Genomic DNA, 114,655 nt, shown 5'->3' with positions numbered 1-114,655 from the left:
CGGCCTGCGGCCGGGTGACGCGGTGCTGCACAAGACGACGCTCACGTTCGACGACGCGGCCGTGGAGATCCTGTGGCCGCTGATGACCGGCGGGCAGGTGGTGCTGCTCGCGCCGGGCGCGCACCGCGACACCCACGCGATAGCCGAGGCGGTCACCCGGTACGGGGTGGTGCACGTGCAGTTCGTGCCCAGCGTGCTGGAGGTGTTCCTCGACGTGCTGACCGTGGAGTCGGCCCAGCGGATGGGGCGGCTGCGGTCCGTACTGACCAGCGGTGAGGCGCTGCGCCCCGCCCTGGTGCGGCGGTTCCTTGAGCTGTTCGGGGACCGGGTGAGCCTGGACAACACGTGGGGTGCCACCGAGGTGTCCATCGACTCGACCTGCCATGTGTGCGGCGCGGCGGACGCGGCGGCCGAGGGCGGCGCGGTCAGCCTGGGCCGGCCCTTCGACAACAACACGGTGTACGTCCTCGACGAGGAACTCGCGCCGCTGCCGGTCGGGGTCGCCGGGGAGCTGTTCATCGGCGGCACCGGTCTGGCCCGCGGCTATCACGGACGTCCCGCGCTGACCGCCGAGCGGTTCGTGCCCGACCCGTTCGGGCCGCCCGGCGCCCGCCTGTACCGCACCGGCGACCTGGGGCGGTGGCGGGCCGACGGCACGCTGGAGTTCGGCGGGCGCACCGACCACCAGGTGAAGATCGGCGGGGTGCGCGTCGAACTCGGCGAGATCGAGGACGCGCTGCGCCGGGCGCCCGGTGTGCGGGACGCGGTCGTGGACGTGCGCGCGGTGGACGGGGCGAAGGTCCTCGTCGGCTACACCACGGGCGGCGTCGCGGCCGAGGTGCTGCGCGCGGCGCTGCGGGCCGAACTGCCCGACGCGCTGGTGCCGAACGCCTTCGTGGCGGTGGACGCCGTCCCGCTCAACGCGAACGGCAAGGTGGACCGGGCCGCGCTGCCCGACCCCGCCCCCGAGGCGGGCGGCCAGGGCGGGTCGTACGTCGCGCCGCGCACCCCGACCGAGGAGGCGCTGGCCGGGATCTGGGCGCGGGTGCTGCGCGCCGAGAGGGTCGGTGTGCACGACAACTTCCGGGTCATGGGCGGCGATTCGATCCTGTTGATCCACACCGTCGCCCGGGCCCGTGAGGCGGGTCTCGCGCTCACCCCGAGGATGGTGTTCGAGCATCCGACGGTCGCGGAGCTGGCGGCGGCGGTGGACGCCGCGGCCTCCCGGGGCCGCGCGGTGGAGGTCCACGCGGAGCAGGGCCCGGTCACCGGCGAGGTGCCGCTCGGGCCGATCCAGGCGCGCTACGCCGGGCTGGGGCTGCTGGACCGCTTCAACCAGTCGCTGCTGCTCGCCGTCCCCGAGGAGGTCGGCGCGGACACCCTGCGCACGGCGCTCGGGGCGCTCGTCGGGCACCACGACGCGCTCCGGCTGCGCTGGACGCGTGAGGCGGACGGCCCCCGGCAGTACCTCGCCGGGGACGAGCCCGCCGACCTGCTCACCGTGGTGGACACGGCCGAGGAGGAGGCGGCGGCCGTGGAGGCCGCGCACGCCGGGCTCGACCTGGTCCACGGGCCGCTGCTGCGGGCGGTCCTGCTGCGGGGCACGGGACGGCTGCTGCTGGTCGTGCACCACCTGGCCGTGGACACCGTCTCGTGGAACATCCTCGCCGAGGACCTCGCCACCCTGTGCGCGGGCGGCGAACTGCCCGCCAAGACGACGTCCGTGCAGTACTGGGCGCGCAGCCTGGCGCGGCACGCGGTGAGCGAGGACTTCGACGCGGAGGCCGCGTACTGGGCCCTGCCGGCGCCGCCCGTCGCGGCGCTGCCGGCGGACCGGGCCGGCGGGGCGGACACCGAGGGCCGGGCCCGCAGCGTGCGGGTCGTGCTGCCGGCGGCGGAGACCGAGGCGCTGCTGCGGCAGGCGTCGGCGGCGTACGGCGCGCAGCCCGACCATCTGATGCTGGCGGCGCTCGTGCACACGATCGCCGGGTGGACCGGCGGGGACACCGTCGCCGTCGACGTCGAACGGCACGGCCGCGAGGCGCTCTTCGACGACGTGGACCTCTCGCGCACGGTGGGCTGGTTCACCGGCGTGCAGCCCCTCGTGGTCACGGTGCCCCGCTCCGGCGCCCCCGAGGCGCTGGTCGCGGCGGTCCGCGAGCACCTGCGCGGCGCGCCCGGCGGGGGCATCGGGCACGGGCTCGCCCGGTACCTGCGCCCCGCCACCCGCGCCGTCCTCGAAGGCCGCCCGCACGCCGAGGTCTGCTTCAACTACCACGGGCGCCGGGACACCGCCGGTCATACGGACGGCCTGCTGCGCCCGCTGCCCGAGGCCCTGGGCGAGCCGGTCGACCCCGGCCAGCGGCGCGCGCACCTGGTCGAGGTCGACGCGGCGGTCCTCGCGGGAGAGCTGCACCTGGTGTGGCGCTACGCGGCCGACCGCTTCGACGCGGCCACCGTCGAGGAGCTGGCCGGGCGGCAGCTGCGCCGCCTGAGCGAGCTGGTGGCCCACGGCCGGGCGCCCGGCGCGGTCCGCCGGCCCGTCGAGCCGTTCGTGGAGCGGCTGTTCGCCGGGGCGCCCGCCCCGCTGCTGCCGATGCTGCGCCACCGGGTGCCCGGGGTGGGCATCGCGGTCGTCGCGGACACCGAACTGCGGGGCGCCTGGGGCTTCGGGCGGCTCGGCGCGGACGATCCGGCGCCGGTCGACGCGCGGACCCTGTTCCAGGTCGGCTCGATCAGCAAGCACGTCACCGCGCTCGCCGTCATGCGGCTGGTCCAGGAGGGCCGGCTCGACCTCGACACGGACGTCGACCGGCTGCTCACCGGCTGGCGGCTGCCCGGCGAGGGCGGGGTGACGCTGCGTCACCTCCTGAGCCACACCTCGGGCCTCGGCGAGCAGGCGTACCACGGCTACGGCCGGGGCGACCGGATGCCGGACCTGCGCGAGGTGCTCAACGGCCGGCCACCCGCCGTGTCGTCGCCGGTGCGCGCGGTGCGCCCGCCGGGCTCCGGCTACCTGTACTCCAGCAGCAACTACAGCGTCGTCCAGCAGGTGCTCCAGGACGTCACGGGGCAGCCGTTCCCGGCGCTGCTGAAGGCGCTGGTGCTGGACCCGCTGGGGATGGCCGACAGCGACTTCGCGCCGGACGCCCCGCACCGCTACGGCGGCCCGGTCGCGCTGAACCACCGGGCGGACGGCACCGCCTACCCGGAGGGCTGGCGGCTGTACCCGGAGTCCGCCGCGGGCGGGCTGTGGTCGACGCCCGCGGACGTGGCGCGGGTGGCGATCGAGATCCAGCGGGCGGTGACCGGCGGTCCGGCCGCGTTCCTCACCGCGGACGCGGCGGCCGAGATGCTGCGGCCGGTGCCCGGCGCGCCGGGCGGCCTCGGCACGATCGGCAAGCCCTACGGCGACCGGCGCTGGTTCGGCCACACCGGGGGTGTGCCCGGCTTCCGCTCGCTGACCTGGGCGGACCCGGACCGGGGGCTCGGTCTGGTGGTGACGTCCAACTCCGATGCCGGAGAGGACTTCCTGCGCGAACTGCTGCACGAACTGGGCGTTGGACTGGAGGACGCACGATGGTGACGCTCGACGGAGCCTTCCGCCGCTGGGTGCGGGAGACCCCGGACGCCGTGGCGCTGGAGAGCGCCGACGGAGTGCTCACGTACCGGGAACTCGACGCGCGGGCCGGTGTGCTGGCCCGCCGCCTGGCCCGGTACGGGGTACGGCCCGGGGAGCTGGTCGGCATCGCCGCCCGCCCCTCCCCGTGGTTCGTGGTGACGATGCTCGCGGTCGTGCGGGCGGGGGCGGCGTACGTGCCGCTGGACCTGTCGTATCCGGCGGAGCGGCTGGCGCACATGTGCCGCGACAGCGGGGTCCGGGTGCTGGTCGCCGACTCCGCCGACGGCCTGGCCGGCGGGCTCGCGGGCTGCGAGGTGCTCGTCCCGGACCGTCTCACGGACGGTCCGGGCGCCCTCCCGGAGCCGGTGGAGGCGTCGCCCGCCGATCTGGCGTACGCCGTCTACACGTCGGGGTCGACGGGCCTGCCCAAGGCGGTGCTGGTCGAGCAGCGCAACGTGCTCGCGTTCTGCCTCGGCCAGGACTTCGTGAACCTGGGTCCCGGCCGCTCGATGCTGCGCACCAGCTCCTTCTCCTTCGACGCGTCCGTCCTGGAGACCTGGGGGGTGCTGCTGCGGGGCGCCCGGCTGGTGTTCCCGCCGGACGACATGTACGGCGCCGGCGAGCTGGCCGAGGTGCTGGCCGCCCACCGGGTGACCGACCTGTGGCTGTCGGTGGGCCTGTTCCACCAGGTGGTGGACGACGACCCGGCCGCGTTCGCCTCGCTGCGCACCGTCGTGACCGGCGGCGACGTGGTCTCCCCGCAGCGGGTGCGCCGCGCGCTGGCCGCAGGGCCCGGGCTGACCGTCGCCCACGTGTACGGGCCGACCGAGACGACCGTGATCTGCGGCCGGCACCTGGTGAGCGACCCGGACCGGGTGGAGGCGCCGCTGCCGCTGGGCGGGCCGATACCGGGGGCCCGCTTCCACGTCGTCGACGAGGCGGGGCGCGTGCTGCCGCCCGGCGAGATCGGCGAGCTGTGGATCGCCGGGGCCACGGTGTCCCGCGGCTACCACGGCCGCGCGGAGCTGACGGCGCAGCGGTTCGTCACCGAGCCGGGCACGCGGGACGGCCGCGCCTACCGCAGCGGCGACCTGGCCCGGCGGCGCGCGGACGGTGTGGTGGAGTTCCACGGCCGGGCCGACCGGCAGGTGAAGGTGCGCGGCTTCCGCGTGGAGCCGGGCGAGATCGAGGCGGCGCTGCTGGACGTGGCCGGGGTGCGCGCCTGCCTGGCCGTGGCCCGCGAGGCGCCGCCGGGCGACAAGCGGATCGTCGCCTACGTCGTGCCCGAGGCCGGGGCCCGGCTCGCGGCGGCCGACGCCCACGCGGTGCTCGCCGGGCGGCTGCCCGCGCACATGCTGCCCGCCGAGTACGTGGCCCTGGACGCCCTGCCCCTGGACGTCAACGGCAAGCCGGACCGGCACCGGCTGCCGGAGCCCGAGTGGGGGCGCGGCCAGGGCGCCGTCCTGGCCGCCCCCGCAGGACCAGTCATCCCGTTCGAGAGGATCTGACCTCTGATGCCCTCCCCCACCGATCATCGCGGGGTTCCGGTCCCTCTGAGCCGGGACCAGGAGCGCACCTGGTTCGTGGACCAGATCAGCGCCCACCCGTCCGACTACCTGATCCCGCTGCGGCTGCGCCTGACCGGCCCGCTCGACGTGGCCGCGCTGCGCCGCGCGCTGGCCGCGCTGGCCGCCCGCCACGAGGTGCTGCGCACCTGTGTCGTCGCCGACGGCGAGCGCCCCTCCGGCCTGGTCCGCCCGGCCGACGCCTTCCGGCTGCGGGAGACCGGCGCGGCCGACGACGAGGCCCTGGACGCGCTCCTGACCCGGGAGGCGACCGAGCCGCTGGACCTGGCGGCCGACCTGCCGCTGCGCGCCCTGCTGGTGCGCCGGGGGCCCGAGGAGCACGTCCTCGCGCTGACGGTGCACCACGTCGCCGCCGACGACTGGTCGCTGGCCGTCCTCTACGACGAACTGTCCGCCGACTACGCCGCGTTCACCGCCGGTGAGCCCTCGCCGCTCGCGGCGCCCGCCGAGCAGTACCGCACGGTCGCCGCCCGGCTCGACGCCCGCGCCGACGCCGAGGCCGTGCCCGCCGGGCTCGACCACTGGCGCAAGGCGTTCGAGGACTTCACACCGTTCGAGGTGCCGGGCGACCGGCCCCGGCCCGCCGTGCGCGCCGGACGCGGGGCGGGCCGCAGCGCCTTCGTCCTGCCCCCGGACGTCGCCGGGCGCCTCGGCGAGCTGGGCCGGGCGAGCGGTGCGACGCCCGCGATGCTGCTGACGGCCGCCTGCCAGGCGGTCCTGTACCGCTGCACCGGGCGCCGCGACGTCACCACCGGGACCACCTACGCGCGCCGGGACGACCCGGCGACCGAGCGGCTCGTCGGCGTGCTGATCAACATGCTGCCGCTGCGCGCCGACCTCGGGCCCGGCCTGACGTTCCGTGACCTCCTCGACCAGGCGCGGGACGCGGCCCTGGACGCCTTCGAGCACGCGGAGGTCCCCTTCGACCGGCTGGTCGGCGAACTCGCCCCCGAGCGGGACCCGTCCCGTACGCCGCTCTTCCAGATCCTGGTCAACTTCCGCAGCGGTCGCCGCCGCGCCCCGCACCTGCCGGGCCTGGAGGTGACGGAGCTGCCGATCCCCTACGAGGGCGCCAAGTACGACCTGTGCGTCAGCTTCGAGCAGGCCGAGGGCGGCCTGTGGTGCGGCGTGAACTGGGACACCGACCTGTACGACGCGTCCACGGTGGACCGGATCGCCTCCTGGCTGGAGCGCCTCCTCACCCACGTCGCGGACCGGCCCGACCAGCGGATCGACGACATTCCGCTGCTCACGCCGGCCGAGGAGGACGCCCTGCGCGCGCTGTCCCTGCGCCCGGACACCGCCGTCCCCGACGCGTGCCTGCACGACCTGGTCGCCCGTCAGGCGGCCCGCACCCCGGACGCGGTGGCCCTCACCGACGACGCCGGCCTGCGCATGACGTACGCCGAGCTGGAGGGCGCGGCGGGTGCCGTGGCCCGGGACCTGGCCCGGCACGGTGTCGGTCCCGACGTGCCGGTCGGGCTGCTCGTCGACCGGTCGGCCCGCATGGTCGTGGGCCTCCTCGGCATCCTCAAGGCGGGCGGCGCCTACCTGCCGATCGAGACCTCCACGCCGGCCGCCCGGGTGGCGGCCCTGCTCGGCGACGCGGGCGCCCCCGTCTGCCTGGCCGAGCCGCAGTGGGCGCCGGCCGTCGAGGAGGCGGGCGTCGTCGCGCTGGCCGTCGACGAGGGCGCTGCCGCCGCCGCGCCGCCGGTCGCCACGCGCCCCGACCACCTGTGCGCCGTCTACTACACGTCCGGTTCCACGGGCCGCCCCAAGGGGGTCGCCTGCACCCACCGGGGCTGGGTCAACCGCATGGTGTGGATGCAGCGCCGGCACGGCCTGCGGCCGGGTGACGCCGTCCTGCACAAGACGACCCTGCCGTTCGACGACGCCGCGGTGGAGATCCTGTGGCCGCTCATGACCGGCGGCACGGTCGCCCTGCTGCCGCCCGGCCTGCACCGGGACCCGCGCGCCATCGCGGACGCCGCGATCCGGCACCGGGCGGTGCACGTGCAGTTCGTGCCGAGCGTCCTCGACCTGTTCCTGGAGGAGCTGACCGGCGACGACGTCGCCGCCCTGCGCGGGCACCTGCGCAGCGTCCTGTCCAGCGGCGAGGCGCTGCGCCCGGACCTGGTGCGCCGCTTCCGCGAGGCGTTCGGCGACACGGTGAGCCTGGACAACACCTGGGGCGCCACCGAGGTGTCCATCGACTCGACCTACCGGGTGTGCGGCCCCCAGGACGCGGCCGGCGAGGGCGCGGTGAGCCTCGGCAGGCCCATGGACAACAACGAGGTCCTGGTCCTCGACCACCGGCTCGCGCCGCTGCCGCCCGGCGTCCCCGGCGAACTGTGCATCGCCGGCGTCGGGCTGGCCCGCGGCTACCTCGGCGATCCCGCGAAGACCGCCGCCGCCTTCGTCCCCCACCCCTACCGGCCCGGTGAGCGCCTGTACCGCACCGGCGACCGGGGCCGGATGCGCCCGGACGGCACCCTCGCCTACCTGGAGCGCATGGACCGCCAGGTGAAGGTGCGCGGCGTACGGATCGAGCTCGGCGAGGTGGAGGCCGCGCTGCGCGCTCATCCGGCGGTCGCCGACACCGCGGTGGTCGCCCGCCGGGCGGCCGGCGGCGATCTGCGGCTCGCGGCGTACGTCGTGTTCGGGGACGCCCCGGTCACGGTGCGGGAGCTGCGCGAGGACCTGCTGGCGCGGCTGCCCGGCTACGCGGTGCCGTCCAGCGTCACCGTGCTGCCCGCCCTGCCCCGCTCGGCCAGCGGAAAGCTGAGCCCCGCCGCGCTGCCCGAGCCGGACCCGGCGGACGTCGACGACACCGGCCACGTCGCCCCGCGCGACGAGACCGAGGAGGTCATCGCCGGGATCTGGGCGGAGGCCCTCGGCGTGCCCCGGATCGGTGTCCTGGACGACTTCTTCGCCCTGGGCGGCCACTCCCTGCTGGCCACCCGCGCCGTCAACCGGATGCGCCGCGCGTTCGGCGCCCACCTGCCGCTCAGCGTGGTCTTCGAGTGCCCGACCGTCGCCGCCACCGCGGAACGCGTGCACGAGCTGCTCCTCGCCGAGATCGAGGCCATGCCGGAGGAGGAGGCCCTGCGCCTCCTCGCGCGGACGGCACCCACCCCCCACCACGCGGACACCGAACGAGGTACCACGCGATGAAGGCACCCCTTCTGCTGCACGAGGCGTTCCTTGCGCACGCCGCCCGCACCCCCGAGGCCCCGGCCCTGCACTGGGCCGGCGCCGCCCTGACCTACGCCGAGCTGGAGCGGCGCTCCGCCCGGCTGGCCCACCGGCTGATCGCCGCCGGCACCGGCCGGGGCGACCTGGTCGGGGTCAGTGTCGGGCGCGGTCCCGCCCTGGTCGTCGCCCTGCTCGCGGTGATGCGGGCGGGCGGCGCCTGGGTCCCGCTGGACCCGGCCTATCCGCGCGACCGGCTGGAGTACATGCTCCGCGACTCCGGTGCCGGTCTGGTGATCGCGGACGAGAGCGCCGCGCGGGTCCTGCCGGACGGGGTCCGGCTGCTGTCCCCCGACGGCTCCGACGCCCCCGCCGTGGAGCTGCCCCGGCGCGACGCCCGCGATCTCGCGTACGTCATCTACACCTCCGGCTCCACGGGCCGCCCCAAGGGGGTGCTCGTCGAGCACGGCAGTGTCGCGGCGACGGTCGCCGGGATGCGGGACGAGTGGGGGGTGACCGCCGCCGACCGGGTGCTCCAGTTCGCACCGTCGAGCTTCGACGCGTCCGTGTGCGAGACGGGCATCGCGCTCACCGCGGGCGCGTCCCTGGTGCTCGCCGGGCCGGACAGCGTGGTGCCGGGGCCCGGCCTGGTGCGGCTGCTGGCCGAGGGCCGGGTGAGTGTCGCCGTGCTGCCGCCGTCGGTCGCCGCCGCCGTACCGCAGGCCGAGCTGCCGGCGCTGCGCACGGTGGTGTGCGCCGGTGAGGCGCTGCCCGCCGAGGTCGCCGCGCGGTGGGGGCGGGGGCGGCGGATGATCAACGCCTACGGGCCCACCGAGACGTCCATCTGCGCCACCTCCGGTGACGTGCTGGGCTCCGGCACGCCCGACATCGGGTCCCCGATCGCCGGGGTGCGGCTCGCCCTCCTCGACGCCGACGGGCTGCCGGTGGCCGACGGGGAGGTCGGCGAGCTGGTGGTCTCCGGCGCCGGGGTCACCCGCGGCTACCACGGCAGGCCGGGCCTGACCGCCGAGCGGTTCGTGCCGGCCGAGGGCGGCGGGCGCGCCTACCGCACCGGCGACCTCGCCCGGCGGCTGCCCGACGGGCGCTACGCCTACGTGGGGCGCGCCGACCACCAGGTCAAGATCCGCGGGTTCCGGGTCGAGCCCGGCGAGATCGCCGAGGTGCTGCGCGCGCACCCGGCGGTGACCGACGCGGTGGTCGTCCCCCGGGACGGCATCCTCGTCGGCTATGTCGCCGCGCCCGTGGACACGGCGGTGCGGGAGCTGCGCGAGTGGTGTGCGCGCGGTCTGCCGGCGCACATGGTGCCGGCGGCCGTCGTCGTGCTGCCCGAGCTGCCGCTGACGCCGAGCGGCAAGGTGGACCGCGAGGCGCTGCCGCGCCACGACCGGGCCAGCACCGGTCTGGACGGGGAGCGGGCGCGGCCCGCGACGGACACCGAGCGTGCCGTCGTCGGCTTCATGTCGGAGCTGCTGGGCGGCGCGGAGGTCGGCGCGCGGGACGACTTCTTCCGGCTGGGCGGGCACTCCCTGCTGGTGGGCCGGCTGGCCGCGCGGATCCGCGACGCGTTCGGCGCGGACGTACCGCTGTCGGAGCTGTACCGCAGGACGACGGCCGAGGAGATCGGCCGGTTCCTCGACGGTGGCGCGCGGGGCGGGGACGGGGCGGCCCCGGCGCCGCCGGCGCTGCGCCGGGCGGACCGCTCCCGGCCGCTGCCGCTGTCGTATCCGCAGGAGCGCATCTGGTACCTGGAGCAGCTCTCCCCCCTCAACCCCGCCTACCGGGTGCAGGCGGCGCTGATGCTGAACGGTCCGCTGGACCTGGCGGCCCTGCGCGCCGCGCTGACCGAGCTGGTGCGGCGGCACGAGATCTTCCGTACCGGGTTCCGCGAGATCGACGGGGTGCCCGCGCAGTGCCCGGTGGACATGGACGCCATCGAGCTGGAGATCCCGCTGGTCGACCTGTCGGCGCTGCCCGAGGCGGAGCGGGAGGACGCCTGGCGCGAGCTGACCCGGCGGGAGAAGGCGCGCCCCTTCCGGCTGGACAGCCCGCCCCTGGTCCGCTGGGTGGTGGTGCGCACGGCGCCCGAGGCGCACCGGCTGCTGCACCTGGAGCACCATCTGGTGCACGACGGCTGGTCGTTCGCGGTGTTCGTCGACGAACTGACCCGGCTCTACACGGGGTTCGCCGAGGGCACCGGGCCGGGGCTGCCCGAACCCCGGTTCCAGTTCGCCGACCTGGCGGCCTGGCAGCGCGAGTGGCTGGACGGGCCGGTCCTGGAGCGCTATCTCGACCACTGGCGCGAGGTCCTGGACGGCGCCCCGGTGGCCCTGGAGCTGCCGACCGACCGGCCCCGCCCGCCGGAGTTCACCTTCCGCGGCGGCATGGTGGCGTTCTCGCTGGCCCCGGACGAGTACGCCGCGCTGCGTGAGCGGGCGCGCGAGCACGGCGTCACCCTGTACTCGGTGATGCTGAGCGGGTTCACGGCGCTGCTGTCGCGCTACACCGCGCAGGACGACCTCGTGGTGGGCGTGGGGGTCGCCAACCGGCGGCTGAGCGAGGCGGAACGGCTCATCGGGATGATGGTCAACACGGTTCCGATGCGGGTCCGCTTCGACGGCGACCCCACCTTCCGGGAACTGATCGCGCGGGTGCACGCCACGGCCGTCGAGGGCTACGCCTGGCAGGACATACCGCTGCAACGCCTGGTGAAGGCGCTGGCGCCGGTGCGTGACCTGTCGCGCAACCCCCTGTTCTCGGCGCTGTTCAGCTTCCACGACTCGGCCGTCCCCGACCTGGACTTCGCCGGGCTGCGCGGCGAGGTGGCCGTGGAGCACAACGGCTCCGCGAAGGCCGACCTGAACATCGTGGTCATCCCGCGCGCCGAGCAGCGCGTCGGCCTCGGCCCGAGCGACGAGGACGAGTCGATCACCGTCCTGTGGGAGTACGCCGCCGACCTGTTCGACGACGCGACCATGCGGCGCATGGCCCAGGCCTACCGGGACCTGCTGCGCACCGCGCTGGCCTCCCCCGACACGCCCGTGTCCCGGCTGCCCCTGACGGGCGCGGTGACCCCGGAGCCCGCCCCGGCCGGACAGCCCGGGCAGACCGTGCTGGACCTGGTGGAGCGGCACATCGCCGGCCGGCCGGACGCGGTGGCGCTGAGCACGCCGTCGGGGCCGGTCACCTACGGCGAACTCGACGTCCTCGCCCGGTCGGTACGGCTGCCGGCCCGCCCGGACGCCGGCCCGCGCGAGCCGGTCACCGTCCCTGCGACGCCGGGCGCCGACCTGGTCGCGGCGATGCTGGCGGCGGCCCGGCGGGGCGTCCCGTGCCGGGTGGGCGGCACAGCGGGCGCGGACGGCACAGCGCCGGGCCTCCCGGAGCCGGCGCGGGAGGAGTACTCCCCCGCCCCGGCCGACGTCCTGGCCGTGACCGGTGACGGCGAGCTCACGCACGCCGCGGTGCGCTGCGCCCTGGACGCGCTCGACGCCCTCGGCCTGGACGCCGGACGGGTCCTGCGGGCGGCGCCCGTGTCCGATCCGCTGTTCCCGGTCGAGGTGTGGACCACGCTGGGCCGGGGCGGCACCCTGGTGCTGGCGGACGAGAACACCACCACGGCGGCCGGGGTGGCCGCCGTCCTGCGCGCCGCCGAGGAGCCGTTCTCGGCGCTGCTGCTGCCCGACACGACGGCCAACTCCCTGCTGGCGCACCACGGTGAGGCGCTCGCCGGCGGCTGTGCGGCGCTCCTGGTGCTCGGCCCCGACATCGCCCCGGCGGCGCTGCGCCGCCCGGCGGGCGGGCCGCGCCTGGCGACCGGGTTCGGCACGCCGGAGCTGCCGCTCGCGCTGTGCCGCGCCCCTGGACCGTCCGGGGACGGGGCGGGCGAGGAGGTGCTCGTCCCGGTGGGCGCCCCGCTGCCCGGGGTGGTCGCGGTGGTCCTGGACCGCAACGGCGAGCCGCTGCCGCCCGGCATCCCCGGCGAGCTGCACCTCGGCCTCGCCGGGGCGGGCGCTCCCGCCCCGACCGGCCGGCGGGCACGGCGGGACGCCGACGGCGGGTTCGCGGTGCTCGGCCCGGCCGGCGACTGGCCGACGGTGGCCGGTTTCCGGGTCGCGCCGCACGAGACGCGGGCCCGGCTCACCGCGCACCGGCGGATCGCCGAGGCGGCCGTCTGGCCCGTCGGCGACCAGCTGCACGCGTACCTGGTGCCCCGGGCGGGGGCCGAGGCGCCCGGCCCCTTCGAGCTCGTGGAGTTCCTCGCCGAGCGGCTGCCCGACTACCAGATCCCGGCCCGGTTCGTGACGCTGCCGGCGCTGCCCTCCGCTCCCGTCGCCCCGTGAGCGCGCCCGCCGCCCCGCTCCCCCACTCCCCTGAGGAAGCCATGCACCTGAACGCCTCCACAGCTCCCCCGCCGGCGGTCCGCGTCCGGGGCTCCTACCGCAGCATCGCCCACCACGGCGAGATCCTCCAGGGGGTCTTCGAGGCCGGCGGGCGGCTGCACCGCGGCCTGATCACCCTGCCCTGCCCGCTCTACAGCTCCCAGGCCGTCTTCGAGCCCTCCACGACGGCCGCCGGGGTCTCGGTCAAGGACCCCTGGCGCACCAAGGCCGTGCGCGCCGCCGAACTGGCGCTGCGCGCCCTGGGCGGCCCGTACACGGGCGGGGTGCTGCGGCTGGCCAGCGACATCCCGCTGGGCCGCGGCTTCGGCTCGTCCACCGCCGACGTGCTGGCCTCGATCGGAGCCGTGTTCCGGGCTGCCGGGCAGGATCCGCGCCCCGAGCGGCTGGCGGCCCTCGCGGTGGCCGCCGAGACCGCGTCCGACGCGCTGATGTACCCGCACCGGGCGGTGCTGTTCGCGCACCGCCGGGGGGAGAGCCTGGAGGATCTCGGGGGCTCCCTGATGCGGCTGACGGTGCTCGGCTTCGGCACCAGCCGGGACGGCGCGGGCGTCGACACCCTCGATCTGCCGCCCGCCCGCTACGACGTCTGGGAGATCGAGGCGTTCCGGCCCCTGCTGGGCATGGCGCGGCGCGCGGTGCGCACCGGTGACGTGGCGCTGCTGGGCCGGGTGGCGACCGCGAGCGCCCGTCTCAACCAGCGGCATCTGCCGGTGCCGCGCCTGGACGACCTGCTGCGTCTCGCCGAGGAGGTGGGCGCGGCGGGGCTCCAGGTCGCGCACAGCGGCGACGTCGCCGGGCTGCTCTTCGATCCGCGGTGCCCCGATCTCGACGTCCGCACCGCGCGGGCGCGGGCCCGGCTCGCCGCGCTCGGCATCCACGACACCTGGTGCTTCGGCACCGACGAATCCACCACCCATGGTTGAGGAGAGGCCCATGTCCTCGCTGTCCGTGCGCGCGCCCAGCGCGTCGATCGTCGCGGCGACCGAGCTGCCGCGGCTGGTGCGTCTCGGCCCCAACCTGTGCGGGGCCGCCTTCACCCTGATGAAGCTGCTGCCGGCCCGGTTCATGCTGGACCGCGCCGAGCAGCGCGGTGACCTCGGCCCCGGTACGACGGTCCTGGAGACCTCCTCCGGCACCTTCGCCCTGGGCCTGGCCATGGTGTGCCGGCTGCGCGGCTATCCGCTGGTGATCGTCGGCGACCCGGCGATCGACCCGGCGCTGCGCCGCCGCCTGGAGGAGCTGGGCACCCGGGTGGAGATCTGCACCCGGCCGAGCCCCGAGGGCGGGTTCCAGCGGGCCCGCCTGGACCGTCTTGAGGAGCTGCGGGCCGAGCACCCCCGGCACTATGTGCCCGGCCAGTACCACAACCCGGACAACCCCAACGCCTACGCGGCGGTCGCCGAGCAGCTCAGCGAGGCGCTCGGTTCCGTCGACTGCCTCGTCGGCCCGGTCGGGTCCGGCGGTTCCAGCGGCGGCACGGCGTCCTTCCTGCGGCTGGTGCAGCCCCGGATGCGGCTCATCGGCGTCGACACCTCGCCCAGCACCATCTTCGGCCAGCCCGACGGGCCCCGGGCGGTGCGCGGGCTCGGCAACAGCCTGGTGCCGCCGAACGTCCGGCACACCGCCTACGACGAGGTGCACTGGGCGGGTCCGGCCGAGGTGTTCCGCGCCACCCGCGAGCTGCACGCCCGGCACGCCCTCTACATGGGTCCGACCAGTGGCGCCTCCTTCCTCGTCGCCCGCTGGTACGCGGAGCGGCACCCCGAGGAGCAGGTGGTGGCGCTGCTCCCGGACGAGGGGCACCGCTACCAGGACTCGGTGTACCGCGACGAGTGGCTGCGGGAGCAGGGCGTGCTGGACACGCCGCCCGCGACCGGGCCGCGCACCGTCCAGCGGCCCGGCGACGCCCTGGGCGGCTGGGCGCGGCTGGAGTGGGACCGGCGCACCCTCGACGACGTCCTGCTGGCCGACCCGGCCGCCTCTTCGCCTTCTTCCCCTTCTTCGCCTTCTTCTTCACCGGAGCACCGATGACAGAGCCCCTCCTCGTGCTGGTCGAGAGCAACACCACCGGCACGGGACGGCTGTTCGCCCGCCGGGCCCGGGAGCTCGGCGCCCGCCCCGTCCTGCTGGCCGAGGACCCCGGCCGGTACGACTACGCGCGCACCGACGGCATCACCGTGGTCCGCGCGGACACCTCCAGCCTCCCGGCGGTCCTGGCGGCCGTGCGGGCCCTGCCCGACGCCGAAGGGTCCGGGGTGGCCGGGGTGACCACCAGTTCCGACTACTTCGTGCCCGTCGCCGCGAGCGCGGCGGCGGCCCTGGGGCTGCCGGGCCCCGACCCGGACGCCGTCGTCCGCTGCCGGCACAAGGGCGGCCAGCACGCGGCGCTCGTGGCCGGCGGGGTGCCGGTGGCCGCCCACGCGCTGGTCGCCACGGCGGCGGAGGCCCTCGACGCGGTGGACCGGATCGGGACGCCCGTGGTGCTCAAGCCGGTGGACGGCTCGGGCAGTTCGGGCGTACGGCTGTGCGCCACGCGGCAGGAGGCCGCCGAGCACGCGGCCCGGCTGCTGGAGCGCACCCACAACGAGCGGGGCATGCCGGTGGCGCGGGACTTCCTCGTCGAGGAGTTCGTGCGCGGGTCCGAGTTCTCGGTGGAGGTGTTCGGCGACCGGGCCGTGGCCGTCGTCGGCAAGCACCTGGGCCGGGCGCCCCACTTCGTGGAGATCGGGCACGACGTCCCGGCGCCCGTCGCGGACGCCGACGCCGCCGCGCTGGCCGCCACCGCCGTCCAGGCGGTCAAGGCGCTGGGGCTCGGGTTCGGGGCGGCCCACGTCGAGCTGCGGCTGCGGCTGGGCGAGCCGGTGCTCATCGAGGTCAACCCCCGGCTCGCGGGCGGCATGATCCCCGAGCTGATCCGCTCCGCCACGGGTGTCGACCTGGTGCGCGCCCAGGTGTCCGCCGCGCTCGGCCTGCCCGTGGACCTGGCACCGGTCAGGTCGCACCACGCGCGCCTGCGTTTCCTGGTCGTGGACACCCCGGCGCGGCTGGCGGGCCCGCCGGACACCGGTGGCCTGCCCGAGGGCGCCGAGGCGGTGCTCACCGGGCGTACCGGCGTCCGCCTCGAACCGCACCGCGACCACCGCGACCGGGTCGGCCACGCCACCGCCACCGCGCCCACCGCCGAGGCCGCCGACCTGGCCGTCGCCGCCGCCCACACCCGGCTGCGGACCTCCTTGCGTCCCGACACCGGCGAAGGAGCCGCCGTATGAGCACGAGCGCCGCCACCGGCAGGCTCTCCACCTCCGTCGCCCCGGCCGCCGCGGAGATCCTCTTCGAACGGCATCTGCGGGCCCCGGCCGACCCCGTCGCCGCCGAGCTGCGCCCCACCAGCCAGGTCGACCGCGCGCATGTCGTCATGCTCACCGAACAGGGCATCGTCGCCCCCGGCACCGCCGCCCGGCTGCTGGCCGGCATCGAGGAGCTGCGCGCCGCGGACTTCGCGCCGCTGCGGCACCGGCCGGCGCCGCGTGGCCGCTACCTCGCCTACGAGGGCCACCTGATCGACGAGCTGGGCGCGCCGACCGGCGGGGTGCTGCACAGCGGCCGGTCCCGCAACGACCTGAACGCGACCGTCCTGCGCCTGCAACTGCGGGAGCCCTACGACCGGCTGCTGGACGCGTGCACGGCGCTCGGCGCCGTGCTGACCGACGGGGCGCGGCGCTGGTCCACGGCCGTGATGCCCGCTTACACCCACCACCAGCCGGCGGTGCCCATCACCTACGGCCACTATCTCGCCGGGGTGGCCGCCGCCCTCGTACGGGACCTGGACCAGCTGGCGCAGGCGGGCGAGGAACTGGAGGAGAACCCGCTGGGCGCGGGCGCGGTCGGCGGCACGTCGCTGCCCATCGACCCGCGGCGCACCACGGAGCTGCTCGGGTTCCTGGCGCCGCTGCCGAACTCGCTGCACGCGGTCGCCTCGCGTGACGTGGTGCTGCGGCTGCTGGCCGGCTGCACGGTGCTGGGGGTCCTGCTGACCCGGGTGGCGCACGACCTCCAGTCCTGGACGAGCGCCGAGAATCCGCTGCTGGCGCTCCCCGACGACCTGGTCGGCAGCAGTTCGATGATGCCGCAGAAGCGCAATCCGTTCCTGCTGGAGAACGTGCAGGGCAAGGCCGCCGCCGCGCTCGGCGCGCTGACGGCGGCCACCGCCGCCATGTCCACCGCCCGCTTCACCAACGCCATCGCGGTCGGCACCGAGGCGGTGGGGCACGTCTGGTCCGCGCTGTCGGCGACGACCGACGCGGTGGTGCTGCTGCGGCTGATGGCCGAGGGCGCGGTGCCCTGCCGGGAGCTGATGCTGCGCCGGGCCGACGAGGGCCAGACCAGTGCCACCGCGCTCGCGGAGCGCCTCGTCGTGGCCGGTGTGCCGTTCCGCACGGCCCACCACGAGGTGGGCGAGGTGAGCCGGGAGGCCGCTGCGGGCGGGCGTCCGTTCGCGGAGGTGGCAGCCGAGCGCCTGCCCGCCGAGTGGGCCGGGCTGCTCACCGGCCTCGACCCGGCGTCCGTCGCCGGGGCCGCGACCTCGGGCGGCGGGCCCGGCCGGGCCGGTGTGCTCGCCGCGGCCGACGACGCCGACGTCCGGCTCGCCGCCCACCGCGCCCTCGCCGACACGCGCCGCGCGCGCTGGTCGGCCGCCGAACAGACCCTGACCGCCGCTGTGAACGCCCTGATCTCCGGGAGCACCTCATGAACCGTGTCGTCGAACTGCGCAGCGACACCTTCACCCTGCCGACCCCCCGTATGCTGCGCGCCGCCGCCGAGGCCCCGCTGGGCGACGACGTGTACGGCGAGGACCCCACGGTCGCCGAGCTGGAGCGGCTGTCGGCCGATCTGCTCGGCAAGGAGGCGGCCTGTCTGATGCCGAGCGGCACGATGGCGAACCTCACGGCCCTGCTCACGCACAGCCCGCGCGGCGGCAAGGCGATCGTCGGCGCCGAGTCGGACATCTACGTCTACGAGGCGGGCGGCGCTGCGGTGCTCGGCGGGATCGTGTACGAGCCGGTGAGCGCCGCCGAGGACGGCACCCTGCCGCTGGCGGCCGTCGTGGAGGCGTGCGAGGTCGACGCCGACGACCCGCAGTTCGCGCTGCCGGCCGTGCTGAGCGTGGAGACGCCGCACAACCGCAGGGGCGGCGTCCCGCTGTCGCCCGGCTATCTGGCCGAGGCGGCGGCGGTGGCCCGCGCCCACTCGATCGCCCTGCACCTGGACGGGGCGCGGATCTTCAACGCCGCGCTGGCGCTGGGCGTTTCGGCCGCCGAGCTCGCCGCGCACGCGGACACGGTCCAGTTCTGTCTCTCCAAGGGCCTGTCCGCGCCGATCGGTTCGGTGCTGGCGGGCGACGCCAAGAGCATCGACAGCGCCCGCCGGCTGCGCAAGATGCTCGGCGGGGGGATGCGGCAGGCCGGGCTGATCGCCGCGTGCGGCATCGTCGCGCTGACCGAGATGGTCGACCGGCTCGCCGACGACCACGCCAACGCGGCCCGGCTGGCGGCGGGGCTGGCCGGGGTGCCGGGGCTGCGGCTGGACCCGGAGCCGCCCCGCACGAACATGGTGTTCTTCTCCGTCGACCCGGAGGCCACCGCCCACACCACGGCCTCGTTCATCGACGCGGCCCACGCGCGCGGGGTGCGGGTGGCCGAGCTGGGCCGGGACCGGATCCGCGCGGTCACGCACTCCGGGGTGGACGCCGGGGACGTCGACCACGCCGTGACCGTGCTGGCCGAGGTGCTGGCGGCGGCCCCGTCGGCCGGGCGGTGAGGGTGGCCCGCTCCGCCGCGCCGCCCGCGCCGTCCCTGCCCGCGCACCGCGGCTTCAGGATGTTCTGGGCGGCGGACACGGTCAGTCAGTTCGGCACCTACGTCGGGAACACGGTCCTGCCCCTGGCCGCCGCCACGACGCTGGCGGCGTCCCCCTGGGAGATGGGGGTGCTGGGTGCGGCGGAGACGGCCGGGTACCTGCTGATCGGGCTGCCCGCCGGGGTCTGGGTCGAGCGGGCCAGGCAGCGGCGGCTGATGATGTGGTCCAACGCGGTGCGGGCCCTGCTGCTGTGCACGGTCGCGGTGGCCTGGTGGCTGGGCGTGCTGACGGTCTCCCAGCTGGTGGCGGTGGCGCTGCTGGCCGGGGTCTGCGCGGTCCTGTTCGACGTCTCCTACCAGTCGTACCTGCCGTCGCTGGTCGCGCGCGAGCACCTCGTCGAGGGCAACGCGAAGCTCCAGTCGAGCCAGTCCCTCGCGCAGATCACCGGGCCGGGCATCGGGGGTGGTCTCGTCCAGCTCTCCGGGGTCGCCGGGCCGGTCCTCGGGACGGCGGGCGGCTATCTGCTGGCGGCCGTCCTGCTGCGCGGTGTCCCCGAGTCGGAGCCGGCGCCGCGCGCGGCCGGGGGTGCGTCGGTGTTCGCGGAGATCCGGGAGGGGCTGCGGTTCGTGGCCCGGACGTCGGCGCTGCGGGCGATCACCTGCTGCACGGCCACGGCCAACCTGTTCAGCGGGGTGCTGAACGCGGTCCTGGTGCTGTTCCTGACCAGGACGCTGGACCTGTCGGGCACCCTCGTGGGGCTCGTGCTGGGCGTGCTCGGCCTGGGCGGGGTGCTCGCGGCCCTCACCGCGCGCCCGGTGATCCGGCGGCTGGGGCAGGCCAGGGCGGTGTGGCTGGTGCCCGTCACCGCGTTCCCGGCCCTGTTCCTGGTGCCGCTCGCGCGGCCGGGGCCGCTGGTCGCGGCGGCCGTGCTCGGGCTGCTGGTCACCGGCTACGGCACCGTCCTCTACAACATCGCGCAGGTGAGCTACCGGCAGGCCGCCTGTCCCGAGCGGATGCTCGCCCGGGTCAACGCCACCGTGCGGTTCGTGGCGTTCGGCACGCTGACGCTGGGCACGCTGGCGGGCGGGGCGCTGGGCGGGGTCCTCGGGGTGCGGGGCACCCTGTGGGTCGCGGCGGCGGGCACCTGCCTGGCCGGGCTGTGGGTGCTGTGCTCGTCGCTGCGCGGCATGGACGACTTCACGCCGGAGCGGGGGTGAGAGCCGGTGGAGCCGCCCCGGCCGGACGCCCGCCACCCGGCACACAGGCCATGCCCCGGCCGGGCACCCGCCACCCGGTCCGCGGGCTCTGACGCGGCCGGCCGGCGGTCTCCCGGTCCGCCGGCCGGCCCAGAACGTGCCGGCCCGTCAGTTGCCGACGGGGCGCAGCGCGGGTTCGTGCAGTACGGCCGCCGGTTCCGCGGGCCAGCTCAGGGCGTCGTCGCGGTGTCCTCCCGCTTCGGCGCGCGCGATGAGCACGCCGGCCTGGAAGCGGCTCTCGGCGCCGAGCCGCTTCATGATGTCGGCGATGTGCCGGCGCGTGGTGCGCAGGGACATGCCGAGCCGGCGGGCGATGGTCTCGTCCTTGAGGCCGCCCGCCAGGAGTTGCACGATGGTCCGGTCCAATTCCTGCGACACTTCCTCCAGTTGGTCGCTGGACGCCGGGGAGAAGGGGGCGGCGTGGGCCCACACGTGCTCGAAGAGCCGGTGGAGGAAGGCGACGATGGACGGCTCGCGGATCGCGACCGCCGCGTTCTCGTCGTCGCGCAGCGGGATGAAGGCGAGCCGGTCCCGGTCGAAGATGATCATCCGGTTCACGAGCTCGTGGACCGTGCGGTACTCGGCGCCCAGCGCCGAGGCCCGCGCGACGTACACCTGGCTGGGGCCGTTGAAGCGGGAGGTGTGGTGGTAGATGGCGCGCATCCGCACCCCTCGGGAGAGCATGGCGTGGTCGCGGGCCACGGCCTCCTCCAGGGCTTCCGGCACCCGGTTCCCGCCGGGCTGCATGGCGAGCATCTCCTCACGGCACTCGGCGGAGGCCCGGTTGAGGGCGGCTCGGACCTCGTCCAGCCGGGGGATCACCTCGACCGTGCACTCCTGGCCGCCCCGGGCCTGGAGGAACCTGCTGCGCAGCAGCCCGTAGTCGTTCATCAGGCAGTCGAGCCGCTCCTGTTCACGCTTGATGGTCTCGCGCACCGGCCGCGTGTGCCGGAGCGCCGCCGCGTCCGGGTCGACGGCGCTGACCAGCGTCTCGTCCTCCTCGTCCACCCGTACCACGCCGAGCCGGGCGAGCTGGAGGAACTTCGCCTCGGTCTGTTCCCTGCTGATCCCGAGGGCCTGTGCCGCCCGGTCCAGATCGGTCTGCGTGTTGTCCAGAATCCACCCGTAGAGCTCCATGGCGAACGTGTCGATGGAGGGCATCCCAGAAGTCTCAATACCCATGGTGCTCCTTGCGCTCTTCTCGTTCCCCCGGTCACACCCAGTCTCGCCCAGACAAAATACGTCGACTGGATCAACCGTGCGATACACCCCCTCGTTGCCCAACACTCGTTCGATTCACGCCCGCACCCCGCAAGGAGATGGTAAAGAAACACATCAGTTCGCAGGTGAGAGCGTGTCTACGGCACGAAGGCCCGGATCCCCTCGTCGCCCGTCCGGCCGCCCTCCACGTCCGCGATCAGGCGCAGGAGGGCCGCCGTGCCCTGGGGCGCGTCGACGCGGGTGTCGATCGTGGACAGGGCCCGGCGGGCGCGGTGCCAGGCGCGGGCGGGGTGGGTGGGGTGGTCCGTGACCGCCAGGGCGTAGCGGGCCAGGAGGGTGGACCAGGAGTCGGCGCCGGGGGTGCACAGGGCGCGGCGGGCGGTGCGGCGGGCCGCGCGGGGTGAGCGGTACGACTGGACGACCGCCAGGGCCGCGAGGCTGACCGGCGCGGCGGGTCCGCCGGGTGCGCCGGGCGGGATCAGGTCGGCGGCCTGGGCGAAGCAGGACTCGGCGACGCCGGGTGAGCCGTCCCGCCAGGCCAGGACGCCTTCGACGTGGGCGATCCGGCCGACCGTCGCGTCGTCGCCCGCGAGCACCGCGCCGGTCCAGGCGCGGCCGAGGAGTTCACGGGCCGTCTCGGGGTCGGCGGTGCCGAGCCAGGCCGTGAGCCACTGGGCGCGCGGCAGCAGCGGGCTGTCGGGTTCGGCCAGCGGCAGCAGCCGGCGCAGGTGGGCGTGGCCCTGCGCCGCGTGGCCGTGGACGGCCCACCAGAACCACAGGTTGACGACGGTCTCCAGCGCGGCCTCGACGTGCCCGGGGCGGGCGTGCGCGTGGCGGACGAGGGCGGTGAGGTCGTCGTACTCCTCGCGCACGAGCTGGACCGCCTGGCGCTGCCGGCCGTTGGTCCACAGGTTCTCGGCGACGGCCGCGACGCGGCGGTAGTGCAGGGCGTGCCGTTCGCGCGCGACCGCCGACTCACCGGCCTCGCGCAGGCGTTCGGCACCGAAGTCGCGGGCCGCGCGGGTCATCCGGTAGCGGGAGGCGCGTACGCCGCCGGGCTCGCCGAGGGTCTCCAGGACGCCCGATGCCGCCAGCTCGGCGAGCAGGCCGGGTACTCGGTGGGGCTCCACGCCGGCGCCGGAGCACACGAAGACGGCCGTCGCCTCCGTGAACGAGCCCGTGAAGACGCTCGCGCGGGCCCACACGACCCTCGACTCCCGTTCACACAGGCGGTATCCGGCGCCGACCGCGTCCCGCAGGGAGCGGTGTCTGCGGGGGCCCGGGTGGGGGCCGGTGAGCCAGCACTGGTCGCGTTCCAGGCGTGCGGCGAGGTCGGTGACCGAGTGGCGGGTGAGCTGGCCCGCCGCGAGTTCGATCGCCAGGGGGACGCCTTCGAGGAGCCGGCAGATCCGCTCCGCCGCCGCCCGGTCGTCGCCGGGGAGCTCCCGGCCCGTCGCGGTGCGGGCGCGGTCGAGGAACAGCTCCACGGCGGGGCCCCGCAGGCCCAGCGCGCCGAGCCTCAGGACCCGTTCCTCCCCCAGGCCGAGGGCCTTCCGCGCGGTGACGAGGACCCTGAGCGCCGGTACGGCCATCAGCAGGCGCTGCACGAGGCCGACGCACTCGCCGTGGACGGGGTCCACCCCGTCGAGGACCAGGAGGGGGTGGGGGGCGGGGAGGGCGCAGAGCGCGGCCACGGCCCGCACCACCCGCTCCGCCAGTCCCCCCTCCCCGCTCTCCCCCACCCACACCACGGCCCCCGGCCCGGCCGCCGCCCGTGCCAGCCGGCTCTTGCCCATACCCGCCGCACCCGTCACCGTCACCAGGCGGTGCGCGGCGAGTGCCGCGCGCAGGTCCGCCAGTTCGGATGCGCGGCCGAGCAGGCCTCCGTCGACCGTTCGTCCGCGCCGGGGCGCGGGCAGGGTCCGGGGGGTGTCGGCACATGTCCACACGTTGTAACTCTCCATACCGTGACCTGCGTGTTCGCGAGCGGGACGCCAGTGAACCGGAGCCGGAAGCCGATCGGCGGCCCGGTTGCAGAACCGTCACTGCACTCCCGTCACGGACCCCAACGCGAGACCCTCGCGCCGGGTGGCGCCGCCACGGGTGGGATCACACGCGCGGATGGCCGGGGGAACGGGTGAGCGACCTCCCCCGGCCCCCTCACCGCCCCGGCGGCTTCGCCTCCACCAGCCCCGACTGGTAGGCGATGACGACCAGTTGGGCCCGGTCGCGGGCGTGCAGTTTCGTCATCGCCCGCTGGATGTGGCTGCGCACGGTCAGGTGGCTCAGCACCAGCTGCTCGGCGATCTCCGTGTTGGACCTGCCGAGGGCCGCGAGGGACATGACCTCGCGTTCGCGGTCGGTCAGCGTGGCGAGGAGCGCCGGAGGGGCCAGGGCCTCGGCCGGCTCCGGGGTCGTGAGGAAGCGGGTGATCAGGGCGCGGGTCGCCACGGGCGACAGCAGGGACTCGCCCGCCGCGACAGTGCGGATGCCGGCCAGGAGGACGTCCGGGCCGACGTCCTTGCCGAGGAAGCCGCCCGCGCCCGCGCGCAGGGCCCGGGCCACGTTCTCGTCGTCCTCGAAGGTCGTGAGGATGAGGACGTGGGTCGCGGCGAGGGACTCGTCCGCGCAGATCTCCGCCGTGGCCGCGAGTCCGTCCGTGCCGGGCATGCGGATGTCCATGACGACGACGTCGGGGGCGTGTTCGCGGGTGAGGTCGACGGCCTCGCGGCCGTCCGCCGCCTCGGCGACGACGGTCATGCCGGGGTCGGAGTCGACGAGGATGCGGAAGGTGGCGCGCAGGAGCGCCTGGTCGTCGGCGAGCAGGACGCGCGTGGTCATGGGGCGTTGCCTTCGTCGGGGTCGCGGTGGTGCAGGGGGAGGGTGCAGGCGGCCTCGAAGCCGCCGTCGGGCCGCCGGCCGGCGTGGAAGGTGCCGCCGACGGACAGGGCGCGTTCGCGCATGCCGACGAGGCCGTAGCCGCCCGCACCGCCGGGCCGTGCGGCGCCGGGGGCGTTGCGCACGGTCAGGGTCAGATACCGGTCGGTGTACGCGAGCCGCACCTCCGCCTCGGGGACGGCCGCGTGTTTGGTGACGTTGGTGAGGGCCTCCTGTGCGATGCGGTACGCGGTGAGGTCGACGGCGGGCGACAGGTCCCGCGCGGTGCCGTCGACGACGACGGTCACCGTCACGCCCGCGGCGGCGCAGGACGCGGTCAGCTCGGGCAGGCGGGCGAGGCCCGGTGCGGGTGCGAGGTTCTCGGTGTCGGAGGTCTGGCGCAGGACACTCACGGTGGCCTTCAGCTCGCGCAGCGCGGAGGCGGTCGTGCCGGACAGCTCGTCGAGGATCGCGAACGCCTGCTCGGGGTTGCTGCGCTTGAGGTGCGCGGCGGTGCCGGCCTGCGCGTTCGCGAGGGCGAGGTGGTGGGCGACGACGTCGTGGAGTTCGCGGGCGATGCGCATCCGCTCCTCGATGACCCGCCGGTGGGCCTCCTCCTCGCGCGCGCGTACGGCCTGTTCGGCGCGGGAGGCGGCGAGGGCTCGGCGGACCTGGACGTAGCTGCCGAACGCGATCGGCAGCAGAGCCCAGGCGACGGGGTTGACGACGGAGAGGAAGAACTCGTGGCTGCGCAGGGTCAGCGTGACGCCGGTGACCGCCATGCCGAGTCCGGAGATCAGCGCGGCGTTCCGCCGGGTCCCGGCCTCCTCGCCGGTGCCGACGGAGTAGAGCACCACGGTCAGCGGGGCCGCGAGGAACGGTGTGACCAGCATGCCCAGCAGGCCCTGGCCCATCGCGCACAGCGTGGTGAGCGTGACGACCGCGAGGGGCCGCTGGTGCCGCCAGGGCAGGGCGACCCCGCCGACGGTCGCCAGGATCGCGGCGGGCAGCATGTGCCCCGTCCCGAACCGCCACCCGGCGCTCAGCACGACACCGATGACGCCCGTGGCGATGGTCGCCGCCATCAGCCAGAGGTCGGCGGCGGGCGCGTGCGGGCGCCGGGGGGTGTTCACGAGAGTGCTCCAGGGGACGGTCGGCGGGGCAATGCTGTCAGACGGAGACGGTACGAGACCCGGTACGGCCACCGGGGCTCGACACCGTACGGATTCCAGGACCCGAGCCCCGGACCCGTACGGATTCCGGGGCCGGGCCTCGCGGGGATCGGCGCCTCAGACGCGTACCGCCTCGTGCTCCCGCGTCTCCTGCGGTTCCCCGGCCCGCAGCCCCGTGCCCTCGACGTCCACGCGGGGCAGGACGCGCGCCAGCCAGGCGGGCAGCCACCACGCCTTGTCGCCCACCAGTGCCAGCACCGCGGGTACCAGCGCCATGCGGACCACGAACGCGTCGAAGAGGACGGCGATCGCGAGGCCGAAGCCGATCGTCTTGATCATCGATTCGCCCGCCCCGACGAACCCGGAGAAGACGGCGATCATGATGACGGCGGCGGCGACCACGACGCGCGCGCTGTGCCGGAAGCCGCTGACGACGGCGTTCGGCGCGGACTCGCCGTGGGTGTACGCCTCGCGCATCCGGGCGACGAGGAACACCTCGTAGTCCATGGCGAGGCCGAAGACGATGCCGACGAGGAAGATCGGCATGAGGCTCATGATGGGCCCGGTCTGCTCGACGCCGATGAGGGAGGCGCCCCAGCCCCACTGGAAGACGGCGACGACCGCGCCGAGCGAGGCGAGCACGGACAGCAGGAACCCGAACGCGGCCTTGAGGGGCACGAGCAGCGAGCGGAACACGAGCAGCAGCAGGACCAGCGCGAGCCCGACGATGACCGTGAGGTAGGGCACGAGCGCGTCCTGGAGGGCCTGGGCGACGTCGATGTTCATGGCCGTGGTGCCGGTGACCTCGAAGGTCGCCCCGGTCTCCCGCTCGACCTGCGCGCGCTCGCCCCGGATGTGCTGGACGAGGTCCTTGGTGGATTCGTCGTTGGGCCCGGTGGACGGCACGGCGGAGAACAGGGCGGTGTCACCGGCCTGGTTGAAGCGCGGCTCGGAGACGGAGACGACGCCCTTCGTGTCCTTGATCCTCGCGGCGATCTCGGCGGCGGCCCCCTTCGCGTCGCGCGCGCCCTTCGCGTCGACGACGACGGTCAGCGGCCCGTTGAACCCGGGCCCGAACCCCTGGGCGAGGTCGTCGTAGGCACGCCGCTCGGTCGTGGAGGTCGGCTTCGCCTCGTCGCCCGGCATGCCGAGTTCGAGGTGCGCGGCGGGCAGCGCGATCACACCGAGCCCGGCGACGCAGGCCAGCAGCACGGGCACCGGCCGCCGCAGCACGAACCGCGCCCACCGCGAACCGCCGTTCTCCGTGGCGCTCTGCCGTGCCTGGTTCCGGCGGACCTTGCGGGACAGCGTCGCGTTCGGCCACATGCCGAGCAGGGCCGGTACGAGGGTGAGGGCGACCAGCACGCCGACGACGACCGCCCCGGCCGCGCACAGCCCCATCTTGGTGAGCATCGGCACGCCGACGACGGAGAGCCCGGCGAGCGCGATGACGACGGTCAGACCGGCGAAGACGACGGCGCTGCCGGCCGTACCGACGGCGATCCCGGCGGCCTCGGAGGGCAGGCGGCCGGCGGCGCGCTCCTCGCGGTAGCGGGAGACCACGAACAGGGCGTAGTCGATGCCGACGGCGAGGCCGAGCATCGTGGCGAGGGTGCCGGTGGTCGCGGTGAGCCCGAAGAGGGAGCCGCCCGCCATGATCGCGGCCATGCTCACGCCGACCCCGACCATCGCGGTGAGCAGCGGCAGTCCGGCCGCCGCGAGGGAGCCGAAGGTGATGAGCAGGACGACGGCGGCGAGCGCGACGCCGATCATCTCCGAGGAACCCCCGGCGGCGGGCTGGGAGCCGAGCGCGTTGCCGCCGACCTCGACGGTCAGGCCGGAGTCCCGGGCCCGGTCGATGACCTTCTCCAGGGCGGACTTGTCGGCGTCGGTGAGGTCGCCGGACTTCACCTTGTAGGTGACCTGCGCGTACGCGGTCGTCGCGTCCTTGCTGACGGCCCCGGCCGCGAAGGGGCCGACGGCCTGCTCGACCTTGGAGACGTCGCCGGCCTCCTCGACGAGCTTGTCGATGGCGGCCTTGTTGCCGCCCTCGGTGACCTTCTCGCCCTTCGGCGCGACGAACACGATGCGGGCGTTCGCGCCGTTGGAGTCGCGGCCCGGGAAGCGCTGGCCGATCAGGTCGAACGCCTTCTGCGCCTCGATGCCGGGCATGAACGAGCCGCCGTTGTCCTCGGCGGCGGGCGCGCTCACGGCTCCCGCGCCGAGACCGCCGAGCAGGGCGACCCAGAGCAGCACCACCAGCCAGCGTCGTCGGAAGGCCGTGCGGCCCATGCGGTAGAGAAAGGTAGCCACGGGAAGGGTCATCTCCAGGTCATAGTGCGGGACCTGGACAGGTTCGCCCTTGGCACCCCCTTCGGGCATCGTGCCCCTGCTGGCAGTCCGGTCTGCTGCGACGGCACCAGACGGGACGGCCCGGCTCCTCCTCAGGTAGGACATCCGTGGTCGTGCGAGGGCCGGGGCGGTGCGGTGCGGGATACGCTGACGCCTCCCATGGCCGGATGGTCGGAATCGGACAGGAACAGGGCAGGACAGTGGAAGCGATCCCCGGGTTCGGGTTCACCCCGCCGCTCACGCCGGTCGCCGGCTTCGAGATCGTCGAGCTGGGCGCGGTACGGCGGCGGGCCGGCGGCGCCCTGGAGCGGGTGCACCGGACCGGCTTCCACACGGTCACGCTGGTCACGGCGGGGGCCGGGGAGCACGCGGTGGACTTCGTGACGTACGCCTGCCGGCCGGGGACGCTGCTGTGGGTGCGGCCGGGTCAGGTGCGGCGCTTCGGGTCGGGCGGCGCGCTGGAGGGCGTGCACCTGATGTTCACGGCCCGGTTCCCGTCGGCCGTCGCGGGGGTGGAGCGGCTGGTGGACGCGTGGCGCGGGCCGGTGTGCCGTCAGCTCGGCACGGGGCGGGAGTACACGGCCGTCTCGGCCCTGCTGGACCGGTTGCGGGCCGAGTTCACGCGGCCGGACCAGGTGTCGCCTGAGATCCTCCGGCTCCTGCTCGCCGCCCTGCTGCTGCACGTGGACCGGCTGCCGGGGGACGGCGGCGAGGAGGCCGCCGGGGGCGAGGTGTACGCGCGGCTGCGGGCCGAGCTGGAGGAGTCGTACGCGGACACGCGGCGGGCCGAGGACTACGCGCGGCGGCTCGGCTGCACCGTCAAGACACTGACCCGGGCATGTCTCGCGGCGACCGGGGTGCCGGTGAAGCAGGTCATCGACGGGCGGGTGGCCCTGGAGGCGCGGCGGCTGCTGGCGCACACGGACGAGCCGGTGTCGGTGGTGGCGCGGCGGCTGGGCTTCTCGGAGGCGACGAACTTCGGCAAGTTCTTCGCGCGGCAGGCGGGGGTGACGCCGGGGGAGTTCCGGCGTACGCACCGGGGGTGAGCGCTTTGTCCTGATCTTGTGACAGAACCTCGACGGGGCGGCACCAGAGGGCGGGAAGCCCTGGTCAGGCCGCCCGCGTTATTCATAGGATTGCGCAAGTAAGCAAACCTTGAACGCCGGCGGCGTGCGCGCTCGCCGCCCCCTACGGAGGTCGATGTGGGCATCATCAGCTGGGTCATTCTGGGCCTGTTCGCCGGAGCGATCGCCAAGATCCTGCTGCCCGGCCGCGACCCGGGCGGCCTGATCGGCACCACCCTGATCGGGATCGCGGGCGCCTTCATCGGCGGCTGGCTCTCCGCGAAGTTCCTGGACCGCCCGGTCGTGAAGGACTTCTTCGACCTCTACACGTGGGGCGCGGCGATCGCCGGCTCGCTGGTCCTGCTCGTCGGCTACCGCCTGCTGTTCGGCAACTCCCGGGACTGACCCCGCGACAGGGGACGGACCCCGGCCCCGCGAGCCCGGCTTCCGGCGGGCTCGCGGGGCCGCGTACGTCTCACAGGTGCGCGGAGACCGCCGGCAGCAGGTCCTGGAACGTCCGCCCCGTGGCCGGCTCCCCGATCGCCTCGACCTGCCAGCCCCCGCCGGTCCGCCGCAGCTTGGCCATGATCTGCGCGGTGTAGGCGCCGCCCCCGCTGAGCGTGTACCGCGCCAGCTCCTTCCCGGTGACCTCGTCGACGACGCGGCAGAACGCGTTCTCGACCTCCGCGAAGGTCTGCCCGGTGAACGAGTTGACGGTGAACACGATCTGGTCGACGCGCCCCGGCACGCGCCCGAGGTCCACGAGCACGACCTCGTCGTCCCCGCCGGCCCCGCTCCCCCCGGTGAGGTTGTCCCCGAGGTGCCGTACGGAGCCGTCGTCGCTGACGAGGTGCTGGAAGAAGACGACGTCCGCGAGCTGCCCCTCGGCGAAGAGCAGCGCGGACGCGTCGAGGTCGATCTCCCTGGGCCCGGCGAGCTTCGCCAGGAACCCCTTGCGCTGGGCGGCCTGCCAGCCGAGCCCCATCCGGACGGATGTCAGCGCACCGCCGTCCGACTTGTTCAGGCTGATCCGCTGACCCTTCGTCATGTCGACGGACATGGGCCACCTCGCTCTCTCGTCGCCGGCACCGGGCCCATCCCGGCAAACCCGAGGTAAAATCTACAGCACTGTAGAAATGATTCCGCTCAACTCGCCGGGTCCACCAGCACCTTGGGCCCGGGGCCGCCCTCCACAGGGCGCTTGCCCCCGAGGACGGCACCGACCTGATCGAGGCCCACGGTCGCGGCGACGAGCGGCCTCGGGTCGACGACTCCCTGCGCGTAGGCCCGGATCGCCGGGTCGAGTCCCGGTGACGCGGACAGGATCCCGGTCACCGTGACGTCCTTGAGGACGAGGGTCCGCGTGTCGATCAGGCTGGGTTCGCGGGCCAGCCCGATGTAGACCAGCCTGCCGGACGGTTCCACCGACTCCAGGGCCCGCGCCGGGAGTTCGGTGGCCGTCGAGGCGTCCACGACGGCGTCGTACGGCAGGTCCGGGACGGACTGCCACACGTGGGTGAAGCCGAGGGCGCGGGAGAAGGCGAGGGATTCGGGGGTCACGCCCAGGAGGTGGACCTCCGCGCCCTGGGCCCGCAGGAACAGGGCCGTGAGGAGGCCGATCGTGCCGGGGCCGAGGACCAGGACCCGGTCGTCGGGTCCGGCGCCGGTCGCGCGGGCGGCCCGCAGCGCGTTGCCGCCGGGTTCCACCAACGCGCCGAGTTCGGCGTCGACTTCGTCCGGCAGGGCGTGCAAGGAGCTTGCTGGCACGGCAAGTCGTTCCGCGAGGGCGCCCGCCCTCCCGCCCCGTACGCCGACTTCCTGGCGCAGGTCGCACACGTGCTGGTGGCCGCGCCGGCAGCGGCGGCAGTCTCCGCAGCCGAGCATGGTGTCGCCCATGACACGGCGGCCGAGCCAGGCGCGGTCGACGCCGGGGCCGGCCTGCGTCACGCGTCCGCACCACTCGTGGCCGGGGCGCAGTGGGTAGGCGGCGTGGCCCTGGTGGAGGTAGGTCATGTGGCCGGTGTAGAACTCGACGTCGGTGCCGCAGACCCCGGCGCGTTCGACGTCCACGACGACCTCGCCGGGCGCCGCCTCGGGCGCGGGGAGGTCGGCGACCTCGTACGCGCCCGGGGCGGTGAGGACGAACGCGCGCATCAGCGGGGCGCGATGACGTGCTGGCGCTGGGTACCGAGGCCGGTGATGCCGAGCTCCACCGTGTCGCCGGGGTTCAGGTAGACGGGCGGGGTGAGGCCCATGCCGACGCCGGGCGGGGTGCCGGTGTTGATGAGGTCGCCGGGCTCCAGGGTGAGGAACTGGCTGAGGTAGTGCACGATGACGTACGGGTCGAAGATCATCGTCTTGGTGTTGCCGGTCTGGCGGCGCTGCCCGTTGACGTCGAGCCACATGTCGAGGGCGAGGACGTCGTCGATCTCGTCGGCGGTGGCGAGCCAGGGTCCGGCCGGGTTGAAGGTCTCGGCGGACTTGCCCTTGGCCCACTGGCCGCCGCGCTCCAGCTGGAAGGCGCGCTCGCTGACGTCGTTGACGACGACGTACCCGGCGATCGCGTCGCGGGCCTCGTCGACCGAGTCGAGGTAGCTGGTGCGCTTGCCGATGACGATGCCGAGTTCCACCTCCCAGTCGGTCTTGGTGGAGCCGCGCGGGATGCGGACGTCGTCGTTCGGGCCGATCAGCGTGTTCGGGGACTTGGTGAAGAGGATCGGCTCATCGGGGACGGCCATGCCCGACTCGGCCGCGTGGTCACGGTAGTTGAGGCCGATGCACAGGATCTGGTGCGGGCGGGCGATGGGGGCGCCGATCCGTTCCCCGGCGAAGCGGGAGACCCGGCCGGCCGCGACACGTTCGGCAACTACGGGGCGGATACGGTCGATTCCGCCGCCGCCGAAGAAGCCCTCGCCGAAGTCGGTGACGACGTCGGCGAGTTCGACGTACGTGTCGTCGTCGACGCGGGCGACGGGCTTCTCCGCGCCGGGGGCGCCGATTCGCATGAGGTGCATGGGGGTTCGTCTCCTGAGAGGTCAGCTCGGCAGCAGGGCACGGATGTCGTCGAGGGCGTCGGTCATCGCCGCCAGCGGCGAGCGGTAGGCGAGCGCGCTGACGCTGACCGCGCCCGAGGGGGTGGACGGCGAGGTCAGGTACACGGGCAGGGCGAGGCAGTGGATGCCGGTCTCGTTCTCCTGGTCGTCGAGGCCGTAGCCGCGCCGCCGGGTCGCGGCCAGTTCGGCGTACAGCTCCTCGGCCGTGCAGCGGCTCCTGGGGGTGCGGCGTTCCAGGGTGCGGTCGCCGATCCACGCCTCGACGTCCGCGAGGGTCGTCAACTCCCTTGCCAGCAGCAGTTTTCCGACGGCCGTGGTGTGGGCGGGGTTGCGTCCGCCGATGGTGGAGGTGAGGCGGACCGCGCCGGACGGGGGGTCGACCTTGGCGCGGTAGACGACCTCGTGGCCGTCGAGGACGGCGTAGTGCGCGGTCTCGCCGAAGCGGTGCGCGAGGGCTTCGAGGACCGGGCGGATGCGGACGTGGTCGGGGCGGGCCTCGTGGTGCGCGAACGCCATGCGCAGGAACTCGTCGCCCAGGACGTACCGGCCGGGGGCGTCCTGGTCGGCGAGGCCCGCGCGGCGCAGGGCGCTCAGGGCGCGGTGCACGGTCGGTTTCGGGCTGCCGATCACCCGCGTCAGCTCGTCCAGACCGACGCCGCCGGGGTGGCGGGCGAGCTCCTTGAGGACCGCGAGCACCCGGTCCGAGCCCACGAGCCGGTCGGCTCCGGGGTCTGTCGGTCCGTCGTACGTCTGCGTATGCTCCATGGCGTTCCAAAGATTAGACCCGCGTGTCGGTTATTGGAAGGCGCTTCATGGTGACGCTCCGCAGCGCTCAGTGGTACGAGGGCCAGGACCGCAACGCGTACATCCACCGGGCGTGGATGCGCCGGGGAGTCCCCGACGACGCGTTCACCGGCCGCCCGCAGATCGCCATCGCCAACACGGCGTCCGATCTCACGCCGTGCAACGCGCACCTCGACGAGGTCGCCGCGTCCGTCCGCAACGGCGTCTACGCGGCCGGGGGCATCCCGCTCGACCTGCCCGTCGTGTCGCTCGGCGAGACGCAGGTGCGTCCGACGGCGATGCTGTGGCGGAACATGGCCGCGATGGCCACCGAGGAGATGCTGCGGGCCAACCCCGTCGACGGCGTCGTCCTGCTGGGCGGCTGCGACAAGACGATCCCCTCGCTCCTCATGGCGGCGGCCTCCGTCGACCTCCCCGCGGTCGTCGTCCCCGGCGGCCCGATGCTCAACGGCACGTTCCAGGGCGCCCTGCTGGGCTGCGGCACCGGCGTGTGGAAACTCTCCGAGGAGGTCCGCGCCGGCACCCTCTCCCAAGCCGACTTCACCCGCTCCGAGTCGGCGATGATCCGCAGCAAGGGGCACTGCAACACGATGGGTACGGCGTCCACGATGGCGCTGGTCGCCGAGGCGCTCGGGACCGTCGTACCCGGTGTCGCGGGCACCCCGGCGCCGGACAGCCGTCTCCTCCAAGCCGCCCACGGCACCGGGAAGTTGGCGGTGGAGATGGTCGCCGCCGACCGGCGTCCCGGGACCTTCCTGACGAAGGCGAGCTTCCACAACGCGATCGTCGCCCTCGCGGCGATCGGCGGCTCCACCAACGCGGTCGTCCATCTCCTCGCCATCGCCGGGCGGCTGGGCATCGACCTGACCCTCGACGACTTCGACCGCATCGGCTCCCGCGTCCCCGTCCTGGTCGATCTCCAGCCCGCCGGGCGGTACTTGATGGAGGACTTCCACCGGGCCGGCGGCCTCCTCGCCGTCCTCCGCGAGGTCCAGGACCTCCTCGACCCGGCAGCCCTGACCGTCACCGGCACCCCCCTGGTCTCCCACCTCTCCGACGCGGCGGTCTGGGACGCCGAGGTCATCCGCCCCCGCGCCGAACCCCTCGTCACCGAGGGCGGCATAGCGGTCCTGCGCGGCAACCTCGCCCCGAACGGCGCCCTGCTGAAACCGGCGGCAGCCTCCCCCCACCTCCTCCAACACCGGGGCCGGGCCGTCGTCTTCGACTCCGTCGAGGACTTCCACGCCCGCATCGACGACCCCGGCCTCGACGTGGACGCCGACTCGGTCCTCGTCCTGCGCGGCTGCGGCCCGAAGGGCTACCCCGGCATGCCGGAGGTGGCGAACATGCCCCTCCCCAAGAAACTCCTGGCCGAAGGCGTCCGCGACATGGTCCGCATCTGCGACGGCCGCATGAGCGGCACCGCGTACGGCACGGTCGTCCTCCACGTAGCCCCCGAGGCAGCAGCAGGCGGCCCCCTCTCCCTGGTCCGCACCGGAGACATCATCGACCTCGACGTCCCGGCCCGCCGCATCACCCTCGACGTCCCCGAACCCGAACTCTCCCTCCGAGAACCCACCCCAACAACCACAGCGGCTTTCGCGAACCCCCACCGAGGCTGGGAACGCCTCTACATCGACCACGTCCTCCAGGCCGACACCGGCGCGGACCTCGACTTCCTGGTGGGATCGAGCGGCAGCGAGGTAAGCCGGGAGTCACACTGACGGCGTGAGCCCCTGCGGCGGGCGCCTCTCAGAGCAAGGCGTCGACCTCGCGGCGGATGGCCGGGAGGTCCGTGTGGAGCGTGCCGGGGCAGAGGGTCGCGGCCCAGTCCTTGTGGCCGCTGATGACGGGGACGGTGCGGGTGACTGCGCTGACCGGGTTGCGGTAGAGGACGGTGGCGAGGGGGGCGAGGGTGTGGCGGGCGGACAGGTCCGCGAGCAGGTGGATGAGGGCCGTCCGGGCCGCGGGGGACGCCGGGGTGGAGGTCAGGGTGCCGAGGAGGGCGATGCCCGCGTTGCCCGAGTTGTAGCCGGCTATGTGGGCCGCGGTCACCAGGCGGCCCGTGGCGTCGTGGGCGGGGGTGCCGTCGGTGCCGGACCAACGGCCTTCGTAGACGCGGCCGTCGGCGTCGATCAGGTAGTGGTAGCCGATGTCGCCGAAGTCCTTGCCGATGGTGTCGTTGCGGTAGATGGCGCGGACGCGGGCGCCCGGGTCGGGGTCGGTGCTGCCGTCGGCGGTGTGGTGAACGCTGACCGTCTGGAGGGGGTAGTACTCCGGCGGCCACTTCTCGGTGCCGTCGGCGGCGAACCGGAGTGATTCGTCGGCGCCCCAGTCGGCGCGGGTCAGCAGGGTGTAGCCCGGCGCGGCGGCGTACGCCGGTCGAGCAGCCAGTACACCCGCGGCGGCGGCGCCGAGCGCGCCCAGCAGCACGCTGCGGCGGCCCGGCCGTAAGGCCCCGGCGGAGGCGGAGAGTGCGGCGGAGAGTTCCGAACGTCCCATGACCCGGTCCTGTCCTGTCGTCGTGACACGAGGAGGGTGGCGCTGAGGAGGGTGACGCTGAGCAGAGTGGCGCTGTGGTGCGCCATCCCTACTGTCCCCCGCTCCCCGCCTCCACGCCACGACATTCGAGCCTGACCTGAAAACGCCGGTCCGTGCCCTGCCGCTACCACTTCCCGGGCGCGTAGTCCTTGAGGAACACCCCGTACACGTCCTCGCCCGCCTCACCGCGCACGACGGGGTCGTACACCCGCGCCGCCCCGTCGACGAGGTCGAGCGGTGCGTGGAACCCGGCCTCGGCGAGGCGGAGTTTGTCGTAGTGGGGCCGCTCGTCGGTGATCCAGCCGGTGTCGACGGAGGTCATGAGGATGCCGTCGGTCTGGAACATCTCCTCGGCGCTGGTCCGGGTGACCATGTTCATCGCGGCCTTGGCGGCGTTGGTGTTGGGGTGCCCGGCGCCCTTGTAGCCGCGGCCGAACACGCCTTCCATGGCGGAGACGTTGACGACGTACGCCCGCTTGCTGGCCGCCTTGCGCGCGGCCTCGGCCATGCTGGGCCGCAGCTTGCTGATGAGGATGAACGGCGCGGTGTAGTTGCAGAGCTGGGTTTCGAGGAGTTCGACGGGCGAGATCTGCTCGATGGACTGGACCCACGTGTTGGTGTCGACGACGTCGGGGACGAGCCCGCCCGCGTCGATGGCGGTCCCGTCGAGGTGCCGCTCCACGCTCGCGTTCCCGGCGACGAGGGCGAGGTCGGCGACCTTCTGCGCGTCGATCCCGGACGACCCGAGGGGCAGCGCGGCGATCCCGTCGACCGCGCCGGACCCGAACGCGCCGATGACGTGGTGCGCGGGCAGTTCCCCGGCGGGCAGCGGCGCGGACTCGCCGTCCACGAGGGCGGCGTACGCGGACGGCAGGCGCCGTACCGTCTGGGTCGCGTTGTTGATGAGGATGTCGAGGGGCCCGGCCTCGGTCATCCGCTCGCCGAGCGCGACGACCTGGGCGGGGTCGCGCAGGTCGATGCCGACGACTTCGAGGCGGTGGATCCAGTCGGCGGAGTCGTCCATCGCGGTGAAGCGGCGGATGGCGTCCTTGGGGAAGCGGGTGGTGATCGTGGTGTGCGCGCCGTCGCGCAGCAGCCGCAGCGCGATGTACATGCCGATCTTGGCCCGGCCGCCGGTCAGCAGGGCGCGCTTGCCGGTGAGGTCGGCGCGGACGTCGCGCTTGGCGCGGTTGACGGCCGCGCACTGCGGACAGAGCTGGTGGTAGAAGTAGTCGACCTCGACGTACCGGGTCTTGCAGGTGTAGCAGGAGCGGGGGCGCTGGAGGACGCCGGCGATCTTCCCGGCCTCGGTGACCGAGGACGGCAGGATGCCCTCCGTCTCGTCGTCGATGCGCTGCGCGGAGCCGGTCGCGGTGGCCTCGGTGACCGACTTGTCGTGCGCGGTCTTCGCGGCGCGGCGCTCCTGCCTGCGGCGCTGCTTGACCGTGCGGTAGATGCCGGCGGTGGCGCGGCGCACGGCGATCGCGTCGGGGTGGTCGACGTCGAGCTTGTCCAGCTCGTCCAGCACGCTCAGGCAGACGGCCAGCCGCTCGGGGTCGATCCCGGGGCCGTACGCGACCTCGCCGTCCTCTGTCACCGTCATCGCGCTGTGTTCCTCGACTCGCCGTGCGGCGCGCCGGTCGCGTCCGCTTTCGAACGGATGATTTTACGGAGCGCCACGCCCGTCCTCCAAACCCGCGGCGGTCGCCGTGACCAGCGTCTCCACCTCGGCGCTCACGGCGGCGGCGAGCCGGTCGAGATCGGGTACGGCCGCGGCGTCCGCGACGAGCCCCACATGCACGCGCCCGCGATAGCTGGACAGGGCGACGGCGAGCGCCTGTCCGCGCGCGAGGGGCGCGTACGGATACACCTCGACGACGGGATGCCCGCCGAGCCTGAGCCCCACCCCGGGCAGCGGCACACTGGTCACGAGCACGTCGAACCACAGCCGCGCGGCCTGCCCGGCGAGCGGCCCGCCGAGCCGGTGCCCGAGCGCGGGCACATGATCGGCGAGCAGCGCGACGGCCCCCGCCCCCCGGCGGGGCCCGGCATCCTTGTTCCGGTCCATGGCGGCCCGTACGGCGGCCAGCCGCGCGAGCGGCTCCGCCTGGTCGACGGGGAGCCGCACGAGGTACCCGGAGAGCCGGTTCCCCCGCGGCTGCGCGGTACGGGGACGGCGCTGCGAGACCGGCACCAGCGCCCGGGGCACCACCCCCGAACTCCCGTCCCCGCGCTCGTCGAGCCACCGCCGCAGCGCCCCCGCGACGACACCGATCAGTACGTCGTTGACGGTCCCCCCGACGGCTTTGCGCACCCGGTGCACGTCGTCGACGTCGATCACGACCCCGGCGGTACGCCGCGTGCCGGAGGGCTCGGAGACGAGCGCCGGAGTGGAGCGCACCGCGAGCCCGGAGACGGCCACGGAGGCCCCGATGTCGAGCGCGCGCCCGGCGCCGGAGAGGGCGTCCTGGATGCGGCCGGGGAGCGCGGCGGCCCCAGCAAGGGCGTCGGCGATCGGCTCGGCGGCGGCGTCGAGGAGGGGAGCGGTCCGGCGGGCCGCGCCGGAGAGGGGGGCGGCGGCGTTCCGGGCTGCGCCGGGCAGGGCGCCCGGCAGCGCGGCGCCGTGCCGGACCGGCCCGCAGGGGCCGTCGGCCTGCGGGGTGGACGGCTCTGCCGTACCGCCCAGCGCATCGCGCACCACGCCCGCCGCGAGCACGGGCAGGCCCGCCGCACGGCTGAACACGCCGCGCACCGGGCCGGGCAGTGCGGCGCCCGCCGACGACGAAAGCCCTGCCGCCCCCTTCACCACCCCGTACACCGGCCCCGGCAGTGCCGCTCGCGCCAGCCCCGCCAGGCGGTGTACACCGGTCGGCTCCTCCTCGTCCTCGTGCCGCCGGCGTCCGCGGGGCTCCGGTCCCTCCATCGGGTCCAGGACCGCCGCCGCCAGGGTCAGGGCGCGCAGGCCGTCCGCCAGGGCGTGGTGGAACTTGAAGAGGACCGCGAAGGTCACGCCGTTCTCGCCGGGGAGGACGTGGGCCTCCCATGGGGGGCGGGTGCGGTCGAGGGGGCGTTGCATGAGGCGGCCGGCCTCGGCCTGGAAGTCGGGGGTGGGGGCGTGGAGGAGGACGTGGTGGAGGGGGTCGAAGCCGGGGGCGGGTTCGCGGACGGCGGCGCCGAAGGCGAGGGGGTGCCAGGTGTCGCGGATGCGCATGCGCAGGCCGGGGACTCCGGCGGCGCGGGCCGCGAGGAGGTCGGCGGCGTGGGCGCCGGCGGTGGGCGAGTGCGCGGAGAAGACGCCGAGGGCGCCGAGGTGCATGGGGTGCTCGGCGGTCTCCAGGTTCCAGAACGCCAGGTCGAGGGGTGCGAGCAGGTCGGCAGTCAAGGGCTTGCCTCGCGTCGGCGACGGGTGGAGCAGCAGTCAAACCCGTTCGACCGATTACGGTCAAGTACGATCAAGCTACGCTCAGTTAACAACGGATTAAGTCGCCGCTGTCGCCGCTCCAGCCGTCACTCCCGCCGCACCCCGCCCCTCAGCTCACGATCTGCCCCTTCCCCAGCGCGATCACCCCGCCCTTCGACACCGTGTACAGCTCCCCGTCCCGCTCCGGGTTCACCCCGATCGTCGCCCCCGGCGGAACCTCCACGTTCTTGTCCAGCACGGCCCCCCGCACGACGGCACCCCGCCCGATCCGGACGTTGTCGTGCAGCACCGCCCCCTGCACCACCGCCCCGGGATCGACCACGACCCCCGGCGACAGCACGGACCGCGTGACCTGCCCCCGTATCAGGCACCCGGCGCTGATGATCGACTCGCTGGCCATGCCGCCCGCGTTGAAGCGCGCCGGGGAGAGCTGGCCCGAGTGCGTGTAGATGGGCCAGTTCCGGTTGAAGAGGTTGAACGCGGGCCGCTCGGCGATGAGGTCCATGTGCGCGTCGTAGTACGCGTCGAGCGTCCCGACGTCCCGCCAGTACCCCCGGTCGCGGCTGGTCTCGCCGGGCACGTGGTTCTGGCTGAAGTCGTACAGGTACGCCTCCCCGCGCGCGGTGAGCTGCGGCAGGATCGAACCCCCCATGTCGTGCACGGAGTTCTCGTCCTCGGCGTCGCGCTGGAGCGCCTCGATGAGGGTCTTGGTGGTGAAGATGTAGTTGCCCATGGAGGCGAACACGGTGTCGGGGTCGTCCGCGAGACCCGGCGGGTCGAGCGGCTTCTCCAGGAACCGTTCGACGACCTGCCCGTCGCTGCCGGGGGTGATCACCCCGAAGGACGAGGACTCGGTACGCGGCACGCGGATGCCCGCGACGGTGACGCCCGCGCCGGACTCCATGTGCTGCGCGAGCATCTGCCGGGGGTCCATCCGGTAGACGTGGTCCGCGCCGAACACCGCGACGTACTCGGGCCGTTCGTCGTGGACGAGGTTGAGCGACTGGAGGAGCGCGTCCGCGCTGCCGAGGTACCAGCGCGGCCCGAGCCGCTGCTGCGCGGGCACCGGCGTGACGTAGTTGCCGAGCAGGCTCGACATCCGCCAGGTCGTCGTGATGTGCCGGTCCAGCGAGTGCGACTTGTACTGCGTGAGCACGCAGATGCGCAGGATGTCCGCGTTGACGAGGTTCGACAGGACGAAGTCCACCAGTCGGTACGTCCCGCCGAAGGTGACCGCGGGTTTCGCCCGGTCGGCGGTCAGGGGCATCAGCCGTTTGCCCTCACCGCCCGCCAGGACGATCCCGAGCACCGAAGGTCCACCACGACGCATGGCCGCTCCTCACCCTATGGTTCCCCTTGATTGCCCAACGGCGAGGCGGCTCAACCCTGTTCGAGGATCTCCGCGTAGAGCGCGACAGTGCGCCGGGCCACCGCGTCCCACCCGAACTCCCCGACCGCGCGGGCCCGTCCGGCCTCCCCCATCGCGCGCGCCGCGTCCGGATCGGCGAGCACGGAGTCGATCGCGCGGGCGAGCCCGGACTCGAACTCGCCGTCCGAGCCGCCGAGTTCGACGAGCAGACCGGTACGCCCGTCGTCGACGACTTCCGGGATCCCGCCGACCCGCGAGGCGACGACCGGCGTCCCGCACGCCATCGCCTCCAGGTTGACGATGCCCAGCGGCTCGTAGACCGACGGGCACACGAACAGGGCCGCGTGCGTGAGGAGTTGGATGACCTCGGGGCGCGGCAGCATCTTCGGGATCCAGTGCACGCCGTCCCGGACTCGGCTCAACTCCTCGTACAGCTCCCGGAATTCGCGGTCGATCTCGGGGGTGTCGGGGGCGCCCGCGCACAGCACGACCTGGGCGCGCGGGTCGATGTCCCGTACGGCGCGCAGGAGATGGGGGACGCCCTTCTGGCGGGTGATGCGGCCGACGAACAGGACGTAGGGCCGGTCGGGGTCGAGTCCGGCGCGGACGAGGGCGTCGGTGCCGTGGTCGGGGCGGTACAGCTCGGTGTCGATGCCGTTGTGGACGACGCGCACCCGGGCCGGGTCGAGCGCCGGGTAGCAGGCGAGGATGTCCTCGCGCATGGCGCCGGAGACGGCGATCACGGCGTCGGCGGCCTCGATGGCGGTGCGTTCGGCCCAGCTCGACAGGGCGTATCCGCCGCCGAGTTGCTCGGCCTTCCAGGGGCGCAGGGGTTCCAGGGAGTGCGCGGTCATCACGTGCGGCACGCCGTGCAGGAGCTTCGCGAAGTGGCCCGCGAGGTTCGCGTACCAGGTGTGGGAGTGGACGAGCTGGCGTCCTTCGAGCCCCGCGGCCATGGCGAGGTCGACGGAGAACGTGCGCAGCGCGTCGTTCGCGCCGTCCAGCGCGGACCAGGGGCGGTGGCGCAGGACGCCGTCGGCGCGGCCCTCGCCCCAGCAGTGCACGTCGAGGTCGACGAGCGGTTTCAACTCCCGTGCCAGGAACTCCACATGGACGCCCGCGCCGCCGTACACGTCCGGCGGGTACTCGCGGGTCAGCAGGCCCACTCGCAACCTAAGCCCCCTTCTCAGCGGCCAGTTCCCTCATGGTCACCCAGACGGGGCGCGCGGGGAAGAGCGTCGAGACAACAGTCGCCGCACAGGCCCCCTCCGGGCACCCGGTAGTACAGGCAGCAGCTGGCCCGCCGGAACCGGGGTCCGGTGAAGGTTCCGGTGCCGGCGAGGAGCGGGTGGGCGAAGAGTTCGGCGGTCAGCGCGCGCGTGCCGGCGGCGACGTCGGTGCGGCCGTGCTGCCGGGCCCACGAGGTCAGCTGGCGGGCGCTTCCGGCGAGGGCGGAGGCGGCGTTGCCGCGCAGGAGGCCGGGGGCGATGCGGTGGTGGGTGCGCAGGGCGGCGGCCAGCGGTTCGAGGTGGGCGTCGAGGACGAGGGCGGCGAGGTCGGCGACCGGGCGGGGGCGGACCTCGGTGAGCCACAGGTCGTCGGGGGCGGACGCGTCGGGGTTCCAGCGCAGGAGGGCGGGGTCGAGGTCGGGGAGGCGGCCGTAGAGGGCCGCGCAGCCCAGGGCGACCGACCAGAGGCGGGAGGCCAGGGACTGGTGCGCGAGGGAGGCGGCGACCCGGTCCTCGGGGGCGCGGACACTCTCGGCGACCTTGCGGACACGGAAAATCAGCGGATGTCCGTAAACGTCCGACGACTGGTGCGCGTACGCGTCGGCCAGGGTCGGCAGCGGGCCCGGCGGCTCTCCTGTCCCGGCTAGGAGGGTGCGCAGGACGAAGAAGCCGCCGAGCGGGCGCAGCGCGGCGAGGGCGGGGTCGAGGCCGGGTTCGTGGTCCACGAAAAGCAGTAGTACCAAGAACGGTCGGAGAGGGAGACTCGGCCGCACGCTGTACGCGCCACCACCCTGGGTGTGGTCCGTGGTCCTTTCGTACTCCATCGGGAGTACGACGCAATGAGTGCTCAGGTACGACGACAGGAACAGATCGACAGGGCATCGTGGTTGTCATGGAAGCCGACCGTTCGCCGCGCCGGGCCTGGTGCCCCCGCCTCACGCAGAGGAGCAGCTCATGAGCGCCCTCGCGTTGTCCGTGGTCCTGTCGCTGATCTCTGCCGTGGCGTACGCCGCGGGCGCGATCGTGCAGGAGCAGGTGGCGCTCTCCTCCCCGAGCGCCTCCACCGGGCAGTACGCTCCGCTGCGCCGCCCGGCGTGGTGGGGCGCGGTCGCGCTGAACGGCCTGGGCGGGGTACTGCACGTGGTGGCGCTGGCGTACGGCCCGCTGAGCCTCGTGCAGCCGCTGGGCGCGCTGACGATCGTGTTCGCGCTGCCGATGGCGGCCCTGTTCGTGAAGCAGCGCGCGGGGGCGACGGCCTGGCGCGGCGCCCTGATGGCGACGGTCGGCCTCGCGGGCCTGCTGGCCCTGGTCGGCGCCTCCGACTCGCAGTCTTTGACGACGCCCGAGCGGATCGCGGTCGCGACGGCCACGGCGGGTGCGGTGGCCGCGCTGATGGTCGCCGCGCGCGCGGTGCACCGGCATCCGGCGGTCCGCGCGATGCTGCTGGCGACCGCGTCCGGCATCGCGTTCGGCATGTCCTCGGTGTTCACGAAGACGGTCGCCGTCGACTGGGCGGGCGGCGTCACCGCCGGTGACCTGCCCACCCTGGCCCTGATCGGCGCCCTCGCCACCGCCGGGATGCTGCTGTCCCAGGCGTCCTACCGGGGCGCGGGCCTCGCGGCCCCGCTGTCCACGCTGACCGTCGTCAACCCGGTGGTCGCGGCGGCCGTCGGCATCACGATGTTCGGCGAGACGTTCCGCTACGGCGCCACGGGCACCGCCCTGGCGCTCGGCTGCGGCGTCGTCGCGGCGGGCGGCCTGATCCTGCTGACGACGGAGCGGCTGGCCCGCGAGCACGCGCAGGAGACGGCGCAGGAGGACACCACCGGCGGGCGGGAGCCCGGCGACGCCCCGTTGCCGGCGCTCCCCGAGCAGTCGGCGCCGGCCCGCGAGAAGCTGCCGGAGCCGGGTCCCACGGCCCAGCCGGACGACCTGCCGAAGCCGGGCCCCGCCCCGGTGCCGGAGGGCACCCCGGTATGGGTGTCGGCCGGCGGTCCCGCCCACCTCGCGGACGGGACGTACCGGCTCTCCTACGACGGCCTGTCACTGGCCGTGCGCAGCGGCGACCGGCACCGCGCCAAGGTCAGATCCTGACGCGGCCGGCCTCCGTGGGCGGGTGAGCCGGGCCGCGCTCAGATCCTGACGCCCCCGGCCCGCAGATACGCGACCGGATCGACGTCCGACCCGAAGCCGGGCCCGGTCCGCACCTCGAAGTGCAGGTGCGGTCCCGTGCTGTTCCCGGTGGACCCCGACCGGCCGATGCGCTGGCCCGCGGCGACCGACTGCCCGTCCCTGACGGAGATCGCCGAGAGGTGGGCGTACTGGGTGTAGCGGCCGTCGGCGTGCCGGATGACGACCTGGTAGCCGAAGGAGCCGCCCCACCCGGCGGTGACGACCTCGCCCGAGCCGACCGCCTTCACGGAGGTCCCGGTGGGCACGGGGAAGTCGACGCCGGTGTGGTAGCCCTTCGACCAGGAGGACCCGGTGGCGTGGTAGCGCGTGCCGGTGTCGGCGTTGACGGGGGCGACGAGGGAGCCGCCCTGCTCGCTCGACACCGTCTTCGGCTTGGCCGCCTTGGGCTTGGCCTTCGCCTGCGGCTTGCTCTGTGTCTTGCCCTGCGGCTTGCCCTGCGGCTTGGCCGGAGCCTTCGCCTGCGGCGCCTTCTTCCCGTCCAGGCTCAGCCGCTGCCCCGGCATGATCAGGTCGGGGTCGCCGCCGATGGTCGTGCGGTTCGCGGCGTACAGCCCCCGCCACCCGCCCCGGACGTCGCGCTCGTCGGCGATCCCGGAGAGCGTGTCGCCGCGCACGACGGTGTACATCTCGGTGCGCCCGGCACGGGACTGCGGGGTCGCCTGGGCGCGGACGTCGGGCGCCTTCGGCTTCTTGGCGGCCTTCTGCCGGGCCGTCTTCTCGGGGGCCGCCTTCTTCTGGACGACCGGCTCGATGTCGGGCGCGTCCCCGCCCCGCGTGAGCCCCGCCCGCACCGAGCACACCGGCCACGCGCCGGGCCCCTGCCCGTCGAGGACCTTCTCGGCCACCGCGATCTGCTGGTCCTTGGTGGCCAGATCCGCGCGCCCCGCGTACCGCAGCCCGCCGTACGCCTCCCAGGTGGACTGGGTGAACTGGAGGCCGCCGTAGTAGCCGTTGCCGGTGTTGATGCTCCAGTTGTTCGTGGACTCGCAGGCCGCGACCTTGTTCCAGGTGTGGACATCGGCGGCGTGCGCGGTGCCGGCGCCTATGAGGGGCAGCGCCATACCGGCGCCACCTGCGGTGACGGTGAGTGAGGCGCGGTTGATCCGGGTCGGCTGGTATCGGCGGTGCCGGCCGCGTACGGCCATGGTGAACCCCCTGTACAGGCGTCAGGAGGGCAAAAAGTAAGCGGGGCGAACCGGCCAGGGCAAGACCGCGAATCAGCCGCGCTCCTACCCCGATCGGTTCGACTCATGTCACCGCGTTTCAGCCGAAGATGCCCTGCCCCGGCACCAGGACGCCCTTGGGGTCGTAGGTGCGTTTCGCCGCCGCGAGCTGCGGCCAGGCCGCGCCGAAGTGCGTCCGCCAGTCCCGCGGCCGAAACGGGATGGACCCCACCGGGTACTGCGTCCCGCCGGCCGCCGCGGTCGTGTCGTACGCGGCGCGGTTGGCGGCGAGGAGCCGGTCGACGGTGGCCGTGTCGGCGGGCGGGGTCGCCGCGAGGATCGCGAACAGGTACGGAACCGGGTCGTCCGGCATCGGCAGCAGCGGGGTGCGCAGGCGGGCCCGGTCGAGGGGGTAGAGCAGGATCAGCCCGGCGCCGACGTCGGCGGCGGTGACCCCGGCGAGGATCTCCCGGGTCACCTCGGCGGTCCGGTCCCCGGGGATCAGCAGGTTCAGCCAGGGGTGCGCGTACGCCCACACCCCGGACTTCTTCAGCTCCTCGGCCACCGGCCCGACCCGGTTGACGAAGTCGAAGTACGTCGGCGTGGTCCGCTGCACGCCCGCCGCGTCGTACGACAACCCCGCGAGCAGCGTCGACTCGGGGACCTCGGCGTCGTAGGAGACCGCCTCCAGGACGTACGCCGTGAAGGCACCGTTCTTGTCGGCGGTGACCTGGCCCTCGACGTAGTCGAAGCGGCGCTCGCGGGTGAGGGTGCGCTGGTCGGCGAGGAAGGTGTCGAGGTCGGTGTAGGGGAGGAGGTAGTGGCGGACGGTCGCGGCGGTGGGGGCCGGGACCAGGCGCAGGGTCGCGGAGACGATGACCGCGCACTGGCCGAGGCCCGCGAGGACGGCGTGGAAGAGGTCGGCGCGGCGGGCCGGGGAGCAGTGCACGAGTTCGCCCGCGCCGGTCACGACGTCGAGGGCGAGAACGTTGTCGACCTGGGCGCCGTGCCGGTGGGTCTGGCCGCCGATGCCGCCGACCGAGAGGGTGCCGCCGACGGAGAGTTCGATGTAGTCGGTGAACACGGGCGGGGTCAGGCCGTGCCGGAGCATGGCCCGCAGGACGTCGATCCACAGGGCGCCCGCGCCGACGGTGACCGTGCCGTTCTCGGGGGTGCCGATGTGGTTGAGCGGGGTCGTCTCGATGATCACGCCGTCCGGCACCTGGGCCTGGCCGAAGGTGCCGTGGCCCTGGCCGCGCGGGGCGACGTCGATGGTGTGGGTGTTGCAGAAGCGGATCATCGCGACGACGTCGTCGACCGAGCCGGGGCGCAGGACGGCGGCCGGGGTGCGGTGCACGATGTGGCCGTAGTCGTCGGCCGCCGCCGCGAGGGACGCGGGGTCGGTGAGGAGGGTGCCGTCCAGGGGCGGGACCTGGGCGAAGGCGCTGTCGGCCGTCGCGGCCCAGCTGCGGGTGAGGGGGTCGAACGCGACCACGGCCGTACCGGCGGCCAGGCCCTGGAGGAGGGTGCGTCGGGAGGGTGTGGGGGTCATGTGCCTCGCCTCGTTCGGGCCTTCGGGCCAGAGTGGGGGCGGCCTAAAGGGCATCAAGTGGTCAGGGGCTCATGGTAGTTCGATCTTGATCACCGGGTGCTTGTGGTTTCAAACACATCTCCGGCACACCGCGCGGCGGCTGCCGCGAGCCCCGGGCGGGGGCTGGAGAACACCGGCACCGCCGTCCGGGCGAGCCCCTGCGCCGGGGCCATCGACGCCTGCGCCAGCACGATCGCGTCGGCGCCGGTCACCGCGTCCACCGCGTCGGCGACCGCACGGGCGTACCCCTGCGCGTCCCCGGCCTCGAACAGCTCCCACGCGCCCTCGGCGAGGACCGTCCGCACGGTGACCGGACGGCCGCCCGCCTCCTCGCCGACCAGCGCCGCGGTCGGCCCGAGCGTGCTGGCGACCGTCCCGAGAACGACGACCTTGTCTCCGGCGGCGACCGCCTCGGCGGCCATCGGCCGGTCCACCCTGACGACGGGGACGGCGAGCCCCGCGCCCTGTTCCTCCGCGACCCCGCCGATCGACGAGCACGTGCACAGCACCGCGTCCACGCCCTCGGCGACGGCCCGTTCCAGCGCGTCCCGCACGGCGGGCGCGACCGCCGCCGGGCCCTCGGCGCGGGCCCGCGCGAGGAGGGTCTCGTCGACGTGGTGGCGCAGGGTCAGGTCCGGGTGGTGTTCGTCGCGCAGGGCGTCGAAGACGGGGATGTGGACGGGGGATGTGTGCAGGAGGGCCAGGCGCATGTCCGTGACCTTAGACCCTGTCGTCACCCGAAGGTCAGCGTCCCGGCCGCCGTCGCCACCCCCTCCTGGACGACCTTGAAGCCCCAACTCCCCTCCCCCGGCGCGCACTCGACGCTCGCCGGGGGCGTCCACTCGGTGAAGCCGGTCGCCCTCAGGTCCGCGCCGAGGAGCCGGGCCCCGCGTCCGAGGGCGAGGCAGGCGGCCTGGCGGGCCGACTCCAGCAGGACCATGCCGGGGACGTGGTCGCTGGGGTGGTCGAAGAAGAGGGGGTGGCCGAGGTCGGCGGGGTCGACGCGTACGGTGCCGTCCGGTGCGCGGCGGACCATCACCCCGCCCTCACCGGCCACCCCGACCTCGCCGGGCCCGGGCCGCTCGCCGGTGCCGCCGAACGGCGGGCGGCGGGCGCGGCCGGTGCGCAGGGCGGCGTACTGGTGCGGGGTGAGGGTGCGCAGGCGGCCCTCCGCGTGGCCGAAGGGGACGCCGGCGCAGGAGAACGCGACCTTCATCGCCAGCGACAACGGGCCCGGGCGGGCGGGGACTTGGCGTACGTCGGAGAGTTCCGCCTCGCACAGGACGTCGCTCGCGCCGTACGCCGTGCGGGGTTCGGCGGCCGGGTCCAGGGTGAAGCCGACGGATCTGATGATGAGGCGGGTCTCCGGGGGGCTGCCCAGGAACACGCGGGGGATCAGCAGGCCCATCTGACGGATCGTCTCCACCAGGAACACCGGGTCGTGGCGGCCCTCGGGGTCGGGGCGGAACGTGGAGTGGCGCAGCGGCCACTGGGCGGCGACCAGGAAGCGGGTGTCCGAGACTCTGAGCGCGTCCGTGAGCAGGACCTCGGCGACCGAGCGGCGGTGGACCAGGTGGCGGGGGACGGTGCGGTCCCAGGCCGGGGTCTGCGGGGCGGCGGACAAGTCGGGCTGAATGACAAGAGTTTCAGACATAAAATCATGAAAACAATGGTTCGCCGTGTCACTTCTGACATTTCTCCGCCGTGCCTATAGATCACCTGAAAGGCCGATGAGCCACCCCACGACCCGGAGGCGGAGATGCAGGAACGCGCGGAGACGACCAGGAAGGCCATCCTCGTCGCGGCGGCGAGACTCTTCGAGGAGTACGGCTACGCGGGCACCAGCATCTCCGACGTGGCGCGGGCCAGCGGGTACACGAGCGGGGCCCTCTACTTCCACTTCGGCAGCAAGGAGGATCTCGCGCGCAGTGTCGTCGAGGCGCACTTCGCGCACTGGCCGCCGGTCGTCGCCGGGTGTCTGCGCCGGGGCGGCAGCGCGCTGGAGCGGCTCGTGCTGCTCAGCTTCGAGGTCGCCCGGGAGTTCCGCGACGACCATGTCGTCCGCGCCGGGAACCGGCTCTGGAACGAACGGCACGCGATCTCCGCGGAGTTGCCGGTGCCGTTCGTGGGCTGGATCTCCACTGTCGCGGACGTCCTCACCGAGTCCCGCGCCGCCGGTGAGCTCTCCCCCGCCATCGACGTCCCCCGTACCGCCCGCACCGTGATCGCCGCGTTCTTCGGCACCCACACGGTCTCCGACGCGCTCTCGCGCCGCGAGGACGTGGAGGAGGCGGTCACCGACATGTGGCGCCTCCTCCTCCCGGCCCTCCAGTCCCACCCCGATACGGAGGGATGCCTGCGCCGGGCACGGGAGTTGAGGGCCCCGCGGGGAGAGGGGGTCGCGGTGGGGGTGGGGTGAGGGGGCACGGGGAGGCGGGGAGGCGAACACCGCTTCTCTCCGCGCCCGGCGGCGCCCTCATGCCTCCGTGCGCGCCCGCGCCCTCCCCTCCGCCTGCCCCGAAACGGACCCACGCCCCTCCGCCTGCCCCGGCACGGACCCGCGTCGGCGCTTCGGGGGGAGTACCTGTACCTCGTACTCGCCGCTCGAAGCGGTGGGCGCGGCGTGGGAGTCGGGGGTGCGGGCGACCCGGCGGGCCGTCGGGCGCAGGGAGCCGGTCCGGCGCAGGCACAGGGCCGCGTGGACCGCGGGGAGCCCGGGGTTCGCGAGGGACGCGAGCATCGCGTGCATCAGGCGGCCCCCGTGGAGTTCGTAGCCCGCCGCCGAGGGGTGGAAGCCGTCACCGGCGATCAGCCGGGACCGGTGCGTACGGAAGCCGTCGTCGCGGAACGAGACGACCCGCGCGCCCGCCCTCAGCGCGTGGCGTGCCTGGAGCCGGCCCAGTCTCCGGCACCGCAGGGACAGCAGCCGGCCGAGGAACCCGGGGATCGCGCCCCCGCACCCGGCGTCGGGGCTCACCGCCGCCACCACGGCCGCCCCCTCCCCCACGAGCCGCCGCACATGCCGGCCGAGCGCCCGTGCGGCCCGCCCGAGCGGCACCGGCAGCAGACTGTCGTTGGCGCCCGTGAGCAGGACCACGAGATCCGGCCGCACGCTCACCGCCTGCTCGACCTTCCCCGCGAGCGACGGCGTCGTGGCCCCGAACCGCCCGTAGACCCACACCCGTACGGCCCGCCCCGTCTCCTCTGCGAGCCACTGCCCGAGCACGGCCCCCGGCGCCTGGCGCGCCTCGCCCACCCCGATGCCGAGCGCGGTGGAGTCGCCGACAACGACGAGCCGGATCTCGTCCCCGGCACCGGCGACGTCACCCGCTCCCCCGAGCCCCGCCCGCTCCCCCCGGCCCCCCGGCACATACACCCCGTTGACCCGGTGAACCGTCCGCGGATCCAGATGCCGCAGCGAGCGCAGGAACACGCGCGCGTACCAGGCCGTCAGCAGACGTGCGGGGTGGGACCAGCGCATCGGAGACCTTCCGTGTCGGTCAGGAGAGGACCGCTTCGAGGACGTCGGAGTCGGAGAGGAGACGGACGTCGGGGCCGTGGCCGCCGGCGGTGCGGGCGAGGCCCTGGACCATGCGGCGGGCGCGGATGTTGTCGGTGGCGACGTAGGCGACGATCGTGCGGACGCGCATGAAGTGGGCGAGCCCGTACAGGCGCCGGGAGAGGACGCCGCCGAGCCCGTGGGACTGCCAGGTGTCCTCGACGAGGACGGCCAGCTCGGCGACGTCCGGGTGGCGTTCGTAGAGGAGGTGCCCCACCGCGACGACCCGGTCGGGCAGCCCGAAGGGCGTCGCGAGGAGGGTGCACCCGGCGAGGGGCCCGCTCATCCGCTTCCACGCGTCGCGCGTGAGCTGCGGCATCCCGGTGTGGTAGCGCCGCGCGCGGGTGGCGACGGAGCAGCGGGCGTGCAGCGCGCGGACGGCGTCGTAGTCGTCCGCGTACCCGGTGCGGACGGTCACGGTCACTGCGGGCCGCCGACCGCGAGGGGCGAGCCGGCGGGGGTGGTCAGCAGGGCGTCGACGGCGTCGAGATGCCGTAGCGCGTCGGCGTCCAGCCCCGGTGTCCCGGGCAGGCGCCAGTGGTCGAGGAGCGGCCGGACGACCCGGTCGAGGTGCACGTCGAGGCCGTACCCGTCGGACAGGTCGGGCGCGAGCAGTTCGGCGCAGATCGCGGCGACCGTGCGGGAGGGGGCGATCACGAGGGCGTCGTCGAGGAGAGAACGGTGGAAGCGCGCGTGGAGTTCCTTGTCCTCGGCGATCCTCGCGAGCAGGGTGCCGCAGCAGTCGGGTACGTCGGTGACGGTCCGGTAGCGGACGGCGGCGGCCTCCTCCTGGACGGCGGCCCGGGCGAGGGTGCGGGCGAGGTCGCGCACCGGCTCCCCGCGCACCGCGCACAGCGTCCGCAGCCGCGCCCGCTCCAGTTCGGCGGGGTCGGCGGCGCGGGTGGCGAGGAGGTAGTCGCGCAGGGCGGTGGCGTGGCGCTGCTGCTCGGCTGTCCAGCGGTGCAGCCAGCGCGCCCAGGCGCCGCGCCGGCCGTAGACGGCGGCGAGGGCGGCGTGCCGGCGGGGGAGGTCCTCCTCCGTGGCGAGGAGATCGGTGAGGGCGGCGCGGGCGGGTCCGGGCAGCCGGGACTGTCCGGGGTGCCAGGGGGAGGTGTCGAAGTCCCAGGCGAGGGACCAGGGCACGAGGTCGTGCGGCATCCAGTCCCGGGCGGCCGTCAGGTGGTCGTCGAGAAGGCGGGCGACGCGGGGTTCGAGTTCCGCGCGCAGATCGATCGGCATGGCGATGTCCCGGTTCGCATTACGGAAGGGGTGGTTTTTGTCCGTATCGAGGGAGCGCGGCCCATAATGGTCCATATCGTTCCCGCGTCGCAGGTTGCCATGAGCAGGAGGCCGTCGAGGTCACGTTTCCGCTGGACGGAGTGTTCCCCGGCCCATGTTTCACCCGGAAGGGGCGAAATACGGACCATGCGTTCTTGCGTCACGTCGGATGATTTCCCGCGGGTTTTATCTGCTCGTTTCCGGACGGATTTCCGGGAACGGGTGAGGAGGTTCCGAGATGCCGACCACATCCCTTACGGACCACGCGTGCCACGTCGACGCCCTGCGCGAGGAGGAGTTCCCCGGCCTGGACGCGTCGGGCCACGCCTATCTGGACTACACGGGCGCGGCCCTCGCCCCGCTCTCCCTGGTCCGGGCCAGTGCGGCCCGGCTCGCCTCGGGCGTGTACGGCAATCCGCACACGGCGAGCCCCGCCTCGCTCGCCTCGACCCGGCTGGTGGAGGAGGCCCGCCGGGCGGCGCTGTCGTTCTGCCGGGCGTCACTGGAGGAGTACACGGCCGTCTTCACACCGAACGCGACGGCGGCCCTGCGGCTGGTCGCCGAGGCGTACCCGTTCGGCCCCGACGCGCCGCTCGCGTTCCTCGGGGACGACCACAACTCGGTGCTGGGGATGCGCCGGTACGCCGCACGCGCGGGCGCGCCGGTGCGGGTCGTGCCTCTGGGGCCCGGGCTGCGTACGGAGACCGAGGCGGTGACGGCGTGTCTGGACGCGGGCGGGCGGGGGCTGTTCGCGTTCCCGGCGCAGTCGAACGCGACGGGCGTACGGCACCCGCTGGAGTGGGCCGGTGAGGCGCGGCGCCGGGGGTGGCGGGTGGTCCTCGACGCCGCCGCGTACCTGCCGACCGGGCCGCTCGACCTGACGGCCGTCCCCGCCGACTTCGTCGCGCTGTCCTGGTACAAGATCACCGGTTTCCCGACCGGCGTGGGCTGTCTGATCGCCCGCCGCGACGCCCTCGCGGGCCTCGACCGGCCCTGGTTCGCGGGCGGTACCGTCCGCGCCTCCTCCTCCCACACCGACTGGCACCTTCCCGCGCCCGCCCCGGAGGGCTTCGAGGACGGCACGCTCCCCTTCCTCGCGCTGCCCGACGTGACGGCGGCGGTCGCCTGGCACCGGGCGATCGGGTACGACGCCGTCCACCACCACGTCACCCGGCTCACCGTCCGGCTCCTGGACGGGCTGACGGCCCTGCGCCACCCCGGCGGGGAACCGGCGGTCCGCGTCCTCGGCCCCCTCTCCGCGCGGGACCGGGGCCCCACGGTCACCTTCAACCTCCTGCGCCCCGACGGCTCCCCCGTCGACGAACGCGTCCTCCAGCTCGCCGCCGCCGAGGCCCGGATCAGCCTGCGCACGGGCTGCTTCTGCAACCCCGGCGTCGCGGAGGAGGCCAACGGGATGACGCCGGAGGTGGTGCGGGCGGCGCTGACGCGGGGGACTCCGTCGGACGTCGACGCGTATCTGCGGCAGCTCGCCGTCCAGGCGCAGGGGGCGGTGCGGGCGTCGATGGGGGTGGCGACGAACGCGCGGGACGTGGACCGGTTGCTGGAGGTGTGCGCGCAGGTCGTGGCGCGGGGGGCGGAGGGGGTGTTCGGGCCCCGGGTGGGCTGTTGAGGGGCGGCTTCCCCTACACCACCGCCTTCTTGGCCTCCTCGCAGGCGAAGCACTCGGCCGCCCCCGGCTGCTCCCCCTTCTCGTCCCGTCCCGCGAACTGGGTCCGGTACAGCTCCGCGTACCGTCCTCCGGCCGCCAACAGCCCTTCGTGCGTGCCCCGTTCGACGATGCGGCCGGCCTCCAGGACCAGGATGAGGTCGGCCGAGCGGACCGTGGAGAGGCGGTGGGCGATGACCAGGGCCGTGCGGTCGGCGAGGGCCTCCGTCAGGGCCTCCTGGACCGCCGCCTCGGACGTGTTGTCCAGGTGGGCCGTCGCCTCGTCGAGGATGACGACGCGCTGGCGGGCGAGGAGGAGGCGGGCGATGGTCATGCGCTGGCGTTCGCCGCCGGAGAGCCGGTAGCCGCGTTCGCCGACGACCGTGTCGAGCGCGTCGGGCAGTTCGCGGACGAGGGTGTCGAGACGGGCGCGGCGCAGGGCGTCCCACAGCTCGGCGTCGGTCGCGCCGGGCGCGGCGAGGAGCAGGTTCGCGCGGACCGTGTCGTGGAAGAGGTGGCCGTCCTGGGTGACCATGCCGACGGTCTCGCGCAGGGAGCGGGCGGTGACGTCGCGGACGTCGACGCCGCCGACGCGCACGGCACCGGAGTCGACGTCGTACAGGCGTGGCAGGAGCTGCGCGATGGTGGACTTCCCGGCGCCGGAGGAGCCGACGAGGGCGACGGTCTGGCCGGGTTCCGCGCGGAACGTCAGCCCGTGCAGGACCTCCGTGCCGCCGCGCGTGTCGAGGGCCGCGACCTCCTCCAGGGAGGCGAGGGAGACCCGGTCGGCGGCGGGGTAGCCGAAGCGGACGTCGTCGAACTCCACGGAGACCGGGCCCGAGGGGAGTTCACCGGCGCCGGGCTTCTCGGCGATCAGCGGCTTCAGGTCCAGGATCTCGAAGACGCGCTCGAAGCTCACCAGCGCGCTCATCACCTCGACACGCGCCCCCGCGAGGGACGTGAGCGGCGCGTACAGCCGGGTGAGGAGCAGCGCGAGGGAGACGACGGCGCCCGGCTCCAGGGTGCCGCCGAGGGCGAGCCGCCCGCCGAGGCCGTACACGAGCGCGAGGGCCAGCGCGGAGACCAGGGTCAGGGCGGTGATGAAGACGGACTGGGCGGTCGCCGTACGGACGCCGATGTCGCGGACGCGGGACGCGCGTTCGGCGAACTGGGCGGACTCCTCCTCGGGGCGGCCGAAGAGCTTGACGAGGGTCGCGCCGGGGGCGGAGAACCGCTCGGTCATGCGGGTGCCCATCGCGGCGTTGAGGGTCGCGGCCTCGCGCTGCATGCCGGCCATCCGCGCGCCCATGCGCCGCGCCGGGATCACGAACACCGGCAGCAGGACCAGCGCGAGGAGCGTGACCTGCCAGGACAGGGTGAGCATCACGGCGAGCGTGAGCAGGAGGGTGACGATATTGCTGACGACGCCGGAGAGGGTGTTGCTGAAGGCGCGCTGGGCGCCGATCACGTCGTTGTTGAGCCGGGAGACCAGCGCTCCCGTACGGGTGCGGGTGAAGAACGCGACCGGCATGCGCTGCACATGATCGAACACGGCCGTGCGCAGATCCAGGATGAGCCCCTCCCCGAGCGTCGCCGAGAGCCGCCGGCCCAGGATGCCGAGAGCCGCTTCGAGGATCGCGATCCCGGCGATGAACAGCGCGAGGCGGACGACGGTGGCGGATTCGCCGTGCGACACGATCGTGTCGACGACCCGCCCGGCGAGCACGGGTCCGGCGACCGCGAGGAGCGCGGTCACCATCCCGAGCGCGACGAAGAGCGCGATCCTCTTGCGGTGCGGGCGGGCGAACGCGCCGATGCGGCGCAAGGTGGTCCGGTCGAAGGGTCTGCCGTCCCCGGTGCGGGCGGACATGGCGCTCTGCAACTGCGCCCAGGCGGTGGTCTCCATGCTCATGGGGACGACCGTATGACCTCGACCAATCTTGAGGTCAAGGGCGCCGAAGCCGAGGGCGCCGAAGCCGAGGGCGCCGAAGCCGAGGGCGCCGAAGCCGAGGGCGCCGAAGCCGAGGGCGCCGAAGCCGAGGGCGCCGAGGGCAAGGGCGCCGAAGCCGAAGGCGTGACGACGAGGGCGCGACGACGAGCGTTCGTCATGCGGTGTCCGCGCGTCCGCAACCCGCCGTTGTGTCCGCGTGGAGAACCTCTACCGACGTGACCGTCCCCATCGCACCCCGGCGCCTTCCCCCGCGCCTTCCCCTGCGTCCGCTCCTGCGCCCGCTCCTGTGTCTGGTCCCCGTCGTCCTCGTCGCCGTCGTCGTGGTCCGCCATCGCGGCGTCCTCGCCGAGGGCTTCGGGCACCTCCGCGACGCCGAGTGGCCCTGGCTGCTGGCCGCCGCCGGGGCGACCTGTCTGACCTGGGTCGCCGCCGCCGTCACCCGGCAGGGCGCGGTGTCCCAGCCGCTGCCCCGGCTCAGGCTGCTGGCCACCCAGTTCGCGGCCGGCGCCGCCAACCACCTGCTGCCGACCGGCCTCGGCGCCGGCGCGGTCAACCTGCGGTTCATGACCGTGTGCGGGGTGCCGCCGGCCCGCTCCTCGGCGGCCCTCGCGCTGTACCTCCTCGCGGAAGGCGTCGCCCGCGTCGGTCTGCTGGCCGCGCTGCTGCTCGCCTTCCCCGACGCACTGCGGCTGGGCGCCCTGCTCCCCGACACGGACCCCGGCCCGCTGGTGGCGGCCGTCGCCGGGGGCGCGGTCGTCGTCGCCGTCGCGCTGTCCTTCGTACGGCGGCTGCGCGCGCCCGTCGTCACGTTCCTGCGGGCCGCGCTCACCGAGGCGCGGTCCGTGCACACGTGTCCCGGGCGGGCGTTCGCGCTGTGGGGCGGGTCGCTGGCCTTCCCGCTGCTCCAGGCTGCCGGGCTCGTCGCCGTGGGGCGGGCGTTGGAGCTGCCGGTACCGGCCCCGCACATGGCGCTCGCCTATCTCGCGGCGACCGTCGCGGTGGCCCTCGTGCCGACGCCGGGCGGGATCGGGTCGGTGGAGGCGGCGCTGGTGATCGCACTGGTGGCGGCGGGCGGGCCACTGGCACTGACGACGGCCGTCGTGCTGACGTACCGGGTGATCACGGTGTGGGTGCCGTTGGTGCCGGGGGCTGTGACGTTGGGGGCGCTGGTGCGGTTCAAGGTGATATGAGAGGCGCCCGCCCCCGGGGTGGGGGCGGGCGCCGGGTTATTAGTCCGGCTCGATGCGGGGCAGGGTGTCGTCGAGGGTGCCGTACTCCTCGTACAGGTCCTCGATGGCCAGGACCATGCCCTCCAGGCCCGGTTCGCGGACGATGACGAGGCCCTTCGCCCAGAAGTAACCGCCGTTCAGGGACTCGCCCGTCTCGCGCCAGCGGTCCATGATCTCCTGAAGCTTGCTCATCGAGAAGATCGCGGCCCACCACTGTTCGCCGTCGGGGCCGGTGATGAGGACGTCGCCGTCGTCGAGCGTCTCCGGCTCGCCGTCCTCCGTGCCCACCGTGAACCTGAAGGTGAGCTTCGGTCTGCGGACCGTCCAGAACGGCTCGTCGACCTCAACGTCCATAGATCTCCTCCAGCCGAGCGATGACCTTGTTCTCCTGCTTCTTGTCGGACTTGCCGACGATCTCGATGGTGTCCCCCAGTTTCCGGTAGAAGAGCCGCGCGCCGTCCTTGGTACGGGCGTAGCTGATGCCGTTGGAGAGTGCGCCATTGCCGAGGCCTGGGTTCAGATTGCCCTCCATGAGCTTGCGGAAGAGAGCGTTCAGGTCGGCCTGAACCCTTTCGTTCCTGGTCGACAGCTCGGCCAGATCGGTGAGCCGCTTGTCCTTCCCGATGGCCGACTTCATGCAGTACTTCGCGGGAGCCGCGGCGGCCCTCGCCGTGAACCCCAGGGGTACGTCGGCGAGGCCCAGCAGGCAGGCCGCCGGCGCCTGCCCCTTGCGCAGCGTCTCCAGCAGCTTCCGCAGCCGCTCCAGCGTGTGCTTCGCCTGGAGCGAGTCGTCGAGGAACTTCCCGACACCGCTGCTGACCTTGACGATCGCCTTGCCGAGCGCCGGGAGCTTGCCGACGGCGAAGACCAGTCCTGCGGCGTTGACGAGGGTCCACAGGCAGCTCTCGACGTCGCCGGAGCCCAGGCAGCGCCTGAGGTCCTTCTCACCGATGAACTCCAGGAGGATGTCCGCGCCGTTCTGCTTGACCCAGTCGATGACGTCCATCGAGGCGAGGGCCTTCGCGGCGCGGTAGTCGTCCACGCAGGACTGCCCGCACTCCTTGAGCAGCAGTGCCTCGTCACTCGCGTTCAGGCCGGGCCCGGTGTCGGGACCGCCGGTCGCGGTGGAGGCGCGGTCCGCCTGGATCCGCTTGCGGTACTCCTCCTCGGCCGCGTCGGCGGCGGCGTCGGCGTCCTTGGCGGAGCCCTGTGCGTCCTTGGCGGCGGCCTCGGCGCCGGTGGCGTCGCTCTCGGCCTCGGTCGCGGTGGCCCGCGCGCTCGCCGCGTCGCTCTCGGCGGCAGCGGCGGCTTCCCGCGCCCCGGCCGCGTTCTGCTCGGCCTCGGTGGCCTCGCTGTCGGCGGCGTTGGCCTCGGAGCGCGCGACGTACGCGGCGGACTGGGCGGCGGAGGCGTCGGAACCGGCCTGGGCGTCGTACGCCTGGGCGTTCGCGTCGGCCTTCTTCGCGGCCTCGGCGGACTTCGCGGCGGCTGCGGCGGAGGCCCGTGCGGCGGTGACGGCCGCTGCGGCGCGGGCCGCGTCGGCTGCCGCCGCTGCCGCTGCCTTGGCTGCCGCCTTGGCGTCGGCGGCGGCCTTGTCGGCGAGGGCCTTCGCGGTGGCGGCGGCCTTCGCGGCGTCGTCGGACTTGGCCTTCGCGGCGGCGGCCTGCTGCTGGGAGAGCGTGAGCGCGGTCTGGCCGACCAAGACGGCGTACGCGGCCGAGGAGTCGGTCTCCTTGTACCCGGTGCCGATGTTGATCGCCTCGTTGGCCGGCTTGATCACCTCGGCCGCCGAGTCGCGGGCGGCGGTAGCGTGTTCGGCAGCGGCGTACGCGTACCCGGCGGTGACGGCCGCCCAGGACGCCGTCTTGTCGGCCTCGGAGCGGGCGGCGGTCGCCTCGGTGCGCGCCTTGACGGCGGCTGCGGCGGCCTTCTTGGCCTCCGCCTCCGCGTTCTCGGCGTTCTGCTGCGCGGCCTTGGACGCCTCGATCGCCGTGGCGGCTGCGGCGTGCGCGGTGACCGCTGCCGCGTGGGTGGTCCGGGCTGCGGCCTGCGCGGTCGCGGCGGCGGACTCCGCCCGGTAGGCGGCGGCGTCGGCCCGGACGGACGCGGCGCGCGCGGCGACGGCAGCCGTGGTAGCCGTCGTGGCCTCCTGCTGGGCGCTCGCGGCGGCGGAGGTCGCCGTGTTCGCGGCGGCCCGCGCCTCGGTGGCGGCGGCCCGCGTCTCCTGCGCGGCGGCCGTCCCCTCGGCGGCGGCTGCCGCTGCTTCGAGCGCGGCGGCCCGGGACAGCGCGGCCTGCTTGTCGCGCTGGGCGTCCTTGGCGCGGTTCTTCGCCTCGTAGGCACGCTGCTGGGCCTCGATCGCGGTCGCGTACCCGGCCTCGGCGGTGGCGCCCGAGGCATCGGCTGCGGAGCGGGCCGTGGCAGCGGTCGCCGCGTCCTGCCGGGCGCGCGCCTCGACTGCCTGCGCCTTACCGCGCTCGCGGGTCGCGTTGGCGTGCTCGGCGGCGGCGGTCGCGGCTGCGGCCTCGGCCGTGGCGCGGGCCGCCTTCGCGGTCGCCGCGCCCGACTGCGCGGTCTTCTCGGCGGCCTCGGCGGTGGCCTGCGCGGCCTTGGCCTTGGCCGCGTTCGCTGCCGCCTCCTTGGCCTGCGCGTCGGCCGCGTCGGCGGCGGCCTTCGCCTGGGCGGCGGCCTCCTCGGCGGCGGCCCGCCGGAACTCGGTGTTGATGGCGTGCGCCTGCGTCTGCGACAGCGCGAGCTGCGCCTTGCTGTTCGCGACGGTCGCCTTCGCGGCGTTCAGCGCGGTCAGCGTGGCTTTCGCGGCGGCCTGGGTAGCGGCGTACGACGCCTTGACGACCTGCGCGGACTGCTGAGCGTAGAGCAGGCCCCGGCCGCGCGGTGTCTTCGCGGTGTCGGCTATGGCGTACGCGGTGGCCTGCGCGGCGGACGCCTTGTCGGCGGCGGCTTTGGCGGCCGTGACGGCGGCGTTGGCCAGCGTGACCTGTGCGGCGGCCTTGTCGCGGGCCTTGGTGAGGTCGGTGCCGGCCTGCGTGAACAGGGCCTTGGTGGGACGTCCCACGGCGTTCGCGGGCTGCCCGGCCCAGTACTTCTGCCAGGTGAGGATCTGGTCAGCGAGCCATGCCTGGCCGATCGACTCGATCATCGCGTCGGTGGCCTTCTGCGCCTGCGCGGCGGCCGTCACCTCGGCGGCCATGATGTCGGCGCGGGGCTTGGCCTGAGCGGCATACTCCGCTTCCCACTCGGCGTACGCGCTCGCCGTCACCGGCGCGAGGACGCGGCGCGGGTCCTGGGGGTTCCAACTGTCGCAGGCTGCCCAGGAGACCTTGAGGGTCTCGACCTCGGTGCGGTACTCGGCCGAGCCGTCGGCCGGCGCCTGTGCCGGGAAGCCGCCCTGGCGCAGATAGCGGGCGATGTCACTGGAGGTGATCGAGTTGAAGGGGCCCGTGACGTTTCCCGGGTACAGCGTGAAGTCGGCGAGCTGGTCGTCCCCCGCCGGGCTCTTCCCCTTCAGCGAGGCAGCGAGCTTGCGGGCCGCGTCCAGCGATGCGGCGCTCGGCGCGCTGCGGCCGTCCTGGCCGAAGGTGTCGTAGAGCGCTTCCTGGGTGTCGAGCGTGAAGGCACGGATTGCCGCGTCGAACTCCGGTGCGTGCAGCGACATTCCGGTGCTGCCGAGGGCGTTGGTGGCATACGGGTGGTTGGCCGCCTCCCACCGTTTCTTGCGGTCGGCGGACGCCTGCACGGAGGCTGTGGCGGTCGCGCGGTCGGCGCGCAGGGCGTCGTCCAGCGGACTCGGGTAGATATTCCCCTTGCGGAACAGAGCGGCGGCCAGGTCCGCGTCGGTCCCGTTCAGCGCCTTCACCGCGGCGGCCTTCACGGCGGCGCCGCCGATGTGGAGGGCGTGGCCGACCTGGCAGCGGTCGGCACGCGGGCCCTGGCCGAAGGTGGTCCGCTGCCCGGTGCCGTTGTCCGGCAGCGGGTCGGCAGCCTGCGCGGGCAAGGCGTACACGAGGCCGGTCAGCAGAGATGCCGATGTGGTCAGCGCGATGCCCGCAACTGTCCGTCTTAATCGTCGTCGTCCGGTCACTTCGTCCCCTCTCGTTCCCTACCGAAGCCACGGGAGGGAGCGGAGCGGCGAAGCGGCATGACAGCAGCACGCGACGCGTGAAAAATCTCATCTCGCGGACCGGCTCCCGCACGCTGGTCAGGCGCGGGTCGCCGATGTCTTCCCCCCGTTGGACTCGGCGATCCTGACACATCGAAAGGGCGTGCGAAAGGTCTTTCCCGGATACGGCAGGATGGATGATCACGCCCCTCTCGCGGGCGGATCGGCACTCCCGGATTCGAGCAGGTGACCAGGTGACGACATTTCACATCCGGCCTCTTATGGGCGAGTTGGCGGGAGGTGGCCCGTGCTGACCCGTGAACTCGCCGTCCATGACGCGGTGTTGGCCGGCATAGCGGTCGGGTCCGGGCTGCTGGTGGCGTTCGTGTCGCGGTCGCTGCTGCTGTGGCTCGGCAAGCACGCCAAGCGCACGAAGTGGGGCGGCGACGATGTGATGGTCGCCGCGCTGCGGGGCGTGCTGCCGTGGGCGGCGGTCGCCGGGGGCGTCGCCTCGGGGGCGGCCGTGCTGCCGCTGGCCAAGGTGTGGCACCGGACGGCCAACCAGGCGTTCACCGTCGTCCTGATCTTCGTGGTGACCGTGTCGGTGGCGCGGGTCGTCGCCGGGTTCATGCAGACGATCACCCAGTCGCGGCCCGGGGTCGCCGGGTCCGCGACGATCTTCGTGAACATCACGCGGGTGCTGATCCTGGCGATCGGGTTCCTCGTGATGCTCCAGTCGCTCGGCATCTCCATAGCGCCGATGCTGACCGCCCTCGGCGTCGGCGGTCTCGCCGTCGCGCTGGCTCTCCAGGACACCCTCGCGAACCTCTTCGCGGGCATCCACATCCTCGCCTCGAAGACCGTCCAGCCCGGCGACTACATCAAGCTGAGCAGCGGCGAGGAGGGGTACGTCGAGGACATCAACTGGCGCCAGACGACCGTGCGCGCCCTGTCCAACAACCTCATCGTGATCCCCAACGGGCAGCTCGCCAAGGCCAACATGACCAATTTCATGCGGCCCGAGCAGCAGCTGACGATCCTCGTACAGGTGGGGGTCGCGTACGACAGCGACCTCGACCAGGTCGAGAAGGTCACCATGGACGTCATCGCCGAGGTGATGACGGAGACCGCCGGTGCGGTGCCGGACCACGAGCCCGCGGTGCGCTTCCACACGTTCGGGGACAACCGCATCGGGTTCACCGTGATCCTGGGGGTCGGGGAGTTCAGCGACCAGTACCGGATCAAGCACGAGTTCATCAAGCGGCTGCACAAGCGCTACCGGGCGGAGGGGATCAGGATTCCGGCGCCGGCGCGGAACGTGTCGTTGCAGCAGGGGTCGCTGGTGATACCGCAGCAGCGGGAGGCGGCGTCGTGAGCCGGGACCGTACGGACCCCTGTCGAGGCCGCTCGCGTCACGAGATATCTTGATGTCGAGCAATGTTGCAGACGTGGAGCGGAGCACCCGGTGACTGACTCGACCATCATCTACACCCACACTGACGAGGCCCCGGCCCTGGCGACGTATTCGTTCCTGCCGGTGGTCGAGGCGTACGCCGGCCAGGCGGGCGTCTCCGTGGAGACCCGGGACATCTCGCTGGCCGGGCGCATCATCGCGGTGTTTCCCGAGTACCTGAGCGAGGACCAGCGGATCCCGGACGCCCTCGCCGAGCTGGGCGAGCTGGCCAAGACGCCGGCCGCGAACATCATCAAGCTGCCGAACATCTCGGCGTCCATCCCGCAGCTGAAGGCCGCGGTCGCCGAGCTTCAGAGCCAGGGCTACGCGCTGCCGGACTACCCGGACGACCCGAAGACCGACGAGGAGCGGGAGATCCAGGCCCGCTACGACAAGGTCAAGGGCTCCGCCGTGAACCCGGTCCTGCGCGAGGGCAACTCCGACCGCCGCGCCCCCGCGTCGGTCAAGAACTACGCGAAGACCCACCCGCACCGCATGGGCGCCTGGACCTCCGAGTCCAGGACCAACGTGGCGACCATGGGTGAGAACGACTTCCGCTCCACCGAGAAGGCGGTCGTGATCTCCGAGGCGGGCGCGCTGCGCATCGAGCTGGCCGCCGCCGACGGCACGACGACCGTGCTGCGCGAGTCGGTACCCGTCCTGGCCGGTGAGGTCGTCGACGCGTCGGTGCTGCGCGTGGCCGCGCTGCGGGAGTTCCTCACCGCGCAGATCGCCCGCGCCAAGGCCGAGGGCGTGCTGTTCTCCGTGCACCTCAAGGCGACGATGATGAAGGTCTCGGACCCGATCATCTTCGGCCACGTGGTCCGCGCGTTCTTCCCGAAGACGTTCGCCGCGTACGGCGAGGCGCTGGCCGCCGCCGGCCTCACCCCGAACGACGGTCTGGGCGGCATCCTCAAGGGCCTCGACGCGCTCCCGAACGGCGCCGAGATCAAGGCGTCCTTCGACGCCGAGCTCGCCGAGGGCCCCGCGCTCGCGATGGTCGACTCCGACAAGGGCATCACCAACCTGCACGTGCCGTCCGACGTCATCGTCGACGCCTCGATGCCGGCCATGATCCGCACCTCCGGCCACATGTGGGGCCCGGACGGCCAGGAGGCCGACACCATCGCCGTCCTGCCGGACTCCTCGTACGCGGGCGTCTACCAGGCCGTCATCGACGACTGCCGCGCCAACGGCGCCTACGACCCCTCCACCATGGGGTCCGTCCCGAACGTCGGCCTCATGGCGCAGAAGGCCGAGGAGTACGGCTCCCACGACAAGACCTTCGAGATCAAGGCCGCCGGCACGGTCCGCCTCGTCGACCAGGCCGGGAACGTCGTGCTGGAGCAGGAGGTCGCCGAGGGCGACATCTTCCGCGCCTGCCAGACCAAGGACGCGCCGATCCGCGACTGGGTGAAGCTCGCCGTCACGCGCGCGCGGGCCACCGGTGACCCGGCCGTGTTCTGGCTGGACGAGGGCCGCGGCCACGACGCCGTGATCATCGAGAAGGTCAAGGCGTACCTCCCCGAGCACGACACCGAGGGCCTGGACATCCGCATCCTCGCGCCGGTCGACGCCACCAAGCTGTCCATCGAGCGCATCCGCCGCGGCGAGAACACCATCTCCGTCACCGGCAACGTGCTGCGCGACTACCTGACCGACCTCTTCCCGATCCTGGAGCTGGGCACCAGCGCCAAGATGCTGTCGGTCGTCCCGCTGATGGCGGGCGGCGGCCTCTTCGAGACGGGCGCCGGCGGCTCCGCGCCCAAGCACGTGCAGCAGCTCGTCAAGGAGAACTACCTGCGCTGGGACTCCCTGGGCGAGTTCTTCGCGCTGGTGCCGTCCCTGGAGCAGTACGCCGAGGCCACGAACAACCCGAAGGCCAAGGTCCTCGCCGACACCCTCGACCGCGCCACGGCGACCTTCCTCAACGAGGACAAGTCCCCGACCCGGCGCGTCGGCGGCATCGACAACCGCGGCAGCCACTTCTACCTCTCCCTGTACTGGGCGCAGGAGCTGGCCGCGCAGACCGAGGACGCGGACCTCGCGAAGGCGTTCGCGCCGCTCGCCGAGTCCCTCGCGGCGAACGAGCAGACCATCGTCGACGAGCTGAACGCCGTCCAGGGCTCCGCCGCCGACATCGGCGGCTACTACCAGCCCGACCCGGCGAAGGCGGCGGCGGTCATGCGCCCGTCGGCGACCTGGAACACGGCCCTGGCCGCGCTCTGAACCTGCCGGTGAGCCGCCCCTGAGCGGCTGAGACACCGCTTTGCCCCGGCCGGGAGGTTTCCGGCCGGGGCAAAGCCATGTGCGGGGCAGGAGCGGCAGACCGCGCCGAAGAGGCCGTCGGCCGTCCCCGCGACGGCGGCTTGTCCCGGCTCCCCCCACGGCCCCTCCCCCTCGGTCGGTGTGACACCTTGATCCGATGGTGCACCACGCCACTGACAACGCCCCGGGAGCAGCCGTGACCAGCGCAGTACCGTCCTCCTTCGCGTATCTCCCCGGTGCGGACGGCTCCCCGGTGATCCTGCATGTGCCGCACGCCGCGCGGGAGATCCCGGCGCAGGTGCGGGAGGGGATCGTGCTGGGGGACGCCGCGCTGGAGCGGGAGTCGGATCACATCGTGGACGCGCACACCGACGAGATCGCCGGGCGGGCGGCCGAAGAGGCGGCCGTGCGGCCGTGGCGGTTCGTCAACCTGCTGTCGCGGCTGGTCGTGGATCCGGAGCGGTTCCCGGACGAGCGGGAGGAGATGCGCGCGGTGGGGATGGGCGCCGTGTACACCCGGACCACTCACGGCGGAGTGCTGCGGAACGACACCGTCGATCCGGAGCCTCTCGTCCGGCGCTACTTCCACCCGTACGCGCGCGCGATGACCGACGCCGTCGCCGGGCGGCTGGCGGCGACGGGGCGGGCGGTGGTGATCGACGTGCACTCGTACCCCAGCGAGCCGTTGCCGTACGAGTTGCACGGCGCCGGCGAGCGGCCCGCCGTCTGCCTCGGCACCGACGCCTTCCACACGCCCCCGGCGCTGCTCGCCGCCGCGCGGGACGCGTTCGCGGGGTTCGGGACGGGTCTCGACAGCCCGTTCAGCGGGACGTACGTACCCCTGGAGTACTACGGGGCGGACGCCCGGGTGACGGCGTTGATGATCGAGGTCCGCCGGGACGTCTACATGGCGGAGCCCGGCGGCGCGGCGGGTCCCGGTCTGGACGGGGTCGCGGCGGCGCTGGCCGCTCTCGTGGACGCCGTCTCACGCTGACGCAGCACTCCCGCGCGACACACCGCCCGCCCCCGGCGAGGGTGGACGCATGACCGAGGAGATGACGACACCGGCCCCGCCCGCCGTACGGGACTGGCCCACCCCCGACCTGGAGGGCACGGCGTTCGACCCGTTCCTCGCGGAGCTGATGCGGGAGGGCCCGCTGACCCGGATCCGGCTGCCGTTCGGCGAGGGCTGGGCGTGGCTGGCGACGCGGTACGACGATGTGCGCACGGTGACGAACGATCCCCGTTTCAGCCGCGCCGAGGTGACGAAGTGCCAGGTCACGCGGATGGCCCCGCATTTCGCGCCGCGCCCGGGCTCGCTGGCGTTCGCGGACCAGCCCGACCACAACCGGCTGCGCAGGGCGGTCGCGGGGGCGTTCACGGTGGGCGGCATGAAGCGGCTGCGCCCGACGGCCCAGGCGCTCCTGGACGGCCTGGTCGACGGCGTCGTGCGGGACGGGCCGCCCGCCGATCTGGTCGCGCGGGTGCTGGAGCCGTTCCCGCTGGCGGTGGTCAGCGAGGTCATGGGGGTCCCCGAGGCGGACCGCGAGCGGGTGCACGCGTGGACGCGGGAGATCATCTCGACGTCGGGCGGCGCGGCGGGCGCGGGGCGGGCGAAGGAGGGGCTGTACGGCTGGATCACGCAGGCGATCCGCGCCCGCGCGCAGGAGCCCGGCGAGGACGTGTACGCGCTCCTCGGCGCGGCCGTCGCGCGCGGGGACGTGCGCGAGGAGGAGGCGGTCGGTCTGGCGGGCCCGCTTCAGATCGGCGGCGAGGCGGTGACGCACAACGTCGGCCAGATGCTGTACCTGCTGCTGACCCGCCCGGAGCTGCTGGTGCGGATGCGGGAACGCCCTGACGCGCGCGGTGCGTTGATCGACGAGCTGCTGCGCTACATCCCGCACCGCAGCAGTGTGGGCCTGGCGCGGATCGCCCTGGAGGACGTGGAGCTGGCGGGGCACGTGATCCGCGCGGGCGAGCCGGTGTACGTGTCGTACCTGGCCGCCAACCGCGATCCGGAGGTCTTCCCCGCGCCGGACGTCATCGATGTGGGCCGGGACCCGAACCCCCACCTGGCGTTCGGGAACGGCGCGCACCACTGCACCGGCATGGTCCTGGCGCGCCTCCAGATCGACCTCCTGCTGGAGACGCTGCTCAGGCGGTTGCCGGGGCTGCGTCTCGCGGTGCCCGCGGACCAGGTCGAGTGGCGCACGAAGACCATGATCCGGGGGCCGCGGACGCTGCCGGTCACCTGGTGACGCTAGGCGCGCAGCCATTCCGTGACGACGACGTTCTCTCCGGCCCGCACTCTGAGCGCGAACGGGCCGGAGAGCGGGTCCTCGCTGGTGAACCGGCCGAGTTCGTCGGCGTCGAGCGCGCGGCTGGTGCGCGAGCCGCCGAGGACCTCGATGTGGGCCGTCTGCGGGGGCATGAGCTGGCCGAACATGCCGTGCGCGGTGACCTCGACGTCGACCGTCAGGTCGCCGGTGTCGAAGGTCAGCATGCGCGGCGCGTCCGTCACTCCCCGTACGGGGATGCCGTGGGTCAGCGAGTCGAAGGTCAGCCCGGCGATCTTGGCGTCGAGGTCGATCAGGGCGTACGCCTCCAGGGCGGTGCGGTACACCTCCGGGGGCACCGGGTCGAGGATCGCGGCGGCCTGGCGCAGTTCCTCCTCCAGGCGGTCGTCCGCGAAGCCGTCCGCGGCCTCGTCGTCGTGGGGGGCCTCGTTCATCGGCTCGTCCATCCCGTCGTACACGTCGTCGTGGTTCACTGCGGCCCCCGGGCGTCCAGGCGGGCGCGCAGACGGCGCAGGCAGCGCTGGCGCATCGGGCCGATGCTGCCGACGGCGATGCCGAGCGAGTCCGCCACCTCCTGGTAGCTGGGCGGGGGCGAGGCGATGAGCACCCGCAGCAGTTCCCGGCAGCGTTCGCCGAGGGCCTCGAACTCCTGCCAGAGGCGGCGCACGCGTTCGCTCTGCGCGGCGGCCTCCTCGGAGTCGAGGACGGACTGCTCGGGGGTGCGGTCCTCGCTGACCCGGTCCAGGACCTGGGGGTCGTCGGTCGGGGTGAGGCGCCTGAGGCCCTTGATGACCTTCAGGCACTCGTTGCGCGCGGTGCGCGCCAGCCAGGCTCCCGATTTCTCGGGTTCCCGGATGCGGTGCAGGTGCTGGGCGTAGCGCAGCCACACGGTCTGTGCCACCTCGTGCCCGTCGGCCTCGGAGAGCCGGTGGGCGCGCACCACCGACCAGACCAGCGGGCTGAGCCCTTCCACCAGCGCTTTCCAGGCCGCCGCGTCACCGTCGATCGCGGCCTGGACGAGCGCGCCGACATCAGTACGGTCCACGGCCCCACCCCTCGTGTACGGCATGTCATCGTACGCCGTGACGGGGATGGCGACGGCCCTCATGAGTGGGCGACGAGCTGCCCGGCGTGGGCCGGGAGCCAGGTCGGCGGGCGCAGCGCCGTCACGTGCGCGCCGCGCACCTCGGCGAAGTCCGCGCAGGCGGTGAGCAGGCCGCGGGCCGCCGCGCGCGGGTCGCTCTCGCGGCTCGCGGTCATCCAGGCGGCGACGAGTCCGGCGACCAGGGGGGTGGCGAAGGAGGTGCCGCTCCAGGCGGCGTATCCCTCGAACATCACCTGATCGGGTTTCTCGTCGGGGTCGCTGAGGACGCCGGTGTGGCGGGGGGTGCAGCAGGTGCAGGCGTAGCCGAAGCCGTAGCGGCAGGTGTCGTAGGTGGAGTGCTGGTAGACGTACGGCACGGGGGCGTCGAAGCCGGTGAGGGCGCTGACGAGGCGCTCGCCGGGGGCGTAGACCTTCACCCAGGGGCCGTAGTTGGTGAAGCAGGCGCCGAACGCGCCGTCCGCGCGCAGGGCGCCGACGGACAGGACGGAGTCGGCGTGCTCGGGCAGGCCCGCGTAGGCGGCGGGCCAGAACGGCGTGGCCCTGCTGTCGTTGCCGGCGGCGGCCACGAGCAGGGTGCGCTGGGTCTGGAGGGCGGTCATGAACGCCTCGACGCCGAGGAGGCCGTCGGTGCGGCCGTTGACGCTGCCGGCGGAGAGGCTGAGGATGTCGGGCCAGCCGTCGGCGACGGCGTCGAAGAGGCGCTCGCCGAACTCGGACTCCAGGATGGCGCCGGCGTCGTTGAGGGTGCCGCGCACGGTGACGTCGGTGTTGGGGGCGACGGCGGTGAGCAGGCCCGCTATGAACGTGCCGTGCCCGGCGTACTGGCGCAGGACGCCCTGGTCGTCGGTCTCGCTGAGCTGGGCGTCGCCGGTGACGTGCCCGAGGCCGGGGCAGGCGCGGTAGTCGTGGGTGAGGCCGTTGTCGACGACCAGGACACGGACGGCGGTGTCGGGGTCGTGGACGGCGTCGGCGGGCGCGGGGTTGGTGCCCTCGGTGCGGGCGGCGGGCACCGGTTCGTCGCCCGGGCAGGCGTTGGTGGCGATGTGGACGACGTGGTTGCGGCTGATCAGGCGGCGGCCGGCGCGGCCCTCGCGGGCGCTGAGGGCGCGCAGCGCGTGGGCGACGGTCTGGTCGTCGCCGCCCGCGCGGACGCCCTGGCCGGGGTCGCCGACCTGGATGCGGGTGATGCCGGAGCGGTTGGTCTCGGGGCCCGCGCGGCGGACGTGGTCGGCGGTCAGGCTGGGCGCCTCGGTGAAGTGCGCGCGCACGGTGTCCTCGACGAGGCGCGCCTCCTCGCCGTCGCGCGCGAGGACGACGCCTTTCTCGTAGACGAACTCCCCGAGATCGTCGGGGCCCATGGCCAGCGGCACGCCCGGCATCGAGCGCTGTATGTGGTCGAACTGCTCCTGGAAACGCTGTGGCGCCATGGCTGTCCTCTTCCCCTGAGGCGATGGTCGTCAGTGAGAGCCGCGAGGGCGGCGGTTGATACAGGGGAAGCTACCGTTCCGCGTGAAGGATCGTTTCGCCGCAGGTGGGGGTCTGCCGGGGGCGCGCGACGCGGTGTGCGCCGGGGTGCGCGCGGCGCGTCCGGCGAGGGCCGGTGGCGGGGCGCTGTGCCGGAAGGGCACCAACCGGTGTGATGCGCTCCGCTGCCCGATACCATCCGTGGGGTGACAGCGGCACACGAACCGGTCCTCGAACTGCTGCCTCTGGTGTTCGCCGCCCCCCATGAGGCGTTGGCGCGGGCGGAGGAACTGCTCCGCGCCGATCCGCCGGCGCTGCACGGCTCGGTCGCCCATCAGGTGATCGGGATCTGGCAGCGGGACTGGGGCGATCTGGGTCTCGCGCTGAAGCATCTGCGCCGCGCGCGCGTGCTGGCGGCGCGCGCCGACTCCGCCGACCGGGAGGCGGACATCCTGGGCACCCTCGGGGTCGCCCTCGTGCACGCGGGCCGTACCCGGCAGGGCCTGGCCGCGTTCGAGCGGGGCGTGGAGCGCGGTACGGGACTCACGCGCGCGCGGGTGCTGTTCCGGCGGGCGTACTCGTGGGAGGTCCTCGGGCATCACCCTCAGGCGCTGGAGGACCTGCGGCGCGCGGTGCCGGTGCTGCGTCAGGTGGGCGACACCATCTGGACGGCGCGTGCGCTGAACCTGCGCGCGACGGTGCATCTGGCGCTGGGCGCGGTGGACCGGGCGGACGCGGACTACGCGGCGGCGCAGGCCCTGTGGGACACCACCGGGCAGGAGCACGACAAGGCGGACGCCGTCGAGAGCCAGGGCATCGCCGCGTTCCGCTCGGGCGACATCCCGCGCGCGCTGAGTCTGCTGGACGACGCGGAGGAGCGGTACGCGAAGCTCGGCACGCCGGGGATCATGCTGAACATCCGGCGCTGCGAGGTGCTGATGGCCGCCGGGCTCGCCCCGGAGGCGCTGGCCGAGGCGGACGCGGCGATCGCCGTCCTGGACGGCATCCGGGGGCAGTCCACGCGCAAGGCGGAACTCCTGCTGGCGGCGGCGAAGGCGGCGCGCCTCGCGGGCGACACGGGGACGGCCATCGCGCGCGCGGCGGTCGCCGTGCGGCTGTTCGCGGCGCAGCGGCGGTCCTGGTGGGAGACGCACGCCCAACTGGTGCTGATCGAGGCGAAGCTGACGGCCGGGCGGGCGTCGGGGCGGCTCGTCGCGGACGCCGCGAAGGTCGCCGGGCGGCTCGCGTCGTTCGGTGCGCCCGCGGCGCCGGAGGCATGGCTGCTGGCGGGCCGTATCGCGCTGGTCCTGGACTGGACGGCCGACGCCGAGCGGTATCTCGCGCTGGCGGCCCGCAGCCGGCACAGCGGGCCGCCGCTGGCCCGGGTGACGGGGTGGGCGGCGCAGGCCCTGCGGGCGCGCGCGGCGGGCTCGGGGCGGGGTGTCCTGGAGGCGTGCCGGCGCGGTCTCGACGTCCTGGACGACCACCGGATGACGCTCGGCGCCTCCGAGCTGCGCGCGCGGGCGACCGCGCAGGGCGCCGAACTCGCCGCGCTGGCGCAGCAGGTGAGCCTGGAGGGGGGCGGGCCGCGCCAGTTGCTGCTGTGGTCCGAGCGGTGGCGGGCGACGGTGCTGTCCGCGCCGCCCACCCGGCCGCCCGCCGACGCGACCCTCCTGAGCGGTCTGACGGCCTTCCGCGTCATCGCCGACCAGGCGGAGCAGGCCCGCATCTCCGGGCGCCCCCTGCCCGCCCTGGAGCGCGAGCAGCGGCGTCTGGAGCGGGAGATCCGGTCGAGGACGCTGCACATCCGGGGCGAGTCCCCCGGCGACGGCCACCGGTTCGACGTGGGGCGGCTGCTGGAGCGGCTCGGCGACGGGCGGCTCGTCGAACTCGCCGTGCTCGACGGGCGCGTGCAGGTGCTGCTCGTCGGGGGCGGGCGGGTGCGGCGGTTCGCGGGCGGGCGGCTCGCGGACGCGGAGCGGGAGGCCGAGCACGTCCAGGCGACGCTCCGGCGTCTCGCGCACCCGGGCGCGGAGGGGCGGCTGCCGCTCGTCGAGGAGATGGGGCGGCGGCTCCAGACCCTCCTCCTCGGTCCCGCCGCCGACCGGCTCGGCGACGGGCCGGTGGTCGTCGTGCCGCCCGCGCGCCTGCACCGGGTGCCGTGGGCCCTGCTGCCCGCGCTGCGCGAGCGCGTCCTCAGCGTGTCGCCGTCCGCGAGCAGTTGGCTGCGCGCGAAGGAGACGCCCGCGCCGGCGGGTGGCCGGCACGTCCTGGTGCGCGGCCCCGGGCTCGCGACGGGCGGCGCCGAGGTCCCCGAGGTCGCGGGCCGGTACGGCCGTCCCGTCGTCCTGGAGCACGACGAGGCGCGCGTCCCCCGGGTGCTCACGGAACTGGACGGTGCCGCGCTCGCCCACATCGCCGCGCACGGCACGTTCCGCGCGGACAGTCCCCTGTTCTCGTCGTTGCGCATGGCCGACGGGCCGCTGATCGTCCACGACTTCGAACGCCTCGACCGCAGCCCCCACCGCATCATCCTCTCCAGCTGCGACACCGCCCGTCTCGCCTCGGTCGGCGCGGACGAACTCCTGGGCCTGGTCACGGCGTTGCTCCCGCTCGGCACAGCGGGCGTCCTGGCGAGCAGCGCCCCGGTCAACGACGCGGCCGTGGTCCCCCTGATGCTGGCCCTCCACAAGAGCCTCGCGGACGGACGCACGCTCGCGGAGGCCCTGCGGGACGCGCGCGGGGCGGTGCCGGGGGATGCGCTGCACCAGGCGACGGGGTGGGCGTTCACGGCGTTCGGGGCGGCGTGAGGGTGACGCGGGGAGGGTGACGCGGGGAGGGTGAGCGGGCCGCCCCGCGCACGCCGGTCGAGGCTCGCCCACGCCGGTTGAGACGGCCACGCCCTTCCCCGTGAACTCCCCCGCCCCTCACGCCGGTTGCCCCACCACCCACGGCAGCGCGCCCCTGTCGCTCGCCCCCAGCCGCGTGTACGCGCTGTACAGGTGGTTGCCGACCGTCCGGATCGACAGGGTCAGGCGTTCGGCGATCTGGCGGTTGCTGAGGCCCGCTGCCGCGAGGGTGACGATCTGGCGTTGGCGAGCGGTGAGGTCGTCCAGGGCGAGGCCCGTCGGGGCGGGGGTGCCTGAGGGCCGGCAGCGGCGGGTCAGGGCCACGGCTCGGGTGCGGGCGGCTCGGGCCGCGCGGGGGTCGCGGTGGGCGTGACCGGCGCGGGTGCGGGCCTCGGCGGCGTACAGGAGGAAGCCCCGCTCCTCCAGTTCGCCGGCCACCTCGTCCAGGGCGGTCGCGTCGCCCTGCGCCAGCGCCCGCGCGTAGTGCGCGAACACCCCGTCGTCCGCCGCCATCTCGTCGAGCCGTACGCCGCCCTCCTCGGCCCGCGCCAGCTCCGTACGGCAGTCGGCGTCGGCGGGGCTGTGGCGCAGCCCTTCGCGGGCCCAGGAGGCGGCCTGCCGCAGGTCGCCGCGCAGTCGGGCGAACCGTGCGCGCACGCACGCGTGGACCGGCGGCACCGGTTCCCCCTCCGCGACGAGCCACTCCCCCACGGGCGCGCGCGTGTCCCGGACGTCCGCCGCACCGATCCGCCGGACCAGTTCGGCGGACTCCTCGGCCAGCGCCACCTCGTACGGCTCCCGCTCGCCGGCCAGCCGCAGCGCCCGCAGCCGGCCCGCCGCGGCGCGCAGGACGGGGCCGTGCAGCGGGTCGGCGAGGCGTACGGCCGGGTGACCGCCGGACTCGGCCGCACGGCTTGCGGCCGTGTCGTCGCCGACCTCGATCAAGCCCTCGGCCTCCAGCCGCTCCAGGACGGCCAGGTCGAGTTTCTCCGCCCGCACCGGCAGTGGTTCCGCGAACGCCAGGCGGTCCAGGGTCTCCCGCTCGGCGTCCGTGCGCGCGAGGATGCCGGACGCCCGTTCGCGGACGGCCGGGGTGAGGGGGAGGGGGCCCCGCCAGGCGTACGTGTCGTCGCCGGACGGGACCAGCAGTTCCTGTTCGCGTACGGCGTCCACCAAATCCCGCAGGAGCCTGAGGTCGCCCCGCGCGAGGCGGTCGAGGCGGTCGACGGTGAGCGCGTCGAGGGGGACACCCGCGCCGGACGTCAGGAGCTGGACCGTCGCGTCGTACGGGAGGGGGCCGAGGACGAGCCTCGGGAGGAGCTCGTCGGCCCACAGGCGGGTGATCGGGGTGGGGGCGGGGGCGCCGTCCTGCGTGACGACCAGGAGGCGGGTGCGGCCCTGCACGGCGAGCTGGTGGACGAGGGCGGCGGAGGCGTCGTCCAGAAGGTGCGCGTCGTCGACGAGCAGCAGGCTCACGGGGGCGAGGAGTTCGACCGCGCGGTGCAGGGTGACGTCCTCGGGGAGGAGGTGGGCGAAGGCGGCGAAGGGCAGGTGGCGGGTCTCGGGGGTGCCGGACACGCGCGCGTAGGGGTGGTTCTTGGCGGTGGGAGTGTGCACGCGCGGGCGGGCGCCTCCTGCGGGGCCGCCCCGGAGAGCGTCGGCCGCCCCTTCAGGCCCCTCGGCGTCCCCGCGGAACACGCCGCCCCAGGCCTCCCGCCTCTCGCCCCCGGCAGCCGTCGCCGCAATCCCCCGTCCGTGCGCCCCCGCAGCCGCCGTCGCGCGTCCTCGCGCCCCGCGCGCGCCCGCGCCCCGCGCCCCCGTGAATCCCCCGCGCCCCGCTCTGCCGCGCGCGCCCCTCGACCGGCCGCCCCCGGGTTCGAGGTCCTTCACGGCCTCCGCCGCGAGGCGGGTGCGGCCGTGGCCGGCCGGGCCGGTGAGGATCATGCCGGGGCGGGCGGCGGTCAGGGCCTGGCGGATCAGGGCGAGTTCCTCCTCGCGGCCGGTGAACGGCCACGGCAGGTCGAGGGACTTGGGGTCGCGTCCGAGAGTCGTCACGTCATCATGAGCGGGCGTACTCAGGTCTGATACAGGCGACTTGAGTAGCTGCCGACTCAGGCGCGGTGACCTTGGGCCGGGCACGCTGGACCCATGACCGCCCGCTACTGCTCGCTCGTGAGGCAGCCGGAGCCCGGGTTCACCCCGGGACTGGCCGCCGAGCGGCTCGGCGCGCTCATGAGCGGGCGGCGGATGTGGGTGAACGGCACGGTCCTGCACTACTGCTTCTTCGACTCCGAGAACGCCGGCACCGGGGGGAGCCGGCGGGTCTCGTGGGCGGGCGGCGAGGCGCAGCGCGAGGTGGTGCGGGACTGCTTCCGGGAGTGGCAGGACCTCGGCATCGGCGTGACGTTCGCCGAGGTCGCCGACCGGTCCGAGGCCGAGGTCCGCATCGGCTTCGAGGAGAGCGACGGCTCCTGGTCGGCCGTCGGCCGCGAGGCGCTGCTCGCGGGGCTGCACGAGCGGACGATGAACTTCGGCTGGGACCTCACGGCCCCGGGCGAGCGGGCGACGGCCCTGCACCAGATCGGCCACGCGCTGGGCATGCAGCACGAGCACCAGAGCCCGTACGCGGGCATCCACTGGGACGAGGAGGCGGTGTACGCGGACCTCGCGGGCCCGCCGAACCACTGGAGCCGGGAGCGGACGTACGTCAACATCCTGCGCAAGCTGGACGCGACGGAGGTCAACGGCACGGTGTGGGACCCGCAGTCGGTGATGGAGTACCCCTTCCCTGCGGGGCTGATCCTGGAGCCCGAGCAGTTCCGGCAGGGCGTGCACCCGCCGGGCGCGCTGTCCACGCTGGACAAGGAGTTCGTGCAGCGCTGGTACCCGCCGCCGCTCTCGCCCCGGCCCGCCTCGCTCGTGCCGTTCCGGTCGGCGCCGCTGTCCCTGGCGCCGGGTGAGCAGGCGGACTTCACGCTGGAGCCGCCCGAGACCCGCGACTACCGGCTCGCCGCGTTCGGCGACTGCGACGCCGTCGTCGTCGTGTTCGAGGAGCGCGAGGGGGAGCCGCGTTTCCTCGCGGGGGACGACGACGGGGGGACGCCGGGGAACGCGTCGCTGCGGGTGCGGCTCGTGAAGGGGCGGCGGTACTTCGTGCGTATGCGGCTGTACTCGGCCTGGGGGGCGGGGAGGACCGCGGTCATGTGCTGGTGACCGCTCGTGGACCATGGTCCGGCGCCGGGGGAAAGGCCGGGCCGTCCGCTCTCGGGGGAGGGCGGGCGGCCCGGCCGCACCGGCGGGGGGCGAGGGCTGTGGCCGGGGGACCATGGGCCTCCTGGCCGCCGTGCGGGAGGCGCGCCGGTCCGGGGGCGTCCGGTCGTCCTGGCCTTCGGCTACTCGGCCTTGATGGCGGTGAGCATGTTCAGCCGGGCCGCGCTGCGGGCGGGCCACAGAGCGGCCAGGAGGCCGATCAGCGCCGCCAGCAGCAGGAAGAGCCCGAACCTGTCCCACGGCAGCACCAGCGCATACCCGGGGATGTCCGTCCTCGTGATCGCGCAGACGGCCCGGCCCAGGAAGGCTCCGAGCCCGATCCCGACGACGGCGCCGAAGACGGAGATGACCACGGCCTCCAGCCGGATCATCAGCGTCACGCCCCGCCGGTCGAGCCCGACGGCGCGCAGCACGCCGACCTCCCGCCGCCGTTCGAAGACCGACATCGCGAGGGTGTTCACCACTCCCAGCACGGCGATGACGAGGGAGAGCGCGAGCAGCCCGTACGTGACGTTCAGGGCGGTGTCGACGCCCCCGTTGAAGTGGGCGCGGATGTCCTCCCGGCCGCCGATCGTGATCCCCGGGCGCCCGGCGACGGCTCGGGCGAGCGCTGCCCTGTCCGTGCCGCCGTCCGTCTTGACGTAGATCCACAGGATCCGGGCCCCGTCCTCGTGCGGCTTGAGGACGTCCGTGGAGACGACGACCGGTGAGACGACGCTGTTGCTCTCGAAGACGGCCCCGACGGTCAGTCTGCCGGTCCTGGAGTCGTCGTACTCCACGGGCAGGGTGTCCCCCACCGTCCAGCCGTTGGAGCGCGCGATGTCGTCGGCGACGGCGATCTGCCCGCGCGTGAGCGTGTCCAGCGAGCCGGAGACCAGCGGGAGGTGGACGACCTCCGGGAAGTCCGCCGCGCCGACGCCGGAGACCTGTTGCGTGCTGCCGCCGACCGTCATCGACCCGGTCTGCTCCGGCGACACCGCCGTGACGCCCGCGGCCCCGCGCAGGGCGGCGACCGTCGAGGCGTCCAGGCCCATGCCGTTGTCCGTGATCCGGTAGTCGGCCCTGACGATGTCGGTGGTGATCCGGTCGGCGGACCGGCCGAGGGTGGCGCCGAGCACGGTCAGCGCGCTGACCAGGGTGAGCCCGATGGCCAGCGCGGAGGCGGTGGCGCCGGTGCGGCGCGGGCTGCGTACGGCGTTCTGGCCGGCGAGCGTGCCGGAGACCCCGAAGACGCGCCGCAGCAGCGGCTGGACGACCGCGATCACGGGCCGGGACAGCAGCGGGATCAGCACGAGGACGCCGGTCACGGCGAGGAAGGCGCCGGACCCGACGAGCGCCCTGCCCTCGGAACCGCCCGCCCCGGCACCCGCGACGACGGCCGCGGCGCCGAGCAGGGCGACGATGCCGCCGAGGCAGTTCCGCACGACCAGGGACTTGGTGGTGGCGGGCAGGTGCGCGCTGCCGATCGCCGCGACCGGCGGGATCTTCGCGGCGCGGCGGGCCGGCAGCCAGGCCGCCACCATGGTGACCAGGACCCCGACGACGGCCGCGACCAGGACGGTCGTCGACGTGATGGTCAGCGGCCCGTCCGGGATCTTTCCCCCGCCGAGATCGACCGTGGCGCGCGCCACGGCGGCCAGGGCGGCGCCGAGCCCGAGCCCGGCGGCCGAGGCGACCGCGCCGGTCAGCGCCGCCTCGATCAGCACGGACCGGGTGACCTGCCCGCGGGAGGCGCCGACCGCGCGCAGCAGGGCGAGTTCGCGGGTGCGCTGGGCGGCCAGCATGGTGAAGGTGTTGCCGATCAGGAAGACGCTGACGAACACGGCGACGCCCGCGAAGGCGAGCAGGAGGGTGCTGAGTGTCGCCGCGTCCCCGGCCGCCGCGTCGGCCTTCTCCTGGGCGAGTTGCCGGCCGGTGCGGGCCTGCGCGTGGTCCGGGAGCAGTGTGCCGACGGCGGCGGCGAGTTCGGTGCTGGAAGTGCCCGGGGCGGCGGTGACGGTGACGGACCGGTAGACGCCCGGCCGCAGGAAGAGCCGCTGGGCGACGGGGGTGTCGAACAGCACCAGGCTGCCGCCCTCGGCCACCGTGGTGGCCTCGGTGGTGAAGACGCCGGAGAGCTTGTACGGCTTGGCCGGACCCGTGAGGGCGACGGGCACGGTGTCCCCGACGTGGTAGCCGCCCTTGTCGGCGGTGTCCTTGTCGAGCGCGACCTGCCCGGCCCCGGTGGGGCCGCTGCCGTCGGTGAACGTGTAGAGCTCGTCCTCGCCGTCCTTCCCCGGCGCGAAGTTGGCGCCCTCGTTGAGCATGCCGGCGCCGACGATCCCGCCGTTCCGGTCGGCGACGGAGGCCAGTCCGTCCACGCGCCCGGCGGCTGCGGCGACGCCGTCGAGCCGGGCGATCTCCTCGACCGTCCGGCCGCTGATGCCGGGGAATCCGCCGGACTCGTCGGCGTGCGCCTCGACCTCGACGTCCACGTGGGCGTAGCTCCTGGCCGCCTGGCCGCGGTAGGCGTTCTCGAAGGTGTCGGTGAAGACCAGGGTGCCGGAGACGAACGCGACGCCGAGCATGACGGCGAGCGCGGTCATCAGCAGTCTGGCCTTGTGCGCGAGGACGTTGCGCAGGGCTGTGCGGAGCATGGTGGCGGGGTCCCGGTGGGGTGAGAGAGCGGTCGTGGTTTCGGGGCTGTGCCGGTCCGCCCGCCGGTGAGGAATCCGCGGAGAGGAATCCGTGGCGGGCTCTTCTCCATGATCCGGTTCGGGCGCGTCCCGCGTATCGGCCGAAGAGCCGACCACCTGAGAGTGACGCGACCGGCCGTCACGTCACTCTCAGGTATGCCGTCGCGTCAGCTTCCGGGCTGACGCCCGATGGAGACCGCCCGGAAAACCAGGGGCGACGCGGGGGTCGGCCTCCCGCTCAGCGGGGAGCGGCGCCTCCTGGGGGCGCGGCTCCGCCCGGTCGCCGGCTCGGTCATTCGGCCGATGCGGGGCCGAGCCGGGCGGTGCGACGCTCGTCCCCCCGGCCGGGGATCTCCCCCACGGCCCGCTCAGTCGACCGGCAAAGGGCCCGACGCATGATCGTCTTCGCTCCCGCAGGCTTTTTCCTCCTGGTGTTCGCCTGCGGTTTCCTCTCCGACCGACGACTCGTCCGCAACGGCGTCCACCTCTTCCTCGCGCTCCTCTTCCTGGCCCTGGGCCTGCTGTACGGACTGGCCTCGGTGTCCTCGACGTCGGCCCTGGTCCTGGTGTCGGTGCTCTGGCTCCTGCTGGTCCTGCTGCCCTTCGCGCCGGCGGTCTTCCTGATCGCGAACGGGATGACGATGCTGCGCCGCGAGGGCGGGAGCCCGGCGAACCTGCTGTCCCTTACGGCCGGTGCGGGCATCCTGCTGTTCGTCGCGCTGAAGGCGCTGGCCGACCGCACCCGCTGGGAGCCGCTGGGGACCGCGGTGAACGCGGCGGGCTTCGTCCTCGGCTATGTGTCGCTGCTGTTCGCGTGCTTCCTGCTCCACTCGTTCGTCTACGGCAGGATCCGGCACCGGCGGGCCGTCGACTTCGTCGTGCTGCTCGGCTGCGGGCTCATCGAGGGTTCGCGGGCCCCGCCGCTGCCGGCCGGCCTGATCCTCGTCGAGGACAGGTCCCGCACCACCCAGGAGAACCTGCGGTTCGGCAAGGCGCTGATGCGGGCCCGCGAGCCGGACCACCGGGCGCTGGTGGTGACCAGCGACTTCCACGTCATGCGCGCCGCGCAGATCGCCCGCAGGGAGAAGGTCGAGGCGCAGGTCGTCGGCGTGCGGACGGCCCGCTGCTTCTGGCCGAGCGCGACGATCCGCGAGTTCGTCGCGGTCGTCCTGTCGCACCGGGTCCTGAATCTCGGCGCCTGCGCGCTTCTGGCCGTCATCGGCTCGCTCCGCCCGTACTGATCCCGTTCGCCGTGTGCCGGTGCCGACCGAGGGCACGGCGCTGAGAGGAATACCGCTCATGAGTACCAGGGTGGAACCGGCCTTCTGGGCCGCCCTGCTGATGTCCGTGGCCGCGTTCGTGCTGTTCGTGCCCTATATCGCCGTGCGGTACCGACGGCGCGGCGAACTGGGCCTGGGCAACCTGGCGTTGGCGTTCGCCGGGCCCCTCTACGGGCTGGCGCTGTTCTTCTACGTGTTCGCCCCGTTCCCGGCCGTCGGGTCGGATTTCTGCGCCGCCGTCGGGGTGCGCCGGCCGCAGGTGATCCCCTTCCATTTCCTGCACGACATGGGGAGGCCGGCCGCCGGCGGCGGTCCCACGGCGGTGCTGCACGACCCCGCCCTGACGCAGGTGCTGCTGAACGTGGCGCTCTTCGTCCCCTTGGGCATGTTCGTCCGGTACCTGTTCGGGCGCAGCGTGCCCGTCACCGCCGTCGTCGGCCTGGGTGTGTCCCTGCTGATCGAGACGACGCAGCTGACCGGGGACTGGTTCATCTACCCGTGCGCGTACCGGCTGTTCGACGTGGACGACCTGATCGCGAACGGCCTGGGGGGTCTGCTCGGCGCGCTGGCCGCCCCGCTGCTCAGTGCCGTGCCCGGGCAGCGCGTCCACGCCGAACCCGGGGAGCCGCGCCCCGTCACCTGGCGCAGGCGGCTGCTGGCGTCCGTGTGCGACCTCATGAGCTTCGGATTCCTGTACGTGCTGACGGTCGCGGGCTGCGCGGCGCTGATGTGGGTGTGGCAGGGGGGTCTGTCCTCCGGTGGGGCTCCCGCGTATTCGTCCTTCTTCTTCGACACGACCGTCGAGCGGGTCGGGTTCTGGGTGCCGTGGCTGGTGCTCACGGTCGGTTTCCCGCTGGCGGGCGGCGGGGCCGGTCTCGGGCAGCGGATCGTCAGACTGCGGGCGGTCACCGCCGACGGCCGCCGGGCGGCGGTGTGGGCGCGACTCGTACGCGGGCTGACCGGTGTCGGCGGGTTCCTCCTCCTCAACCACGTCGAGTCGCTGTCCGGTCCCGCCATCGGCCTGGCGGCCGTCTCGCTCGTCGCGCTGTTCAGGACGTCGCGGCATCGGGGTCTCTCCTACGTCTGCGCGAGGCTGACGCTGGAGGACTCCCGCAGGGCGGCGGGGCGTACGGCGCCGAGGGAACTCGTGCGGTGACGCGACGCGTGGACGGCCGTCCTGGGGGCTGTCGGCGCGGATGGCGATCGGCCGTCTCGGCAGGCCCTGGAAGAGCCTGCCGAGACGGCCGGTGCCCTGCGCCTGTGCCGGGACGTGGCCTCCTTCCGTCAGGCGGCGACCAGGGCGGGTGCCCGGTCGAACGCCGGGTCGGGGCGGTGGACGGTGATCGCGAGGAACCTCACGACGCGGCCCGGGTGTCGCGCGCCTCGTCGGGGTGGGCGAGGCCGAGGTGGTCGCGCAGGGTGGTGCCCTCGTAGTCGGCGCGGAAGACGCCCCGCTCCTGGAGGATCGGGACGACCTTGTCGGCGAAGTCGTCGAGTCCGCCGGGGGTGATGTGCGGGACGAGGATGAAGCCGTCGGCGGCGTCGGCCTGGACGTACTCGTCGATGGTGCGGGCGACGGTCTCGGGGGTGCCGACGAAGTTCTGCCGGTTGCCGGTCTCGATGACGAGGTCGCGGATGGACCACTTGTTGGCCTCGGCCAGCTCCCGCCACTCGCGGGCGGTGGCGAGCGGGTCGCGGTACATCCTGACCTGCGCGCGGCCCCGGGAGATGTGCTCGGCGCTGACGTCGGGATCGATCTCGGGCAGCGGTCCTTCGGGGTCGTACGCGGAGAGGTCGCGGTTCCAGACGAACTCCAGGTGCTTGAGCGCGGTGGCCCCGCTGACCTGTTGCCGGCGCACCTCCTTCGCGGCGTCGCGGGCCTCCTCGTCGGTGTCGCCGAGGACGAAGGTCGCGGCGGGCAGGATCAGCAGCTGGTCGGCGCGGCGGCCGTACTTGGCGAGGCGGCTCTTGACGTCCGCGTAGAACGCCTGGCCCTGTTCCCGTTGCGCGTGCCTGCTGAAGATGGCGTCGGCCTCGGCGGCGGCGAACTCTCGGCCCTCCTCGGAGTCCCCGGCCTGGAAGATCACCGGGCGGCCCTGGGGGCTGCGCGGGACGTTGAACCGGCCGTGGATGTCGAAGTGCTGTCCGGTGTGGACGAAGGAGCCGGCTCGCGCGTCCCGCAGGAAGGTGCCCGTGGCCTGGTCGGCGAGGATCTCGTCGCCCTGCCAGGAGTCGAAGAGCTCCTGGGTGGTGGCGAGGAACTCCTTGGCGCGGGAGTAGCGCTCGTCCTGCGGGAGGAATCCGCCGCGCCGGAAGTTCTCGCCGGTGAACGCGTCCCAGGAGGTGACCACGTTCCACGCGGCGCGGCCGGCGGAGAGGTGGTCGAGGCTCGCGAACTGCCGGGCCACTTCGTACGGTTCGTTGAACGTCGAGTTGATCGTGCCGGTCAGGCCGAGCCGGTCGGTGACGGCGGCGAGCGCGGCCAGGACGGTGAACGTGTCGGGGCGGCCGACCACGTCGAGGTCGTAGATCTTGCCGCCCTGTTCGCGCAGGCGCAGTCCCTCGGCGAGGAACAGGAAGTCGAACTTGGCGCGTTCGGCGGTGCGCGCGAAGTGCGCGAAGGAGCTGAACTCGATGTGGCTGCCCGCCTGCGGGTCGCTCCAGACGGTGGTGTTGTTGACCCCGGGGAAGTGGGCGGCGAGATGGATCTGCTTCAGCGGCTTGCTCATCGTCGGTCTCTTCCTCGCGCTCAGACGGCCGCGTAACGGTTGGCGGGACGCGTCAGGCCGAGCAGCCCGCGCAGGGTGTCGGCCTCGTACGCGGTACGGAAGGCGCCGCGCCGCTGGAGTTCGGGGACCAGGCCCCGGGTGATGGCCGGCAGGTCGTGTCCGGCGACGGCGGGGCGCAGCCGGAATCCGGTGAGGCCGGCCGTCTGGAACTCCTGGAGCAGGTCCGCGAGTTCGGCGGGGCTGCCGGCGAAGATCCGCGCGTCGCTGGTGTACGGCTCGCCCGCCGCCTCGTCGAGCCGGGCCCGGCGCGCCCGCGCCTCGGCGGGGTCGTCGTCGAGGAGGACGACGAGGTCGGCGAAGACGTGCAGCGGGTCGGCGGCCCGGCCCGCGGCCTCCTGTTCGGCGCGTATCTCCTGGACGATGGCGCGGGCCTGGCCGGTGTCGTGCGGGGTGACGAAGCCGACGTCCGCCGCGCGCGCCACCAGCCGGTAGGGCACCGTCGCGTGCGCGAGGGCCGTGACGAGGGGCTGGCCCTGGGGCGGGCGGGGGGTGATGGAGGGGCCCTTGACGCTGAAGCGAGGTCCCTCGAAGTCGATGTAGTGGAGTTTCTCGCGGTCGACGAAGCGGCCGGTGGCGGCGTCGCGGATCTCCGCGTCGTCCTCCCAGCTGTCCCACAGGCGCCGGACGACCTCGACGTGGTCGGCGGCCTCGTCGAAGAGGTCGGTCACCACCGTGAGGGCGTCGGGGTCGTCGTACGACTCGATGCGCTCGATCGTGCGGCGGCCGAAGTGCGCGGCCTCGTTCGGGCGGGCGGTGATCTGGACGCGCAGGCCCGCGCGGCCGGTGCTGACGTAGTCGAGGGTGGCGATCGCCTTGGAGATGTGGAACGGCTCGGTGTGGGTGGCGACGGTGGTGGGGACGAGGCCGATGTGCCGGGTGAGCGGGGCGACGCGGGAGGCGATCAGGACCGCGTCGAGCCGGCCCCGCACCTGGTCGGTGCGGTCGTCGGGGTCGAGGAGGCGGGAGGACTGGGGGCCCAGGCCGTCCTCGATCGTCACGAAGTCGAGGAGGCCGCGCTCGGCCTCGGCGACCAGGTCGGCCCAGTATCCGGCGGTGAACAGGTCGCGGGGGCGGGCGACTTGCTCGCGCCAGGAGGCGGGATGCCAGCCGGTGCCGTCGAGAGCGACCGCGAGGTGCAGGGGTGCGGGAGAAGAAGGGGACACGGGCGGAGTGCCTTCCTGGAGGTCCGTACGAGGACGCCGGGCCCGCCCGGAGCACGGGCACGGCGGCAGGGCGGGGGCGGGGCAAGGAGTGCTGGGACGCCAGGGCGCTGGGGCGCTGGGGTCAGCTACAGAGCGCGCCGGCCACGCGCAGGAGGTCGATGTGGGGCCGGGAGTAGAGGTGCGCGGAGTGGCGTATGTGTATGTCGGTCACTGCCGTCCCCCCTTCGCCCTCGCTCTGTGCGGCCCGATCGTGGCTCTCATCCGTCACAACGGGCCGTCGGCCCGCCGTGTTCCCGATCCCGGAGAAATTTCCGAACCTTTGTGCGAAATCGATTCTGCGCCCCCGGCGAGCCCCGCCGGAGTCCGCACCTCCACGATCCGCGAGGACCGCCGCACCTCGAACCCGATCGACTCGTACAACCGGATCGCGTCCACGTTGTCGGCGGCGGCATGCAGGAACGGCGTCTCCCCCCGCTCCCTGATCCCGGCCGCGACGGCGCGGATCAGCCGGGTCGCGAGCCCCTTCCCCCGGTACGCGGGATCGGTGCACACCGCGCTGATCTCCGTCCACCCGGGCGGCCTCAGCCGCTCCCCGGCGAGCGCGACCAACCGCCCCTCACGCCGGACACCGAGGTACGTCCCGAGCAGGATGGTCCGCTTCAGATACGGCCCCGGCCGGGTCCGGCCGACGAGGTCCAGGATCTCCGGCACGTCGTCCACCCCGAGCCGCACGGCCTCGGGATCGGGCCCGGCACGCAGCGAGGTGTCGACGAGCTGCACGCCGTACCCCGCCCGGATCAGCTCCCACCCGTCGGGAACGGCGTCAACAGGCTTGACGCGTACGGCTGTCGAGGGCCCCACCAGCCGGTGCAGGTCGGTCCACGCGGCGGGGTCGTCGAGCGCGGCGAAGGCGTAGACGTCGGCGGGGTAGCGGGCGGCTCGGCCGAGGCGTTCGGCGAGGTGGGCGTGGGGTCCGTCGAGGGCGGTCCAGACGGCGTTGTCGAGCGGGTGGGCCGCGGTGGCGACCGGGGCTCCGCCTCCGCGGGGGTCGTCCGGGTGGGTCACGGAGGCGAACGTCCTTTCGGTCTGGGGTGATTGATGGTGTGTCAGGAGTTGGTGAGGGGCAGGCCGGGCGGGTTGATCTCGGACTTGGTGACGGCCTCGTTCGCGAGGTTCCAGGAGTCCAGCCACTTGGCGTACTGGCCGGTGTCGATGAGGTGGTTGATGGCGTCGGCGACCGGCTTGACGAGTCCGCTGTCCTTCTTGACGGTCGCCGCGATGAGGCCCTGGAGGGTCTCGCCCGCGCCGGAGTAGGTGCCTGCGATGGCGGTCGGCGAGGGGGAGTTGGCGGTCTGGGTGACGTGGTAGGACAGGCTCGGGTTGGGGCCGAGGTAGGCGTCGATCTTGCCGCTGTTCAGGGCGAGATAGGTGCTGTTGCCGTCCTGGAAGTACTTGACGGTGAGGTTCTTCCCCTCGGCCTTGAGCTTCCTTTGCCACTCCAGGAGCAGGCGTTCCTGGTTGGTGCCGGCGCCGACGGAAACGGTCTTGCCGGCGAGGCTCCGGTACGTGCCGTCGAACGTCCAGGAGTTGGACCTGAGCTTCTCGAAGCCGAGGTTGTCCTGCCGGTAGGAGGCGAAGTCGTACTTCTGCTTGCGCTCCTCGGTGTCGGTGATGTTCGAGAAGCCGACGTCGACCTTGCCGCTGTCGATGCCGACGAAGAGGTTCTCCCAAGTGAACCGCTTGTTCTCGGACTTGAGGCCGAGGACTGCGGCGACGAGGCGTGCGAGGTCGGGTTCGGCGCCGGTGAGGGTCTGCTGGTCGTCGCCGATGTAGCCGAGCGGCGCGGAGCCGGAGGGCAGCGAGCCGCTGCCGATGACGAGGGTGCCGCGCCTGCGGATCGCCTCGGGCACCTCGGCGCTGATCGACTTCACCTCGGAGACCTTCAACGTGGTTTCTTTCGCGGCCCCGTTGGAGACGCGGCCGATGGTGACGGAGCCGGAGGTGTCGGCGGCGGCGGTGGCGGCCTCGCTGTCCCCGCCGCAGGCGGCGAGCCCGCCGGCGAGGGTGGCGGCGACGGCCGCCGTGGAGATGCCTCGGATCAGGGCACGTCGGGAGAGGGGCGCGGGCATGGCTGTCCTTAGGGATTCGTGGGTCGTTCGTGGGTCGACGGGGTTGATCTCAGAGGACTTTCGCGAGGAAGTCGCGGGTCCTTTCGTGCCGCGGCTCGTCCAGCACCTGCTCGGGCGGCCCTTGTTCGACGATCTTCCCGGCGTCCAGGAACACCACCCGGTCGGCGACCTCGCGGGCGAAGCCGATCTCGTGCGTGACGATGAGGAGTGTCGTGCCGCTGGTCGCCAAGTCCTTGATGACGGCGAGGACTTCGCCCACCAGCTCGGGGTCGAGCGCGGAGGTCGGCTCGTCGAAGAGGATGACGCCGGGCCGCAGCGCGAGGGCGCGGGCGATGGCGACGCGCTGCTGCTGGCCGCCGGACAACTGCCGTGGATAGGCGGCCGACTTGTCGCCGAGGCCGACGCGGCCCAGGAGTTCGCGGGCGAGTTCCCGCGCGGCGGGCCTGGCCAGCCGGCCGGTGGCGACGGGTGCGGCGGCGACGTTGTCCAGCACGGTGAGGTGCGGGAAGAGGTTGAAGTTCTGGAAGACGAACCCGATCCCGGCGCGCTGGGCGAGGATGGCGCGCTCGCTCAACTCCCGCAGCCGGTCGCCGTGCCGGCGTACGCCGATGAGTTCGCCGTTGACGCTGACGTACCCGCGTTCAGGTTTCTCCAGGTGGTTGATGACGCGCAGGAGCGTCGACTTGCCGGAGCCGGACGGGCCGAGCAGCGCGGTGACTTCGCCGGGGCGGACGGTCAGGTCGATGCCGTCGAGGACCCGGTGGGCGCCGAACCACTTGTGGACGCCGTGGAGTTCGACGGCGGCGGGCACGGCGACAGTGGCGGCGGGCGCGGCGACGGTGGTTGCGGCGACGCTCATACGGCGGCCTCCTTGCGCAGGCGCTCCCTGAACTGGCCGATGGCGGCGCGCAGTTGCTGGAGCGGGGTGGGCGGCAGGGTGCGGGTGGCGCCGCGCGCGTAGTACCGCTCGACGGAGAACTGGACGACCGAGACGATGCTCGTGAGGATCAGGTACCAGACGGTGACGACGAGCAGCAGCGGGACGACGTCGCCGGGGTAGGTGGAGCCCATGGTCTGGGCGGCGCCGAAGAGGTCGAGGAGGGAGACGTAGAAGACCAGCGAGGTGGCTTTGACCAGGCCGATCAGCTGGTTGACGTAGTTCGGCACGATCGAGCGCAGGGCCTGCGGGAAGACCACCCGGCGGAACTGGTAGCCCTTGGGGAGGCCGAGGGCGGCGGCGGCCTCGTGCTGGCCCTGGTCGACGGAGAGGATGCCGCCCCGGACGACCTCGGCGGCGTACGCGGCCTCGTGGAGGCCGAGTCCGACGACGGCGATGACCATGTCGGTGGCGAGGCGCGACTCGTCGAAGGTGAAGAAGGCGGGGCCGAAGGGGACGCCGACGCTCAACGTCCGGTACAGGGCACTGAAGTTGTACAGGAACAGCAGGATCACGATGAGCGGCACCGAGCGGAACGCCCAGACGTAGACCCAGCTGACGGCCCGCAGCACCGGGCTCTTCGAGAGCCGGGCGAGGGCCAGCAGGATGCCGCCGAGGAGGCCCAGCGCGGCGCTGTAGGCGGTGACTTCGAGGGTGACGAGGAGTCCGTCGAGGACGGTCGGGCGCAGGAACCAGTAGCCGAAGCGGTCCCACTGGTAGAACGGGTTGGTGACCAGGCCGTGGACGAACTGGGCGGCCAGGACGAGGACGATCGCGGTGGCGATCCAGCGTCCGGGGCGGCGCAGCGGCTGAACTCGCTGCGCTGTGAGAGTTTTTGACGGTGCATCGGGTGATGGTGCCGTGGCGAGGGACACGGCGCCCGGTGATTCGCTCATGAGGGGCTCCGGCGGGAGGCGGGCTACCCCGGGGTCACCGGCACACGGCTGCGACGGGAGATGGGCGCGCAACTGCTGCGTACGGGACCGGGGTCGAGGGCGGCGGGCGGCGCACCGCGAGGGCGGTGGCCGGCGAGGGCGCTGCGGTCGGGACTGGCCTGGGGGTCAGGCCCGACAGCGGGCACGGCCCGGTGCGGTACACAGTGCGCTGCTGACGCGCAGGAGGTCGACGGCGCGGTTCGCGACGAGGTGGCTGAGGTACGGGCGTACGCAGCCCGGGGAGCGGCGGGGCGCCGTCCTGGGAGCTGCGTACATGTCGTCCTCTGCTTCTGCTTCGTGCGGCGGCCGGGGTGGCCGTCGGTGAGGTGCGGCGCGGAGTCGGAAGACCGTTCTGGGCCGCAGTTAAGCCAGTTGCGCGGACCGTTGTCAACGGCCGTCCATGCTTCGGACCGGATCAGCCCTGGTGGGTCCGGTCTGCGTCGGTCCTGTGCGCCGCCCAGTCCAGGATCTGGACAGCGGAGCCGGCCGCTTCGAGGCCCTGGCAGCGGGCGCGGTGGCGGCGGTCGATGCCGTCGAGGTCGAGGTGGGTGCCGAAGGCGGGGTGGGCGGTGAGGCGGCGGGCGTGGGCCCACAGGGCGTGGTGGGCGGCGACCCGCTGGACGGCTCCGGCGTCGAGGTGGTGGCGGTGCACGGTGTCGAGCTGGACGAGGGTGACCCACAGGTCGACGTCGGCGGCGGTGATCTGATCGCCCGTCACATACGGTCCGGTGCCGAGGTGTTGCTCCAGGGCGCCGAGCGCGTCGAGGAGGGCGCCGAGTGCGTGGCCCGGCTCTGACACCCCCGCCTCACCGGCGAGTTGGGCCGCGCGCTCGGCCTCGGCGCACAGCCGTACGACCGTCTCGATCTCCTGCTCGGTGCCGCAGGGGTGCAGCGCGGGCCTGCCGGCGCCGAAGTGGCGGGCGAGGTCGCGGGCGATGTCCGGGCCGTGCGTGGAGACGATGCGGCCGGACCAGTCGTCGCTCAGAACGGGGGCGAGGGCCGGGCCCCGGTAGCGGTGCGCGCTCGCGTCGTACAGCGGGCGCAGGCTCGTGTGGCCGCCGTCGGGACAGTCGGGGACGGCGGGCAGGCGGGTGACCGGACACGCCTCGTCCAGGCGCAGCAGGCTGTGGGTGACGGCGATGCGCAGGCCGTCGGGGTCGGCGGTGGACAGGTGGAGGCGGTAGCGGCGCGGCACGGCGTAGTGGCCGCTGCGGGCGTCGCGGCCGATGCGGCCCCGGAAGGCGGGGGCCGGGCGGTCGTAGGCGTGGGTGGCCGGCGGTGCGATGGACATGGGTCTCCCCGGGGGCGGGCGCGCGAGACGGGCGCGCGGTTGCGGCGGCTGAGGGGTGGGGCGCGAGAAGGCGCTCGGGTCAGCGCTGTGCGCTGCACACGCGCAGCAGGTCGATGTGGCGGCGGGAGGTGAGGAGGGGCGACGTCCAGGCCGTGCGGTTCGTGCGGCAGACGGTCGGCTCCAGGCGCCCCATGATTCCCTACCTGTTCACTAGGATTCCCGGTTCGAGTGTCGATCGAGGCCCTGGGTGCGTCAAGAGGGTGTCCGAGGGGTGAGTATCCGACGTCACCGTGCAGGAGGTCGTGGATGCCGTCGGTTGCCGGACTGCTGGAACAGCACGGGCTCGCTGCTCGCCGTCGCGTTGACGGGCATCCACGCCGAGTTGGCCGCGGCCGTAGAGGTCGCCCAGGGATCGCGGGACGCGGATGCGCAGGCGGGCGTCCGGGACGCGGCGAAGCCGAAGTCGCCTGTGCCCGTGTGGCGTGAGGGTCTGGCCTGGTCGGCGCTGTCGGCGGACCACCAGCGCATCCTCAAGGCGGCGGCCGACCGGGCCCGGCTCGGGCAGGGGCCGGTGACCTGCCAGGAGATGGCCGCCGCCTTCGGCATGGACGTGGCGCCGGCGGCGAACCTCGCGCTCTTCGAGTACATCGACGGCTTCCGCGACAGCCGGCGCATCCAGGAACGCCTCGGCAGGCTCGGCCCGATCGAGTTCGAGGAGAAGTACTACGCCGACCAGGCAGCGGCCGGACGAGCGAACCTGAAACCCCGTCACCCCCTCCTGACCAGCCGATCAGCGACTCTTGCCCAGCGGAGGAACCTCGTCACGAAGCTCGGTGCCCGCGGCAGGACGTAGTTGGCCGTGATCGTACAAGAGACCGGCTTGGCGCTGGCGGGGGAATGTCAGGGCTGAGGCACTGGCCAGGCACGACCGGTGCCCAGGCATCTCCCTGGGCACGCGCGGGAGGAGACGCTGCCCGTGTGTGCCCGTCAGCTGGCCCTCGATCTCACTCCGGCTGCGCGGCGGCGAGCGCCGCCTCGGCCTTCTCGCGGTAGATGGCGAGTTTCTCGGCGGGGGCAATGGTCTGGCGGCTGCGGGACTTCACGGACACGTCGTGGTCGCCCGCGGCCCTGCGCAGGGCGCCCACGGTCGCCTGTGCACGGGGAACGTGGGCGAACGGGTCGAAGGAGTACCAGCGCATGGCGTTCTCGTGCGTCATCTTGTTGATGTCGTCGTCCGGCACGGAGTTCGCGGTCAGTACCTCGTGGAGTTCCTCGGGGGCGTTGGGCCACATCGAGTCGCTGTGCGGGTAATCGGCCTCCCAGCAGATGTTGTCGATGCCGATGTCGTGGCGGAGTTTCACCCCGATCGGGTCGCTGATGAAGCAGGTCAGGAAGTGCTCGCGGAAGATCTCCGAGGGGACCTTGCCGCCGAAGTCCTGGAGTGTCCAGGTGGCGTGCATCTCGTAGGTGCGGTCGAGGCGGTCCAGGAAGTAGGGGATCCAGCCGGTGCCGCCCTCCGACAGCCCGATCCTGATGGCCGGGTACTCCTTGAGGACACGGGACCACATCAGGTCGGCCGCCGCCTGGACGAGGTTGATGGGCTGGAGAGTGATCATCACGTCCGGCGGGGCGTCGGGCGCGGTGATGGCGAGGCGGCCCGAGGAGCCGATGTGCAGGTTCATCACCGTGCCGCAGTCGGTCAGCGCCCGCCATACCGGGTCCCAGTACTCGGAGTGGAAGCTCGGGTAGCCGAGCGGGACCGGGTTCTCCGGGAAGGTGAGGGCGTGACAGCCCTTCTCGGCGACGCGCCGGATCTCCTGGGCGCACAGCTCGGCGTCCCAGATGGCCGGGAGGGCCATGGGGATGAAGCGGCCGGGGTGGGCGGCGCACCACTCGTCGATGTGCCAGTCGTTGTAGGCGCGCACCAGGGCCATGGAGAAGTCGGAGTCCTCGGTGGCGAACAGCCGGGCGGAGAAGCCGGGGAAGGAGGGGAAGTTCAGCTGGGCGAGGACACCGCCGGCGTTCATGTCGGCGACGCGTTCGTCGACGTCGTAGCAGCCGGGCCTGATCTCCTCCAGGCCCTGCGGCTCCATGCCGTACTCCTCCTTGGGACGGCCCGCGACCGCGTTGAGCGCGGCGTTGCCGATCCTGGCGTCCCGGAACTGCCAGACGTCGCTGCCGTCCTCGCGGTGGACCAGCCGCGGCGCGTCCTTCTTGTAGCGCTGCGGCAGGTGGTTGGCGAACAGGTCCGGCGGTTCGATGATGTGGTCGTCGACGCTGATGAGGATCATGTCGTCGCGGTCCATGGGACTCCTTGTGGCTGAGGGCGGATCAGTCCGAGGCGGGCAGGGCCTTGGGCGGTTTGACCGTCAGGGGCTTTCCTCCGTAGGTGAGGTGGCCGGTGCCGGAGGCGGTGCAGAGGAGTTCGAGCGTGTCGGCGGGGTCGACGTAGCGCTTGCCGATGAGGGTGTCCGGTGTCTGGCCGGCCGGTGGTGCGGCAGGGGCGTCCTGGGCCGGGACCATGGGGCTGCCACCGCATTCGACCGGGCACGTGACCTCCTGCGGGGCCCGGATCACGATGACGCGGGTGGTGCCGGTGGCCGAGGCCAGCTGGTCACCGGGGCGCAGGGCCGGGATGCGGGGTGACGGCATGGCGCGGTTCTCCTTGGGGTGCGGGTGCCGGTGGGGTGAGCCTCTCCCCCAGCCGGTCCAGGTCGTAGGACTGGCGGGCGAGCCAGAAGCGCAGGAAGCCGGTGAGCGAGTAGCGCAGGAACAGGGCTCCGCCCACCACGGCGGCGGAGATGCCGCCGAGGCCGATGGCGATGGCGTCGCCCTGGGCGAGGAAGTTGTCGGTCGCGTGGGCGAGGGGGAAGGCGAGCGCGCCGAGGACGAGTCCCACGGCCATGAGCAGCCCGCCGAGCCGCAGCCAGAGCGTGGCGCGGGCGGCGGCGGGGTCGGGGATCTTCAGCTCGGCGAGTTCGCGGACGAACCGTTCTGCACGCGCTTCGGGAGGTGCGGTCATATCGGGCTCCCCAGGTAGTAGGCGGAGAGTTCGGCGTGCAGGGAGCTGTCGGGGTGCCCCTGCCACTGGACACGGCCGCGGGCGAGGACGGCGGCGTGGTCGGCGATCTTCAGTACGGCGGCGGCGAACTGCTCGACGACGAGCACGGCGACGCCCTGCCGGGCGATGCCCGCGACGAGTTCGTAGAGCTCGGCGACGACCAGCGGGGCGAGCCCCATGGAGAGTTCGTCGAGGAGCAGGACGGCGGGGTCGGTGGCGAGGCCGCGCGCGAGGGCGAGCATCTGCTGCTCGCCGCCGGAGAGGGTGCCGGCGGGCTGGGTGCGCCGGGTGCCGAGGACGGGGAAGCGGGCGTAGGCGATCTCCTCGATCTCCTCGTGGGTACGGCCCGTGAAGGTCATCATCCGGAGGTTGTCGCGCACGGAGAGGTTGGGGAAGACTCCACGGCCCTGGGGCACCAGGCACACGCCGGCGCGGGCGAGGTCGCGCGGACGGATGCCGGTGGCGTCCCGGCCACCGAGCAGCAGCCGGCCGGCGCTGGGCGGGTGCACACCGGCGGCGACCGACAGCAGGGTGGTCTTGCCGGCGCCGTTGGGACCGAGGAGGGCCACCACCCGGCCCTCCTCGACGGCCAGGTCCACGCCGTGCAGCACCGTGATGCCGCCGTACGCGGCGCGGATGCCGTCCAGCTCCAGCAGAGGTCCGCTCATGGCCGTGCCTCCCCCAGGTATGCGGCGAGGACCGTCTCGTCGGTCTGCACCCGGGCGGGCGGGCCGTTGGCGACGACGGAGCCGAGGTCGAGGACGTGCACCTCGTCGCAGACGCTCATCACCAGGCTCATGTCGTGCTCGACGAGCAGGACGGCCGTGCCCTCGTCGGCGAGGGAGCGCAGCAGAGCGGCGAACCGCCGCGTCTCCTCCGCGTCCTGGCCCGCGGCGGGTTCGTCGAGGAGCAGGACGCGCGGGCCCAGGACGAGGGCGCGGCCGACCTCGACCAGGCGGGCCAGGCCGGTGGGGAGCGCGTCGGCCGCGTCGTCGGCCACACCGGTCAGACCGAGCCGTTCCAGTACGGCCTCGGCCGTGCGGGCGGCGTGGCGGCGCCCCGGGCCGAGTTCGGCGGCGACGAGCAGGTTGTCGCGCACCGAGAGACGGCCGAAGAGCTCCAGGTGCTGGAAGGTGCGGGACATCCCGCGGCGGGCGCGACGGGCGGGGCCTTCCCGGGTGATGTCGCGGCCGTCGAGGCGGATACGGCCTGTCCGGGGCCGGCGCAGCCCGCAGACCACGTCGAACAGCGTGGACTTTCCCGCGCCGTTGGGGCCGATGAGGCCGGTGACCCGGCCCGCCTCGGCCGTCAGTGACACGCCGTCGAGGGCGCGGCGTCCCCCGAAGGAGACGGTGATCTCCTCAGCCCGCAGCAGTGGTGGCACGGCTCAGCACCTCCCCGTCCTCGGACCGCCAGGGGCGGCGTACTCCCCACCACTCGGGCGGGATGTCGGTGGTCGGCCGCTGTGCGGCGGCGGCGCGGACGCGCAGCAGCAGGGCCGTGACGAGGGCGATCGCGAGGAGTGTCCATCCGTTCGCCACGTCGAGCGCCGCGAGCAGCCAGCACACGCCGAGGACGCCGAACAGCCCGCACAGCAGGGGCCGGTTCCTTCCCAGCGGCGCCCATTCGGCGCGCATCTGGGTCAGGACACCGCTGGGGTTGTGCGCGAGTCCCATGCCCGCGAGGGCGACCAGCAGGGCGGTCACGTCGTGCGTCCAGGAGCCGAGGCCGCTCATCAGCTGCGCCGGCAGGACGAAGGCGATGCCGGTGAACAGCCCCGTGCCCACGGCGCCGAGGCCGCCGATGACCGCGATCAGGAAGATCGGCAGCCCGGCGATGAGGTTGAACCGGTCGGCGGTGACGGTCTGCGTCTGCATGCCGTACAGGGCACCGCCCAGTCCCGCGATGCCGGCGGACAGGGCGAAGACGGCTGTCTTGGCGACGAGGAGCCGTCCGCCGAGCGTGGCGTAGGCGGCCTCGCTGTCGCGCAGCGCGATCAGCCGGCGGCCGAACCTGCCCCGGCGCAGCGCGGCGACGCCGGCCGAGGCGAGCGCGAGACAGACGGCGGAGAGCACCAGCAGCTGGGCCGGTGAGGTGAGGCGCAGGCCGAACAGGTCGGGGCCGCTGACGGTCACCGAGCCCTGGTCGAAGAAGGTGATCCGCACACCCAGCACCTCGAAGGCGGGCAGGGTGAAGATCCAGCGGTCGAGGACGACGGCGAAGGCGGCGGTGCCGAGCGCCAGGTAGATGCCGGACAGGCGCAGGGCGGGCAGCGCGATCAGCGCGCCGACGGCTGCGGTGACCAGCATGGCGACGGGCAGCGCCCACAGCTCGCCGTGCGCGCCGAGGTGTCCCCAGACCACGGCGCCGATGCCGGCGATGGACAGCTGGCACAGGGAGATCTGCCCGGTGTATCCCGCCAGGGGCACGAAGGAGAGGGCGATGACGCCGAGCGGGAAGAGCGTGCCGTAGGAGAGGAGGTCGTCCTCCGCCAGGACCGTCACCAGGACGAGCGCGAACAGCACGATCGAGCCCGCGAGGAGGAGGCTGCCTCGTGCCGTCGGCAGTGGCACCCGTACCGGGGTACGGTCACGGCCGCGCAGTCTGCGGTGCGGGAAGGCGAGCAGGGCCAGGAACAGCAGGAGGGCGGGGGCGGCCAGGCGCAGGCCCGGAAGGTAGTCGTTCTGCGGCAGGTAGCCCGCGAGGTAGGCCTCCAGCAGGCCGACGACGAGGGCCCCGAGGAAGGTGAGCGGCAGGCTGCGCAGACGGCCGAAGACGGCGGCGGTGTAGGCGCTGACGATGAGCAGCGACAGCTGCTGGGCGTCGAGCGCGACGGCGGGCGCGATGAGGATGCCGCCGACGGCGGCGAGCTGGATGCCGAGCACCCAGGCGAGCCGGGTGGCACGCAGCGGATCGGCGCCGGTGAGGCCGGCGAGAGCCCGGTCGTCGACGGAGGCGCGCATCTCCGTGCCGGCGCGGGTGCGGTGCAGCAGGACCCAGAGGGCCACGGCGATCGCCAGGGCGACGGCCATGGTGATCGCCTGGTGCCAGGTGACGGCGGCCGGGCCGAGGCGCAGTGCGGGCCGTTCGGCGAAGAACGGCGTGAGCGGGCGCGCGGTGTTGGGGTCCCACACCCAGCGGGCGAGCGCGATGCACCCGGTGAGCAGCGCGACGGTCATCACGAGGCGTTCGGCCTCGCCGAGCGCCTGCACCGGCCGCATCAGCACGCGTTCCACGAACAGGCCGAATGCGGGGGCCAGGACGAGCAGGACGAAGGCGAGGGCGAGCGGGACCGGCCAGCCCCAGCCGACGGCCAGCTGCCAGTAGGCGAAGGCGGACAGCATTCCGGCCGCGCCGTGGGCGAAGTTGAACACACCGGTGGTGGCGTGGGTGACCACCAGGCCGGTGCCGATCACGGCGTAGACGGCGGCGGTACTCAGGCCGACCACCGTGAAGGCCAGGAATTGATCCATGTCTTGGAAATTAGCTTCTCCCTATTGGAGAAGCAACCATCCGGAGCAATACTCCTCTGGTGAGAATGACATTCTCGTACGAGAGGACGAGGCCCTTGAGCGTCACCGACGACCTGGTGGAGATCGAACAGCTCCTCGCCCGTTACGCGGTCGCCATGACCCGCGGTGACGTGGACCGGGTACTCGCCGTGTTCGCCCCGGACGGCAGCTACAGCGCCTTCGGCGACACCTATCCGCTCGACAAGTTCCCGGCGCTCGTCCGCGCCGCCCCGAAAGGGCTGTTCCTTGTGGGCACGCCGGTGATCGAGCTGGACGGCGAGACGGCCGCCGGCACCCAGCCGCTGTGCTTCGTCGAGCACTCCACGCACGAGATGCGCATCGGCTACTACAACGACACCTACGTCCGCACCCCGGACGGCTGGCGGCTGCGCACCCGCGCCATGACCTTCATCCGCCGCAGCGGCGCCCACGACTCGGGCCGCCCGCACGCCTTCGAGCGCACCCGCTCGTGAGGATCGAGGAGTTCCGCCGGGCGCTGGGCACCTGGCTGGACCGCCACGACCTCTCCCCCGGTACGGACCGCTCCCTGGACGCCCAGGTCGCCCAACTCGACCGCGTCCGGCGGGAACTGTGGGCGGCGGACTGGATGCGGCACGGATGGCCGGAGGCGGTCGGCGGACTCGGCGGCCCGAGCATGCTGCGAGCGGTACTGGGCGAGGAGGTCGCCTCGCGGGACCTCGCCGAGCCCGGCCTGTGGTCGATGGCCGAGGTGCTGGTCCCCACGCTGACCGACTACGCGCCGCCCGCGCTCGCCGCCGAGATGGTGCCCCGGCTGCTCGGCGGCGACGAGCAGTGGTGCCAGGGCTTCTCCGAGCCCGGCTCGGGCAGCGATCTGGCGTCCCTGTCCACACGTGCGGTCCCGCGGGGGGACGACTGGGTGGTGACGGGACAGAAGGTGTGGACCAGCCTCGCCCAGTACGCGGCCCGCTGCGTCCTGCTCGCCCGGACGGGAGGGCCGGGGCACGGCGGCATCAGCGCCTTCTTCGTCGACATGGACTCCCCCGGCATCACCGTACGGCCGCTGCGCACGATGCACGGCGTCGACGAGTTCGCCGAGGTGTTCTTCGACGACGTACGGGTCCCCGCCGGGCGGCTGCTGGGCTCGCCCGGCGACGGCTGGCGCCTCGCGATGGACCTGTTGCCGCACGAGCGGTCCACCTGCTTCTGGCACCGCGTGGCCCACCTCTACAGCCGCCTCGACCGGCTCCTCGCCGACGGCTGCGAGCCGGACGAGGACGCGCTGGGTGCCGTCTGGCTGGACCTGCACAGCGTGCGCTGCCGCTCGGCCGCCACCCAACGGGCCCTGGCTGACGGCGGGCGGCTGGGCCCGGAGACCTCCGTGGACAAGATCCTGCTGGCAGGCGCCGAGCAGCGGCTCTTCGACACGGCGCGGGACCTGCTGCCGGGATCGGTGGAGCTGGCGCAGGACGAGAAATGGCGCACCGAGTACCTCTACTCGCGGGCCGCGACCATCTACGGCGGCACCGCCGAGATCCAACGCAACATCGTCGCCCGGCGTCTGCTGGACCTCGGGAAGGAGTGAGACACGGTGGAGGCCGCCGAACGCGCACTGCTGGAAGATGCCCTGCGCAAGACCCTGACGACGAGCGGGCCGGGAGCCGCACCGGACGCCGCCCTGGCCGAACTGGGCTGGGCGGAGATGCTGGCGGAGGAACCGGGTACCACGATCCCGCTGGTGTTCCGGCTGCTCGGGGAGACCGGCTCCCAGGCCCCGGTCCTCAACGACGTCGTCCTGCTGGCGGCGGGCCGCCCGCTCGGGGGGACGCCGCCGCTGCCGTACGCGGGCGGGGCCTGGGTGCGGTGGGCCCGGGGGGACGGTGCGCCGGCCGGTCCGCTGGATCCCGGGCTCCCGCTGCGCCCCGCCGGCCCCGGTACCCTTCCCCCACCTGCCATGGCGGCGGGCCGCCGGGCTCTGGGCTGGTGGCTGCTGGGCACCGGGCGGGCCATGCTGACGCTCGCCCGCGAACACGTGCTGGACCGCGAGCAGTTCGGCCGTCCCCTCGCCTCCTTCCAGGCACTGCGGCACCGACTGGCGGAGACGTTCGTGGCACTGGAGGCGGCGGAGGCGGTGCTGGTCGCGGCCGGGGCTCCGGCGGCGGACCGCCCCGCCGGGGAGGACACCGAAGCGCTGGACGACGCCGACGCCCCGGACCACACCGGTGCGCTGCTCGCCAAAGCCGCCGCCGGCCGGGCCGCGCTCACCGCGGCCCGCCACTGCCAGCAGGCACTCGGCGGTATCGGCTTCACCGCCGAGCACGCCCTGCACCGACACGTCAGACGTGCCCTGGTGCTCGACGGGCTGCTCGGCTCCACCCGTGAACTGACCCGCGAGGCCGGCCGGTTGCTGCTGCGTGAAACGCGCGCCCCTCGCCTCGTCGACCTGTGAGGGGCGCCCCGTGACCGACCTGTGGAACGACCTGCTCAGCTGTCTCGACCTCGCGCCCTGCGGGCCGGGCGCCTGGGAGGGGCGCTCGCAACGATCGGAGTACCGGCGGCTGTTCGGCGGACAGCTGCTCGCCCAGTTCGCAGCCGCGGCACAGCTCGCCGCGCCGGGCAAGGGGCTGAAGTCGCTGCATACGCAGTTCCTGAGGGAAGGACGCACGGGTGAGCCGGTGCGTTACGAGACCGAGGTGCCGCAGCAGGGGCGGACCTTCGCGACCGTACGGCTGACAGCCCGCCAGGAGCGGGGAGTCGTCGCGGTGGCGAACGCGAGCCTGCACGTGTGGGAGGAGGGGCCCGACCGGCAGACGGCCGACCCCGTGCCGGCGCTTCCCGGACCCGAACGCGCCGTCGAGCTGGGTCTGCTGCCCTGGGAGTCGAGGGCGGCGGCCGACCTCGACACCGCGAAGTCGGAGCCGCCCGAGTACGAGCTGTGGACCCTCGTCCCGGACGCACCCCAGCCCCTCGCCCCCGCCCTGCTCGCCTACACCACCGACCTCACGCCCATCGGCACGGCGCTGCGTCCCGTGGAGGGCGTGACGCAGGCGGACTCGGGCCGTGCGTTCGCCTCGGCCGTCACCGCACACACCGTGTGGTTCCACCGGCCGTTCACCACCGGGGACTGGCTGCTGCTGCGTCAGCACAGCCCGCTCGCCGCGCACGGGCGGTGCTTCGGCCGCGGGGACGTCCTGACAGCGGACGGCACGCTGCTCGCGTCGTACGCGCAGGAGGCGTTGTTGCGGTTCACCGCGTGAAGAGTGGCGAACGCCGTGGCGATCGGGCGTCCCCCGGAGGTCTTGGTGTACTCGACGTAGGCGGCGGTGAAGCCGTTCCTGGAGAGCAGGGAGTGACCGGACTCGGTGACGATCCGGTATGCGCCCGTGCACAGGGCAGGTGCGTGATCGCGCAGGTGGGACACATAGGTATCGAGCGGGCAGCCCTGTGATCCGACGTGCGCATGCACCCAGGTCAGCCAGGGATGCTCCTGGTAGGCCCGGACCAGGCGCCGCATGTTGCGGTCGTCCTCCAGTGCGATGCCGAACCTGGAGGTCGCGGTCGCGGTGCTGCTCGCGGCGATGGAGCCGGCGCCGGCCTGGGAGTTGATCCGGACCCCGACCTGAGAGGCCGACGAACCCCGCGAGCAGCGCGTCGTCGGCCACCGCGTCGGCCAATCCGCCCGCAGCACGCCCACCAACTGCGCCCAGGCGCCCCATGCCGTGAGGAGCCGCATACAGCTCAAGGACCCCGGCCCCCACCACCGACAGCAGAGCGGCCAACCGTAGGTCACGGTCGATTCCAGCCCACTGATCGTGTGACGCTCGGCTGCCGTCAGGACCCCGGCACCTCCAGGACCAGCGCCGACCCCATCCCCCCGCCCGCGCACATCGACGCGACGCCCACTCCCCCGCCCCGGCGACGCAGTTCGTGGACGAGCGTGACGACCATCCTGGTGCCCGTGGCGGCGACGGGGTGGCCCAGTGAGCAGCCGCTGCCGTTGACGTTGACGGTGTCCGGGTCGAGGCCGAGGCGGCGGACCGCGGCGAGTGGCACCGAGGCGAACGCCTCGTTGATCTCGAACAGGTCCACGTCGGACAGCGTCATGCCCACCCGCCCGAGCGCCTTGGGGATGGCGTGTACGGGAGTCAGGCCGGTCTCGGCCGGATCCCTGGCCACGGAAGCCCAGGAGCGCACCCTGGCCAGGGTGGGCAGTCCGAGGTCCTCCCGCGCGAGGCGCTCTTCGGCCACCGCCACGGCCGCCGCCGCGTCGTTGGCGCCGCAGGCGTTGCCCGCCGTGATCGAGAAGCCCTCGATCTCGGGGTGGATCGGCTTGAGCGCGGCGAGCTTCTCGGCGCTGGTGTCACGCCGCGGGTGCTCGTCGGCCTCGAAGGGGCCGTGCGGGGTGTCCACCGGCACGGTCTCGTCCTTGAAACGGCCTTCGTCCAGCGCCCGGACGGCGTTGCGGTGCGAGCGCAGCGCCCACGCGTCCATCTCCTCGCGGGTGAGCCCCTCCCGTACGGCGGTGTTCCAGCCGACCGTGATCGACATGTCGAGGTTGGGGGCGTCCGGGCGGTCGGGGTGGGAGGGCGGCACCCAGCGCTCACCGCCCAGGAAGGACAGCTTGGGCGCGGTGGAGGCGGAGTTGACGCCACCGGCGAGCACCAGCCGGTCCATGCCGGCCCGGACGGATGCCGCCGCGGTCGAGACGGCGGCGAGTCCGGCCGCGCAGTGCCGGTTCAGGGCGAGCCCCGGCACCTGCGGCAGACCCGCTGTCACAGCCGCGTGGCGGGCCACGACCCCGCCGCCGTAGTGCGACTCGGCGAGGATCAGGTCGTCCACGAGGTCCGGGTCCAGTCCTTCGGCCACCGCCGCGACGACGAGGTCCGCCAGGTCGTAGGCGGACGTGTCGCGCAGCCGCCCCTTGAAGGCGGTGCCGATCGGGGTGCGCAGGGCGGCGACGAGTACGGCTTCAGGCATCGGTGGCCTCTTCCAGTTCGGCGACCAGGGTGCGGCGCAGCAGCTTCCCGGTGGGCGTGCGGGGCAGTTCGGGACGGAAGACGACCGTGTCCGGCGTCTTGGAGGACCGCAGGCGCTCTTTCGCGAAGGACCGGATCTCGTCCGGATCGCCGGCCCCGACCAGCACCGCGACCAGGCGCTGGCCCCACTCCGGGTCGGGCAGCCCCAGCACGGCGGCCTCCCGCACGCCCGGGTACTGGAGCAGGACGTCCTCGATCTCGGCGGGGGCGATGTTCTCCCCGCCCCGGATGATGGTGTCGTCGGCGCGGCCCTCGATGAAGAGGTAGCCGTCCTCGTCCAGCCGGCCCCGGTCCCGGGTGGCGAACCAGCCGTCCGTGTCGCTGCCGCTCGCGCCCGCGTACTCGCCGGAGATCTGCTCCCCGCGTACGAAGACGAGTCCCGTCTCGCCCGGTCCGAGGGGCTTTCCTTCCTCGTCCCGGATCTCGGCCTCGACGCCCGGCAGCGGACGGCCCACGGAGCCGAGGCGGGCCCGTACCGCCGGGTCGTCGGAAGCGACCGCCCGCCGGTGGTCGTCGGGCCCCAGCACGCAGACCGACGAGGCAGTCTCCGTCAGCCCGTAGGCATTGACGAAACCGGTCCGCGGGAACTGGCGCAGCGCCCGCTCCACCACCGGGCGGGGGCAGCGCGCTCCGCCGTAGGCGAGGCTGCGCAGGGTCGGCACACCGGCCTGCGCGTCCCCCAGCTCCGCCGTGATCCTGGCGAGCATGGTGGGGACGACCATGGCGTGGGTGGCGCCCTCGCGGCGCACCGTGGCGAGCCAGTCGGTGGGGCCGAAGGCGGGCTGGTAGACGACGCGACGGCCGGCGTACAGGTTCGTCAGCAGGTTCATCAGGCCGGCCACGTGGTAGGGCGGGAGGGCCACCAGGCTCGCGTCGGACACCTCCGCCGAGCCGAAGTCCTGGGTGTTGAACACGTAGGCGAGCAGGTGGCGGTGGCGCAGCAGGGCCGCCTTGGGGGCCGCGGTGGTACCGCTGGTGTAGAGGACGACGGCGGTGGCGTCGCGGTCCTCGGGGACGGGCCGTCGCTCGGCCTCGCCCCGCGGTGGGATCAGCAGCGCGTCGAGCTCGGCCGGGTGCAGCACCTCGGCTCCAGGATGCCGGAGGACCAGGGAATCCAACTGCTCTTCGCCGAGGCGGTAGTTGAGGGGGACGAAGGGGATACCGGCCAGCGCGGCGCCGAACAGGGCGACGGGGTGGGCGAGGTGGTTCGGCCCCAGGTAAAGGACCGCGGTGCGGTCACGGAAGCGGTCGGCCGCGTGCTGCGCGAGGTGATGGAGCTCGGCCGCGGAGAGCGAGCGACCGCCCTCCGTGACGGCCGGCCGGTCCCCCGCGGAGGCGGCCATTTCCAGGATCACGGCTATATTCATGAGAATGTCATTCTCATACACTCAGAGCTCGACTTGCAAGAGAGGGGAATGATGTGCGGATCGAGGATTCGGCGGCCCTGGTGGTCGGAGGCGCGGGCGGCCTCGGGGAGGCCACGGTACGGCGACTGCGCGCGGCGGGCGCCCGGGTGGTGATCGCCGACCTCGCCGACGGCAGGGGCAAGGCCCTGGCCGAGGAGCTCGGTGCGCGATATGTCCGCACCGACGCCACGGACGAGGACTCGGTGGCGAGCGCGGTGGCGGCGGCCGAACAGGCGGGCGAGTTCAGGATCGCCGTCGACTGTCATGGCGGTCCGGCGAGCGGCGGCCGGCTCGTCGGCAAAGACGGCTCACCCCTGGATCTCGCCGGCTTCCGCACCACCGTCGACATCTACCTGACCGGCGTCTTCAACGTCATGCGCATGGCCGCGGCGGCACTGGCACGCACCACCCCCCACGACGAGGACGGCGGGCGCGGTGTGATCGTCACGACGTCGTCCATCGCCGCGTACGAAGGCCAGATCGGCCAACTGCCGTACGCCGCCGCGAAAGGCGGGGTGAGTGCCATGACCCTGGTCGCCGCCCGCGACCTGTCGCCCCTTGGCGTCCGTGTGGTCTCCGTCGCCCCAGGCACGGTCCTCACTCCCGCGTACGGGACGGCAGCCGACCGTCTGGAGGCGTACTGGGGGCCCCAGGTGCCGCATCCGCGGCGCATGGGACGTCCGGAGGAGTACGCCGCCCTGGTCCAGCACCTGTGCGAGAACGACTACCTCAACGGAGAAGTGGTCCGACTGGACGGGGCGTTGAGGTTCCCACCGAAATAGCCTTCCACGAGGCGGTCTTGGCGCAGCAAAGGTTCAGGACTCAGGCGCGCTCCATCTCCTGGCGGGCCTTGGCCCACAGCCATCCCGCGTAGGCGTGCAGCCCGTCGCCCAGCTTGCGGTTCATCTTCCCGGCGAGGGCGCGAGCGTAGCTGCCCTCCAGGAGGGCGGCCAGGCGGAAGCAGGCCAGGACCTGGTACCAGCGGAAGGCGGAGACGTCCCGGCCGGTCGACTCGGCGTAGTGCGCGACGAGTTCGGCACGGCCGGGCATTCCGTCCCAGGGCTGGAACTGGGGGTCGCTGCCGGGCGGGTCGTCCTTCTCGCGCCAGGCGGTGAGGATCCACGCCAGGTCGAGGAGGGGGTCGCCGAGGGAGGCCATCTCCCAGTCGACGATGGCCGCGAGGCGCGGGGCGTCGTGGGCGAACATGACGTTGGCGAACTGAAGGTCACCGTGGACGATTCCGGTCGCGCCCTGCTTCGGGGTGTGCGCGGCGAGCCAGTCGGCGATCGGGTCCACCTGCGGGTTCTCGGTCTCGCGGTAGGCGGGCTCCGTGCGGTAGCCGTGCAGCATCTTCAGGTACTTGGGGGTCTGCCGCTCCAGCCAGCCCTCCGGCCTGCCGAGGTCGGCCAGGCCGTGCGCGGACGGGTCCACGGCGGCGAGGCGCGCGGCGCCGTCGACAAGGGCGAAGGCGACCGAGCGCCGCCACCCGGCGTCCTGCGCGTACCGGCCGGGCAGCTGTCCCCGGGGCATGAAGCCGTCGATCTTCTCCAGGACGGAGAAGGGGGCGCCCAGCACCGCATCGTCCTGCACGCTCGCGTACAGGCGCGGGTGGGGTACGTCGGTGCCGGCGAGGGACGTCAGGACGCGGCTCTCGCGCCGGAAGGCGTCGGACTCGCCGGACCGGAGGTGGCGGCCGGGGCGGCGCAGGACGAGTTCGGTGCCGTCGGCCCGGCGGAGGGTGAACAGGAGGTTCTGGGCGCCGCCGGTGAGGGTGTCGAGGGCGGTGGCGGGGCCGTCACCGGGGAGGTCGGCCAGGCCGGGCCAGGCGTTGAGGCGGTCGAGGTCGGGCGCGGTGTCGTCGGCGCCGCTTTCCTTCTGCGAGGTCACCGGATCACCGTCGTCCCGGTCAGGCGGTCCGCGTACTTGGCGCGGGCCGCGGCCATCCGGGTGGGCAGATGTTCCGAGCCGAACAGCAGGTCGTCCGCCGGGGCCGCTTCCTTCAGCAACAACCGGGCGACGACGTCCTGGTGTGCCTCGGTGGGGCCGTCGGCGACTCCGAGAGTGGGACCGGCCTGCCACATCCGGGCCAGTGGCAGCTCATTGGAGACGCCGAGCGCGCCGTGCAGGTGCAGGGCGCGGTAGGCGACGTCGACGAGGACCTTGGGCGTGGCGACCTTCACGCCGGAGACGTGAAGCCGGGCGCGGCGGGCGTCCGCCGGGTCGCCCGTGCCGTTCGCCCGGTCCATGTGCCAGGCGGCGTGCAGGACCTGGAGGCGGAACTGCTCGATCTGGATCCAGGTGTCGGCCAGTTGGTGGCGCACGGACTGCTGGTCGGCGAGCGGGCCGCCCCGGGTGCGGCGGGAGGCGATCCGCTCGGTCATCATCTCCAGGGCCCGCCGGCACTGGCCGACCGACCGCATGGCGTGGTGCAACCGGCCACCGCCGAGCCGGGTCTGCGCGATCAGGAAGCCGGAGCCGGGCTCGCCGAGCAGGTTCTCGGCCGGTACGCGGCAGCCGGTGAACCGCAGGTAGGCGTGGACGCCCTGGCCGAGCGGCTCGCCGGCCAGGCCCGTGCCGCGCACCATCTCCATGCCCGGGGTGCCGGCCGGGACCAGGATCATGGAGGCGCCTTTGTGCACGGGCACGTCCGGGTCGGTGATCACCATGGCGATGACGAAGGCGGCGTGGGGGTAGTTGGATGCGAACCACTTCTCGCCGTCGATCACCCACTGGTCGCCGTCACGGACCGCGCGGCAGGTGAAACCGCCCGGATCGGCGCCGCCGGTCGGCTCGGTCATCGCGAACGTCGAGACGATCCGTCCGTCGAGCAGCGGCTCCAGGTACTCCTTCCGCTGCTCCTCGGTGCCGTAGTGGGCGAGGATCTCCGCGTTGCCCGAGTCGGGGGCCTGGGTGCCGAACACCATCGGGGCCCAGCCCGAACGGCCCAGGATCTCGTTCAGCAGGCCGAGGTTGACCTGGCCCATGCCCATGCCGCCCAGCGACGGCGGCAGGTGGGCGGCCCACAGGCCCCGCTCCCGCACCCGCCGCTGAAGCGGCCGGACGACTTCACGGAAGACCTCGCTGTCCCGGTCGTACGGCTCGGCGTTTCCCGGGAACAGCACGTCGAGCGGCTCGATCTCCTCACGGACGAACGCCGCGGCCCAGTCCAGCTTCTCCTGGAACGCGGCATCGGTACTGAAGTCCCACATGACGCACCCACTCTCATCAGAATAGGATTCTGAATTTAGCAGAACACCATTCTCGCGTATAGCTATCGCACCTACCGGCGACGGGAGTCGGGGGCTCGCACGCCTGCGAGGAGGAAGCCGACCAGGTGCTCGGTCTCGGCGCGCCCGGGCGCCTCCTCGGTGAACAACCAGTACTGCAGGGCCGCGACGACACCGCCCGCCGCGGTACGGGCGGCACGCATCGGATCGCCCGCTCCCAGCTCGGCCGCGGGCTGCGCGAACAGCGCGGCGAGGGCGTCCACGAGGGCGACGGTGACGTGCGCCGCGCGGGGCGTATGCCCGGTGGCGTTGGACAGGACGGCCCGGGTCTGCCGGGCCAGATCCTCGTCGGAGGCCTGCCGCAGCACCGCCTCGATCCCGGCGCGCAGCCGGGCCTCCGGTCCGTCATCGGCCGCCCGCGCCATCCGGTGCCGCACGTAACCGACGACGGTGCGCGCACCGCGCTCGACGATGGCCTCGACCAGGGCGTCCTTGCTCGCGAAGAAACGGTAGAAGGCGTCGTTGGACAGGCCGGCCGCGGCCACGATGTCGGCCACACGCGGGCGCCGCCCGCGGGCCGCCACCATGAGCGCGAGCCCGGCATCCAGCAGAGCCAGGGCCTCGCCACCGGCGGCTTCTCCCGGCTCCGGGGTCCGGCCGCCGGACGCAGCCGGTCGAGCCGGCACGGAAGGCTCGGTCTCGGCTGTCATCGGCGCTCACCGTCCTCGAAGTGGGGAATCCGGGCCGCGTTCCGGGCGCGTCAGCGAAGGACGGTCCCGCCGTCCACGTTCACGACCTGCCCGTTGATCCACTCGCCTTCGTCGGAGAGCAGGTAGGACACCATGCCGGCGATGTCCTCGGCCCGGCCGTGACGCGTGCTGCGGGTCCGGGCGAGCATGCTCCGCAGCATCTCCGGGGGCGCACCCCGTTCGATGTCGGCGGTCAGGACGAGTCCCGGCGCGACCGCGTTGGCCCGGATGCCGTCCTTGCCCCAGCGCGACGCCACATGGCGGGTGAGCGCGTTGATGCCCGCCTTGGTCGCGGCGTACGCCGGCCGCTTGGCATCACCCGTGAACGAGGCGATGGAGGAGGTGTAGACGATCGCCCCACCGCCGCGGGCGAGGAGCGCGGGCACGGTGTGCCGGGAGACCAGCATGTGACCGCGCAGGTTGACCGCGACGGTGCGGTCCCAGATGGCGAGGTCCATGTCGACGATGTCGGTGTCCTTCTGGACCGCGCCCATGTCCCCGGCGTTGACGTGTACGGCGTCCAGACCGCCGTAGGTTCGCAGCGTGGCCGCGACCAGGTGCCCGACCGAGGCGTCGTCGGAGATGTCGAACTCCACCGCGAACGCCTCGCTGCCCTCGGCACGGATGGCGCCGGCGGTCTCCTCGGCCCCGTCGGCGTTCAGATCGCCGACGACGACCCTGGCCCCCTCCCGCGCCAGCCTGCGCGCCGAGGCCGCGCCCAGTCCGGTGGCCGCACCCGCCACCAGAACGACCTTGTCCTTCAGACCTCGCACGATGTCCGCCTCCGCTCTCCTGGGCGGCCCGGCAGGCGAATGCCCGAGCCTCCGCGAACGCCCTTCACCACAACACGGAAATGCTGTTCTATGATTGAGAGAATACTAATCTCACAGCAGAGTGCGCCAGGAACAGGCGGCTTCGGCACTTCGAGAGGACGGGATGGGGATGGGGTACGCAGACGCGCTGTTCGACCTCACCGGCCGGGTGGTCCTCGTCACCGGCGGCAGCCGGGGGCTCGGACGGGCCATGGCGTTCGCGGCGGCGCGCTGTGGCGCCCACGTCGTCGTCGCCAGCCGGACGTACGACGCATGCGCCGCGGTGAGCGCGGAGATCGAGGAGGAGACAGGGCGTGCGGCACTGCCGTACGCCGTGCACGTGGGCCACTGGGACGAACTGCCCGGCCTGGTCGACGCGGCCCACGAGCGCTTCGGCAGGATCGACGCGCTGGTCAACAACGCGGGCATGTCCCCCGTGTACGACGACCTGGCCGAGGTCACGGAGAAGATGTTCGACTCGGTGCTGGGCCTCAACCTCAAGGGTCCCTTCCGCCTGTCCGTACTGGCCGGGAAACGCATGGCCGAAGCCGACGGCGGTGCGATCATCAACGTCAGCTCCACCGGTTCGATCCGGCCGCGCCCGGCGATCGTGCCGTACGCCGCCGCCAAGGCCGGGCTGAACGCGATGACCGTGGGCCTGGCGCAGGCGCTCGGGCCGACGGTGCGGGTCAACACGCTGATGTGCGGCCCGTTCGCCACGTGGGCCACCCGGGGCTGGCAGGAGAACCCCGAGCAGCTCGCCGAGGGGGTGCGCCCGCACGCGCTGCAACGTGTCGGCGCCCCCGACGAGGTGGTGGGCGCCGCCCTGTACCTGATGTCGGACGCCTCGTCGTACACCAGCGGGGCGACGCTGCGGGTGGACGGCGGGATGCCGTAGCGGCCCCTGTGAGCCCGGGCGGCTTCTAAGCCGTGCCGTCGTGCTCCCCGAGGCGCGGCGGCGAGCCGTATGCCGGCTGGTGCCCGGCGATCCGGAACGGGCTTGCGACCAGGCGGTGTTCGCCGGCCCGCACGACCGCGTCGGGAAACTCGACGAGTGCCTGGGGCAGCGTACGTACGGCGGCGGCGGGAACGCCCAGCGGGCGCAGCCGGCGTTCCCACTCCACCGCCGAGTCGGCGGCGAGCGCCTTCGTCACCGCGGCGATGACCTCGTCGCGGCGGGCCGCGCGCTCGGCCATCGTCGGGTAGCCCTCGATGCCGGCCTCGGCAGCGAAGGCCCGCCAGAAGCCGTCGTGGGTGATGAAGAGGGCCAGGTGTCCCTCGGCGGTGGGGAAGAGCTGGGCGGGAACGTAGTGGGCGTGGGCGCCTCCGAGGCGGCGCGGGGCCTTGCCGTCGTTGAGCCAGGCCGCGGCGTGGTAGTTCAGCTGCGAGAGCATCACGTCGCGCAGCGACACCTCGATCTGGCCGCCGCGTCCGGAGACGATCTGTGCCAGCAGGCCCAGCGCGGCTGCCATTCCGGCCGAGTTGTCGACCGAGGAGTAGCCAGGCAGCGCAGGCGGTCCGGCCGGGTCGCCCGTCATGGCCGCGATGCCGGTGGCCGCCTGGACGACGTAGTCGAAGGCGGGCAGGTCGCCCGCGTCCATGCCCCAGCCGGTGAGGGCCACGCACACCAGCCGCTCGTTGTAGGGCTTCAGGGCCTCGTAGGTCAGGCCGAAGCGCTCGATGGCGGACGGTTTGAGGTTGACCAGCAGGGCGTCGGCCTCGCGTACCAGCCCGTGCAGGCGGTCCTGGCCGGCGGGGGCGCTCAGGTCCACGCGGACCGAGCGCTTGTTCCGGTTGAGGCTGGCGAAATAGGCGTCGGAGACCTGCCGGGACAGGTCGCCGCCGGGCGGCTCCACCTTGGTGACCCGGGCGCCGAGGTCGGCGAGCAGCATGGTGGCGTACGGGCCGGCCAGGATGTGGCCGACCTCCAGCACGCGCAGGCCGGTCAGCGGGCCGTTCACCGCAGGTCCGCCGCTATCGCGGCCACCGCGTCACGGGTGCGCAGTTTCGAGGCGACCAGTTCGTCACGCCCGTCGCCCAGGGGCAGCAGCCGCACCGACAGATCCGTCACCCCCGCGTCCGCGAACCGCCTGAAGCGGGCCCTGATGGCCGCCTCGTCGCCGGCCGCGCACAGATCGCCGACGTCGCGGGCGTCGCCGTACTCCAGCAGACGCTGGTAGTTGGGGGACACCTCGGCCTCGCCGAGGATCCGGTTGGCGCGCTCGCGCGCGGCGTCGGCCTCGTGCGGTGCGCACAGGCACACCGGGATGCCCGCGACGATGCGGGGCGCGGGGCGCCCCGCCGACTCGGCCGCCTTGGTGATCGTCGGCGCGACGTGCTCGGCGACCGACCGCTCGTCGGCCATCCACAGCACGGTGCCGTCCGTGTACTCCCCCGCGATGCGCAGCATCACCGGGCCCAGCGCTGCCATCAGGACCGGCAGGGGGGCGAGCGGGGCGAGGGTGAGCGGATTGTGGACGCGGAACACGTCGTTCTCGACGTCCACCGAACCGTCCCCGGACAGCGCCGCGTCGAGCACCTCCAGGTAGGCGCGGGTGTACGCCGCGGGCTTCTCGTACGGCAGGCCCAGCATGTCGCGGACGATCCAGTGGTGGGAGGCGCCGACGCCGAGTGTGAGCCGGCCCTCCGCAACCGCCTGGACGGACATGGCCTGGCGGGCCAGGGCGATCGGGTGCTGGGCATGGACGGGGACGACGGCCGTGCCCAGTTCGATGCGCTCGGTGGCCTGGCCCATGAGGGCGATGGCGGTCAGGGCGTCGAAGTCGGCCGGCACCTGTGGCACCCACACGGTGTCGAACCCGGCCTCCTCGGCCCACCGGGCGTCAGCGGCCATCCGGGCCGCCTTGTGCGCGGCGTCGCCCCGTTCGGGGCCGCTCATCACTCCGACTCGCATGTCAGTCCTCCGGGGCTGTCAGAGCGCGGATGTCCGCGACGATCGCGTCGAGGGGGGTGCCCGTGGGGTACACCCCGGCGGCCCCGGCCTCCCGCAGCCGCGCCACGTCCGAGGCCGGGATGGTGCCGCCGACCACGACGGGGATGTCGTCACCGCCGGCGGCGCGCAGCGCGTCGACCGTGCGGCGGGTGAGGGTGAGGTGGGCGCCCGAGAGGATGGACAGGCCGACCAGGGCGACGTCTTCCTGGACGGCGGTGGCGGCGATGTCGTCGACGCGGTGCCGGATGCCGGTGAACACCACCTCGAATCCGGCGTCCCGCAGCCCGCGGGCGACCAGCTTGGCTCCCCGGTCGTGGCCATCGAGACCGGGCTTGGCGACGAGTACGCGTACGGGTACGGTCGCGGTCATCAGAACACCACCGGCTGGCGGAACTCGCCCCACACTGCGCGCAGGGCGTCGGCCATCTCGCCGACCGTGCAGTAGGCGCCCGCGCAGGCGACGAGCGGGTCCATCAGGTTGGTGTCTCCTTCGGCGGCGCGCCGCAGGTCGTCGAGGCGGGCGCGTACCTCGGCGGCGCTGCGCTCGGACTTGACCCGCGCGAGCCGTTTGAGCTGGCGTTCGCGCCCCTCGGCGTCGAGTTCGTAGGTGGCGAGGTCGGGCGCGGGCTCGTCCACCGTGAACCGGTTGACGCCGACGACCGGCCGCTCTCCGGAGGCGGTCTCCTGGTGCAGCCGCCACGCCTCGTCGGCGATGAGCCCCTGGAGGTAGCCGTCCTCGATACACCGCACCATGCCGCCGTGCGCCTCCAGGTCGGCCATGATCGCGACGATCCGCTCCTCGGTGGCGTCGGTGAGAGCCTCCACGAAGTATGAACCGCCCAGCGGGTCGGCGACTTTGGTCACGCCCGTCTCGTGGGCCAGCACCTGCTGGGTGCGCAAGGCGAGCGTCGTGGACTCCTCGCTCGGCAGGGCGAACGGCTCGTCCCAGGCCGCGGTGAACATCGACTGCACGCCGCCGAGCACCGAGGCGAGCGCCTCGTAGGCGACACGCACGGTGTTGTTGCGGGCCTGCGGGGCGTAGAGGGAGGCCCCGCCGGCCACGACGCCGAAGCGGAACATGCACGCCTTGTCGGTGGTCGCGCCGAACCGCTCGCGCACGATGGTCGCCCAACGCCTGCGCCCCGCACGGTACTTGGCGACCTCCTCGAAGAAATCACCATGCGTGTAGAAGAAGAAGGAGATCTGCGGGGCGAACTGGTCGATGGTCATCCGGCCGCGTTCGAGCACCGTCTCGCAGTAGGTGACCCCGTCGGCGAGAGTGAACGCCATCTCCTGTACGGCGTTGGCGCCCGCGTCCCGGAAATGCGCCCCCGCGACGGAGATCGCGTTGAAGCGGGGCACCTGCGCGGCGCAGAACTCGATCGTGTCCGCGATGAGCCTCAGCGAGGGTTCGGGGGGCCAGATCCAGGTGCCGCGGGAGGCGTACTCCTTGAGGATGTCGTTCTGGATGGTGCCGGTGAGCTTCGCCCGGGGGATGCCGCGCTTCTCGGCGGCGGCGACGTAGAACGCGAGCAGGATGGCCGCGGTGCCGTTGATGGTGAAGCTGGTGCTGATCCGGTCCAGCGGAAGGGTGTCGAAGAGGATCTCGGCGTCGGCGAGGGTGTCCAGCGCGACCCCGACCCGGCCGACCTCGTCGGCGTACTCCGGGTCGTCGGAGTCGTAACCGCACTGGGTGGGCAGGTCGAGCGCCACCGACAGGCCCGTGCCGCCCTGGTCGAGGAGGTAGCGGTAGCGGCGGTTGGACTCCTCGGCTGTGCCGAAACCGGAGTACTGGCGCAGGGTCCAGGTGCGGCCCCGGTAGCCGGTGGGGTAGTTGCCGCGGGTGAAGGGGAACGTTCCCGGGCCGGGGGGCTCGGCACGGAGGTCCGTGGGCCCGTACACCGGGTTGAGGGGGATGCCGGAGGCAGTGCGGAATTCCTGGGTCATGACAGCTGGTCCTTCATCACCTTTCCGGTGGCGTTCAGCGGTAGCCGGGTGCGGAATTCGACGTGGCGGGGCACCTTGAAGCCGGCCATCCGCTCACGCGCCCAGGCGATCAGCTCGGCCTCCGTGATCCCGGTGCGCGGGACCACGAAGGCCTTGCCGACCTGCCCCAGCCGCTCGTCGGGCACGCCGATGACGGCGGCCTGGGCGACGGCCGGGTGTCTCAGCAGGAAGCCCTCGATCTCGGCGGGGTAGGCGTTGAAGCCGCCGACGACGAACATGTCCTTCTTGCGGCCGACGATCCGCAGCCGGCCCTCGGCGTCCAGTGCGCCGAGGTCGCCGGTGTGCAGCCAGCCGTCGGAGTCGACGGCCTCGGCGGTGGCCTCGGGGTCGTCGAGGTAGCCGCGCATGACGGCGTAGCCGCGCACGAGCACCTCCTGGTCCTCGGCGACGCGCACCTCGAAGCCTTCGCACGGTCTGCCCACGGTGGTGGCGACGGCCTCGTAGGGGTCGCCGGGGCGGGACGCGGTGACGGTGCCGGCCTCGGTGAGGCCGTAGCCGGTCATCAGGTGCGTGAACGGCAGCTCGGTGGTGATGCGCCGGACCAGTTCGACCGGGATGTCCGCCGCGCCGGTCACCGCGACCCGCAGCGAGGACAGGTCACGGTCCGCGCCGGCCTCCAGGAGGGAGTGGTACAGGGTCGGCGGTCCCGGCAGGACGGTCACCCGTTCCCTCTCCACGAGGTCCAGGACCCGGTCCACGTCGAAGACGGCGACCGGAAGGACGGTCGCGCCGCGGATCATGGACGCGACCAGGCCCGCCTTGTAGCCGAAGATGTGGAAGAAGGGGTTGACGATCAGGTACCGGTCGCCCTGCCGGAGCCGGGCGAGGTCGCACCACTCGGTGTACAGGCGCAACGTCTGGCCGTGCGTCGTCATCACGCCCTTGGGGCGTCCCGTCGTGCCGGAGGTGAAGACGATGTCCGCCAGGTCGTCCTCGTCGCTCTTGGGGTCCGTCGGGTCGCCGGAAGCGAGGAAGCCGGAGGTCTTCAGGTCGATGACCGGAACGCCGGGCGGGCCGGTGAACTGCCTGTCCAGGAAGCCGTTCTGGACGAGCAGCGCCTTGGCGCCGCTGCGTACGACGATGTCGTGGGCCTCCTCGTCGAGGAAGCGGGTGTTCACCGGCACCAGCACCCCGCCGGCCGTGAGCAGGCCGAACGCGGCGATGATCCACTCGGCCGAGTTGGGTGCCCACAGGGCCACCCGGTCACCCGGGCCGACGCCCGCGGAGGCGAACGCCCCGGCGGTGCGGCGGACCCGGTCGGCCAGGTCGCGGAAGGTGAGGCGCAGTTCGCCGTCCACGACGGCCTCGGCGTCGCCGAACCGGTCGGCCGTGCTCAGTACCAGTTCGGGGATGGTGCGGGCGGTGGTCATGCGTCGATCAGCCGGGCCAGGTTGCCGCCCATGACCTTCGCCTTGTCCTCCTCGGACAGCTTGGGAAGGTGGTCGACGTAGGTGACGGGGTCGGCGAGCCCCTCGGGGTGGGGGTAGTCGGAGCCGAACAGGACCCGCTCGATACCGATGAGGTTGCCGAGTTCGGCCATGTCCTCTTCCCAGAACGGGCTGATGTGGATGTGCCGCTTGAAGACGTCCACCGGGTTCTCCCGGAACTCGTGGGGCATCTTCTTGTGGACGTCCGCGAGCCGGCTGAGCAGCGGTTCCACCCACGAGGCGCCGTTCTCGATCACCGCGACCTTCAGCTCGGGGAAGCGGGACAGCGCGCCGTGGCAGATCAGTGAGGAGACGGCGTCCTCGATCGGCCGCCACTCGTTGACCTGCCGGAAGGCGTTGGGCTTGAAGGGCAGGAACTCGCGTCGCCGGCCCTCCCAGTCGTTGGCGTAGTTCGAGTAGCCGCTGTCGGAGGAGTGGAGGGCGACGAGTACGCCGGTCTCCACCACTCGCTTCCAGAACGGGTCGAACTCGGGCAGCGCGAAGGACCGGGTGCCGCCGAAGCCGGGGACCGGTGCGGGGCGGATGAGGATGGCGCGGGCGCCGCGCTCCACGACCCAGTTCAGCTCCTCGATCGCCTTGTCGACGATCGGGAGGGTGATGACGGGGACGGTGAAGATGCGGTCCTTGTAGGTGAAGCCCCAGGTGTCGTGCAACCACCGGTTGAGGGAGTGGACGACGACGTGGATCAGCTCCGGGTCGTCCTTCATCCGCTCCTCGACGAGGCTCGCCAGGGTGGGGAACATCAGGCTGCGCTGGATGCCGAGCTCGTCCATCAGCTGGAGGCGCGGCGCCGGTTCACGGAAGGCCGGGATGGACCGCATGGGCTCGCCGAAGATCTCCCGGCGGGTCTTGCCGTCGGGGTTGCCGACCCGGAAGTACTCCTCCATGGCGCCGGGGCGGGCGACGACTTCGAAGGTCGGGTTCGGAATGTACTCGCTGATCTGCCCGCGTATCGCGATCTTGGTGCGACCGCCGACGTTCACGTACTGGATGGCGCCCTGGTACTCCTCGGGGAGGTACTTGGTGAGCGCTTCCTGGGTCTCGTAGAGGTGGTTGTCCGCGTCGAAGAGCGGATACGCGAGTTCACGAGAGGGCATGAGATCCTCCTTCACCGTTTGCGAGAATCGTATTCTCGCATCGAGGGAGTGGCAATGTGCTTACGGAGGACGAACTTCTTCACCTTGCCGCTCGGGGTGCGCGGGAAGTCCTCGACTCCGTGCACGGCTTCGGGCCACTTCTGACGGGCCAGGCCCGCCCGACCGAAGTGCAGGCGCACCTCGGCGAGGCTCGGCGCCGGCCGGCCGGGCAGCATGCGCAGGACGGCGGCGGCCCGCTCCCCCAGGCGCGGGTCCGGCACGGCCACCACGGCCGCCTCCACCACACCCTCCAGCCCCAGCAGGACCTCCTCGACCTCCAGGGCGCTGATGTTCTCCCCGCCCCGGATGATGACGTCGGCCTTGCGGTCGGTGACGGTCAGCCAGCCGTCGGCGTCGAGCACGCCTATGTCGCCGGTGCGGTACCAGCCGTCGGCGTCGAAGGCGGCGGCGGTGAGCTCCGGGTCGGTGTAGCCGAGGCAGAGGTCGGGGCCGCGGGTGAGGATCTCACCGTCCTCGGCGAGCCGGACCTCCGCGCCGGGCAACGGGAGACCGTCGGTGTGCAGGCGCTTGGCGGCAGGACCGTCGTACGGGGTGCAGGTCACCGAAGGGTGCTCGGTGGAGCCGTAGGCGCGGAAGACGGTGATGCCGAGCGCCTCCAGCCGGGTCGTCACGGCGGAGGCGATGGACGCGCCGCCCAGTCCCGCGTACTTCAGGCGTGCGATGTGCTCCTCGGTGCAGTCGGGGTGGTCGAGGAGGCTGGTCATGTAATACGTCGCCCCGCCGCCGACAGTGAGCCCCTCGTCCTTCATGAGAGCGAGCGCCCGGGCCGGGTCCCAGGAGTCGCCGAGGTTGACCGGGCTGCCGTCGAGGACCGGGATGAGGAACGCGTTGATCATGCCGATGAAGTGGCCGACCGGCGCCACCGTGAACTGCCGTCCCCGGTCCGGGGGATAGCTCGCGGCCAGCTGCCGGGTTTCGTAACCGAGGGTGCGGTGGCTGTGGATGACGCCCTTGGGGTCGCGGGTGGTGCCGGAGGTGAAGGCGACGAGGGCAGGGGCATCCGGACCCACCGGCAGGACGCCGGCCAGCGGTTCGCCGGCGAGCAGCTCGTCGAAGTCCCGCCCGACGACGCCGACCACCGGCACCTCGGCGCACAGCTCCGGCCGGAACTCCGTCCGCCCGAAGCGCTCGGCGGCGAAGAACGCCTTCGGGCGGGTCGCCTCGACGATGTAGCGGACCTCCTTGGGTCCGTAGAAGTGGACCACCGGGACGACGACGGCACCGAGGAAGGCCGCGGCCCAGAACACGGCCGCCGCCTCCATCCAGTTGGGCAGCTGCATGACCAGCGCGTCACCCGGGCCGACGCCACGCGCCCGCAGGCCGGCGGCCAGCCGCCGCGCCGTACGCTCCACGTCGGCGAACGTGCCCCTCCAGGGCCGCACCTCGGAGTGCACGCGGAACTCCACGCCACCGGATTCGCCCAGCCCGCGCGTCAGCATCTCGCCCAGGGTCTCGCCGGTCCACCAGCCCTCGGACACGTAGCGCACCGCGAGCCCGGGCGGGATCGGCCGCAGAGCGCCGGGGGGAATCGTCGTCATGACAGCTACTCCTCCCTCGTTTGGAGAATTGCACTCTCCCATAGCGAGAAGGTAAGTTCCATACATGGCACGGGACCAT

General features: G+C 73.6%; 93 protein-coding genes (2 of these 93 running past the window's edge). 34 read left to right on the top strand and 59 right to left on the bottom strand.

The window, feature by feature from the left end; translation table 11 throughout:
* The 10 genes in view from PV682_RS13030 to PV682_RS12985 are tightly spaced (at most 10 nt apart) and all read left to right on the top strand, a layout consistent with a single transcriptional unit that may run on beyond the window.
* Positions 1-3,586 carry the end of a non-ribosomal peptide synthetase gene (locus PV682_RS13030; protein ID WP_319728868.1) on the top strand. The gene continues 8,471 nt to the left of window position 1, outside the view, so 3,586 of the gene's 12,057 nt are visible here — the last part of the coding sequence; its start codon lies off the left edge, out of view; the stop codon is at positions 3,584-3,586.
* Entirely contained in the window at positions 3,580-5,130 is a 1,551-nt protein-coding gene (locus PV682_RS13025; RefSeq protein ID WP_319728865.1) for an amino acid adenylation domain-containing protein, read from the top strand. Before PV682_RS13030 ends, PV682_RS13025 begins: the two co-directional genes overlap by 7 nt.
* 6 nt (positions 5,131-5,136) lie before the next feature.
* Positions 5,137-8,382 (top strand): non-ribosomal peptide synthetase, encoded by a 3,246-nt coding sequence (locus tag PV682_RS13020; protein ID WP_319728862.1) that lies wholly within the window; start codon positions 5,137-5,139, stop codon positions 8,380-8,382.
* Positions 8,379-12,761 (top strand): amino acid adenylation domain-containing protein, encoded by a 4,383-nt coding sequence (locus PV682_RS13015; protein ID WP_319728859.1) that lies wholly within the window; start codon positions 8,379-8,381, stop codon positions 12,759-12,761. The genes PV682_RS13020 and PV682_RS13015 overlap by 4 nt, the downstream gene beginning before the upstream one ends.
* Positions 12,758-13,744, top strand: coding sequence for a GHMP family kinase ATP-binding protein (locus PV682_RS13010; RefSeq protein ID WP_319728855.1), 987 nt, complete (start codon positions 12,758-12,760; stop codon positions 13,742-13,744). Before PV682_RS13015 ends, PV682_RS13010 begins: the two co-directional genes overlap by 4 nt.
* Before the next feature lie 10 nt (positions 13,745-13,754).
* Complete coding sequence (locus tag PV682_RS13005; RefSeq protein ID WP_319728852.1) at positions 13,755-14,852, top strand: cysteine synthase family protein; 1,098 nt, start codon at positions 13,755-13,757, stop codon at positions 14,850-14,852.
* Positions 14,849-16,090 (top strand): ATP-grasp domain-containing protein, encoded by a 1,242-nt coding sequence (locus tag PV682_RS13000; protein WP_319728849.1) that lies wholly within the window; start codon positions 14,849-14,851, stop codon positions 16,088-16,090. Before PV682_RS13005 ends, PV682_RS13000 begins: the two co-directional genes overlap by 4 nt.
* Positions 16,087-17,571 carry an argininosuccinate lyase gene (locus PV682_RS12995; RefSeq protein WP_319728846.1) on the top strand — a complete coding sequence of 495 codons (1,485 nt, stop codon included), beginning with the start codon at positions 16,087-16,089 and terminating at the stop codon, positions 17,569-17,571. Before PV682_RS13000 ends, PV682_RS12995 begins: the two co-directional genes overlap by 4 nt.
* Positions 17,568-18,638: a low-specificity L-threonine aldolase gene (gene ltaE / locus PV682_RS12990; protein ID WP_319728844.1), complete on the top strand. Its 1,071-nt coding sequence runs from the start codon at positions 17,568-17,570 to the stop codon at positions 18,636-18,638. The genes PV682_RS12995 and ltaE overlap by 4 nt, the downstream gene beginning before the upstream one ends.
* 2 nt (positions 18,639-18,640) lie before the next feature.
* Complete coding sequence (locus PV682_RS12985) at positions 18,641-19,894, top strand: MFS transporter (protein WP_319728842.1); 1,254 nt, start codon at positions 18,641-18,643, stop codon at positions 19,892-19,894.
* A 147-nt stretch (positions 19,895-20,041) separates the two neighbouring features.
* Here PV682_RS12985 and PV682_RS12980 read toward each other — a convergent pair whose 3' ends face one another.
* From PV682_RS12980 to PV682_RS12960, 5 genes are all read right to left on the bottom strand, one after another.
* Complete coding sequence (locus PV682_RS12980) at positions 20,042-21,094, bottom strand: helix-turn-helix transcriptional regulator (protein WP_319728840.1); 1,053 nt, start codon at positions 21,092-21,094, stop codon at positions 20,042-20,044.
* A gap of 197 nt (positions 21,095-21,291) precedes the next feature.
* Positions 21,292-23,118 (bottom strand): ATP-binding protein, encoded by a 1,827-nt coding sequence (locus PV682_RS12975; RefSeq protein ID WP_319728838.1) that lies wholly within the window; start codon positions 23,116-23,118, stop codon positions 21,292-21,294.
* Positions 23,119-23,314: 196 nt separating this feature from the next.
* Entirely contained in the window at positions 23,315-23,995 is a 681-nt protein-coding gene (locus tag PV682_RS12970; RefSeq protein WP_319728836.1) for a response regulator transcription factor, read from the bottom strand.
* Positions 23,992-25,164 (bottom strand): sensor histidine kinase, encoded by a 1,173-nt coding sequence (locus PV682_RS12965; protein ID WP_319728834.1) that lies wholly within the window; start codon positions 25,162-25,164, stop codon positions 23,992-23,994. The genes PV682_RS12970 and PV682_RS12965 overlap by 4 nt, the downstream gene beginning before the upstream one ends.
* A 156-nt stretch (positions 25,165-25,320) precedes the next feature.
* On the bottom strand, positions 25,321-27,516 hold the full coding sequence (locus PV682_RS12960) for an MMPL family transporter (protein WP_319728831.1): 2,196 nt from the start codon (positions 27,514-27,516) through the stop codon (positions 25,321-25,323).
* A gap of 206 nt (positions 27,517-27,722) precedes the next feature.
* On the opposite strand from PV682_RS12960, the gene PV682_RS12955 reads away from it, so the two are divergent.
* Both PV682_RS12955 and PV682_RS12950 read left to right on the top strand, forming a co-directional pair.
* Positions 27,723-28,601, top strand: coding sequence for a helix-turn-helix domain-containing protein (locus PV682_RS12955; RefSeq protein ID WP_319728828.1), 879 nt, complete (start codon positions 27,723-27,725; stop codon positions 28,599-28,601).
* 156 nt (positions 28,602-28,757) lie between these two features.
* Entirely contained in the window at positions 28,758-29,024 is a 267-nt protein-coding gene (locus PV682_RS12950; protein WP_055722471.1) for a GlsB/YeaQ/YmgE family stress response membrane protein, read from the top strand.
* A 70-nt stretch (positions 29,025-29,094) separates the two neighbouring features.
* Here the strand turns inward: PV682_RS12950 and PV682_RS12945 are convergent, their stop codons facing one another.
* The 4 genes from PV682_RS12945 to PV682_RS12930 form a co-directional block, all read right to left on the bottom strand.
* Entirely contained in the window at positions 29,095-29,679 is a 585-nt protein-coding gene (locus tag PV682_RS12945) for a TerD family protein (protein ID WP_319728825.1), read from the bottom strand.
* A gap of 86 nt (positions 29,680-29,765) precedes the next feature.
* On the bottom strand, positions 29,766-30,773 hold the full coding sequence (locus PV682_RS12940) for a zinc-dependent alcohol dehydrogenase (protein ID WP_319728823.1): 1,008 nt from the start codon (positions 30,771-30,773) through the stop codon (positions 29,766-29,768).
* The gene (locus tag PV682_RS12935) at positions 30,773-31,633 is read right to left on the bottom strand and encodes a fumarylacetoacetate hydrolase family protein (protein WP_319728821.1); all 861 of its coding nucleotides are present in this window, start codon (positions 31,631-31,633) and stop codon (positions 30,773-30,775) included. Before PV682_RS12935 ends, PV682_RS12940 begins: the two co-directional genes overlap by 1 nt.
* Positions 31,634-31,654: 21 nt before the next feature.
* On the bottom strand, positions 31,655-32,437 hold the full coding sequence (locus PV682_RS12930) for an IclR family transcriptional regulator (protein WP_109364893.1): 783 nt from the start codon (positions 32,435-32,437) through the stop codon (positions 31,655-31,657).
* Positions 32,438-32,484: 47 nt separating this feature from the next.
* Here PV682_RS12930 and PV682_RS12925 point away from each other — a divergent pair, with 47 nt between their 5' ends.
* Positions 32,485-34,200 carry an IlvD/Edd family dehydratase gene (locus tag PV682_RS12925; protein ID WP_319728817.1) on the top strand — a complete coding sequence of 572 codons (1,716 nt, stop codon included), beginning with the start codon at positions 32,485-32,487 and terminating at the stop codon, positions 34,198-34,200.
* Between the two features lie 28 nt (positions 34,201-34,228).
* Here PV682_RS12925 and PV682_RS12920 read toward each other — a convergent pair whose 3' ends face one another.
* The 6 genes from PV682_RS12920 to PV682_RS12895 all read right to left on the bottom strand — a co-directional run bounded on the left by PV682_RS12920 (position 34,229) and on the right by PV682_RS12895 (position 41,761).
* Positions 34,229-34,978, bottom strand: a complete 750-nt coding sequence (locus tag PV682_RS12920; RefSeq protein ID WP_319728814.1) for a peptidoglycan recognition protein family protein — start codon at positions 34,976-34,978, stop codon at positions 34,229-34,231.
* Between the two features lie 163 nt (positions 34,979-35,141).
* The gene (locus tag PV682_RS12915) at positions 35,142-36,620 is read right to left on the bottom strand and encodes an SDR family NAD(P)-dependent oxidoreductase (protein ID WP_319728812.1); all 1,479 of its coding nucleotides are present in this window, start codon (positions 36,618-36,620) and stop codon (positions 35,142-35,144) included.
* Between the two features lie 63 nt (positions 36,621-36,683).
* Positions 36,684-38,399, bottom strand: a complete 1,716-nt coding sequence (locus PV682_RS12910; RefSeq protein ID WP_319728809.1) for a wax ester/triacylglycerol synthase domain-containing protein — start codon at positions 38,397-38,399, stop codon at positions 36,684-36,686.
* Positions 38,400-38,547: 148 nt separating this feature from the next.
* Positions 38,548-39,768, bottom strand: a complete 1,221-nt coding sequence (gene glgC, locus PV682_RS12905) for a glucose-1-phosphate adenylyltransferase (protein ID WP_319728807.1) — start codon at positions 39,766-39,768, stop codon at positions 38,548-38,550.
* 50 nt (positions 39,769-39,818) lie between these two features.
* Complete coding sequence (glgA, locus tag PV682_RS12900) at positions 39,819-40,979, bottom strand: glycogen synthase (protein WP_319728805.1); 1,161 nt, start codon at positions 40,977-40,979, stop codon at positions 39,819-39,821.
* A gap of 14 nt (positions 40,980-40,993) precedes the next feature.
* Positions 40,994-41,761 carry a (2Fe-2S)-binding protein gene (locus PV682_RS12895; protein ID WP_319728803.1) on the bottom strand — a complete coding sequence of 256 codons (768 nt, stop codon included), beginning with the start codon at positions 41,759-41,761 and terminating at the stop codon, positions 40,994-40,996.
* Positions 41,762-41,990: 229 nt separating this feature from the next.
* Here PV682_RS12895 and PV682_RS12890 point away from each other — a divergent pair, with 229 nt between their 5' ends.
* The gene (locus PV682_RS12890; RefSeq protein WP_319728801.1) at positions 41,991-43,130 is read left to right on the top strand and encodes a DMT family transporter; all 1,140 of its coding nucleotides are present in this window, start codon (positions 41,991-41,993) and stop codon (positions 43,128-43,130) included.
* A gap of 38 nt (positions 43,131-43,168) precedes the next feature.
* On the opposite strand, the gene PV682_RS12885 is transcribed toward PV682_RS12890, so the two are convergent.
* From PV682_RS12885 to PV682_RS12870, 4 genes are all read right to left on the bottom strand, one after another.
* On the bottom strand, positions 43,169-44,374 hold the full coding sequence (locus PV682_RS12885) for a transglycosylase family protein (RefSeq protein ID WP_319728799.1): 1,206 nt from the start codon (positions 44,372-44,374) through the stop codon (positions 43,169-43,171).
* Positions 44,375-44,492: 118 nt separating this feature from the next.
* Positions 44,493-45,944, bottom strand: a complete 1,452-nt coding sequence (locus PV682_RS12880) for an FAD-binding protein (protein ID WP_319728797.1) — start codon at positions 45,942-45,944, stop codon at positions 44,493-44,495.
* An 89-nt stretch (positions 45,945-46,033) separates the two neighbouring features.
* Positions 46,034-46,693 carry an aspartate/glutamate racemase family protein gene (locus tag PV682_RS12875; RefSeq protein ID WP_319728794.1) on the bottom strand — a complete coding sequence of 220 codons (660 nt, stop codon included), beginning with the start codon at positions 46,691-46,693 and terminating at the stop codon, positions 46,034-46,036.
* 23 nt (positions 46,694-46,716) lie between these two features.
* The gene (locus PV682_RS12870) at positions 46,717-47,637 is read right to left on the bottom strand and encodes a ScbA/BarX family gamma-butyrolactone biosynthesis protein (protein WP_319728792.1); all 921 of its coding nucleotides are present in this window, start codon (positions 47,635-47,637) and stop codon (positions 46,717-46,719) included.
* Between the two features lie 105 nt (positions 47,638-47,742).
* Between PV682_RS12870 and PV682_RS12865 the strand changes: the two genes are divergently transcribed.
* The gene (locus PV682_RS12865; RefSeq protein WP_319728790.1) at positions 47,743-48,402 is read left to right on the top strand and encodes a ScbR family autoregulator-binding transcription factor; all 660 of its coding nucleotides are present in this window, start codon (positions 47,743-47,745) and stop codon (positions 48,400-48,402) included.
* 57 nt (positions 48,403-48,459) lie between these two features.
* Here the strand turns inward: PV682_RS12865 and PV682_RS12860 are convergent, their stop codons facing one another.
* Genes PV682_RS12860 through PV682_RS12850 form a run of 3 tightly spaced genes read right to left on the bottom strand, consistent with a single transcriptional unit; the run spans position 48,460 to position 50,781 of the window.
* A complete protein-coding gene (locus tag PV682_RS12860; protein WP_319728787.1) occupies positions 48,460-49,464 on the bottom strand; it encodes a GDSL-type esterase/lipase family protein in 1,005 nt (334 codons plus the stop codon).
* Positions 49,465-49,483: 19 nt separating this feature from the next.
* Positions 49,484-49,960 carry a GNAT family N-acetyltransferase gene (locus PV682_RS12855; RefSeq protein ID WP_319728785.1) on the bottom strand — a complete coding sequence of 159 codons (477 nt, stop codon included), beginning with the start codon at positions 49,958-49,960 and terminating at the stop codon, positions 49,484-49,486.
* Between the two features lie 2 nt (positions 49,961-49,962).
* Positions 49,963-50,781, bottom strand: coding sequence for an acyl-ACP desaturase (locus tag PV682_RS12850; RefSeq protein WP_319728783.1), 819 nt, complete (start codon positions 50,779-50,781; stop codon positions 49,963-49,965).
* 277 nt (positions 50,782-51,058) lie between these two features.
* Here PV682_RS12850 and PV682_RS12845 point away from each other — a divergent pair, with 277 nt between their 5' ends.
* Complete coding sequence (locus PV682_RS12845; protein ID WP_319728781.1) at positions 51,059-52,450, top strand: aminotransferase class V-fold PLP-dependent enzyme; 1,392 nt, start codon at positions 51,059-51,061, stop codon at positions 52,448-52,450.
* A gap of 13 nt (positions 52,451-52,463) precedes the next feature.
* Here the strand turns inward: PV682_RS12845 and PV682_RS12840 are convergent, their stop codons facing one another.
* Positions 52,464-54,392, bottom strand: a complete 1,929-nt coding sequence (locus PV682_RS12840; RefSeq protein ID WP_319728938.1) for an ABC transporter ATP-binding protein — start codon at positions 54,390-54,392, stop codon at positions 52,464-52,466.
* Between the two features lie 18 nt (positions 54,393-54,410).
* Between PV682_RS12840 and PV682_RS12835 the strand changes: the two genes are divergently transcribed.
* Together PV682_RS12835 and PV682_RS12830 are read left to right on the top strand one after the other, a co-directional pair.
* Complete coding sequence (locus PV682_RS12835; protein WP_319728779.1) at positions 54,411-54,656, top strand: hypothetical protein; 246 nt, start codon at positions 54,411-54,413, stop codon at positions 54,654-54,656.
* A complete protein-coding gene (locus PV682_RS12830; RefSeq protein WP_319728778.1) occupies positions 54,653-55,627 on the top strand; it encodes a lysylphosphatidylglycerol synthase transmembrane domain-containing protein in 975 nt (324 codons plus the stop codon). Before PV682_RS12835 ends, PV682_RS12830 begins: the two co-directional genes overlap by 4 nt.
* A 39-nt stretch (positions 55,628-55,666) precedes the next feature.
* On the opposite strand, the gene PV682_RS12825 is transcribed toward PV682_RS12830, so the two are convergent.
* On the bottom strand, positions 55,667-56,020 hold the full coding sequence (locus PV682_RS12825) for a hypothetical protein (protein WP_319728776.1): 354 nt from the start codon (positions 56,018-56,020) through the stop codon (positions 55,667-55,669).
* A complete protein-coding gene (locus PV682_RS12820) occupies positions 56,010-59,768 on the bottom strand; it encodes a hypothetical protein (RefSeq protein ID WP_319728774.1) in 3,759 nt (1,252 codons plus the stop codon). The genes PV682_RS12825 and PV682_RS12820 overlap by 11 nt, the downstream gene beginning before the upstream one ends.
* A gap of 325 nt (positions 59,769-60,093) precedes the next feature.
* Here PV682_RS12820 and PV682_RS12815 point away from each other — a divergent pair, with 325 nt between their 5' ends.
* The 4 genes from PV682_RS12815 (at position 60,094) to PV682_RS12800 (ending at position 65,765) form a co-directional block, all read left to right on the top strand.
* A complete protein-coding gene (locus tag PV682_RS12815) occupies positions 60,094-61,161 on the top strand; it encodes a mechanosensitive ion channel family protein (RefSeq protein WP_407705657.1) in 1,068 nt (355 codons plus the stop codon).
* Positions 61,162-61,251: 90 nt separating this feature from the next.
* Positions 61,252-63,468, top strand: coding sequence for an NADP-dependent isocitrate dehydrogenase (locus PV682_RS12810; protein ID WP_319728771.1), 2,217 nt, complete (start codon positions 61,252-61,254; stop codon positions 63,466-63,468).
* 196 nt (positions 63,469-63,664) lie between these two features.
* Entirely contained in the window at positions 63,665-64,501 is an 837-nt protein-coding gene (locus PV682_RS12805) for an N-formylglutamate amidohydrolase (protein ID WP_407705656.1), read from the top strand.
* A 49-nt stretch (positions 64,502-64,550) separates the two neighbouring features.
* Complete coding sequence (locus tag PV682_RS12800) at positions 64,551-65,765, top strand: cytochrome P450 (RefSeq protein WP_319728767.1); 1,215 nt, start codon at positions 64,551-64,553, stop codon at positions 65,763-65,765.
* Between the two features lie 2 nt (positions 65,766-65,767).
* Here the strand turns inward: PV682_RS12800 and PV682_RS12795 are convergent, their stop codons facing one another.
* Genes PV682_RS12795 through PV682_RS12785 form a run of 3 tightly spaced genes read right to left on the bottom strand, consistent with a single transcriptional unit; the run spans position 65,768 to position 68,336 of the window.
* Positions 65,768-66,238 carry a hypothetical protein gene (locus PV682_RS12795; RefSeq protein WP_319728932.1) on the bottom strand — a complete coding sequence of 157 codons (471 nt, stop codon included), beginning with the start codon at positions 66,236-66,238 and terminating at the stop codon, positions 65,768-65,770.
* 35 nt (positions 66,239-66,273) lie between these two features.
* Entirely contained in the window at positions 66,274-66,873 is a 600-nt protein-coding gene (locus PV682_RS12790; protein WP_193555140.1) for an RNA polymerase sigma factor, read from the bottom strand.
* 35 nt (positions 66,874-66,908) lie between these two features.
* On the bottom strand, positions 66,909-68,336 hold the full coding sequence (locus PV682_RS12785; protein WP_319728763.1) for a S8/S53 family peptidase: 1,428 nt from the start codon (positions 68,334-68,336) through the stop codon (positions 66,909-66,911).
* Between the two features lie 243 nt (positions 68,337-68,579).
* Here PV682_RS12785 and PV682_RS12780 point away from each other — a divergent pair, with 243 nt between their 5' ends.
* Positions 68,580-71,183 carry a CHAT domain-containing protein gene (locus tag PV682_RS12780; RefSeq protein WP_319728761.1) on the top strand — a complete coding sequence of 868 codons (2,604 nt, stop codon included), beginning with the start codon at positions 68,580-68,582 and terminating at the stop codon, positions 71,181-71,183.
* A 117-nt stretch (positions 71,184-71,300) separates the two neighbouring features.
* Here PV682_RS12780 and PV682_RS12775 read toward each other — a convergent pair whose 3' ends face one another.
* On the bottom strand, positions 71,301-73,277 hold the full coding sequence (locus tag PV682_RS12775) for a helix-turn-helix transcriptional regulator (protein ID WP_319728759.1): 1,977 nt from the start codon (positions 73,275-73,277) through the stop codon (positions 71,301-71,303).
* 93 nt (positions 73,278-73,370) lie between these two features.
* Here PV682_RS12775 and absR1 point away from each other — a divergent pair, with 93 nt between their 5' ends.
* A complete protein-coding gene (gene absR1, locus PV682_RS12770) occupies positions 73,371-74,435 on the top strand; it encodes a beta-glucuronidase AbsR1 (protein WP_319728756.1) in 1,065 nt (354 codons plus the stop codon).
* A 179-nt stretch (positions 74,436-74,614) separates the two neighbouring features.
* Here absR1 and PV682_RS12765 read toward each other — a convergent pair whose 3' ends face one another.
* Positions 74,615-77,128 (bottom strand): ABC transporter permease, encoded by a 2,514-nt coding sequence (locus tag PV682_RS12765; protein ID WP_319728754.1) that lies wholly within the window; start codon positions 77,126-77,128, stop codon positions 74,615-74,617.
* Positions 77,129-77,562: 434 nt separating this feature from the next.
* Here PV682_RS12765 and PV682_RS12760 point away from each other — a divergent pair, with 434 nt between their 5' ends.
* Complete coding sequence (locus tag PV682_RS12760; protein ID WP_319728752.1) at positions 77,563-78,408, top strand: YdcF family protein; 846 nt, start codon at positions 77,563-77,565, stop codon at positions 78,406-78,408.
* Positions 78,409-78,466: 58 nt separating this feature from the next.
* The gene (locus tag PV682_RS12755) at positions 78,467-79,603 is read left to right on the top strand and encodes a VanZ family protein (protein WP_319728750.1); all 1,137 of its coding nucleotides are present in this window, start codon (positions 78,467-78,469) and stop codon (positions 79,601-79,603) included.
* Positions 79,604-79,802: 199 nt separating this feature from the next.
* Here PV682_RS12755 and PV682_RS12750 read toward each other — a convergent pair whose 3' ends face one another.
* The 9 genes from PV682_RS12750 to PV682_RS12710 form a co-directional block, all read right to left on the bottom strand.
* Entirely contained in the window at positions 79,803-81,176 is a 1,374-nt protein-coding gene (locus PV682_RS12750) for an NtaA/DmoA family FMN-dependent monooxygenase (protein WP_319728747.1), read from the bottom strand.
* A gap of 20 nt (positions 81,177-81,196) precedes the next feature.
* Positions 81,197-82,399: an LLM class flavin-dependent oxidoreductase gene (locus PV682_RS12745; RefSeq protein ID WP_319728745.1), complete on the bottom strand. Its 1,203-nt coding sequence runs from the start codon at positions 82,397-82,399 to the stop codon at positions 81,197-81,199.
* 121 nt (positions 82,400-82,520) lie between these two features.
* Complete coding sequence (locus PV682_RS12740; RefSeq protein WP_316685692.1) at positions 82,521-82,610, bottom strand: putative leader peptide; 90 nt, start codon at positions 82,608-82,610, stop codon at positions 82,521-82,523.
* Between the two features lie 53 nt (positions 82,611-82,663).
* The gene (locus PV682_RS12735; protein ID WP_319728743.1) at positions 82,664-83,464 is read right to left on the bottom strand and encodes a GNAT family N-acetyltransferase; all 801 of its coding nucleotides are present in this window, start codon (positions 83,462-83,464) and stop codon (positions 82,664-82,666) included.
* A gap of 41 nt (positions 83,465-83,505) precedes the next feature.
* Entirely contained in the window at positions 83,506-84,528 is a 1,023-nt protein-coding gene (locus tag PV682_RS12730) for an ABC transporter substrate-binding protein (RefSeq protein WP_319728740.1), read from the bottom strand.
* 49 nt (positions 84,529-84,577) lie between these two features.
* Entirely contained in the window at positions 84,578-85,387 is an 810-nt protein-coding gene (locus PV682_RS12725) for an amino acid ABC transporter ATP-binding protein (RefSeq protein WP_319728738.1), read from the bottom strand.
* Entirely contained in the window at positions 85,384-86,361 is a 978-nt protein-coding gene (locus PV682_RS12720) for an amino acid ABC transporter permease (protein WP_319728735.1), read from the bottom strand. Before PV682_RS12720 ends, PV682_RS12725 begins: the two co-directional genes overlap by 4 nt.
* A 454-nt stretch (positions 86,362-86,815) precedes the next feature.
* A complete protein-coding gene (locus tag PV682_RS12715; protein ID WP_319728733.1) occupies positions 86,816-87,691 on the bottom strand; it encodes a glutathione S-transferase C-terminal domain-containing protein in 876 nt (291 codons plus the stop codon).
* A gap of 79 nt (positions 87,692-87,770) precedes the next feature.
* Positions 87,771-87,884 carry a putative leader peptide gene (locus PV682_RS12710; RefSeq protein WP_316685691.1) on the bottom strand — a complete coding sequence of 38 codons (114 nt, stop codon included), beginning with the start codon at positions 87,882-87,884 and terminating at the stop codon, positions 87,771-87,773.
* A gap of 123 nt (positions 87,885-88,007) precedes the next feature.
* On the opposite strand from PV682_RS12710, the gene PV682_RS44320 reads away from it, so the two are divergent.
* A complete protein-coding gene (locus PV682_RS44320) occupies positions 88,008-88,544 on the top strand; it encodes a hypothetical protein (protein WP_407705655.1) in 537 nt (178 codons plus the stop codon).
* Between the two features lie 151 nt (positions 88,545-88,695).
* Here the strand turns inward: PV682_RS44320 and PV682_RS12700 are convergent, their stop codons facing one another.
* From PV682_RS12700 to PV682_RS12675, 6 genes are read right to left on the bottom strand one after another with little or no spacing between them, the layout of a single operon-like run.
* On the bottom strand, positions 88,696-89,997 hold the full coding sequence (locus PV682_RS12700) for an amidohydrolase family protein (RefSeq protein WP_319728728.1): 1,302 nt from the start codon (positions 89,995-89,997) through the stop codon (positions 88,696-88,698).
* 25 nt (positions 89,998-90,022) lie between these two features.
* Positions 90,023-90,343, bottom strand: a complete 321-nt coding sequence (locus PV682_RS12695; RefSeq protein WP_319728725.1) for a hypothetical protein — start codon at positions 90,341-90,343, stop codon at positions 90,023-90,025.
* Positions 90,306-90,713: a hypothetical protein gene (locus tag PV682_RS12690; protein WP_319728723.1), complete on the bottom strand. Its 408-nt coding sequence runs from the start codon at positions 90,711-90,713 to the stop codon at positions 90,306-90,308. Before PV682_RS12690 ends, PV682_RS12695 begins: the two co-directional genes overlap by 38 nt.
* Positions 90,710-91,420 (bottom strand): ABC transporter ATP-binding protein, encoded by a 711-nt coding sequence (locus tag PV682_RS12685; protein ID WP_319728721.1) that lies wholly within the window; start codon positions 91,418-91,420, stop codon positions 90,710-90,712. Before PV682_RS12685 ends, PV682_RS12690 begins: the two co-directional genes overlap by 4 nt.
* Positions 91,417-92,136: an ABC transporter ATP-binding protein gene (locus PV682_RS12680; RefSeq protein ID WP_319728719.1), complete on the bottom strand. Its 720-nt coding sequence runs from the start codon at positions 92,134-92,136 to the stop codon at positions 91,417-91,419. The genes PV682_RS12685 and PV682_RS12680 overlap by 4 nt, the downstream gene beginning before the upstream one ends.
* A complete protein-coding gene (locus tag PV682_RS12675; protein WP_319728705.1) occupies positions 92,114-94,225 on the bottom strand; it encodes a branched-chain amino acid ABC transporter permease in 2,112 nt (703 codons plus the stop codon). Before PV682_RS12675 ends, PV682_RS12680 begins: the two co-directional genes overlap by 23 nt.
* A gap of 95 nt (positions 94,226-94,320) precedes the next feature.
* On the opposite strand from PV682_RS12675, the gene PV682_RS12670 reads away from it, so the two are divergent.
* The 4 genes from PV682_RS12670 to PV682_RS12655 are packed head-to-tail and all read left to right on the top strand — an operon-like array spanning position 94,321 to position 97,500.
* Positions 94,321-94,737 carry a nuclear transport factor 2 family protein gene (locus PV682_RS12670; RefSeq protein WP_319728694.1) on the top strand — a complete coding sequence of 139 codons (417 nt, stop codon included), beginning with the start codon at positions 94,321-94,323 and terminating at the stop codon, positions 94,735-94,737.
* Positions 94,734-95,828, top strand: coding sequence for an acyl-CoA dehydrogenase family protein (locus PV682_RS12665; protein ID WP_319728687.1), 1,095 nt, complete (start codon positions 94,734-94,736; stop codon positions 95,826-95,828). Before PV682_RS12670 ends, PV682_RS12665 begins: the two co-directional genes overlap by 4 nt.
* Positions 95,829-95,834: 6 nt before the next feature.
* Entirely contained in the window at positions 95,835-96,692 is an 858-nt protein-coding gene (locus PV682_RS12660; protein ID WP_319728682.1) for an acyl-CoA dehydrogenase family protein, read from the top strand.
* A 10-nt stretch (positions 96,693-96,702) separates the two neighbouring features.
* Positions 96,703-97,500: an acyl-CoA thioesterase gene (locus PV682_RS12655; protein ID WP_319728673.1), complete on the top strand. Its 798-nt coding sequence runs from the start codon at positions 96,703-96,705 to the stop codon at positions 97,498-97,500.
* Here the strand turns inward: PV682_RS12655 and PV682_RS12650 are convergent.
* The 3 genes from PV682_RS12650 to PV682_RS12640 all read right to left on the bottom strand — a co-directional run bounded on the left by PV682_RS12650 (position 97,383) and on the right by PV682_RS12640 (position 100,646).
* The gene (locus PV682_RS12650; protein WP_319728666.1) at positions 97,383-97,976 is read right to left on the bottom strand and encodes a type III PLP-dependent enzyme domain-containing protein; all 594 of its coding nucleotides are present in this window, start codon (positions 97,974-97,976) and stop codon (positions 97,383-97,385) included. The genes PV682_RS12655 and PV682_RS12650 overlap by 118 nt on opposite strands.
* A gap of 98 nt (positions 97,977-98,074) precedes the next feature.
* On the bottom strand, positions 98,075-99,220 hold the full coding sequence (locus tag PV682_RS12645; protein ID WP_319728654.1) for a thiolase family protein: 1,146 nt from the start codon (positions 99,218-99,220) through the stop codon (positions 98,075-98,077).
* Entirely contained in the window at positions 99,213-100,646 is a 1,434-nt protein-coding gene (locus PV682_RS12640) for a class I adenylate-forming enzyme family protein (protein ID WP_319728645.1), read from the bottom strand. Before PV682_RS12640 ends, PV682_RS12645 begins: the two co-directional genes overlap by 8 nt.
* Positions 100,647-100,699: 53 nt before the next feature.
* On the opposite strand from PV682_RS12640, the gene PV682_RS12635 reads away from it, so the two are divergent.
* Positions 100,700-101,467: an SDR family oxidoreductase gene (locus PV682_RS12635; protein ID WP_319728642.1), complete on the top strand. Its 768-nt coding sequence runs from the start codon at positions 100,700-100,702 to the stop codon at positions 101,465-101,467.
* Positions 101,468-101,507: 40 nt separating this feature from the next.
* Here PV682_RS12635 and PV682_RS12630 read toward each other — a convergent pair whose 3' ends face one another.
* The 4 genes from PV682_RS12630 to PV682_RS12615 all read right to left on the bottom strand — a co-directional run bounded on the left by PV682_RS12630 (position 101,508) and on the right by PV682_RS12615 (position 105,434).
* Positions 101,508-102,572 (bottom strand): phosphotransferase family protein, encoded by a 1,065-nt coding sequence (locus PV682_RS12630; protein WP_319728636.1) that lies wholly within the window; start codon positions 102,570-102,572, stop codon positions 101,508-101,510.
* Positions 102,569-103,894, bottom strand: a complete 1,326-nt coding sequence (locus PV682_RS12625; RefSeq protein WP_319728627.1) for an acyl-CoA dehydrogenase family protein — start codon at positions 103,892-103,894, stop codon at positions 102,569-102,571. The genes PV682_RS12630 and PV682_RS12625 overlap by 4 nt, the downstream gene beginning before the upstream one ends.
* Positions 103,895-103,965: 71 nt before the next feature.
* A complete protein-coding gene (locus PV682_RS12620; protein WP_319728601.1) occupies positions 103,966-104,622 on the bottom strand; it encodes a TetR/AcrR family transcriptional regulator in 657 nt (218 codons plus the stop codon).
* Positions 104,623-104,672: 50 nt separating this feature from the next.
* The gene (locus PV682_RS12615) at positions 104,673-105,434 is read right to left on the bottom strand and encodes an SDR family NAD(P)-dependent oxidoreductase (protein WP_319728591.1); all 762 of its coding nucleotides are present in this window, start codon (positions 105,432-105,434) and stop codon (positions 104,673-104,675) included.
* A 169-nt stretch (positions 105,435-105,603) separates the two neighbouring features.
* Here PV682_RS12615 and PV682_RS12610 point away from each other — a divergent pair, with 169 nt between their 5' ends.
* On the top strand, positions 105,604-106,371 hold the full coding sequence (locus PV682_RS12610) for an SDR family NAD(P)-dependent oxidoreductase (RefSeq protein WP_319728580.1): 768 nt from the start codon (positions 105,604-105,606) through the stop codon (positions 106,369-106,371).
* A gap of 25 nt (positions 106,372-106,396) precedes the next feature.
* Here the strand turns inward: PV682_RS12610 and PV682_RS12605 are convergent, their stop codons facing one another.
* Genes PV682_RS12605 through PV682_RS12575 form a run of 7 tightly spaced genes read right to left on the bottom strand, consistent with a single transcriptional unit; the run spans position 106,397 to position 114,576 of the window.
* Positions 106,397-107,434 carry a CaiB/BaiF CoA transferase family protein gene (locus PV682_RS12605; RefSeq protein WP_319728576.1) on the bottom strand — a complete coding sequence of 346 codons (1,038 nt, stop codon included), beginning with the start codon at positions 107,432-107,434 and terminating at the stop codon, positions 106,397-106,399.
* Positions 107,431-108,387, bottom strand: a complete 957-nt coding sequence (locus tag PV682_RS12600) for a TIGR03564 family F420-dependent LLM class oxidoreductase (protein ID WP_319728570.1) — start codon at positions 108,385-108,387, stop codon at positions 107,431-107,433. Before PV682_RS12600 ends, PV682_RS12605 begins: the two co-directional genes overlap by 4 nt.
* A gap of 1 nt (position 108,388) precedes the next feature.
* Positions 108,389-108,796: a cobalamin B12-binding domain-containing protein gene (locus PV682_RS12595; protein ID WP_319728561.1), complete on the bottom strand. Its 408-nt coding sequence runs from the start codon at positions 108,794-108,796 to the stop codon at positions 108,389-108,391.
* Positions 108,796-110,373, bottom strand: coding sequence for a methylmalonyl-CoA mutase family protein (locus PV682_RS12590; protein ID WP_319728555.1), 1,578 nt, complete (start codon positions 110,371-110,373; stop codon positions 108,796-108,798). The genes PV682_RS12595 and PV682_RS12590 overlap by 1 nt, the downstream gene beginning before the upstream one ends.
* The gene (locus tag PV682_RS12585; protein WP_319728543.1) at positions 110,370-111,803 is read right to left on the bottom strand and encodes a FadD3 family acyl-CoA ligase; all 1,434 of its coding nucleotides are present in this window, start codon (positions 111,801-111,803) and stop codon (positions 110,370-110,372) included. The genes PV682_RS12590 and PV682_RS12585 overlap by 4 nt, the downstream gene beginning before the upstream one ends.
* Positions 111,800-112,978: an amidohydrolase family protein gene (locus PV682_RS12580; RefSeq protein ID WP_319728534.1), complete on the bottom strand. Its 1,179-nt coding sequence runs from the start codon at positions 112,976-112,978 to the stop codon at positions 111,800-111,802. Before PV682_RS12580 ends, PV682_RS12585 begins: the two co-directional genes overlap by 4 nt.
* Before the next feature lie 11 nt (positions 112,979-112,989).
* Positions 112,990-114,576, bottom strand: coding sequence for an AMP-binding protein (locus tag PV682_RS12575; protein WP_319728530.1), 1,587 nt, complete (start codon positions 114,574-114,576; stop codon positions 112,990-112,992).
* A gap of 64 nt (positions 114,577-114,640) precedes the next feature.
* Here PV682_RS12575 and PV682_RS12570 point away from each other — a divergent pair, with 64 nt between their 5' ends.
* Positions 114,641-114,655: the 5' end (the start) of a ferredoxin--NADP reductase gene (locus tag PV682_RS12570; RefSeq protein ID WP_319728526.1), read on the top strand. The gene runs 990 nt beyond the window's last position; 15 of the gene's 1,005 nt are visible here — the first part of the coding sequence; it begins with the start codon at positions 114,641-114,643; the stop codon falls past the right edge of the window.

Origin of the sequence: Streptomyces niveiscabiei (assembly GCF_033794345.1) — a bacterium.
Lineage (GTDB): Bacteria > Actinomycetota > Actinomycetes > Streptomycetales > Streptomycetaceae > Streptomyces > Streptomyces niveiscabiei.
Note: the sequence above shows the minus strand (reverse complement) of the source record. Positions and strands in the feature narration are given on the sequence as shown.

What these genes read in the sequence shown, in the direction of transcription:
- PV682_RS12955 (WP_319728828.1), top strand. Translation starts at nt 27,723, where the DNA reads ATGGTCGGAATCGGACAGGAACAGGGCAGGACAGTGGAAGCGATCCCC.
- PV682_RS12700 (WP_319728728.1), bottom strand. Translation starts at nt 89,997, where the DNA reads ATGGACCGCGACGACATGATCCTCATCAGCGTCGACGACCACATCATC.
- PV682_RS12805 (WP_407705656.1), top strand. Translation starts at nt 63,665, where the DNA reads ATGGTGCACCACGCCACTGACAACGCCCCGGGAGCAGCCGTGACCAGC.
- PV682_RS12585 (WP_319728543.1), bottom strand. Translation starts at nt 111,803, where the DNA reads ATGACCACCGCCCGCACCATCCCCGAACTGGTACTGAGCACGGCCGAC.
- PV682_RS12930 (WP_109364893.1), bottom strand. Translation starts at nt 32,437, where the DNA reads ATGGAGCATACGCAGACGTACGACGGACCGACAGACCCCGGAGCCGAC.
- PV682_RS12870 (WP_319728792.1), bottom strand. Translation starts at nt 47,637, where the DNA reads ATGTCTGAAACTCTTGTCATTCAGCCCGACTTGTCCGCCGCCCCGCAG.
- PV682_RS12845 (WP_319728781.1), top strand. Translation starts at nt 51,059, where the DNA reads ATGCCGACCACATCCCTTACGGACCACGCGTGCCACGTCGACGCCCTG.
- PV682_RS12795 (WP_319728932.1), bottom strand. Translation starts at nt 66,238, where the DNA reads ATGAACGAGGCCCCCCACGACGACGAGGCCGCGGACGGCTTCGCGGAC.
- PV682_RS12575 (WP_319728530.1), bottom strand. Translation starts at nt 114,576, where the DNA reads ATGACGACGATTCCCCCCGGCGCTCTGCGGCCGATCCCGCCCGGGCTC.
- PV682_RS12935 (WP_319728821.1), bottom strand. Translation starts at nt 31,633, where the DNA reads ATGCACCTCATGCGAATCGGCGCCCCCGGCGCGGAGAAGCCCGTCGCC.
- PV682_RS12620 (WP_319728601.1), bottom strand. Translation starts at nt 104,622, where the DNA reads ATGACAGCCGAGACCGAGCCTTCCGTGCCGGCTCGACCGGCTGCGTCC.
- PV682_RS12875 (WP_319728794.1), bottom strand. Translation starts at nt 46,693, where the DNA reads ATGCGCCTGGCCCTCCTGCACACATCCCCCGTCCACATCCCCGTCTTC.
- ltaE (WP_319728844.1), top strand. Translation starts at nt 17,568, where the DNA reads ATGAACCGTGTCGTCGAACTGCGCAGCGACACCTTCACCCTGCCGACC.
- PV682_RS12715 (WP_319728733.1), bottom strand. Translation starts at nt 87,691, where the DNA reads ATGTCCATCGCACCGCCGGCCACCCACGCCTACGACCGCCCGGCCCCC.
- PV682_RS12785 (WP_319728763.1), bottom strand. Translation starts at nt 68,336, where the DNA reads ATGGCGCCACAGCGTTTCCAGGAGCAGTTCGACCACATACAGCGCTCG.
- PV682_RS12790 (WP_193555140.1), bottom strand. Translation starts at nt 66,873, where the DNA reads ATGCCGTACACGAGGGGTGGGGCCGTGGACCGTACTGATGTCGGCGCG.
- PV682_RS12675 (WP_319728705.1), bottom strand. Translation starts at nt 94,225, where the DNA reads ATGGATCAATTCCTGGCCTTCACGGTGGTCGGCCTGAGTACCGCCGCC.
- PV682_RS13015 (WP_319728859.1), top strand. Translation starts at nt 8,379, where the DNA reads ATGAAGGCACCCCTTCTGCTGCACGAGGCGTTCCTTGCGCACGCCGCC.
- PV682_RS12885 (WP_319728799.1), bottom strand. Translation starts at nt 44,374, where the DNA reads ATGGCCGTACGCGGCCGGCACCGCCGATACCAGCCGACCCGGATCAAC.
- PV682_RS12720 (WP_319728735.1), bottom strand. Translation starts at nt 86,361, where the DNA reads ATGAGCGAATCACCGGGCGCCGTGTCCCTCGCCACGGCACCATCACCC.
- PV682_RS12730 (WP_319728740.1), bottom strand. Translation starts at nt 84,528, where the DNA reads ATGCCCGCGCCCCTCTCCCGACGTGCCCTGATCCGAGGCATCTCCACG.
- PV682_RS12970 (WP_319728836.1), bottom strand. Translation starts at nt 23,995, where the DNA reads ATGACCACGCGCGTCCTGCTCGCCGACGACCAGGCGCTCCTGCGCGCC.
- PV682_RS12940 (WP_319728823.1), bottom strand. Translation starts at nt 30,773, where the DNA reads ATGCGCGCGTTCGTCCTCACCGCCCCGGGCGCGTACGAGGTCGCCGAC.
- PV682_RS12945 (WP_319728825.1), bottom strand. Translation starts at nt 29,679, where the DNA reads ATGTCCGTCGACATGACGAAGGGTCAGCGGATCAGCCTGAACAAGTCG.
- PV682_RS12685 (WP_319728721.1), bottom strand. Translation starts at nt 91,420, where the DNA reads ATGAGCGGACCTCTGCTGGAGCTGGACGGCATCCGCGCCGCGTACGGC.
- PV682_RS12645 (WP_319728654.1), bottom strand. Translation starts at nt 99,220, where the DNA reads ATGCCTGAAGCCGTACTCGTCGCCGCCCTGCGCACCCCGATCGGCACC.
- PV682_RS12625 (WP_319728627.1), bottom strand. Translation starts at nt 103,894, where the DNA reads ATGTGGGACTTCAGTACCGATGCCGCGTTCCAGGAGAAGCTGGACTGG.
- PV682_RS12755 (WP_319728750.1), top strand. Translation starts at nt 78,467, where the DNA reads ATGAGTACCAGGGTGGAACCGGCCTTCTGGGCCGCCCTGCTGATGTCC.
- PV682_RS12725 (WP_319728738.1), bottom strand. Translation starts at nt 85,387, where the DNA reads ATGAGCGTCGCCGCAACCACCGTCGCCGCGCCCGCCGCCACTGTCGCC.
- PV682_RS12580 (WP_319728534.1), bottom strand. Translation starts at nt 112,978, where the DNA reads ATGCCCTCTCGTGAACTCGCGTATCCGCTCTTCGACGCGGACAACCAC.
- PV682_RS12975 (WP_319728838.1), bottom strand. Translation starts at nt 23,118, where the DNA reads ATGGAGAGTTACAACGTGTGGACATGTGCCGACACCCCCCGGACCCTG.
- PV682_RS12640 (WP_319728645.1), bottom strand. Translation starts at nt 100,646, where the DNA reads ATGAATATAGCCGTGATCCTGGAAATGGCCGCCTCCGCGGGGGACCGG.
- PV682_RS12650 (WP_319728666.1), bottom strand. Translation starts at nt 97,976, where the DNA reads ATGCGGCTCCTCACGGCATGGGGCGCCTGGGCGCAGTTGGTGGGCGTG.
- PV682_RS12710 (WP_316685691.1), bottom strand. Translation starts at nt 87,884, where the DNA reads ATGGGGCGCCTGGAGCCGACCGTCTGCCGCACGAACCGCACGGCCTGG.
- PV682_RS13025 (WP_319728865.1), top strand. Translation starts at nt 3,580, where the DNA reads ATGGTGACGCTCGACGGAGCCTTCCGCCGCTGGGTGCGGGAGACCCCG.
- PV682_RS12800 (WP_319728767.1), top strand. Translation starts at nt 64,551, where the DNA reads ATGACCGAGGAGATGACGACACCGGCCCCGCCCGCCGTACGGGACTGG.
- PV682_RS12840 (WP_319728938.1), bottom strand. Translation starts at nt 54,392, where the DNA reads ATGGAGACCACCGCCTGGGCGCAGTTGCAGAGCGCCATGTCCGCCCGC.
- PV682_RS12690 (WP_319728723.1), bottom strand. Translation starts at nt 90,713, where the DNA reads ATGACCGCACCTCCCGAAGCGCGTGCAGAACGGTTCGTCCGCGAACTC.
- PV682_RS12695 (WP_319728725.1), bottom strand. Translation starts at nt 90,343, where the DNA reads ATGCCGTCACCCCGCATCCCGGCCCTGCGCCCCGGTGACCAGCTGGCC.
- PV682_RS12920 (WP_319728814.1), bottom strand. Translation starts at nt 34,978, where the DNA reads ATGGGACGTTCGGAACTCTCCGCCGCACTCTCCGCCTCCGCCGGGGCC.
- PV682_RS12890 (WP_319728801.1), top strand. Translation starts at nt 41,991, where the DNA reads ATGAGCGCCCTCGCGTTGTCCGTGGTCCTGTCGCTGATCTCTGCCGTG.
- PV682_RS12860 (WP_319728787.1), bottom strand. Translation starts at nt 49,464, where the DNA reads ATGCGCTGGTCCCACCCCGCACGTCTGCTGACGGCCTGGTACGCGCGC.
- PV682_RS12915 (WP_319728812.1), bottom strand. Translation starts at nt 36,620, where the DNA reads ATGACGGTGACAGAGGACGGCGAGGTCGCGTACGGCCCCGGGATCGAC.
- PV682_RS12760 (WP_319728752.1), top strand. Translation starts at nt 77,563, where the DNA reads ATGATCGTCTTCGCTCCCGCAGGCTTTTTCCTCCTGGTGTTCGCCTGC.
- PV682_RS12995 (WP_319728846.1), top strand. Translation starts at nt 16,087, where the DNA reads ATGAGCACGAGCGCCGCCACCGGCAGGCTCTCCACCTCCGTCGCCCCG.
- PV682_RS12610 (WP_319728580.1), top strand. Translation starts at nt 105,604, where the DNA reads ATGGGGTACGCAGACGCGCTGTTCGACCTCACCGGCCGGGTGGTCCTC.
- PV682_RS12750 (WP_319728747.1), bottom strand. Translation starts at nt 81,176, where the DNA reads ATGAGCAAGCCGCTGAAGCAGATCCATCTCGCCGCCCACTTCCCCGGG.
- PV682_RS12765 (WP_319728754.1), bottom strand. Translation starts at nt 77,128, where the DNA reads ATGCTCCGCACAGCCCTGCGCAACGTCCTCGCGCACAAGGCCAGACTG.
- PV682_RS12595 (WP_319728561.1), bottom strand. Translation starts at nt 108,796, where the DNA reads ATGACCGCGACCGTACCCGTACGCGTACTCGTCGCCAAGCCCGGTCTC.
- glgC (WP_319728807.1), bottom strand. Translation starts at nt 39,768, where the DNA reads ATGCGTCGTGGTGGACCTTCGGTGCTCGGGATCGTCCTGGCGGGCGGT.
- absR1 (WP_319728756.1), top strand. Translation starts at nt 73,371, where the DNA reads ATGACCGCCCGCTACTGCTCGCTCGTGAGGCAGCCGGAGCCCGGGTTC.
- PV682_RS12590 (WP_319728555.1), bottom strand. Translation starts at nt 110,373, where the DNA reads ATGACCCAGGAATTCCGCACTGCCTCCGGCATCCCCCTCAACCCGGTG.
- PV682_RS12865 (WP_319728790.1), top strand. Translation starts at nt 47,743, where the DNA reads ATGCAGGAACGCGCGGAGACGACCAGGAAGGCCATCCTCGTCGCGGCG.
- PV682_RS12880 (WP_319728797.1), bottom strand. Translation starts at nt 45,944, where the DNA reads ATGACCCCCACACCCTCCCGACGCACCCTCCTCCAGGGCCTGGCCGCC.
- PV682_RS13000 (WP_319728849.1), top strand. Translation starts at nt 14,849, where the DNA reads ATGACAGAGCCCCTCCTCGTGCTGGTCGAGAGCAACACCACCGGCACG.
- PV682_RS13020 (WP_319728862.1), top strand. Translation starts at nt 5,137, where the DNA reads ATGCCCTCCCCCACCGATCATCGCGGGGTTCCGGTCCCTCTGAGCCGG.
- PV682_RS13005 (WP_319728852.1), top strand. Translation starts at nt 13,755, where the DNA reads ATGTCCTCGCTGTCCGTGCGCGCGCCCAGCGCGTCGATCGTCGCGGCG.
- PV682_RS12980 (WP_319728840.1), bottom strand. Translation starts at nt 21,094, where the DNA reads ATGCCCTCCATCGACACGTTCGCCATGGAGCTCTACGGGTGGATTCTG.
- PV682_RS12850 (WP_319728783.1), bottom strand. Translation starts at nt 50,781, where the DNA reads ATGCCGATCGATCTGCGCGCGGAACTCGAACCCCGCGTCGCCCGCCTT.
- PV682_RS12835 (WP_319728779.1), top strand. Translation starts at nt 54,411, where the DNA reads ATGACCTCGACCAATCTTGAGGTCAAGGGCGCCGAAGCCGAGGGCGCC.
- PV682_RS12925 (WP_319728817.1), top strand. Translation starts at nt 32,485, where the DNA reads ATGGTGACGCTCCGCAGCGCTCAGTGGTACGAGGGCCAGGACCGCAAC.
- PV682_RS12600 (WP_319728570.1), bottom strand. Translation starts at nt 108,387, where the DNA reads ATGCGAGTCGGAGTGATGAGCGGCCCCGAACGGGGCGACGCCGCGCAC.
- PV682_RS12825 (WP_319728776.1), bottom strand. Translation starts at nt 56,020, where the DNA reads ATGGACGTTGAGGTCGACGAGCCGTTCTGGACGGTCCGCAGACCGAAG.